Origin of the sequence: Lederbergia citrisecunda (genome assembly GCF_018343695.1) — a bacterium.
GTDB classification, from domain to species: Bacteria; Bacillota; Bacilli; order Bacillales; family Bacillaceae_C; genus Lederbergia; species Lederbergia citrisecunda.
On sequence record NZ_JAGYPJ010000001.1, the window covers coordinates 230,686 to 346,028 of the forward strand.

General features: G+C 36.1%; 116 protein-coding genes, 1 tRNA gene, 1 pseudogene and 2 riboswitches (2 of these 120 only partly in view). Of the genes and pseudogenes, 80 read left to right on the top strand and 38 right to left on the bottom strand.

Translation table 11 applies throughout. From position 1 onward, the window contains the following. Positions 1–144, top strand: partial view of an AAA family ATPase gene (locus KHA93_RS01085; protein ID WP_213109031.1) — the end only. The gene continues 1,590 nt to the left of window position 1, outside the view; 144 of the gene's 1,734 nt are visible here — the last part of the coding sequence; its start codon lies off the left edge, out of view; it ends in the stop codon at positions 142–144. Between the two features lie 166 nt (positions 145–310). Continuing rightward, positions 311–1,474 carry a polysaccharide deacetylase family protein gene (locus KHA93_RS01090; protein ID WP_233711009.1) on the top strand — a complete coding sequence of 388 codons (1,164 nt, stop codon included), beginning with the start codon at positions 311–313 and terminating at the stop codon, positions 1,472–1,474. A gap of 392 nt (positions 1,475–1,866) precedes the next feature. Here the strand turns inward: KHA93_RS01090 and KHA93_RS01095 are convergent, their stop codons facing one another. Next, entirely contained in the window at positions 1,867–3,066 is a 1,200-nt protein-coding gene (locus KHA93_RS01095; RefSeq protein WP_213109032.1) for an IS256 family transposase, read from the bottom strand. A gap of 92 nt (positions 3,067–3,158) precedes the next feature. Then, a protein-coding gene (locus KHA93_RS23780; RefSeq protein WP_432806299.1) for an IS3 family transposase occupies positions 3,159–4,699 on the bottom strand; the annotation gives its coding sequence in 2 pieces (ribosomal slippage) (positions 3,159–4,066 and positions 4,066–4,699; 1,542 coding nt in all). Positions 4,700–4,940: 241 nt separating this feature from the next. Between KHA93_RS23780 and KHA93_RS01105 the strand changes: the two genes are divergently transcribed. The 4 genes from KHA93_RS01105 (at position 4,941) to KHA93_RS01120 (ending at position 8,846) form a co-directional block, all read left to right on the top strand. Next, the gene (locus tag KHA93_RS01105; protein WP_213109033.1) at positions 4,941–5,915 is read left to right on the top strand and encodes a YncE family protein; all 975 of its coding nucleotides are present in this window, start codon (positions 4,941–4,943) and stop codon (positions 5,913–5,915) included. A gap of 1 nt (position 5,916) precedes the next feature. Next, complete coding sequence (locus tag KHA93_RS01110) at positions 5,917–6,591, top strand: response regulator transcription factor (RefSeq protein ID WP_213109034.1); 675 nt, start codon at positions 5,917–5,919, stop codon at positions 6,589–6,591. Next, the gene (locus tag KHA93_RS01115; RefSeq protein ID WP_213109035.1) at positions 6,588–7,988 is read left to right on the top strand and encodes a sensor histidine kinase; all 1,401 of its coding nucleotides are present in this window, start codon (positions 6,588–6,590) and stop codon (positions 7,986–7,988) included. The genes KHA93_RS01110 and KHA93_RS01115 overlap by 4 nt, the downstream gene beginning before the upstream one ends. A gap of 81 nt (positions 7,989–8,069) precedes the next feature. Further along, a complete protein-coding gene (locus KHA93_RS01120; RefSeq protein WP_213109036.1) occupies positions 8,070–8,846 on the top strand; it encodes a FixH family protein in 777 nt (258 codons plus the stop codon). Between the two features lie 481 nt (positions 8,847–9,327). On the opposite strand, the gene KHA93_RS01125 is transcribed toward KHA93_RS01120, so the two are convergent. The 5 genes from KHA93_RS01125 to KHA93_RS01145 form a co-directional block, all read right to left on the bottom strand. Then, positions 9,328–9,867 carry a hypothetical protein gene (locus KHA93_RS01125; RefSeq protein ID WP_213109037.1) on the bottom strand — a complete coding sequence of 180 codons (540 nt, stop codon included), beginning with the start codon at positions 9,865–9,867 and terminating at the stop codon, positions 9,328–9,330. A 900-nt stretch (positions 9,868–10,767) separates the two neighbouring features. Next, positions 10,768–11,931: an iron-containing alcohol dehydrogenase gene (locus KHA93_RS01130; protein ID WP_213109038.1), complete on the bottom strand. Its 1,164-nt coding sequence runs from the start codon at positions 11,929–11,931 to the stop codon at positions 10,768–10,770. 82 nt (positions 11,932–12,013) lie between these two features. After that, positions 12,014–12,937: a homoserine kinase gene (gene thrB / locus KHA93_RS01135; protein ID WP_213109039.1), complete on the bottom strand. Its 924-nt coding sequence runs from the start codon at positions 12,935–12,937 to the stop codon at positions 12,014–12,016. Beyond that, positions 12,934–13,995 (bottom strand): threonine synthase, encoded by a 1,062-nt coding sequence (gene thrC, locus KHA93_RS01140; RefSeq protein ID WP_213109040.1) that lies wholly within the window; start codon positions 13,993–13,995, stop codon positions 12,934–12,936. The genes thrB and thrC overlap by 4 nt, the downstream gene beginning before the upstream one ends. Then, a complete protein-coding gene (locus KHA93_RS01145) occupies positions 13,992–15,293 on the bottom strand; it encodes a homoserine dehydrogenase (protein ID WP_213109041.1) in 1,302 nt (433 codons plus the stop codon). The genes thrC and KHA93_RS01145 overlap by 4 nt, the downstream gene beginning before the upstream one ends. Before the next feature lie 178 nt (positions 15,294–15,471). Between KHA93_RS01145 and KHA93_RS01150 the strand changes: the two genes are divergently transcribed. From KHA93_RS01150 to acsA, 28 genes are all read left to right on the top strand, one after another. After that, positions 15,472–16,416 carry an alpha/beta hydrolase gene (locus KHA93_RS01150; protein ID WP_233711010.1) on the top strand — a complete coding sequence of 315 codons (945 nt, stop codon included), beginning with the start codon at positions 15,472–15,474 and terminating at the stop codon, positions 16,414–16,416. A gap of 15 nt (positions 16,417–16,431) precedes the next feature. Further along, positions 16,432–17,010 carry a DNA-3-methyladenine glycosylase gene (locus KHA93_RS01155; protein ID WP_213109042.1) on the top strand — a complete coding sequence of 193 codons (579 nt, stop codon included), beginning with the start codon at positions 16,432–16,434 and terminating at the stop codon, positions 17,008–17,010. Between the two features lie 90 nt (positions 17,011–17,100). Further along, positions 17,101–17,418, top strand: a complete 318-nt coding sequence (locus KHA93_RS01160; protein WP_213109043.1) for a hypothetical protein — start codon at positions 17,101–17,103, stop codon at positions 17,416–17,418. Positions 17,419–17,930: 512 nt separating this feature from the next. Continuing rightward, positions 17,931–18,719 carry a hypothetical protein gene (locus tag KHA93_RS01165; protein WP_213109044.1) on the top strand — a complete coding sequence of 263 codons (789 nt, stop codon included), beginning with the start codon at positions 17,931–17,933 and terminating at the stop codon, positions 18,717–18,719. A gap of 5 nt (positions 18,720–18,724) precedes the next feature. Then, the gene (locus KHA93_RS01170; protein ID WP_213109045.1) at positions 18,725–19,111 is read left to right on the top strand and encodes a GntR family transcriptional regulator; all 387 of its coding nucleotides are present in this window, start codon (positions 18,725–18,727) and stop codon (positions 19,109–19,111) included. Next, positions 19,095–19,802 carry an ABC transporter ATP-binding protein gene (locus KHA93_RS01175; protein WP_213109046.1) on the top strand — a complete coding sequence of 236 codons (708 nt, stop codon included), beginning with the start codon at positions 19,095–19,097 and terminating at the stop codon, positions 19,800–19,802. Before KHA93_RS01170 ends, KHA93_RS01175 begins: the two co-directional genes overlap by 17 nt. Before the next feature lies 1 nt (position 19,803). Further along, positions 19,804–20,724 carry an ABC transporter ATP-binding protein gene (locus tag KHA93_RS01180; RefSeq protein ID WP_213109047.1) on the top strand — a complete coding sequence of 307 codons (921 nt, stop codon included), beginning with the start codon at positions 19,804–19,806 and terminating at the stop codon, positions 20,722–20,724. Then, entirely contained in the window at positions 20,717–21,670 is a 954-nt protein-coding gene (locus KHA93_RS01185; protein WP_213109048.1) for an ABC transporter permease, read from the top strand. The genes KHA93_RS01180 and KHA93_RS01185 overlap by 8 nt, the downstream gene beginning before the upstream one ends. A 260-nt stretch (positions 21,671–21,930) precedes the next feature. Then, the gene (locus tag KHA93_RS01190; protein WP_349772337.1) at positions 21,931–22,329 is read left to right on the top strand and encodes a VOC family protein; all 399 of its coding nucleotides are present in this window, start codon (positions 21,931–21,933) and stop codon (positions 22,327–22,329) included. Positions 22,330–22,661: 332 nt separating this feature from the next. After that, the gene (locus KHA93_RS01195; protein ID WP_213109050.1) at positions 22,662–24,359 is read left to right on the top strand and encodes a peptide ABC transporter substrate-binding protein; all 1,698 of its coding nucleotides are present in this window, start codon (positions 22,662–22,664) and stop codon (positions 24,357–24,359) included. Between the two features lie 295 nt (positions 24,360–24,654). After that, positions 24,655–25,584 carry an ABC transporter permease gene (locus KHA93_RS01200; RefSeq protein WP_213109051.1) on the top strand — a complete coding sequence of 310 codons (930 nt, stop codon included), beginning with the start codon at positions 24,655–24,657 and terminating at the stop codon, positions 25,582–25,584. Beyond that, a complete protein-coding gene (locus KHA93_RS01205; RefSeq protein WP_213109052.1) occupies positions 25,584–26,513 on the top strand; it encodes an ABC transporter permease in 930 nt (309 codons plus the stop codon). Before KHA93_RS01200 ends, KHA93_RS01205 begins: the two co-directional genes overlap by 1 nt. 17 nt (positions 26,514–26,530) lie before the next feature. Beyond that, positions 26,531–27,553 (top strand): ABC transporter ATP-binding protein, encoded by a 1,023-nt coding sequence (locus KHA93_RS01210; protein WP_213109053.1) that lies wholly within the window; start codon positions 26,531–26,533, stop codon positions 27,551–27,553. After that, complete coding sequence (locus KHA93_RS01215) at positions 27,534–28,529, top strand: ABC transporter ATP-binding protein (protein WP_213109054.1); 996 nt, start codon at positions 27,534–27,536, stop codon at positions 28,527–28,529. Before KHA93_RS01210 ends, KHA93_RS01215 begins: the two co-directional genes overlap by 20 nt. A 60-nt stretch (positions 28,530–28,589) precedes the next feature. Then, positions 28,590–28,976: a hypothetical protein gene (locus KHA93_RS01220; RefSeq protein WP_213109055.1), complete on the top strand. Its 387-nt coding sequence runs from the start codon at positions 28,590–28,592 to the stop codon at positions 28,974–28,976. Positions 28,977–29,338: 362 nt separating this feature from the next. Beyond that, on the top strand, positions 29,339–30,463 hold the full coding sequence (locus KHA93_RS01225; RefSeq protein ID WP_213109056.1) for an ATP phosphoribosyltransferase regulatory subunit: 1,125 nt from the start codon (positions 29,339–29,341) through the stop codon (positions 30,461–30,463). After that, positions 30,460–31,080: an ATP phosphoribosyltransferase gene (gene hisG, locus KHA93_RS01230; RefSeq protein WP_213109057.1), complete on the top strand. Its 621-nt coding sequence runs from the start codon at positions 30,460–30,462 to the stop codon at positions 31,078–31,080. Before KHA93_RS01225 ends, hisG begins: the two co-directional genes overlap by 4 nt. Further along, a complete protein-coding gene (gene hisD, locus KHA93_RS01235; RefSeq protein ID WP_213109058.1) occupies positions 31,077–32,360 on the top strand; it encodes a histidinol dehydrogenase in 1,284 nt (427 codons plus the stop codon). The genes hisG and hisD overlap by 4 nt, the downstream gene beginning before the upstream one ends. Beyond that, positions 32,357–33,427 (top strand): histidinol-phosphate transaminase, encoded by a 1,071-nt coding sequence (gene hisC, locus KHA93_RS01240; protein ID WP_213109059.1) that lies wholly within the window; start codon positions 32,357–32,359, stop codon positions 33,425–33,427. The genes hisD and hisC overlap by 4 nt, the downstream gene beginning before the upstream one ends. Further along, positions 33,411–33,998, top strand: coding sequence for an imidazoleglycerol-phosphate dehydratase HisB (gene hisB / locus KHA93_RS01245; RefSeq protein ID WP_213109060.1), 588 nt, complete (start codon positions 33,411–33,413; stop codon positions 33,996–33,998). The genes hisC and hisB overlap by 17 nt, the downstream gene beginning before the upstream one ends. A 68-nt stretch (positions 33,999–34,066) precedes the next feature. After that, complete coding sequence (hisA, locus tag KHA93_RS01250) at positions 34,067–34,771, top strand: 1-(5-phosphoribosyl)-5-[(5-phosphoribosylamino)methylideneamino]imidazole-4-carboxamide isomerase (protein ID WP_213109061.1); 705 nt, start codon at positions 34,067–34,069, stop codon at positions 34,769–34,771. Then, the gene (gene hisF, locus KHA93_RS01255; RefSeq protein WP_213109062.1) at positions 34,768–35,529 is read left to right on the top strand and encodes an imidazole glycerol phosphate synthase subunit HisF; all 762 of its coding nucleotides are present in this window, start codon (positions 34,768–34,770) and stop codon (positions 35,527–35,529) included. The genes hisA and hisF overlap by 4 nt, the downstream gene beginning before the upstream one ends. Then, entirely contained in the window at positions 35,519–36,184 is a 666-nt protein-coding gene (hisIE, locus tag KHA93_RS01260; RefSeq protein ID WP_213109063.1) for a bifunctional phosphoribosyl-AMP cyclohydrolase/phosphoribosyl-ATP diphosphatase HisIE, read from the top strand. The genes hisF and hisIE overlap by 11 nt, the downstream gene beginning before the upstream one ends. Before the next feature lie 196 nt (positions 36,185–36,380). Continuing rightward, positions 36,381–37,526 (top strand): trans-sulfuration enzyme family protein, encoded by a 1,146-nt coding sequence (locus tag KHA93_RS01265; protein WP_213109064.1) that lies wholly within the window; start codon positions 36,381–36,383, stop codon positions 37,524–37,526. Between the two features lie 98 nt (positions 37,527–37,624). Next, positions 37,625–37,735, top strand: a riboswitch (SAM riboswitch). Positions 37,736–37,864: 129 nt separating this feature from the next. Continuing rightward, positions 37,865–38,833 carry an aliphatic sulfonate ABC transporter substrate-binding protein gene (locus KHA93_RS01270; RefSeq protein ID WP_213112720.1) on the top strand — a complete coding sequence of 323 codons (969 nt, stop codon included), beginning with the start codon at positions 37,865–37,867 and terminating at the stop codon, positions 38,831–38,833. 56 nt (positions 38,834–38,889) lie between these two features. Then, complete coding sequence (locus KHA93_RS01275; protein WP_213109065.1) at positions 38,890–39,732, top strand: ABC transporter permease; 843 nt, start codon at positions 38,890–38,892, stop codon at positions 39,730–39,732. 14 nt (positions 39,733–39,746) lie between these two features. Then, on the top strand, positions 39,747–40,478 hold the full coding sequence (locus tag KHA93_RS01280; protein WP_213109066.1) for an ABC transporter ATP-binding protein: 732 nt from the start codon (positions 39,747–39,749) through the stop codon (positions 40,476–40,478). Continuing rightward, positions 40,475–42,187, top strand: a complete 1,713-nt coding sequence (acsA, locus tag KHA93_RS01285; RefSeq protein ID WP_213109067.1) for an acetate--CoA ligase — start codon at positions 40,475–40,477, stop codon at positions 42,185–42,187. Before KHA93_RS01280 ends, acsA begins: the two co-directional genes overlap by 4 nt. 29 nt (positions 42,188–42,216) lie before the next feature. Here the strand turns inward: acsA and KHA93_RS01290 are convergent, their stop codons facing one another. Continuing rightward, positions 42,217–42,771 (bottom strand): VanZ family protein, encoded by a 555-nt coding sequence (locus tag KHA93_RS01290; protein ID WP_349772242.1) that lies wholly within the window; start codon positions 42,769–42,771, stop codon positions 42,217–42,219. Positions 42,772–42,879: 108 nt separating this feature from the next. On the opposite strand from KHA93_RS01290, the gene KHA93_RS01295 reads away from it, so the two are divergent. The 5 genes from KHA93_RS01295 (at position 42,880) to KHA93_RS01315 (ending at position 48,285) form a co-directional block, all read left to right on the top strand. Next, positions 42,880–44,322 (top strand): FAD-binding oxidoreductase, encoded by a 1,443-nt coding sequence (locus tag KHA93_RS01295; protein WP_213109068.1) that lies wholly within the window; start codon positions 42,880–42,882, stop codon positions 44,320–44,322. After that, positions 44,319–44,855, top strand: a complete 537-nt coding sequence (locus KHA93_RS01300) for an MFS transporter (protein ID WP_213109069.1) — start codon at positions 44,319–44,321, stop codon at positions 44,853–44,855. Before KHA93_RS01295 ends, KHA93_RS01300 begins: the two co-directional genes overlap by 4 nt. 3 nt (positions 44,856–44,858) lie before the next feature. Beyond that, on the top strand, positions 44,859–46,334 hold the full coding sequence (locus KHA93_RS01305) for an amidase family protein (protein ID WP_213109070.1): 1,476 nt from the start codon (positions 44,859–44,861) through the stop codon (positions 46,332–46,334). Between the two features lie 158 nt (positions 46,335–46,492). Next, positions 46,493–47,608 (top strand): aminopeptidase, encoded by a 1,116-nt coding sequence (locus tag KHA93_RS01310; RefSeq protein ID WP_213109071.1) that lies wholly within the window; start codon positions 46,493–46,495, stop codon positions 47,606–47,608. A 290-nt stretch (positions 47,609–47,898) separates the two neighbouring features. After that, positions 47,899–48,285 carry a hypothetical protein gene (locus tag KHA93_RS01315; protein ID WP_233711011.1) on the top strand — a complete coding sequence of 129 codons (387 nt, stop codon included), beginning with the start codon at positions 47,899–47,901 and terminating at the stop codon, positions 48,283–48,285. 84 nt (positions 48,286–48,369) lie between these two features. On the opposite strand, the gene KHA93_RS01320 is transcribed toward KHA93_RS01315, so the two are convergent. Then, positions 48,370–49,281, bottom strand: a complete 912-nt coding sequence (locus tag KHA93_RS01320; protein WP_213109072.1) for an MBL fold metallo-hydrolase — start codon at positions 49,279–49,281, stop codon at positions 48,370–48,372. Between the two features lie 124 nt (positions 49,282–49,405). Between KHA93_RS01320 and KHA93_RS01325 the strand changes: the two genes are divergently transcribed. Together KHA93_RS01325 and KHA93_RS01330 are read left to right on the top strand one after the other, a co-directional pair. After that, positions 49,406–50,557 carry a DEAD/DEAH box helicase gene (locus KHA93_RS01325; protein WP_213109073.1) on the top strand — a complete coding sequence of 384 codons (1,152 nt, stop codon included), beginning with the start codon at positions 49,406–49,408 and terminating at the stop codon, positions 50,555–50,557. Between the two features lie 147 nt (positions 50,558–50,704). Next, positions 50,705–50,959 carry a hypothetical protein gene (locus KHA93_RS01330; RefSeq protein WP_213109074.1) on the top strand — a complete coding sequence of 85 codons (255 nt, stop codon included), beginning with the start codon at positions 50,705–50,707 and terminating at the stop codon, positions 50,957–50,959. A 116-nt stretch (positions 50,960–51,075) separates the two neighbouring features. Here the strand turns inward: KHA93_RS01330 and KHA93_RS01335 are convergent, their stop codons facing one another. Beyond that, the gene (locus KHA93_RS01335) at positions 51,076–51,426 is read right to left on the bottom strand and encodes a transposase (protein WP_213109075.1); all 351 of its coding nucleotides are present in this window, start codon (positions 51,424–51,426) and stop codon (positions 51,076–51,078) included. A gap of 555 nt (positions 51,427–51,981) precedes the next feature. Between KHA93_RS01335 and KHA93_RS01340 the strand changes: the two genes are divergently transcribed. Continuing rightward, complete coding sequence (locus tag KHA93_RS01340) at positions 51,982–52,434, top strand: VOC family protein (protein WP_213109076.1); 453 nt, start codon at positions 51,982–51,984, stop codon at positions 52,432–52,434. Positions 52,435–52,442: 8 nt separating this feature from the next. After that, positions 52,443–53,093, top strand: a complete 651-nt coding sequence (locus tag KHA93_RS01345; protein ID WP_213109077.1) for a ThuA domain-containing protein — start codon at positions 52,443–52,445, stop codon at positions 53,091–53,093. Between the two features lie 36 nt (positions 53,094–53,129). Here KHA93_RS01345 and KHA93_RS01350 read toward each other — a convergent pair whose 3' ends face one another. Further along, positions 53,130–53,372, bottom strand: a complete 243-nt coding sequence (locus KHA93_RS01350) for a hypothetical protein (RefSeq protein WP_213109078.1) — start codon at positions 53,370–53,372, stop codon at positions 53,130–53,132. Positions 53,373–53,521: 149 nt separating this feature from the next. On the opposite strand from KHA93_RS01350, the gene pabB reads away from it, so the two are divergent. The 4 genes from pabB (at position 53,522) to KHA93_RS23785 (ending at position 56,545) form a co-directional block, all read left to right on the top strand. Then, a complete protein-coding gene (gene pabB, locus KHA93_RS01355; RefSeq protein ID WP_213109079.1) occupies positions 53,522–54,916 on the top strand; it encodes an aminodeoxychorismate synthase component I in 1,395 nt (464 codons plus the stop codon). Then, entirely contained in the window at positions 54,913–55,494 is a 582-nt protein-coding gene (pabA, locus tag KHA93_RS01360; protein ID WP_213109080.1) for an aminodeoxychorismate/anthranilate synthase component II, read from the top strand. Before pabB ends, pabA begins: the two co-directional genes overlap by 4 nt. Position 55,495: 1 nt before the next feature. Then, entirely contained in the window at positions 55,496–56,338 is an 843-nt protein-coding gene (gene pabC / locus KHA93_RS01365; RefSeq protein ID WP_213109081.1) for an aminodeoxychorismate lyase, read from the top strand. A gap of 123 nt (positions 56,339–56,461) precedes the next feature. After that, positions 56,462–56,545: a putative holin-like toxin gene (locus KHA93_RS23785; RefSeq protein WP_432806335.1), complete on the top strand. Its 84-nt coding sequence runs from the start codon at positions 56,462–56,464 to the stop codon at positions 56,543–56,545. Positions 56,546–56,876: 331 nt separating this feature from the next. On the opposite strand, the gene sspL is transcribed toward KHA93_RS23785, so the two are convergent. Next, positions 56,877–57,038, bottom strand: coding sequence for a small, acid-soluble spore protein L (sspL, locus tag KHA93_RS01370; protein WP_213109082.1), 162 nt, complete (start codon positions 57,036–57,038; stop codon positions 56,877–56,879). 357 nt (positions 57,039–57,395) lie between these two features. On the opposite strand from sspL, the gene KHA93_RS01375 reads away from it, so the two are divergent. The 5 genes from KHA93_RS01375 (at position 57,396) to KHA93_RS01395 (ending at position 64,966) form a co-directional block, all read left to right on the top strand. After that, a complete protein-coding gene (locus KHA93_RS01375) occupies positions 57,396–59,639 on the top strand; it encodes a helix-turn-helix domain-containing protein (RefSeq protein ID WP_213109083.1) in 2,244 nt (747 codons plus the stop codon). Positions 59,640–59,962: 323 nt separating this feature from the next. Beyond that, a complete protein-coding gene (locus tag KHA93_RS01380; protein ID WP_213109084.1) occupies positions 59,963–60,928 on the top strand; it encodes an ABC transporter permease in 966 nt (321 codons plus the stop codon). Between the two features lie 17 nt (positions 60,929–60,945). Then, a complete protein-coding gene (locus KHA93_RS01385; RefSeq protein ID WP_213109085.1) occupies positions 60,946–61,845 on the top strand; it encodes a carbohydrate ABC transporter permease in 900 nt (299 codons plus the stop codon). Positions 61,846–61,887: 42 nt separating this feature from the next. After that, positions 61,888–63,444: a type 2 periplasmic-binding domain-containing protein gene (locus tag KHA93_RS01390; RefSeq protein WP_213109086.1), complete on the top strand. Its 1,557-nt coding sequence runs from the start codon at positions 61,888–61,890 to the stop codon at positions 63,442–63,444. Positions 63,445–63,568: 124 nt separating this feature from the next. Continuing rightward, positions 63,569–64,966 (top strand): sulfatase family protein, encoded by a 1,398-nt coding sequence (locus KHA93_RS01395; RefSeq protein WP_213109087.1) that lies wholly within the window; start codon positions 63,569–63,571, stop codon positions 64,964–64,966. A 273-nt stretch (positions 64,967–65,239) separates the two neighbouring features. Here the strand turns inward: KHA93_RS01395 and KHA93_RS01400 are convergent, their stop codons facing one another. Genes KHA93_RS01400 through KHA93_RS01415 form a run of 4 tightly spaced genes read right to left on the bottom strand, consistent with a single transcriptional unit; the run spans position 65,240 to position 67,719 of the window. Continuing rightward, complete coding sequence (locus KHA93_RS01400) at positions 65,240–65,815, bottom strand: ABC-2 transporter permease (RefSeq protein ID WP_213109088.1); 576 nt, start codon at positions 65,813–65,815, stop codon at positions 65,240–65,242. A gap of 12 nt (positions 65,816–65,827) precedes the next feature. Next, positions 65,828–66,481 carry an ABC-2 transporter permease gene (locus tag KHA93_RS01405; protein ID WP_213109089.1) on the bottom strand — a complete coding sequence of 218 codons (654 nt, stop codon included), beginning with the start codon at positions 66,479–66,481 and terminating at the stop codon, positions 65,828–65,830. After that, on the bottom strand, positions 66,478–67,341 hold the full coding sequence (locus KHA93_RS01410) for an ABC transporter ATP-binding protein (RefSeq protein WP_213109090.1): 864 nt from the start codon (positions 67,339–67,341) through the stop codon (positions 66,478–66,480). The genes KHA93_RS01405 and KHA93_RS01410 overlap by 4 nt, the downstream gene beginning before the upstream one ends. Before the next feature lie 6 nt (positions 67,342–67,347). Beyond that, positions 67,348–67,719 carry a GntR family transcriptional regulator gene (locus tag KHA93_RS01415; RefSeq protein ID WP_213109091.1) on the bottom strand — a complete coding sequence of 124 codons (372 nt, stop codon included), beginning with the start codon at positions 67,717–67,719 and terminating at the stop codon, positions 67,348–67,350. Positions 67,720–67,845: 126 nt separating this feature from the next. Here KHA93_RS01415 and KHA93_RS01420 point away from each other — a divergent pair, with 126 nt between their 5' ends. Beyond that, positions 67,846–69,273 carry an aldehyde dehydrogenase family protein gene (locus KHA93_RS01420; RefSeq protein WP_213109092.1) on the top strand — a complete coding sequence of 476 codons (1,428 nt, stop codon included), beginning with the start codon at positions 67,846–67,848 and terminating at the stop codon, positions 69,271–69,273. 238 nt (positions 69,274–69,511) lie between these two features. Here the strand turns inward: KHA93_RS01420 and KHA93_RS01425 are convergent, their stop codons facing one another. From KHA93_RS01425 to sda, 6 genes are all read right to left on the bottom strand, one after another. Beyond that, complete coding sequence (locus KHA93_RS01425; protein ID WP_213109093.1) at positions 69,512–69,652, bottom strand: hypothetical protein; 141 nt, start codon at positions 69,650–69,652, stop codon at positions 69,512–69,514. Positions 69,653–69,990: 338 nt separating this feature from the next. Then, positions 69,991–70,134 carry a hypothetical protein gene (locus KHA93_RS01430; protein ID WP_213109094.1) on the bottom strand — a complete coding sequence of 48 codons (144 nt, stop codon included), beginning with the start codon at positions 70,132–70,134 and terminating at the stop codon, positions 69,991–69,993. 714 nt (positions 70,135–70,848) lie between these two features. Beyond that, complete coding sequence (locus tag KHA93_RS01435) at positions 70,849–71,535, bottom strand: ABC transporter ATP-binding protein (protein ID WP_213109095.1); 687 nt, start codon at positions 71,533–71,535, stop codon at positions 70,849–70,851. A gap of 1 nt (position 71,536) precedes the next feature. Beyond that, positions 71,537–72,568: an ABC transporter permease gene (locus KHA93_RS01440; protein ID WP_213109096.1), complete on the bottom strand. Its 1,032-nt coding sequence runs from the start codon at positions 72,566–72,568 to the stop codon at positions 71,537–71,539. A 533-nt stretch (positions 72,569–73,101) separates the two neighbouring features. Then, a tRNA-Arg gene (locus tag KHA93_RS01445) sits at positions 73,102–73,174 on the bottom strand. 262 nt (positions 73,175–73,436) lie between these two features. Then, entirely contained in the window at positions 73,437–73,571 is a 135-nt protein-coding gene (sda, locus tag KHA93_RS23445) for a sporulation histidine kinase inhibitor Sda (RefSeq protein WP_349772243.1), read from the bottom strand. Between the two features lie 502 nt (positions 73,572–74,073). Here sda and KHA93_RS01455 point away from each other — a divergent pair. Beyond that, entirely contained in the window at positions 74,074–74,580 is a 507-nt protein-coding gene (locus KHA93_RS01455) for a DUF2441 domain-containing protein (RefSeq protein ID WP_213109097.1), read from the top strand. 604 nt (positions 74,581–75,184) lie between these two features. On the opposite strand, the gene KHA93_RS01460 is transcribed toward KHA93_RS01455, so the two are convergent. From KHA93_RS01460 to KHA93_RS01470, 3 genes are all read right to left on the bottom strand, one after another. Next, positions 75,185–75,913 (bottom strand): GNAT family N-acetyltransferase, encoded by a 729-nt coding sequence (locus tag KHA93_RS01460; RefSeq protein ID WP_213109098.1) that lies wholly within the window; start codon positions 75,911–75,913, stop codon positions 75,185–75,187. Between the two features lie 308 nt (positions 75,914–76,221). Then, complete coding sequence (locus tag KHA93_RS01465) at positions 76,222–76,863, bottom strand: cupin domain-containing protein (protein ID WP_213109099.1); 642 nt, start codon at positions 76,861–76,863, stop codon at positions 76,222–76,224. A 247-nt stretch (positions 76,864–77,110) separates the two neighbouring features. After that, positions 77,111–77,620: an FUSC family protein gene (locus tag KHA93_RS01470; RefSeq protein ID WP_213109100.1), complete on the bottom strand. Its 510-nt coding sequence runs from the start codon at positions 77,618–77,620 to the stop codon at positions 77,111–77,113. A 909-nt stretch (positions 77,621–78,529) separates the two neighbouring features. On the opposite strand from KHA93_RS01470, the gene ltrA reads away from it, so the two are divergent. Further along, positions 78,530–79,795 (top strand): group II intron reverse transcriptase/maturase, encoded by a 1,266-nt coding sequence (ltrA, locus tag KHA93_RS01475; RefSeq protein WP_213109101.1) that lies wholly within the window; start codon positions 78,530–78,532, stop codon positions 79,793–79,795. 99 nt (positions 79,796–79,894) lie between these two features. Here ltrA and KHA93_RS01480 read toward each other — a convergent pair whose 3' ends face one another. The 3 genes and pseudogenes from KHA93_RS01480 to KHA93_RS01490 all read right to left on the bottom strand — a co-directional run. Beyond that, complete coding sequence (locus KHA93_RS01480) at positions 79,895–80,719, bottom strand: TrmH family RNA methyltransferase (protein ID WP_213109102.1); 825 nt, start codon at positions 80,717–80,719, stop codon at positions 79,895–79,897. Positions 80,720–80,753: 34 nt separating this feature from the next. Continuing rightward, positions 80,754–80,966, bottom strand: a complete 213-nt coding sequence (locus KHA93_RS01485; protein WP_213109103.1) for a DUF3006 domain-containing protein — start codon at positions 80,964–80,966, stop codon at positions 80,754–80,756. A gap of 312 nt (positions 80,967–81,278) precedes the next feature. After that, positions 81,279–82,106: pseudogene (locus tag KHA93_RS01490) on the bottom strand (ComEC/Rec2 family competence protein); the annotation flags it as partial. Between the two features lie 176 nt (positions 82,107–82,282). On the opposite strand from KHA93_RS01490, the gene KHA93_RS01495 reads away from it, so the two are divergent. Both KHA93_RS01495 and KHA93_RS01500 read left to right on the top strand, forming a co-directional pair. Then, positions 82,283–82,450, top strand: coding sequence for a protein YkzP (locus KHA93_RS01495; RefSeq protein ID WP_213109104.1), 168 nt, complete (start codon positions 82,283–82,285; stop codon positions 82,448–82,450). Continuing rightward, entirely contained in the window at positions 82,443–82,583 is a 141-nt protein-coding gene (locus tag KHA93_RS01500; RefSeq protein WP_213113098.1) for a hypothetical protein, read from the top strand. The genes KHA93_RS01495 and KHA93_RS01500 overlap by 8 nt, the downstream gene beginning before the upstream one ends. 35 nt (positions 82,584–82,618) lie before the next feature. Here the strand turns inward: KHA93_RS01500 and KHA93_RS01505 are convergent, their stop codons facing one another. After that, positions 82,619–83,182 carry a beta-class carbonic anhydrase gene (locus KHA93_RS01505; RefSeq protein WP_213109105.1) on the bottom strand — a complete coding sequence of 188 codons (564 nt, stop codon included), beginning with the start codon at positions 83,180–83,182 and terminating at the stop codon, positions 82,619–82,621. 319 nt (positions 83,183–83,501) lie between these two features. On the opposite strand from KHA93_RS01505, the gene KHA93_RS01510 reads away from it, so the two are divergent. Together KHA93_RS01510 and floT are read left to right on the top strand one after the other, a co-directional pair. Continuing rightward, positions 83,502–84,032, top strand: coding sequence for an NfeD family protein (locus KHA93_RS01510; RefSeq protein ID WP_213109106.1), 531 nt, complete (start codon positions 83,502–83,504; stop codon positions 84,030–84,032). Between the two features lie 28 nt (positions 84,033–84,060). Continuing rightward, the gene (gene floT / locus KHA93_RS01515) at positions 84,061–85,602 is read left to right on the top strand and encodes a flotillin lipid rafts scaffold protein FloT (protein ID WP_213112724.1); all 1,542 of its coding nucleotides are present in this window, start codon (positions 84,061–84,063) and stop codon (positions 85,600–85,602) included. Positions 85,603–86,462: 860 nt separating this feature from the next. Here floT and mreBH read toward each other — a convergent pair. Further along, positions 86,463–87,470: a rod-share determining protein MreBH gene (mreBH, locus tag KHA93_RS01520; protein ID WP_213109107.1), complete on the bottom strand. Its 1,008-nt coding sequence runs from the start codon at positions 87,468–87,470 to the stop codon at positions 86,463–86,465. A 345-nt stretch (positions 87,471–87,815) separates the two neighbouring features. Here mreBH and KHA93_RS01525 point away from each other — a divergent pair, with 345 nt between their 5' ends. Beyond that, positions 87,816–88,682 carry a protein-glutamine gamma-glutamyltransferase gene (locus tag KHA93_RS01525; protein WP_213109108.1) on the top strand — a complete coding sequence of 289 codons (867 nt, stop codon included), beginning with the start codon at positions 87,816–87,818 and terminating at the stop codon, positions 88,680–88,682. Positions 88,683–88,711: 29 nt separating this feature from the next. Here KHA93_RS01525 and KHA93_RS01530 read toward each other — a convergent pair whose 3' ends face one another. Next, positions 88,712–89,233: an acyl-CoA thioesterase gene (locus tag KHA93_RS01530; RefSeq protein WP_213109109.1), complete on the bottom strand. Its 522-nt coding sequence runs from the start codon at positions 89,231–89,233 to the stop codon at positions 88,712–88,714. Between the two features lie 202 nt (positions 89,234–89,435). On the opposite strand from KHA93_RS01530, the gene KHA93_RS01535 reads away from it, so the two are divergent. Further along, the gene (locus KHA93_RS01535; protein ID WP_213109110.1) at positions 89,436–89,723 is read left to right on the top strand and encodes a hypothetical protein; all 288 of its coding nucleotides are present in this window, start codon (positions 89,436–89,438) and stop codon (positions 89,721–89,723) included. 48 nt (positions 89,724–89,771) lie between these two features. On the opposite strand, the gene KHA93_RS01540 is transcribed toward KHA93_RS01535, so the two are convergent. From KHA93_RS01540 to KHA93_RS01550, 3 genes are all read right to left on the bottom strand, one after another. Next, complete coding sequence (locus KHA93_RS01540; protein WP_213109111.1) at positions 89,772–91,004, bottom strand: aminopeptidase; 1,233 nt, start codon at positions 91,002–91,004, stop codon at positions 89,772–89,774. A 101-nt stretch (positions 91,005–91,105) separates the two neighbouring features. Continuing rightward, the gene (locus KHA93_RS01545) at positions 91,106–92,125 is read right to left on the bottom strand and encodes a metal ABC transporter solute-binding protein, Zn/Mn family (RefSeq protein ID WP_213109112.1); all 1,020 of its coding nucleotides are present in this window, start codon (positions 92,123–92,125) and stop codon (positions 91,106–91,108) included. Positions 92,126–92,243: 118 nt separating this feature from the next. Further along, a complete protein-coding gene (locus KHA93_RS01550; RefSeq protein ID WP_213109113.1) occupies positions 92,244–93,428 on the bottom strand; it encodes a GTP-binding protein in 1,185 nt (394 codons plus the stop codon). A 217-nt stretch (positions 93,429–93,645) separates the two neighbouring features. Between KHA93_RS01550 and KHA93_RS01555 the strand changes: the two genes are divergently transcribed. From KHA93_RS01555 to KHA93_RS01575, 5 genes are all read left to right on the top strand, one after another. After that, entirely contained in the window at positions 93,646–94,527 is an 882-nt protein-coding gene (locus KHA93_RS01555) for a permease (RefSeq protein WP_213109114.1), read from the top strand. A gap of 18 nt (positions 94,528–94,545) precedes the next feature. Further along, positions 94,546–95,382, top strand: a complete 837-nt coding sequence (locus KHA93_RS01560) for a TIGR03943 family putative permease subunit (RefSeq protein WP_213112725.1) — start codon at positions 94,546–94,548, stop codon at positions 95,380–95,382. Between the two features lie 112 nt (positions 95,383–95,494). Next, positions 95,495–96,463, top strand: a complete 969-nt coding sequence (locus KHA93_RS01565; protein WP_213109115.1) for a CobW family GTP-binding protein — start codon at positions 95,495–95,497, stop codon at positions 96,461–96,463. A gap of 39 nt (positions 96,464–96,502) precedes the next feature. Next, positions 96,503–97,507, top strand: a complete 1,005-nt coding sequence (locus KHA93_RS01570; protein ID WP_213109116.1) for a permease — start codon at positions 96,503–96,505, stop codon at positions 97,505–97,507. Positions 97,508–97,517: 10 nt separating this feature from the next. Beyond that, positions 97,518–98,537, top strand: coding sequence for a TIGR03943 family putative permease subunit (locus KHA93_RS01575; RefSeq protein WP_213109117.1), 1,020 nt, complete (start codon positions 97,518–97,520; stop codon positions 98,535–98,537). Between the two features lie 206 nt (positions 98,538–98,743). Here the strand turns inward: KHA93_RS01575 and KHA93_RS01580 are convergent, their stop codons facing one another. After that, complete coding sequence (locus tag KHA93_RS01580) at positions 98,744–99,421, bottom strand: helix-turn-helix domain-containing protein (RefSeq protein WP_213109118.1); 678 nt, start codon at positions 99,419–99,421, stop codon at positions 98,744–98,746. Between the two features lie 124 nt (positions 99,422–99,545). Here KHA93_RS01580 and ytaF point away from each other — a divergent pair, with 124 nt between their 5' ends. The 11 genes from ytaF to motB all read left to right on the top strand — a co-directional run bounded on the left by ytaF (position 99,546) and on the right by motB (position 109,338). Beyond that, positions 99,546–100,190 carry a sporulation membrane protein YtaF gene (ytaF, locus tag KHA93_RS01585; RefSeq protein ID WP_213109119.1) on the top strand — a complete coding sequence of 215 codons (645 nt, stop codon included), beginning with the start codon at positions 99,546–99,548 and terminating at the stop codon, positions 100,188–100,190. A 551-nt stretch (positions 100,191–100,741) separates the two neighbouring features. Further along, a complete protein-coding gene (locus tag KHA93_RS01590) occupies positions 100,742–101,671 on the top strand; it encodes an LCP family glycopolymer transferase (RefSeq protein ID WP_213109120.1) in 930 nt (309 codons plus the stop codon). A gap of 71 nt (positions 101,672–101,742) precedes the next feature. Next, positions 101,743–102,396, top strand: coding sequence for a DUF1232 domain-containing protein (locus KHA93_RS01595; RefSeq protein WP_213109121.1), 654 nt, complete (start codon positions 101,743–101,745; stop codon positions 102,394–102,396). Between the two features lie 39 nt (positions 102,397–102,435). Continuing rightward, positions 102,436–103,404: an LCP family protein gene (locus KHA93_RS01600; RefSeq protein ID WP_213109122.1), complete on the top strand. Its 969-nt coding sequence runs from the start codon at positions 102,436–102,438 to the stop codon at positions 103,402–103,404. Between the two features lie 67 nt (positions 103,405–103,471). After that, positions 103,472–103,637, top strand: a riboswitch (M-box (ykoK) riboswitch). Between the two features lie 263 nt (positions 103,638–103,900). Beyond that, the gene (locus tag KHA93_RS23450; protein ID WP_267916840.1) at positions 103,901–104,026 is read left to right on the top strand and encodes a hypothetical protein; all 126 of its coding nucleotides are present in this window, start codon (positions 103,901–103,903) and stop codon (positions 104,024–104,026) included. Positions 104,027–104,053: 27 nt separating this feature from the next. Next, positions 104,054–105,382, top strand: coding sequence for a magnesium transporter (mgtE, locus tag KHA93_RS01605; protein WP_213109123.1), 1,329 nt, complete (start codon positions 104,054–104,056; stop codon positions 105,380–105,382). A gap of 103 nt (positions 105,383–105,485) precedes the next feature. Beyond that, positions 105,486–106,328 carry a transporter substrate-binding domain-containing protein gene (locus tag KHA93_RS01610; protein ID WP_213109124.1) on the top strand — a complete coding sequence of 281 codons (843 nt, stop codon included), beginning with the start codon at positions 105,486–105,488 and terminating at the stop codon, positions 106,326–106,328. A 15-nt stretch (positions 106,329–106,343) separates the two neighbouring features. Continuing rightward, positions 106,344–107,021, top strand: a complete 678-nt coding sequence (locus KHA93_RS01615) for an amino acid ABC transporter permease (RefSeq protein ID WP_213109125.1) — start codon at positions 106,344–106,346, stop codon at positions 107,019–107,021. Positions 107,022–107,300: 279 nt separating this feature from the next. Next, positions 107,301–107,675 carry a DnaJ family domain-containing protein gene (locus KHA93_RS01620; protein WP_213109126.1) on the top strand — a complete coding sequence of 125 codons (375 nt, stop codon included), beginning with the start codon at positions 107,301–107,303 and terminating at the stop codon, positions 107,673–107,675. Positions 107,676–107,750: 75 nt separating this feature from the next. After that, complete coding sequence (gene motA / locus KHA93_RS01625; RefSeq protein WP_213109127.1) at positions 107,751–108,551, top strand: flagellar motor stator protein MotA; 801 nt, start codon at positions 107,751–107,753, stop codon at positions 108,549–108,551. After that, positions 108,538–109,338: a flagellar motor protein MotB gene (gene motB / locus KHA93_RS01630; RefSeq protein ID WP_213112726.1), complete on the top strand. Its 801-nt coding sequence runs from the start codon at positions 108,538–108,540 to the stop codon at positions 109,336–109,338. Before motA ends, motB begins: the two co-directional genes overlap by 14 nt. A 293-nt stretch (positions 109,339–109,631) precedes the next feature. Here motB and KHA93_RS01635 read toward each other — a convergent pair whose 3' ends face one another. Further along, the gene (locus KHA93_RS01635; protein ID WP_213109128.1) at positions 109,632–110,084 is read right to left on the bottom strand and encodes a flavodoxin; all 453 of its coding nucleotides are present in this window, start codon (positions 110,082–110,084) and stop codon (positions 109,632–109,634) included. A gap of 138 nt (positions 110,085–110,222) precedes the next feature. On the opposite strand from KHA93_RS01635, the gene KHA93_RS01640 reads away from it, so the two are divergent. After that, positions 110,223–110,846: a glycerol-3-phosphate acyltransferase gene (locus KHA93_RS01640; protein ID WP_213109129.1), complete on the top strand. Its 624-nt coding sequence runs from the start codon at positions 110,223–110,225 to the stop codon at positions 110,844–110,846. Further along, on the top strand, positions 110,846–112,438 hold the full coding sequence (locus KHA93_RS01645) for a GNAT family N-acetyltransferase (RefSeq protein WP_213109130.1): 1,593 nt from the start codon (positions 110,846–110,848) through the stop codon (positions 112,436–112,438). Before KHA93_RS01640 ends, KHA93_RS01645 begins: the two co-directional genes overlap by 1 nt. Before the next feature lie 48 nt (positions 112,439–112,486). Here the strand turns inward: KHA93_RS01645 and KHA93_RS01650 are convergent, their stop codons facing one another. Next, positions 112,487–112,711: a DUF1128 domain-containing protein gene (locus KHA93_RS01650; RefSeq protein WP_213112727.1), complete on the bottom strand. Its 225-nt coding sequence runs from the start codon at positions 112,709–112,711 to the stop codon at positions 112,487–112,489. A gap of 282 nt (positions 112,712–112,993) precedes the next feature. Next, complete coding sequence (locus tag KHA93_RS01655; protein ID WP_213112728.1) at positions 112,994–114,355, bottom strand: alanine/glycine:cation symporter family protein; 1,362 nt, start codon at positions 114,353–114,355, stop codon at positions 112,994–112,996. A gap of 284 nt (positions 114,356–114,639) precedes the next feature. Here KHA93_RS01655 and KHA93_RS01660 point away from each other — a divergent pair, with 284 nt between their 5' ends. Continuing rightward, a protein-coding gene (locus KHA93_RS01660; protein WP_213109131.1) for a YihY/virulence factor BrkB family protein crosses the window boundary here: on the top strand, positions 114,640–115,343 show its 5' portion. It continues 151 nt past the right edge of the window; only the first 704 of its 855 coding nucleotides appear in the window; the start codon lies at positions 114,640–114,642; its stop codon lies beyond the right edge, outside the window.

The following is a 115,343-nucleotide window of genomic DNA, read 5'->3' on the forward strand; positions in this document are numbered from 1 at the left end:
GAAATCATGATTAAGGCAAATCAAACTGAATTTGACAATTTAGTTAAAAGGCTGCTTAAGAAAGAGACATTAGATGGATTCGAAGTGCAAGAAATTGTGACCGGGAAAAGCTTGTCTCGACAAGATGAACTAGTATTCAACTAATATATTATTCCCTTCATCAAAAAATTTGGAGAAGGGATTTTTTTATGCCCAAAATAAAGTGAAAATAGGTTACAATTAATCTGTAATATTTGTAACCTTTCTGTAACGATTTTTAGTGAAGTGTCGTCTATTATAATAGTAGAATCATGTCGAGGGGTTGAAGGGATTGAAGGGGTCAGAAAAGAAAAGAAGAAAATTAAACCGTTTAGGGAAAATCACTTTAGGCTCATTAATTTTATTTATTGCAGTTTTAACTTATTTTATTTGGGATAACATTGCAGAAAAAAATGCTGCTGCACGTAAGAATATACAGATTCCAACAAAAGTTGTGGAAACTGTATATCAAAAAGATAAAGAGTCTGATAGGATTGCAGGTAAATCAAATATTGTAAAGAATCCTGTCGAAAATAAAAATGCTGATCCAAAAAAAGATGAGCAAGTTGAAGAAACTAAGAGCCATGATAAAGATACAGAAAATAACAAACAAGACATGCAAAGGCACGAAGAAGAACTTGATAAACATAAGGACGAAGTAGAAAAGCATAAAGACGAACTCGATAAACATAAAGAAGATATTGAAAAACACGAACAAGACGTAGAACAACATCAAAAAGATGTAGAAAAGCAAAAAGAAGATACTAAGGAAGAGCAAAATTCCGAACAACCCGCAAAAGAAAAGCCTCCAGTTGAAAAACCTACTAAAGAACAAACAAAAGATCAGGCTCCAGTAAAAGTGGGAAAAGTTGTTTATTTGACTTTTGACGATGGTCCCCATGCTGTTTCAAAAGATATTTTAAAATTACTAAAGAAATACAATGCAAAAGCTACTTTTTTCATGTTAGAACCGAATATGAGAAATTATCCTGATGCTGTTAAATCAATGGTAAAAGAAGGCCATACAGTTGGAGTTCATGGGGTCACACATGAAGTGTCCAAAGTGTACCGTTCACCAGCAAGCTTTGTAGGTGAAATGAATAAAGCAATTGATTTTATTCAAAAAACAACAAATGTAAAAACGCATCTCATAAGAGCTCCGTATGGTTCGAAACCATACGTCACGGCTCCATTCAAAGCTGCTGCAGATAAAGAGAAAATGATTTTATGGGACTGGAATATTGATTCGACTGACTGGAAACTGACGAACGGTGCTTACGTAAACCAAGTCATTCAACAGACGAAACAATTTAATAAAAAGGAACCATTAATCGTATTAATGCATGAAAAACCCACAACCCTTGCAAATTTGGAAAAAATATTAAAATATTATAAAGACAACGGTTATGAAATGAAAGCACTGGATGAAAAGATGACCCCTGTACAGTTTAAATAATCACTAAGACGTTTCGAATGCCACGCTAAAAATCATATAGCACATAAAAAAGCGCAGGGATTTTGAACTGCCCCCAGTCAAGTAGACAGTGGAAATAATAAAAACTAATCTAAGCGGCGTTAGCTCTATATTCCAGGGATCTGCGTAAAATCTTGTGTAAGTAGTATTCTATAATCTTCGCAAGGCAAGAAATAATAGGTATGAAAAAATACAATCTGGCAAAACTATTATTGCCTTTTACCATAAAACAGGATAGGGCAATGCAGAAGTGCAACCCGAGCGATTTTATGGTTTTTACACTAAAACGGACGGACTTGATCTGTCCGTTTTTTCATCCGTTTTAGGGAAAACAAATGCGTTAAACTTCAGGGGTTTGGGGACAGAGTCCCCAATTATGATGTTTGATTTAAAATCTCAAGTTGGCTCAAGATTATATCCCAATTACGATAACGCATCTTCCATTTTTTTGTAATATTTTGAGATGCCAAATAGAGCATTTTCCTTAAGCTATCATCATTAGGGAAAATGGATTTTGTTTTGGTCACTTTTCTAAATTGACGATGTAACCCTTCTATTACATTCGTAGTATATATTATTTTCCTAATTTCGGGCGGATATGCAAAAAAGGTAGCTAAAATATCCCAATTTTCTTCCCATGATTTAACTGCAGTTGGATACTCTTTACCCCATTTTTCTTTAAATTCTTTGAGCCTTTCCATACCCGATTCTTCGTTAATTGAAGTATAGATTAGCTTTAAATCAGCGACAAATTCCTTTAAGTGTTTATAAGAAACATATTTAGTACTTGAACGTATCTGGTGAATGATACAACGTTGAATTCCAGCGAAAGGATACACGGCTTGTATGGCTTCTCTGAATCCTGTAAGCCCATCTACACAGAAAAGATTAACCGTTTTAACGCCTCTCGTTTTCAAATCGTTCAACACACCTAACCAAAACTTACTACTTTCATTTCCCCCAACCCAGATGCCTAATATTTCTTTATAACCTTCATTGTTAATACCCAATACCACATAGGCCGCCTTCGAGACAATTTGGTGATTATCCCGAATTTTATAATGAATGGCATCCATGAAAATAAAAGGATAATAGGCTTCAAGTGGACGGCTTTGCCACTCATTTACTTGTGGCATAATCTTTTCGCTAATCTTACTAACTAGCTCTGAGGAAATCTCAATATTATAGAGATCCTTGACTTGTTCCTTGATATCTCTGGTAGACATACCATGTGCGTAAAGAGAAAGAATTTTCTCTTCCAGCCCGTCCACATTTCTTTGGTATTTATCCAAAATTTGTGGCTCATACGAGCCATTTCTATCTCTAGGAACGTTTATTTCAACTTCGCCAAATTGCGTTTTTAGTTTCCGTTTTGTTGAACCATTTCGATAGTTATTAGGTCCATCACTCCGACGTTGGTGCTTTTCATAACCCAACTGCTCATCAATTTCGCATTTGAGCACTTCCTCCAAGACATTGGAAAACATCTCCTTGATCGTTTCCATAATTTGATCGGTACTAGTGAACTTTTGTTCCTTTACCATTTCTTTGATTAATTCCTTTGGTAATTTCATGACGAAAAATCCTCCTTGGCAAAATTAGTTATCCTAATTCTCGCCAAGGAGGATTGATTTGAAACCTATTTACACAACTTTTTCCGCACCGTCTATTCCAGAGGGCTAAGGCCGTTTAGTCGTTTTTGATATCTTTCATGATTATAAAAACGAATGTATTCATTTATCGCTTTAGAGAGGTCTTCAAATGTCTCGTACTTATCTAGATAATACTTCTCGCATTTGAGTGTACCCCAAAAAGATTCCATCGGTCCATTATCGATACACCTACCAACTCGTGACATACTCTGTGTCATCTCTGCTTTATCAATTCTACGTTTAAAGCCATGAGAGGTATATTGGAATCCACGATCACTATGAATAAGTGGATGATTCTCGTCCAATTGTTTTGTAGCTTGATCAAGTGTTTTAAACACAAGGTTATTATTATTGGAATGTCCTAAAACATAGCTAACAATTGAGCCATCATACAGGTCAAGAATAGCGCTTAAATAAGCTTTCTTTGATGGACCATATTTAAATTCTGTGACATCAGTTACCCATTTTTCATTGGGCTTTTCAGCTTTGAAGTCACGATTTAATACATTCTCCGCAACATGTTGGGGGATAGAACGCTTATAACGTTTCTTCTTTTTCCGTATGATGGATTGTAAACCAGCAACCCTCATCAGCCTATAATAACGTTTGTGGTTGAAGTTCTGCTCGAATTTTCGATTTATGTTCAACATCATTCTACGATAGCCATAAATGCCCCCCACTTTTTCATGGAGAGCCTTCATCTCTTTTATAATTTCATCATTCTGAAGTTCTCTTGCAGATGGTGTACGTTTAAGCCACTTATAGTAAGCAGCTCTTGAAATACCAGCGATTTTACAAAGCAAGAAAAGACTCAAATCTTCCTTCACATGAACCTCATGAATAGCGATATAAATAGTTTCAAATCGGATTCGGCTTACTTTCGCCTCCTTTCGATCTCCTCTAACTTTTTTAAGAATAAGTTCTCCGCACGTAAACGTTCATTTTCTCTTTCTAACTTTTTCATCTGAAGTTTGATTTTCTCTTCTGGCGTTAGCTCAGCTTCTTCCTTCTTTCTTCCACGTTTATCTTTAAGTGCCTCATCTCCGCCATCTTCATACTTCTTAACCCACTGATACACTTGTTGATAAGAAACTTCAAACGTCTCTGCTGTTTTTTGATAATCTTTACCGTTCCCCAAGAAATCCAGCACTATTTGTATCCGTTCATCCCAAGTAGTTTTTCTCCCTTTAGTCATAGAGATCGTCCTTCCTTTCGACGTATCCTTTAATTCTCTATGATTATTATACTTGTTAATCCATTTTCTGAGGACAGAGTTATCCGAGATATTGTACTTTCTCACAATCTCTCGAAGAGAGAATTCACCTGACTGATAATCCCGGACAGCAGCTAGTTTTAATTCTTTACTGTACTTTTTCCAAGATGATGACTCTTTAAGACCTTCGGTACCATATTTATCAAATTTATATTTCCACTCATTAATTGTGGAAATATTCACCTTATACTTGGTAGAGATTTCAGTTAATGTCCATTTTCCATCCTCGCATGCTTTTATTACTTTATACTTATACCCCGCTGTGAAAGCTCTTTTAGACACAAAAATGCCCCCTTTTTGGTAGTCAGATTTTTATTTTTTAATCTGTCTACCGTAAGGGGAGCATATCATTTTCCCTGTGCTTTTAATGTTTATGTTCAGAAACAGCCAATAAAAGCTCTAATGTAGCTAATCCTATGTATTTATCCTTAAAACTACAAACTAATTTCATAAAAATATCACAAATTTACGTTATTCTTAAAAGAGTACGAAACGGCTTCTTAAAAATCTAGGGAGAGATGAGATGAAGATATATAATTTCATTACTACTTGTACAATAGCAATAGTGATATTTTTGACAGGGTGTCAGGAAAAGAAGCAGACGCCGATTACTGACAACAAACCTTTTGTAGCGACCTTGAATGTAAGAGAAAATAGCATGGATTTTGTGGACGAAAACGGTGAAGAACTTACAAAATGGAATTTTAACAAAATGTATACTGGAGGCTTTTTACATACTGACGGAGATACATTAGTTTTATATGGCCCAGAAGCTGATGGGGTAGATTTTTACTCAGTGAAGACAGGGAAAATTGGGAGAACAATAAAGACGGGTAAAGGGATAGTGAATGGCACATATATTCGATCGATCTCGAAGATTGCTTTCGCTGATAAAAATCGAAATGAAATCCGTTTTTTTGATGGTAAGGGAAGAGAAACAAATAGCGTTAAAACGGACAATTATCCGATGGCAATGGCTGCAGATGATCAACATCTATATGTAGCCGCTTTTCAAGGAGAAAGACTATCCGTCATTAATTTGAATACAATAAAAATTACCGATGAAATTGCAATACCTTCCTCCTCTGTTGGAATGCTTCTTCGTGAAGATGAGAAAGAATTATGGATAGGGGGACATGGAGTAGGTAACAAAGCTAAATCTTTCATATCAGTGTTTTCGTTAAAAGATAGGGCATTGAAAGAGGAAATTCCTGCCCCGCTTATGCCTGTAGATTTTTATGAAAATAAACAAGGTATATACGCACTAAGCCATGGAACAAATATGTTATACCGTTTTAATCATGATAAACAACTAATCCAAAAAATAGAAGTAGGAGCAAATCCTTTTTCGATTAATTTTTTTCATGGGAAACTTATTGTAGCTGGATTTGACAGTGAAGAGCTTTACTGGATTGACCCTGATTCGTTGAAAATAGAAATGACAACTAAGGTTGGCAAGGGACCGTTCGTTATTTTTGTACGAGAGAAGGTGAAATAAGATGAATATATTAATCGTTGATGATGAAGAAGATTTGCGGAGACTTGTTGTCATGTATTTGAATAACTCTGGATTCAATACGTTTGAATCAGATGGGTATACCGGAATAGTGCGTTTATTAGATACTGAAAAGATTGATCTAATCTTACTTGATATTATGCTTCCTGATATGAATGGGTTTGAAATTTGCAAAGAAATTCGTAAAAACAGTAATGTTCCAATTATCTTTTTATCTGCAAAAGGAGAGGAATGGGATAAGGTGAAAGGATTACAACTTGGGGGAGATGACTATATTGTAAAACCTTTTTCACCTGGAGAACTTGTAGCGAGAATAGAAGCGGTTTTACGGAGATTTCATTTGCCTATAAAATCAGATTCTATATTGGAATATGGACCAATTAAATTAGATGTGGATCAAAGAAGGCTCACAGTTAATGGTGTAGACATTAATGTAACATATAAGGAATTTGAATTACTTGGATTAATGCTTAAATCTCCCAGTAAAGTGTTTATGAGAGAGACGCTGCTTGATCAAGTGTGGGGCATTGATTATCAAGGTGGATTAAGGACCGTTGATACTCATATCAAAACATTGCGCATGAAAATGGGAGATAACGCAGGAGGCATGATTCAGACAGTATGGGGATGCGGATATAAAATGGAGTTGCCAAAATGAAAATAGGATTAGCTCGGAAATTATCTTTAGTATTATTGCTTGCTTTTATCATATCCATACTATCTACTTATTTTTTTTCTATCTTTTTATACGAACGATTATATGTTCAAAATATGAAGGATGAGATGCTCGAAACTGGTACTAAGCTCGCTCAATCTTATAAGGGAGGACTAGTTTCTGAACAACTGATTAAGGAAATAAATTGGTATAACAGTAAATCAAAATTTGAAATCTTTGCGGTTAAAAATCCAAGAGAATTAAGTATGTGTTTACCTTTTGAAATGGATTATGAAGCCATCATTAATGGAGAAGAAAGGGAACAGCTTTTAAGTGGAAAAATAGTCTTTAAGAAAGGCCGCGTAGAGCGACTTAATCGGGATGTCATTTCAGCAGTAATTCCTCTATTAGATGAAAAAAAATTAGAAGGGATTATTTATATATATTACCCATTAGCAAATCTGAATGAGATGACATTTCAATATACAGTCTATTGGTTAATAGGTTCGGTTATTTTTTTACTAATTGTACTAACAATCGGAAATAAGTGGATAAAATCCCTCGTTAAACCTTTGATAGAAATGAAGACAGCAGCTCAAGAGTTTGCAGAAGGAAACTTTTCTACGAGAATTTCTCATCATGATGACGATGAAATTGGGCAGCTTGCAAACACCTTTAATGAAATGGCTGAATCTATCCAAAAAGAGGATGAACAACGTAAAGAGTTTTTAGCCAATGTATCACATGAATTACGAACACCATTAAGCCATATTAAAGGGTATATGGAAGCCATTCAAATGGGGATTGTTTCAGAAGAAGATGTCTATAAGTATCAACAAATCATTGTCCGTGAATCAATGCGAATGGAAAGGCTTGTTGATGATTTATTGGATTTAGCAAAGCTAGAATCTAAAGAGTTTTCATTGAAAACAGCTCCCATCTCTCTTGCTCAAACAGTCGAGGAGGCTGTTGAAAAAATTAAACCGAAAATGATTGAAAAAGACATAGATTTGGAATGTAAATTGGATTATGAATTGATTGTTGAAGCTGACACAGAACGTCTCGAACAAGCGTTGTTGAATATATTGGATAACGCTATCCGTTATACGAATCAAAAGGGAAAGATTTCGATAACACTTCAAAAGGAAGCTTCTGCTTCTGCATTGCTTACGATTGAAGATAGTGGAAGTGGTATTCCTAAAGAAGATTTAAAGAAAGTTACAGAGCGTTTTTATCGAGTGAACAAAGCAAGGACTAGGAAGGAAGGTGGCACAGGTCTAGGTTTGTCTATTGTGGAAAACCTAATAAAGTTGCATAATGGAACATTGCATATTGATAGCAACTTTGGTAAAGGCACAATTGTTGTTATTAGACTGCCACTAATAAATTTCAATGAATAGTAACTTTGATTTCACATCAATTACACAATATTAGTGTAAAGTTACTATATGGACGTCAAATCATATGAGGAGAGAAAAATTTTGAAAAAGCGAATTGCAATAATTTCTATTATTATGCTTGTTTTAATGCTTGCGGCGTGTAATAGCAGTAACAATAACAGTACGGACGATGAGATCCCTAAAATGCTGGAAGTCAATTTACAAGTTCAAGAGAAAGCAGATGTAAATGCAGAGGTTCCATTTACAGCAACTGTTACTCAAGGCGATGAAAAAGTAAAGGATGCAGATAAGGTAGAATTTGAAGTGTGGGAAGAAGGTAAAAAAGACGATAGTGAAATGATTGAAGCGATAAATAAGAAAGATGGCACATATGAAGCCAAAAAGACCTTTGATCATGATGGTGTATTCACTGTCCAAGTTCATGTCACTGCCCGAGGATTACATACAATGCCTAAAACATCAGTAACGGTTGGTGAGGGTGCAACAGAAGAACATGCTCACGATAATCACGAGGATGGAGATCACGACGACCACGGAAATCATGAACATGGTCATCATTCAGAAGATTTTAGTATGCACTTTATGGAACCAGATTCAATCGAAAAAGGTAAAGAGACAGAATTTGTTGTCCATTTACAAGATCATAATGAACCATTAGAACATGCTCGCGTTCGCTACGAAATTTGGAATGATGAAATATCTGATAAACATGAGTGGGTAGACGCTAGCGAAACGAAACCTGGAGAATACGCTGGAAGCCACGATTTTAGTGAGTCAGGAGTATATAAGTTTAAAATTCATGTTCAAAATGATGAAGGATTACATGAGCACGAAGAATATGAGGTAGTAGTAAAATAAGAAAAACCTGGGAATGATTCTAACGGGTTCCGTTCAGAAGTACAAACAACCTTATAACACTAAAATAAGAGCTTAAAATCGCTATGATTTTAGCTCTTATTTTTCGTTGATATATCAATGTTTTTGTTATAAAAACTCTCCTTTTTGGTAATACAATTAGCACATATTTTCCACCACTTACAATGATTGGTGTAAGGTTGTGAATACATATGTGAATTAATATACCAAACCGTATACCAATTCATATACGAATCAGATGAAAAAGGGTAAGTACCAAATTGAAGTTTATTAAAACGATGCATACGAATGTAAAACCTGTTACCTGGTTTAGCTAAACACATTACACTAGGAAAGAGATTATATATAAACGTTAAAAAACTAATTAAAAAACCATACATTATTAGCAAAAAAACCGCTTTGATAAGCCGTTTCGGTTTTAATTTCAAAGAATAAAACCAATTACTGATTTGCACCTGTCTTATTATTCTCCAATTTTATTAAGGTTCTTTTCATTCAAGTCTCCTTTGAATAAAAAGGGTACTGTCTTTCCATCGGCTAATGTTACCACCAATTGGTTTTCGAAATGTTCTATATGAAACACATCAAAATCGATTTCCATTCTCATATTATTTGAATCTTTAGAAATAGGCATTGTATATATATCTGAACCGCCAGGCCATATAATCTTATCAGACATCAACCCAACAATGCGAAAACTCTCATCCTTCTCATCCTTCTCATCCTTTAAATAAATTGATTGTCCATCTTTATTGGTAATTTGTATCTCATCACCAGTATCATTGGAAATATTGTAAGAAAAAGTTGTCATAGAATTTTGTCTTATATTTTCCCTGAAAATTTCCTTTTTCCTAGAAACTTCAAGTAATGTAATCGTTACTCCATCGCTTTCTTGAGCTGAAAAAATTCTATAAACCGTTGGATAATCGTCAGATAGACGGTTTGAATCACATCCAGTGATTGTAAGCGCTACCAAAAATACTAATAAATATAAAAACCTCAAAACGTCCCCCTCCCCTTTTGTATTCATCATTTTAATTTAATGTATTTACTTAATTCTAGAATACCATAAATTTAAAGGGATTCCTTAAAAATATATATTTTATGTGGTGTAAGTAACAATCTTTTCCTCCCCTTCTGAGGAACCTATTAATAACAGTTCTTTCGCAATAAATCGTATAAGCGATGGGAGGGACCTGTAATTTGTTTTTATATGTAAAAACGCTATGTTATCTTTGGTTCTATTTAAGGTGTTATTAACATTGTTTGTACTTTTAGAACGGAACCCGTTAGAATGATTCCTAGGTTTTTTTTATTGATATTTTGAAATCATTTTTGCTTATTACATCATCTGGTTTAGTGGCTAAGAATCGAAAATACTGTCCACTAGCCCATGTTTGCTGGCCAAGAATCGAAAATATTGTCCACTAACCCATGTTTACTAGCCAAGAATTGAAATACTGTCCACTAATCCATGTTTACTAGCCAAGAATAGAAAATACTGTCCACTAACCCATGTTTACTAGCCAAGAATAGAAATTACTGACCACTATCCATGTTTACTAGCCAAGAATAGAAAATACTGTCCACTGACCCATGTTTACTAGCCAAGAATAGAAATTACTGTCCACTAACCCATGTTTACTAGCCAAGAATAGAAAATACTGTCCACTGACCCATGTTTTCTGTCCAAGAATCGAAAAAACTGTCCACTAGCCATGTTTACTGTCCGAGAATCCGAAAATACTGTCCACTAGCCCATGTTTAGTGGCTAAGAATAGAAATTACTGTTCACTACTCCATATTTACTAGCTCAAAAAAAAATTCTTGGCCATTATCCCAAGTTTAATGGCCAAGAATTCAAAATATAGGCAGTCAATTCAATTTACTAAAGATCAACTCATTATAAAGAAGCTTCATAAATCGCATAAACATCGTCTCTGTTTAGCTTTTTAAAATTACCGAATTCTCCGTTGATCATTGCTTTGTCGGTCATGACATCCAGTTTGCTTCCATCTATGTCATAATCTGCTAATCGAGCGGGTGCACCGATACTATTCCAGAACTCGCGAAGTTTTTCAATTCCTTCTAGGCCGATTTCTTCATCTGTTTTTCCATCAGGATTAATCCCAAACACACGAACGGCAAGTTTTTTGAAACGTGATGGATTCACTTGTAGATTATGTTTCATCCAATTTGGGAAAAGGATAGCAAGTCCGCCACCATGAGGAATATCATAGACTGCTGAAACAGCATGTTCAATATTATGAGTAGCCCAATCTCCACTATAGCCCATATTTACCATTCCATTTAAGGCCATCGTTCCACAGTATAGAATTGTTTCACGGTATTCGTAATTCTCCAAATCATTTACGAGCTTTGGAGCTGTTTCCATTACGGTAAGTAAAATTGATTCACATAGACGATCTTGTAGCTCAGTTTTTTCCGCTTGATGGAAGTAATGTTCAAACACATGCGACATTATATCGACAATGCCGTAAACGGTTTGATCTCTGGGTACTGTAAATGTATTAACTGGGTCAAGAATTGAGAATTTAGGGAACGTATGAGGGCTTCCCCAACCATATTTTTCATTTGTTTCCCAGTTTGTAATTACTGAGCCAGAGTTCATTTCAGAACCGGTAGCCGCTAAAGTTAAAACAGTTCCAAACGGAAGTGCATCATTTACGATTCCGCGTTTTACTACGACATCCCATGCATCTCCATCATATTTTGCTCCTGCAGCAATTGCCTTTGTGCAGTCAATGACACTTCCACCACCGACAGCTAATATAAAATCAATACCTTCATTCTTACAAATGTCCACACCTTTTCTAACAGACGAAATACGAGGATTAGGCTCTACACCTGATAATTCAAATGTTTCAACGTCAATTTCTTTAAGAAGAGTCATGACGTCGTCATATAATCCATTTCTTTTTATACTACCGCCGCCATATACAACGAGTATTTTTTTACCGTACTTTGGCACTTCCGTTTTTAATTGCTCTAATTGACCTTTTCCAAAAATTAATCTTGTTGGATTCCAAAAAGAAAAATTATCCATTAAAGTTCATCCCCTTTCATGTATTATTATCCTTGAAATATATGTAGAAAGCAAAAATGCGAGTATATAAAAAAAGCCCAGGCTAAATGCCAAAGGCTTTGAAATTGTTAACATCGAGATTTACGCTACTTCCATCTGAATCCATTTTTAATACACTGACTTGATGGGATGAAAGCAAGTTCTGAAGTTGTGCTGCAACCTCTTGCCCTTTACCTTTAGAAGTAAAAGAAATCATTGTAGGCCCAGCACCGCTAATGACAGTCCCGAAAGCCCCCGCAATTTTCGCTTCTTCACGAATTTCCGAGTAGTTTGGAATGAGGGAAGAGCGATACGGTTCATGGAAAAGATCTTCCTCCATCATTTTTCCCGCGAGCTCGTAATTTCCGGAAACTAGAGCAGCAATCATTACATTTCCGACCGCACTTGCTTTAGCCGCCTCGTTTCGAGTAAATTGCTCGGGAAGAACTTTACGGGCATCCTCTGTTTTTAATTCAACGACTGGAATATAGACGATAAAATCTAGTTCCGCGTCAGTCTTTTTAAAAACCTCAATATCTCCATTTGGTAGTTGCGACGTAATGACTAAACCTCCGTAAAGGGAAGCAGCAACGTTATCAGGATGGCCTTCAATATCGGTTGCAATCCTTAATTTTTCTTCAATAGAAAGTGAAAGTTCACATAATTGGTTAGCTAGTTCTATCCCAGCAATAATTGCAGATGCACTGCTGCCAAGTCCTCGAGCTAATGGGATATCACTTTCCATAATGACTTTACATGGCGGTAGTGTAGAATGATATAAGTTTGCCGTCCGCTCGGCCGTTTTATAAATTAAATGCTCACTTGCATCAGGAGCAGGAGGAAGATGTACAGATTCATGTACAAATTCCCAATGCTCTGATTTTTCAACATGTAGGGTTAAGTATAGATTTAATGCTAGACCAGCAGAATCGAATCCAGGACCTAGATTCGCCGTACTTGCTGGTACAGTGATGCTGAACATACTCATGCAGTTACAACACCTTCGATATATTCTAAAACGGTATTTTCGTCGTTTGGAAGAACGACAGTCTCAATATTAATTTCTGAAATAGCCGTTTGTGGATCCTTTAGTCCGTTTCCTGTCAATACTGCGACAACTTTACTTCCTCTTGGAATATTTCCAGCTTTCAATTGTTGTAAAACTCCTGCGATGGAAGCGCAAGATGCTGGCTCTGCAAATACTCCTTCTGTTCTAGCGATAAGCTTGAAAGCTTCAAGAATTTCAGCATCTGTAACGGATTCAATCATTCCACCTGATTCATCGCGCGCAGCCTCAGCAAGATTCCAGCTTGCCGGGTTTCCGATTCTGATAGCAGTTGCGACGGTTTCAGGTTCAGCGATTGGTTCGCCTTTTACGATGGCAGCAGCTCCTTCAGCTTCAAATCCATACATTTTTGGAAGTCCTGACAGCTTAACTTCATTGTATTCTTTGAATCCTTTCCAATAAGCACTAATATTTCCAGCGTTACCTACAGGGATCGCTAGAATATCAGGTGCACCACCTAGTTGATCGCAAACCTCAAATGCAGCAGTTTTCTGACCTTCAAGACGGTATGGATTCACGGAATTAACAAGTGTTACTGCAGTTGTTTCACTAACTTTGCGAACCATATTTAAAGCTTCGTCAAAATTCCCTTCAATTTCCACTATTTCAGCACCATACATCATTGCTTGTGCAAGCTTTCCAAGTGCCACTTTACCATTTGGAATGACTATGATCGCCCTTATGCCTGCTTTTGCAGCGTATGCGGCAGCGGCAGCAGATGTATTTCCTGTGGAAGCACAAATAATCGATTTGCTTCCAGCTTCAACTGCTTTTGCAACAGCCATGACCATTCCGCGGTCTTTAAAAGATCCTGTTGGATTTGCACCTTCAATTTTTGCATAAAGTTCAATTCCAAGCTGATTGGATAAGTTTGAGAGATGTACCAATGGGGTATTTCCCTCTTGAAGCGTTAATGCCGGTGTTTCATCTGTTACAGGTAAAAATTCTTTATATTTTGCAATTAATCCCGGCCAATTCATTTTTTTGCATCTCCTTCTACACGGTAGTAGCTGATGACTTCTTCTACTACACTTAAATCTCTTAATTCCATGAGCGCTCTTTCAAAACGTTCCATGGAAACATTATGTGTAACGATAATAATTTCAGCAAGTTCATTCTTGCTAATAGGTGTTTGAAGTATTTTTTCAAAGCTAATGTCCAATTCATTAAATAGTGTAGTAATCTTTGAGAAAGCTCCGACTTGATCTTTCAAATGGAGGCGGAAATAATATTGACCAAAGCGTTGAGCGGGAGTTTTTAACACTCTTTCAAAGCGAGGCTTAATAAAGCTTTTTCCATTTACTCCTAGTCTCATGTTTTTAATGACAGCAACTACATCGGACATCACCGCAGTTGCAGTTGGAAGGCTTCCAGCACCTGGACCATAAAACATAGTTTCTCCAACTGCTTCACCATTTACGTAAATGGCATTATATTCATTTTTAACTGCAGCGAGCGGATGGCTTTTTGATAAAAAAGTAGGCTGAACATTTACTTCTAATTGTTGATTTTCCATATGGGCATACCCAATTAATTTCATGACATAGCCTAATTTTTTTCCGTAATTTAAATCTTCAACAGAAACATTGCTGATACCGGAAACTTCAACATCTTCAAGATTTACATTTGTGAAAAAGGCAAGTCTTGCTAAAATGGCCATTTTTCGGGCAGCGTCTAAACCTTCTACATCAGATGTAGGATCAGATTCTGCAAAGCCAAGGTCTTGTGCCTCTTTTAGAGCAGTTTCATAAGAAAGACCGTCTTCGTCCATCTTAGTTAAAATATAATTAGTTGTACCGTTCACAATCCCCATTAATTTTTGAATACGGTCAGAAACAAGTCCATCTGACAATCCTCTTAAGATGGGAATACCGCCGGCAACACTAGCTTCGTAAAATAAGTCGCAATTATTTTCTAATGCTTTTTGCTGTAATTCCGGCCCGTATAATGCAATCAAGTCTTTATTCGCTGTTACAACATGTTTTTTGGCTTCTAAAGCTTGAATAATATGTTCACGGGCTTCTTCAATACCACCGATAACTTCAATGACAATATCAATTTCTGGATCTTTTAAAAGTTCATTTGGATCAGTGGTGAGGTGTGTTTGCCCAATTTGGATATCTCGTTCTTTTTCTACGTCTCGAACAAGAATGCTTTTTACTTTTACTTCACAGCCAACTTGATGGACAAGTTCCTCTTGATGATTTTTAATTAGTTGAACAACTCCACTCCCAACTGTCCCCAAACCCAGCAAACCAATAGAAATGTAGTTTTTCATTTTGTCCTCACCCCTTTTGTGTCTCTTCAGAAAAAACATTTGTCTCCATATAGTAGACATTTTAAAGCCGCATGTCAAGATATTTTTACTGATAATTGTACGTTAAAAATGGTTGCATTACTATTTAAATAGATTCATTTTTTTAAATGTTATAAATAGATGAAAGAAGGTCGAAAAGATGAGTGTTTCAGAGGTTAAACATTCTGTAAAAAAAATGAGTATAACAAAATTAACTATTATCATTATAAGTATCATAATTGCATTAACTTTGATTGTATGTTCCGCCATCTCGGCCTATACAGGATTGAACTTATTAAGACCAGATAAAAAAACAATTGATGTTTCACCTAGTGATATTGGATTTAATTATCAAGATATAAAAATTTTAAGTGAAGATGGAGAAACAAAGCTCTCGGGCTGGGTTTTAGATCCAGAGGTGCAGCCTAAAATGAATCTTATTTTTGCGCATGGCTATGGAGAAAATCGCATTGAAGAAGGAATGCCATTTTTTTCACTTGCAGATGTGCTTATTAAAAAAGGATATAGAATCATTACCTTTGATTTTCGCCATTCTGGAAATTCTGAGGGGGATATGACTACAATTGGAATAAAGGAAAAATTAGATTTGCTAGGAGTAATAAATTGGACAAAAAACAACTATAAAGAACCAATTGGGTTGCTTGGTGTTTCAATGGGGGCCTCGACTTCTCTTTTGGCTGGGGCAGAATCTAAGGATGTAATCGCAGTCGTGGCAGATAGTCCCTTCAGTGATTTACATGATTATCTAAAGGAAAATATGACGAAATGGTCAGATCTTCCTAGTTTTCCGTTTACACCATTAATTTTAACAATAATTCCACTCATGACAAACTTAGATTTATACGATGCCAGTCCCATCAATCTGTTGAATAAATTAGCAAATCGACCTGTGCTTTTTATTCATAATAGTGGAGATGATTTGATTCCTTATTCAGAAAGTGAAAAGATGGTACAGAAGTATCCAGAGTCATTTTCGTTTTGGTTAACTGATGGTGATGGACATGTAGAATCATATAAACAAAACTCAGATGAATATATAAAAAGGGTTGATGAATTCTTTGAATCCGCACTTGAATCGCAATAGAATGGGGTGATATAGATGGATCCTTTAGATGAGAAATTTTATCAGATGCCTACACTTGAATTGGCAAAGGCTCTTCTTGGCTGCCTCCTAGTGAAAGAAGCCGAAGAAGGCATAACGTCCGGCTATATCGTTGAAACGGAAGCATATATGGGACCACACGACCGAGCAGCTCATAGCTTCAATAATAGAAGGACAAAACGTACTGAGATTATGTATGGGAAGGCTGGACATGTTTATACATATACGATGCATACCCATTGCCTTATAAATGTGGTGAGTGCAGGTATTGATGAGCCACATGCTGTATTAATTAGGGCGTTGGAGCCGCACACGGGTATAGATTTAATGAATATGCGCAGACATGTAGACAAGATGAAGAATCTAACGAATGGACCGGGAAAGCTCACGAAGGCAATGGGAATCACTATGGAGGATTATGGTCATCCCTTATTTGAGCGCCCGCTTTATATTGCGCCAGGGATCATACCTGAAGAAATTACGGAAGGAAAACGAATCGGCATAGACAATACAGGAGAGGCCCGCGATTATCCGTGGCGCTTCTGGATTAAAGACAATCCATTTGTATCAAGATGATAAACGCAGCGATGCGTTTTTTTTTTGCAGAAATCGTCCTGTTGAATGGAGATTTGTACTATAGCAGCCAATATGGTGGACTAAATCAACATGAAGGCTAAGGGATTGTCCAATATTGGTGTTATCATGGACAAAATTGTCGTGACCGCTAAGGGATTGTCCAATATAGGCTCTATGATGGACAAATCCATCGTGAAAGCTAAAGAATTGTCCAATATAGGCTCTATGATGGACAAATCCATCGTGAAAGCTAAGGGATTGTCCAATATAGGTTCTATAATGGACAAATCCATCATGAAAGCTAAGGAACTGTCCAATATAAGAGCTATGATGGACAAAATCGTCGTGAAGACTAAGAAATTGTCCAATATAACCACTGTGATCGACAGAATCTATCTTGAAAGCTAAGGGTCTGTCCTTGATAACTAATATGATGGATAAAATCGTCCTAAAGAAATAAATGTAAGTATTGAACCTATTTTTGCTTAGATAGCGTGAAAATTTAGTACTTATCATTTTTCACTGTTGATTAGAACGGAAGGCGAGAAGAATCCTGAGGAGTACGAGGCAGCGTAAATCCAGCTTCGAGGAGTTCTCCGTACAAAGTAAAGCTGCAGGCCCTAGGGGATCGAAGTCAAAAACCAGCAACCTAAGAAGTAAATGAACAACTTCCAGGTTTAGATCATTTGCTTGTCGCCCTTAATCAAAGGCCTTGAGCTTTTCAGCCTCAAGGAAAGCAAAGCGCCTGGAGTGCATATCAATAATCACGTTTTGCCTTTCATTTTAAGGAGAATTTTTCTGTGTCTGTCCTGTTGAAGAAAGGAGATTATTTACATTTATGTAAAAACCCGCTTGACGTGTCATTATGTATTAGTGTACTATTTGGTTAGTACACTAATACATAACTTATGGAGGTGCGCATGATGACCGCTTTTTGGGGACTAATGAAAAAAGATATGCTCTTAATGAGATTTTGGTATATTACATGGCTTATTTTCTCACTCATTTGCATTGTGGGTGGATATTTTATGCAAGATTACTGGAATGAACCGAGCATTGTCGTTCCGATTTATATCGGTTTGATGAGCATGCATTTGTTTTTAATGCCAATCATGATTTTGCATGTATTAAACGTCGAAGGAAAAACACAATTATGGCTCTATAATCCACAAAGCAGTAAAAAATTATTGCTAGCAAAATTAAGTTCTGCCGCTTTATTACAATTTATTTCGCAATTATTGCTTGTTGTATATGGATTGATTCTTATGCAGTTTCTTCTTAAAAAAGGATTGATCACTACGTATAGCGATTTTCTGCCTTTTGAACAGGGAGCTTTTTTTCATATCGCCCTTTTCTCTACATCCTTGTATATGACAAACTGGATTATTTTTCTTTGGACGATTTATCATTCTCTTGGAAAAATCCCGGCTTTGAAAAACTTCCGATGGCTAGTAGTGTTATTAATTTGGATAGCCTTTGGATTTGTTGAAGCGCAATTAGTAAAACTCAAAGTGCTGCAAAATAATTTATTCTCTTTTTCAGCTAATGTAAATGTTGCCCCTTCAATGGAATATGCGAAGGGAAATGGATGGACGATTGTTTATACAGATGTACCTGTTCCTATCGTTCCAATAATAATGTACATCATTTTCGCAATTGCGCTTTTCCTTATTGCAAGTCGACTTCTTGATAAAAAAGTGGAGGTGTGATGGGAATGGCAGCAGATTTCGAAGCTTCAAAACCAATATATTTGCAGATTGCAGATCATATTTTTCAAAAGATTGTCCGTAAAGAAATAAAACCAGGAGACAAATTGTCATCTGTACGTGAAATGGCAATTCAATTAGGTGTTAACCCAAATACCATTCAACGTTCGTATACAGAAATGGAGAGGATGGGAGTAGTGGAAACGAAACGAGGTCAAGGAACTTTTGTCTTAGAAAGAGATAGTATTGTGGAGGAGTTACTACTGACAATGCAAAAGGAAATTATTACTCAGTTCGTGAAAAGCATGGAAGAGCTTGGATTTTCTAAAGAAGAGATGATACATGGATTGCAATCATTTTTAAGTGAGGGGGATACGAATGGCGATCCAATTTAATCAAGTAACGAAGAAGTATGGTTCGGAAAAGGCTTTGGATAATGTAACCCTCCAGCTTCAAGCTGGAAAAATTTACGGATTGCTAGGTCCTAACGGAAGTGGAAAATCAACTACTTTAAAACTGATTGCGGGGCTTGTATACCCAAGTAGTGGGGCGGTGACCGTTCTTGGTGAAGAAGTGACAAGAAGAATAAGCAGGAAGGTAGCTTATTTAACTGAACTGGATATGTTTTACGATTCACTTACTGTAGATAAAATGGTGAGCTTTTTTAAAACTCAATTTCCTGACTTCAATCCTGAGAAGGCAGCGATGCTTTTAGTAGATATGAAACTGGATGGAAAGAAGAAAATTAAGCAACTATCAAAAGGAAATCGTGGTAGGTTAAAGCTCGTTTTAACATTGGCACGTGAAACACCGATTGTTTTACTCGATGAACCTTTTTCAGGATTAGATGCGATGGTACGAGACTCTATTATTAAAAGTCTATTGACTTACATCGATTTTAACGAACAAACAGTCATAATAGCGACACATGAGATAGATGAAATTGAACCAATTATGGATGAAGTGTTTGCTATTTATAATGGTCATATTATTGGGCATGAAAATGTGGAAAGCTTACGGGAGGAACAAGGCTATTCTGTCCTTGAATGGTTTAAATCAATTATGGGTAACGAGGAGAGTGATTAAAGTGAAAACAGTTGTAGAATTAAAAAACGTAACGAAAACAATTCGTGGAAAAAAAATAATTGATGATTTGAGCTTTACAGTAATGGAAGGCGAAGTATTTGGGTTTCTTGGTCCAAATGGTGCAGGGAAAACAACGACGATTCGAATGATGGTTGGATTGATTGGCATTACATCGGGTGAAATCGTCATCTGTGGAAAAAATGTAAAAAAAGATTTCGAAAGTTCTATTAAGCATGTCGGTGCAATCGTGGAAAACCCGGAGCTATATAAATTTCTTACTGGCTATCAAAACTTAGAGCAAGTCGCTCGTTTAATAAAAGGAATAACGAAAGAAAAAATTGATGAGGTAGTAGAACTAGTAGGGTTAAAAGATCGCATTCATGAAAAGGTAAAAACATACTCTCTAGGAATGAGACAACGTTTAGGTATTGCACAAAGTCTTTTGCATGATCCAAAAATTTTAATTTTAGATGAGCCGACGAATGGATTGGATCCAGCGGGGATAAGGGAGATTCGTGATTATTTACGTAGTCTTGCAAGAGATAAAGGAATGTCCGTTATCGTCTCTAGCCATTTACTTTCTGAGATGGAAATGATGTGTGATCGAATTGCCATTATCCAAAAAGGGAAACTAATAAATGTTCAGCATGTGCGTGAGGAAAAAAATACAAACGAAAGAGAATATGTTTTCATTATAAATAACAGAAAACAAGCTTTAAGTTTATTAGATAAGCAAGGATATGCTCCAAAAGTGAATGGAGAAGGAATCGGGTTACTACTAAAAAAAGAACAAGTGCCAAATGTTATTAATCTTCTTGTTCATAACGATTTCCTTATTTATGAAGTGAAAGGACAAACAAGAACGCTAGAAGATAGATTCTTAGAAATTACTAATGGCGGGGAGGTCGCTGTTAATGCTTAATCTCATAAAGAATGAATGGATTAAAATATTTAAACAAGTTAGTACGTATATAATGATTGGGTTTCTACTTCTCGTAATCATTGCAGCGGGTGGAATTACGAAGTATGTGGAGTCTAAAGAGAAGCCAGCTAATGAAAATTGGAAACAAGAGCTTATTGCTCAAAATGAGCAGTATAAGAAACAACTGGCAGATGTAGAACTTGCTGCACCATCACTTAAAGAATTTTATTCTAAAGAAATTGCCATTAATGAATATCGGATTGAACATAATTTACCACCCCAAGATTCATATTCCGTATGGGATTTTATTAAGGAATCTTCTGGTTTGACTAGCTTTGTAGGATTGCTAGTAATCATTATTGCATCAGGAATAGTCGCTCATGAATTTTCATGGGGAACGATTAAAATATTATTAATCAAGCCTTACAAGCGTTGGAAAATATTGATGGCAAAGTATATAACGACTGTCCTGTACCTTCTGACTATGCTTGCTATACTTTTTGCAACAGTCTCCATTTTAGGATTAATCATATTTGGAAAAGGAACAACTGATAGTGTACATCTAGCTTATGTAAATGGGGCAGTAGTAGAACAAAATCTTTTACTCTATTTAATCAAAACATATATTTTAAACTCATTAAGTGTTTTCTTGCTTACAACAATGGCGTTTATGATTTCCGCAGTGTTTAGAAATAGTGGATTAGCAATCGGAATTTCTATCTTCTTACTGTTGATGGGAGGAACTATTACAAACTTATTAGCTGCTAAATTTGATTGGGCAAAATATAGTTTATTTGCTAATACGAATTTAATGCAGTATGTAGATGGAGTGCCTCTTGTTGACGGAATGACCTTATCATTTTCAATCTTAATGATCATTATTTACTTCGTCATTTTTCATGCGATGGCATTTGTGTTTTTTACGAAAAGAGATATTGCGAATTAAGGTAAAATCCTATAAAAAAATCGTTTATTAAAAACATGAAGACAAGTGAAACATTTAAGAAAATCAAGCTCATTCTTTTTCATTGCGAATACGAATGACTTGATTTTTTTGTACTTACTAATGTAAATCTGAGCCATTTTTGATTTGCTATTTAGATTATGTACTTTACTAATATGGGAATTCAAACCATTTTGAGGAAGGAGATGTAGTTTTGAGACCATTAGTTACTAAAGATATATTAGGAGTTATGAATTATGTAGCTGTTTGAGCTTGCAAGTGAATGGTACTGTGAAAACCTTGGGTTCGCAATGGGTGATTATGATTTTAATGACTTTGTAGAATTAAAGGTAGATGAACAATATGTGATGCATCTTTTTAAAACTGAAGAGTTTAAGCCGATGGAGAAAGCAAATTTTGTTTTCAAAGCAGAGGATATTGTCAAAGCACACAAGCAGTTAATAGAAAAACATGTAGATGTAGAACCAATTTTTCACCACGAGGACCATGCTGGCTTTAATTTTAAAGATAGTGACGGCAATATACTAATGATTTGCAAGTATTTCTACTATTATGTTAATGGTTTTCCTCTTTTTGGAACTAAATTAGTTCGATATAAGCACTATAAACGAATAAAAAAATTAATTTATAACAAATTCTAGCACTATTGTTCTATGATTATTTCGATTTATAAAATAAATGTTGTTTTGTTATTAAAAATTTTGATATATTTGATACATACGAAAATTACAAATTAAATGCATAGTACCATTATAATATGAATATGGTCTTAAAACTTAATTCTGTAAGCGTTTTCCATTTTCTTAGAAATGTACTTAGCCAGGAAAAAAGCTTCTAATTAAGTTAAAGCTTTCAGTAAATACCAGAATGTTATAGGTAATATTAAACAATCTAAATAAAAGTCTGGGGAAATTTCTACTAAAGCTTCATTGATTTGTTTTTTCGTAAAAAATATATATGAGGGGGATTACATTTGAAAGCTTCAAGATTATCATTATTCTCACTGCTTTTGGTATTTATGTTAGTTCTTAGCGGTTGTTTCAGTGGGCAAACGGATGAACCGTCGTCCTCTCCTCCAAAAGATGATGGTGAGAAGACAGCAGAGGAAGGAAAGGAACCTGAAGAAGCTCCAGCGGAAAGAAAAATATTGTATCTTAATAATAATGAAGAACCTGGTGCCTTACATCCGGGAATCGCACAAGGTACACATGACTCCTGGATTTTGGAGCATGCATTTGAGGGGTTAACTAAGAAAACTCCTGAAGGTGAAATAGTTGACGGTATGGCTGAAACATGGGATGTCAGTGATGATAATCTTACTTGGACTTTCCATTTAAAGGACGGCATACTATGGTCGAATGGTGATCCAGTTACTGCGGAAGATTTTGAATATGCTTGGAAATATGCGCTTAACCCTGATAGCGCTTCCGATTATGCGTACCAGCTTTATTATCTTGAAGGAGCAGAGGAATATAACAGCTCTGAAGAAGAGTCAAAATTTGAGGAATTAGAAGCAAAGGTTGGAGTTAAAGCTGTAGACGAAAAAACACTAGAAGTAAAATTAGCACAACCAACACCGTATTTCCTTGATTTGACTTCCTTCTATACTTACTATCCAGTAAACAAAAAAGTACAGGAAGCAAATCCTGATTGGTCTCATGAAGCTTCTAGCTACGTTTCCAACGGAGCATTTAAATTGACTGAGTGGAACCATAAAGAAAGCATGAAATTAGAGAAAAACGAAAATTATTATGATAAAGATAAAATTAAGTTGGACGAAGTACAGTTTGTCATTATTGATAATGAAGACACTGCTTGGCAAATGTATCAAGCTGACGAGTTGGATCTCGCTTATCCGCTCCCACAAGATGTACAAGGACAGCTTGTAGATTCCGGCAATCCTGAATTCAATAATGGCCCTGACTTTTCAGTCTATTACTATAACTTGAATAATAATGTAAAACCGTTTAATAACGTAAAAGTTAGAAAAGCTCTAGCAATGGCGATTGAACGGAATACAATTACTGAGCACGTTGCTCAAGGTGGTCAAAAGCCTGCATTCGGTATCATTCCACCGGGAATCAATGATGTCAGTGGTGATTTCCAAGAAAATTCAGGAGACCTTTTTAAAGAAGATGTAGAAGAAGCGAAGAAATTATTAGCTGAAGGGCTTGCTGAAGAAGGCATGAAGAAAATGCCTAAGTTTACAATTCTTTATAATACGTCCGATGGTCATAAGAAAATTGCAGAAGCTGTCCAAGAAATGTGGCGTAAAAACCTTGACTTTACAGTGGAGCTTGAAAACGTAGAGTTCCAAGTGAAGCTCGACCGTGAAAAAGCGGGAGATTATGAAATCTCACGTGCAGGTTGGTCTGGTGACTATGTAGATCCAATGACATTTGTTGATCTATGGGTAACAGATGGTCCATTCAATGATGCCAACTGGGGTAATCCTGAATATGATAAGCAAATCGAAATAGCTAAAACTTCCACGGATCAAAAAGTACGCATGGAAGCAATGCACAAAGCAGAGCAAATCTTGATGGAAGGAATGCCAGTCGTTCCAATCTATTTCTATACAAAACCATTTATGGTGAAGCCACATGTAAAAGGAATCTTTACACCAATTAACCGTTACCCTCAGTTCATTTATGCTGATATTGAAAAATAATAGGTGAAGATATGTGGCAAATTTATGAAAAATCAAGGGTATGTCCATGTGGCATACCCCGATTTTTCTAAGATGGATAAAATCCAAAATTCGGAAAAATATTTGTGGAACGCTACCGTTGATTGACCGCCCTTAGTGGTTGAGTTGAAGGTCTGAATTAGTATAAAACTACACTTCTTAATTAACCATTTTTCCGCAATCTATTAATCTCATTTTTTCATTAACTCAAAATAAATTAAGTCATAAGTCTTATATACCCTACATGTGTACGTACTTCAAGGAAAGAGGTGTTAACATGCTGAAATATTCGTTAAAGCGCTTATTATGGGCCATTATTACATTATGGGTTATTATCACGATTACTTTTATCATTATGAAAATCATTCCTGGAAACCCTTTTGCTAAAGAAGGTCCGATGCCGCCTGCTATTTATAATAATTTACAGAAGCACTATAACCTAGACAAACCTGAAATTGTCCAATACGGATTATATTTAAAGTCATTGCTTCAATTAGACTTCGGTCCTTCCATGAAATCTAAGACTTTGACAGTCAATGACTATATCAAGAAAGGATTTCCAGTCTCTCTTCATCTTGGGCTGCAAGCGCTTATTATTGCTATAACGTTTGGTTTAATATTAGGTGTCATTGCCGCTTTATATCATAATCGTTGGCCGGATTACCTTTCGATGGTCATTGCTATTCTCGGAATATCTGTTCCTAGCTTTATTCTTGCCACTTTTCTTATTCAATATTTTGCAGTTTATTTAAAGGTCCTACCAGTCGCAACATGGAAATCATGGGCACATACCGTTTTACCATCCATTTCTTTGGCGATGTTGCCTACAGCTTATCTTGCAAGACTTATGAGGTCGAGCATGTTGGAGGTCATGAACCAAGATTACATGTTGACTGCTAAGGCGAAAGGTCTTGGAAGAAGTATGATCATTATTAAACATGCAATTAGGAATGCTATCCTTCCAGTTGTAACAGTACTAGGTATTACGACTGCGAATCTCGTTACAGGAAGTTTCATTATTGAGCATATTTTTGGAATTCCTGGAATGGGAGAAATGTTTGTTAAAAGTATCTTCAATCGTGACTATTCTGTCATTTTAGGGTCAACCGTTTTCTATAGTGCTATTTTGATATTCTTAATCTTTGTTGTTGATGTAGCTTATACGTGGATTGATCCTAGAATAAAGGTCGCAAAGGAGAACATCTGATGGAAAAACAAATGAAGTTAACAGAAGATATGTTTCAACCAGTCACTGATAATTTTAAAGAAGCCGAAAAAATATCCCGTCCGTCCATATCTTACTGGGCTGATGTTTGGCGCAGGTTAAAAACAAATAAACTTGCAATGTTTGGACTTGTCATTATTATTTTATTTCTCATTATGGCAATCATCGGCCCATATTTAAATGGATATTCCTACTATGAACAAGATTTTACGAAAAAAAATCTCAAGCCGAATGCTGAGCATTGGTTTGGTACGGATACTTCCGGTCGTGATTTATTTACGAGAGCGTGGTATGGAGCAAGAATTTCATTATTTATAGGATTTATGGCAGCATTGATTGATTTTGTCATTGGAGTCCTGTATGGAGGAATTTCTGCAATAAAGGGTGGCCGCACTGATAATATCATGATGCGGATTGGGGAAGTATTGTATGCGATTCCATATTTATTAATGGTTATTTTGGTTATGATTGCGATGAATAGAGGGATTTGGCCAATCATCATTGCAATGACGATTACAGGATGGATCCCAACAGCGCGGCTTGTTCGTGGACAAGTATTGCAACTAAAAGAATTGGAGTTTGTTCATGCAGCTAATGCAATGGGGGCGAGTATAAGCTGGATTTTAAGGAAACATATGATTCCAAACACACTTGGCCCAATCCTTGTAAACCTTACTCTTACTGTTCCGACGGCTATTTTTGCAGAAGCTACATTGAGCTATCTTGGTTTGGGTGTACAGCCCCCTCAAGCAAGCTGGGGAACCCTTGTTAATGATGCTCTCGGAAGCATTCATATAGGAAATTTGTATCAACTATATATTCCGGCCATTCTAATCTCACTCACGATGTTGGCATTTAATGTGTTCGGCGACGGATTGCGTGATGCCCTCGATCCGAGATTACGGAATTAGAGAGGGGTTAAATGGATATGGAAAAAATATTAGAAGTAAAAGATTTACACGTATCTTTTCAAACATATGCTGGTGAAGTTAAGGCGGTTCGTGGAGTCAACTTTGACATTAAAGAAGGGGAAACCATTGGAATTGTAGGTGAATCTGGCTGTGGAAAAAGTGTGACTGCTAAATCAATTATGAAGCTTTTACCGAATAATTCCGTTCGTTATAAACAAGGGTCAATCCAACTTAATGGTAGAAACATATTGGAAAGCTCTGAGAAAGAGATGCAAAGAATTCGCGGGAAGCAAATTAGTATGATTTTTCAAGATCCAATGACTTCCCTAAATCCAACGAGTAAAGTTGGAAATCAAATTATTGAAGCTATTTTACGCCATAATAAGATTAGTAGAAAAGAAGCTTTTAATAAAGCTTTAAATATGTTAGAACTTGTAGGAATCCCCCAACCATCAAAAAGGATTCATCAATATCCTCATGAATATTCAGGTGGTATGAGGCAGAGAGCGATGATTGCGATGGCTTTGGCATGTAATCCGCGGTTATTAATTGCAGATGAACCAACAACTGCTCTCGATGTGACGATTCAGGCACAAATATTGGATCTTATGAAAGATATACAGCAAAAGACCGGGACATCCATTATATTGATTACACACGATCTTGGGGTAGTAGCTGAAATCTGTGAAAGGGTAGTCGTCATGTATGCAGGACAAGTGGTGGAAACGGCTACAGTTAAGGACTTGTATAGAAAGCCGCAGCACCCTTATACAGAAGGATTGCTAAAATCTGTTCCAAAACTAAATATGGATAGGAAACAACCTTTAGCTCCAATCATTGGAACTCCTCCGGATTTAATCGATCCTCCGAAAGGGTGTCCGTTTTTTGCACGATGTGAATATGCGATGAGTATTTGTAAAAATCATAGCCCGGAACTTGAAGAGGTAAATCCTGGCCATTTTGCGGCTTGCTGGCTCCATCATCCAATGGCAAAGAAAGTGGCTGGAAAGGGGGAGGCAAATGCCAATACAATTAACTGAAAATAATAACAGAAAAGGTTATGAATCTAAGACTCCTCTAATTCAAATAAAAGAATTAAAGAAATACTTTTCTATCGACCGTCATAAATTAAAGGCGGTTGACGGATTAACACTAGATATTTTTCCTGGGGAAACGGTTGGATTAGTTGGCGAAAGTGGCTGTGGAAAGTCAACTGCCGGTAGAACGATTATCCGTTTATACGAACCGACTGAAGGTGAAGTTTTATATAATGGGAAAAATATTTTCTCAAATAAGCATAGGGAAATGGTCAAAATTCGCCGAGAAATTCAGATGATTTTCCAAGATCCATATGCCTCCTTAAACCCAAGGATGACGGTTGAAGAAATAATTGGAGAACCTTTTGCCATTCACCGAACTTTAAGTGGAAAAAAGAGAAAAGAACGCATTAAGGAGTTATTGAAGTTAGTAGGCTTAAATCCAGATCATATGAGCCGCTTTCCTCATGAATTCAGTGGAGGACAACGGCAACGGATAGGCATTGCCCGTGCTCTCGCATTAGATCCAAAATTCATAGTTTGTGATGAGCCAATTTCTGCTCTTGATGTTTCCATTCAGGCGCAAGTTGTCAATTTACTGAAAGAACTGCAAGAGAAGATGGGGCTAACCTATTTATTCATTGCTCATGATTTATCGATGGTAAAATATATTTCCGATCGTATTCTCGTCATGTATCTTGGGAAAATGGTCGAATTAACTGACAGTGAAAGCTTATATGATGAACCTTTGCATCCTTATACACAAGCATTGCTATCAGCAGTTCCTATTCCGGACCCCGAAGTAAAACGGGAACGTATTGTCTTAAAAGGAGATGTACCGAGTCCAATTGCACCTCCGAGCGGTTGCGTTTTCCGTACTCGCTGTCCAGTTGCGATGGAGATATGTTCAAAAGTTGAGCCAAAGTGGCAAGAAGTAAAACCAGGACATTTTACTGCATGTCATTTATATGAAGTTTGAATTTAGACTTTTTACAAACGCTGGCTTACAGTTCCTAATCATAAATCAAGGAAGACCAAAATGAAAAACTCCACAATAGTATTGATATCTATAGTCATTTTATTTATTTGTGGATGCTCTCAGACAAGTACAAGTAAAGATTTTATGGAAATCGTTGGTGATATATCTGTATCTAAAATAGAAATTGTTGATGGAAGAAATGGGAAACGATATAGTATTACTGAAAAAGAAAAAATACAACAATTTATTCATCTTTTAAATGAAAGGGAATATAAAGAAATTAAAAATCATGAAAAAACAAAGGGCTTTGTATATGCCTCTGTTCTTTATTGTGACAACAAAGAATTTTATATAACTTTTCTAGATGATGAAATAGAAATTAATGATTCTTATTTTTCATTGAATATGCCGATTTTAGAAAAAGATATATCCAATCTATTGAAGTAAAAGAAAGACAGTTTATAAGAGGGTTGATTGCTTTTCGTCAATCCTCTTCTTTAAAAGGTATTTTTCGTATCCCCTAGAAATCCACATACATTCGTAACTGCAAAAGGTTTTCCCACAGATTAACCTTTGCACTAACCCTTACATAAATCCACATAATCAATGAAGAAACCTCATGTCAATTAGTGTGAGATTGCTTAGTCATAATTTTATCTACAAACCGAAAGGAGCAAATCATGCTCCTTTTTTTCATGGGGAAAATTATGCTTGTGCACACTTTTGATTTATGATATAGTTGTAGAAAATTAAAAATCCTTTAGTTCGATAGAGTGATAACGAACTAAAGAGTCGGGAAGTGATCGAAATTGTTTTTACCGGCCGGAAGTAAAGATGAAATGGGGATTTCTCTTAATAATCGTTTTCATGTTATGGAGAAGTTTAGAAAAGTGACTAAAATGAGAGGATATAAGCCTATATCAACACCTGTCATAGAATATGCTTCGACTTTTACGAATGAATTTATTGATATGAAGTTACAAGATATGATGAAGTGGTTTAATGGAGAGGGAGAAATTGAAGTACTTCGCCCTGATTGGACGACAGCCATAGCCCGAGCATTATCCTCTCAAGAAAAGAAGCCGCAAAAATGGGCGTATCAAGGTTCTATTTTTAAACGGAATATGCCTGGAGTTGAATATCATCAAATTGGTGTAGAAATCCTTCATTATCCAGAGTTGATGGGAGAAAGTGAATGTCTGCTGATGGCGCAGTCTTTCTTAATGGAAAGTGGAGTTGGCACATGTGTGATTGAACTGGGCCATACTGAAATTTATGAAAGTCTCGTTGCAGAGTTGCAATTATCGAAGGGTGATGCAGAGCGATTAAGACAAGCTATGCATGATAAGAAAAAAGATGAAGTATATCAAATTGCAATTAGCTATAGCGATAAAGAGAAAGCGGCAGAGCTTGCATCACTCGTTGATGCGTTCGGGCCAATTGATATCATTGCTGAATATGAAGAAAGATGGAAAAATCGAGAGAATGTGCTTGGTACTTTACAGCACATTAAAAAGCTAGCCAATATTTTAAAGCAATCTGGTAGTGGAGAAATTCTTGTGGATCTTGGAAGAGTGAAAAATCTTCCGTATTATTCAGGCTTGATGTTCCGAGGATTTTTACAAAGTTCGGGAGCGGTCTGCTTTTCCGGAGGTCGTTATGATCGTTTATATGAACAATTTGGCAAAAGTATTTCTGCAGTCGGGGTTGCCCTTGAAGTCGAGGTACTAGCTGCACAAGTACAAGAATCAGATTCATTAGAAAAGGTCTGCATCATTGCGAATGAAGAATCACTAGCATTTGCTGAAAATGTTAGGAAATCATTTCAAAATTGTATAGTAGATGTCCAGGCTGAACCTGTAAATATTCGAGATTATGATATGGTATACGAAATTAAGAAATTGAATGGAGAGTTTAAGGTGATTGAAAGATGAAACCAGTTATTGCGTTGACAAAGGGAAGGTTGGAGAAGCAATTTATCCAATTTTTAAAAGAACGGAATTATGATGTGAACCCTTTGCTCGATAAAGGCCGAAAACTACAAGTTGAAACAGATGATTTTTTTGCCATTTTTGCAAAAGGCACTGATGTAGCGACTTATGTTGAGTATGGAATTGCGGATCTGGGTGTTGTAGGCGAGGATATTTTATTAGAAGTCCAACCAGATGTATTCGATCTATTACCGTTTCCATTCGGAAAATGTAGATTTGCAATTGCAGGAGAACCTTCAAATTTGACACCTCTAAAAAAGCAGCGGATTGCGACGAAATATCCGAATATCACGACTAAATATTTCCGTGATCAAGGAAAATCTGTCGACATCGTGAAGCTTGAAGGCTCCGTAGAATTGGCTCCCCTTCTCGGACTAGCAGATGATATTGTCGACATTGTTGAGACTGGGAATACGTTAAAAGAAAATGGGCTTGTCGTGAAGGAAGAAATGTTGACTATATCAGCACGCTTAATAGCGAATCGGAACTCATTGAAATTAAAAAGATCCATTCTGACTCCATTAATCGATTCGTTCCGCGTAGAGGAGGCGATAATATGATTCCTGTTTATACTCCCGAACAATTCATTACAGCATTTATTTCGAGGAAAACAAAAAAACAAGCGTTTGAAGATGAAGTGTTAACTACTGTCAAAGAAGTGTTGGAAAACGTTAGGAATAACGGAGAAACTGCGTTAAAGGAATATACATTGAAATTTGATGGTGGAATTCCTGAAAAGTGGGAAGTTTCGGATGAAGAAAGAAAAGAGGCATGGAAACAAGTTCCAGAAGAATTGATTGAAGCGTTGAAAAAAGCTGCAGATAATATTCAAAAGTTTCATTCAAAACAATTACAGCAATCAAGAATGATGGAGATGACAGACGACATTATCTCGGGACAACTTTTTCGTCCAATAGATCGTGTTGGGGTATATGTACCGGGCGGAACAGCGGTCTATCCTTCATCTGTTTTAATGAATACAATTCCGGCTGTTTTAGCTGGTGTGCGAGAGATTGTGATGGCAACACCTGCCCGTGGTGGCGGTTCGATTACGCCAATTTTATCGGTAGCTGCTGATATTGCAGGAGTCCACAAGATTTATAAAATAGGGGGCAGTCAGGCTATTGCTGCTTTAGCATATGGAACTGAAGAAATAGAGCCTGTTGATAAAATTGTTGGTCCGGGAAATGCGTATGTAGCAGCAGCTAAGTCGTTAGTTTTTGGTGATGTCGGAATCGAAATGATTGCCGGACCATCTGAAGTAGCAATCATTGCTGATGAAACAGCAAATCCTAAGTTCGTTGCGGCAGATCTGATCGCACAGGCAGAACATGATGAAAAAGCACGAGCTTTTATTTTCTCTACATCTGAACGATTAGTAGAAGAAACATTGGCTGAGGTAAAAAGGCAATGTGCTGAGTTGCCGAGAAAAGAAATCGCTCAAGCTTCTCTTATGAATGAAGGAGCTGCGGTTGTCGTTCGTTCTATAGATGAAGCATTTCAATTGGTCAATGCCCTTGCACCTGAACATTTAGAAATTCAAGTCGAAAATGCTCTTCAATATTTAAGTAAGGTGAAAAATGCCGGCTCCGTATTTATTGGAAGCTACACTCCAGAACCTGTTGGTGATTATTTCGCCGGCCCTAATCATATATTGCCAACTTCAGGAACTGCAAGATTCTCCTCAGGGCTCTCAGTAGATGATTTCGTGAAGAAAACGACTTTTGTGTATTATTCCGAAGAGGCTCTACGTAGTGCAGCACCATATATTGAAAAAATTGCTACCGAAGAACAATTGGATGGGCATGCTCGTGCCGTGAAAGTGAGGCTGGAAAAATGAGAAAAGCTCTTCAAGGTTTATCGCCCTATAAAGTAAAACCAGAGTTTGACATGATCAGACTCGATAATAATGAGGCATTTATGAGTTTATTGTCATCAGTAGATCTTGGAAAATTACAGGAAACACTAATAAATCGTTATCCTGCTGAAAGCTCTGAGAATCTTGTCAAAGCATACTCGAAATTCAGCGGTTTCCCTGCTAACAATATATTAGCCGGGAATGGATCTGACGAATTAATTTCAATCATTGCCCAATATTTTTTAAACCCAGATGATGTAGTGGTTGTCCTAGAGCCTGATTTTTCAATGTATGAGAAAAATGCTGTCATTATGGGAGCAGAAGTAAACCGCATTTCCTTAAATGATGATTTTTCACTACCTTTGGAGAAAGTTTTGGAGGAAATTAAAGCAAGAAAACCAAAGCTACTGTTCCTATCGAACCCAAATAATCCAACGGGTCAACTTTATTCAAAAGAAGAAATTGAGGAACTAATTTTGGCACTTCGTCAAGTGGAAGGTGTCCTTGTACTAGATGAAGCTTACATCGATTTTGCAGGCGAGTCTCCTTTTGCAAAAACAGTATTGAATTATGGAAATCTTATTATATTAAGAACTGCATCGAAAGCAATGGGGATGGCTGCGTTAAGGCTTGGATTCTTGATTGCGAATGATCAAATCATTGAAGGAATTAGTTGCATTAAGCCTCCTTACAACGTGAATACAATTTCTGCACAAATTGGTGCACAATTATTGGAAAATCCTAATGTATTGGATCAATTTTTATTAGTGCAGCTAAATCAAATTGCTGAGCTAGAGGAAATGTTAAATGAATTTATTCGCAAAATTGTAGGTGCTAAGTTATTCCCAAGTCATACTAATTTCTTTCTAATTAAAATGAATGATGCTAAGGCTTTAGCTGATTTCCTTTATGAAAGTAAAATCAAGATTCGCTTTTTTAATGATGAAACAATGAAGGCAGTTAGGATTTCTGCAGGAACGAAGGAAGAACATGCGAAGCTCCGTGCTGCATTAAATGAATGGAGTGAGATGTATGCGAAGCGCATCTAATAAGAGAGAAACATTAGAAACAAAAATTGAACTCGAGTGCCGGTTGGATGATCCATCCGTTGTAGACATTCAAACTGGAGTCGGATTTTTTGACCATATGTTGGATGCATTCGCCAGACATGGCCGAATTGGTTTGACATTAAAGGTAGATGGTGACTTACATATCGACAGCCACCATACAGTGGAGGATGCGGGAATCGTACTCGGAAAAGCCATTCGTGAAGCATTAGGAGATAAAAAAGGAATTGTCCGCTATGGATCTTCTTACGTCCCAATGGATGAAACGCTTGGTTTTGCTGCAATCGATATTAGCGGGCGACCGTTCCTTCAATTTGAAGGAGAATTTCAAACGCAATCACTCGGAAATTTTGACACTGAATTAGTTAAAGAATTCTTCAGAGCATTTGCTTTTAATGCCGGCATCACTTTACATGTTCGCGTACTGTATGGAGAGAATACCCACCATAAAATTGAGGCGATATTTAAAGCAGTTGGCCGTGCATTGGCAGAAGCCATTCGAATTGATCCTACTATTAAAGGGGTTAATTCGACGAAGGGTTTGATTGAGTAAACGATGAGTGTGCGTAATTCAAATCAAGCATCATGTTAATGCAAATGGTTGTATCAGGGGGCTACAAATTGAAAATATTACCTGCGATGGATTTAATAAATGGAAAATGCGTAAGGCTTTATCGAGGAGATTTTAATAAAACAACTCAGGTGGGAAGGGACCCTGAGTCCCAACTGAAAACGTTCATTGAAGATGGGGCGGAAATCATTCATATCGTTGACTTGGATGGAGCTCGCTCTGGAAAACCCGATCAAATCGAGCTAATTACGAAACTTTGTTCGATTAGCACTGTTCCGATACAAATTGGTGGCGGAATTCGTTCAATTGAGACAGTAAAAGCTTATGTTGAAGCTGGTGTTACGCGAGTTATTTTAGGTACGGCTGCATTGAAGGATGCACAATTTGTAAAAGATGCCTTAGCAAGTTATAGCGACCATATTGTAATCGGAATTGACGCGAAAAATGAAAAAGTAGCTGTTAGCGGTTGGGAAACTGAAACGGATGTCGATTATATTGAATTCGCAAAGGAAATGGAAGAACTTGGAGTTAAACGCATAGTGTTCACTGATATTTCTAAAGACGGTACGATGCAAGGACCCAATCTTGAACAACTAAAGAAAATCAATGATGCAGTTAAATGTGACATTATTGCTTCAGGTGGAATTAGAAACCAGGAAGATTTAGATGCTATAGCTGCAATTGGAATTAATGAGGCAATCGTTGGAAAAGCGATGTATGAAGGCACAATTAAATTAAGGGGTGGTGCTTTATGACAACAAAGAAAATTATTCCATGCTTAGATGTAAAAGACGGAAAAGTCGTGAAAGGTATCAATTTTGAAGGTATGCGCGAAATGGGAGACCCTGTTGAAATGGCTAAATCCTATTGCGAAAACGGTGCAGATGAATTGGTATTTTTAGACATCTCCGCAACAACAGAAGGCCGCGATACAATCGTAGATGTTGTCAAAAGAGTTGCTGAAAAAGTAACAGTTCCGTTTACCGTAGGAGGCGGCATTCGTACGTTAGAAGATATCGAACAAATTTTAAATGCTGGGGCAGACAAAGTAGGAATTAATACTGCTGCAGTTGCACGTCCTGAACTTATTTCTGAAGCATCTGAGAAATTTGGCTCTGAGTGTATTGTAGCAGCAGTGGATGCAAAACTTTTTCCTGATGGCTCATGGCATGTAATGACTCACGGGGGATTAAAGGATACAGGTATCGATGCAATTGAATGGAGCAAAAAGCTTGAAGAACTTGGTGCAGGATCCATTTTACCAACAAGTGTTGATCGTGACGGTGTGAAGGATGGCTATGATTTAGCACTCACGAAAGCGATTGTTGATACAGTTAGTATTCCTGTCATTGCGTCCGGTGGCTGTGGAAATGCAGAACATATTGTGGAAGTGTTTGAAAAAACAAATGTAGATGCTGCTTTAGCGGCCTCCATTTTTCACGAAGCTATTGTTACTATTGGCGAGGTAAAAGCACTTTGTAAGGAACGGGGAGTTGACGTAAGTGAAGCTTGATTTTTCCAAAGGACTCCTTCCTGCAATTATTGTAGATAATCAGTCTCAAGAAGTCCTTATGCTGGCTTATATGGATGAGACGGCCTTTAATAAAACCGTAGAAACGAAAGAAACATGGTTTTATTCACGCTCCAGAAATGAATATTGGAACAAGGGAGCTACTTCAGGAAACAAGCAAATCGTAAAATCCATCCAATATGATTGCGACGGAGATACTCTTTTAATAAAGGTGGATCCGTTAGGACCAGCGTGTCATACTGGAGAGAGAACATGCTTTTTCAAATCCGTAGAGCTAGAAGGCGAAGATGCAAGTGAAGTTCAAGGTGAAAATCAAACGATTTATGCTGATTTAATGGAGGAAATCCAAGAACGGAAAATGACGCCTGTTGAGGGCTCATATACGAATTACTTGTTTACAAAAGGAATAGATAAAATCGCCAAAAAGCTTATCGAAGAGGCGGGAGAAGTCATTATTGCGGCAAAAAATAATGACAAAGAAGAATTAGTAAACGAAACAAGTGACTTACTATATCATTGCCTCGTACTCCTTGCCGAACAAGGAGTAGCTTTAGAGGATGTGGAAGCCGAGCTTCGCAAGAGATCTTCCAAAAAAGGAAATGCCAAAAAAGAACGACGTGAAATAAATAAGTGGTGAAAAGAAAAGCGGTGCTGGCCGAAAAAGGGGCAATTTGACACAAAAGTCAATTAGCCTCTTTTTCGTATATCATATTATGTATATTTTTATCTATTTCTATTAATTGTTCGAGTGTCTAAAAACTAAACAATTTTGACATCACTGAAAATTAAAAGTATAATCGCAATATTAAAATTCGACATTGGAGTGAAATACTGTGAAGGACGTTTCCTTTGATACATTAGCTGTTCACCAATCACATAAAAATAAAAACAACTTTACGAGTAAGGCTACTCCGATATTTCAAACGTCCTCATTTTCATTCAAAAATTTGGATGAACTCGAGAGTTACTTTGAAGGCGAATCGCCATACTTATATACACGATATGGCAATCCTAATACAGATGAATTAGGTTCTGCAGTAGCTGCTTTAGAAGGTGCAGATTCGGGAGTTGCTTCTTCATCAGGGATGTCTGCTATATTGGCAGGTGTTCTGGCCGTTGCAAAAAATGGTGATCATATTGTGGCGTGCGATGATTTATATGGTGGTACATATCATCTATTGGATGCTGAATTAAAAAACTTTGGGATTGATGTCACATTTGTTTCATTTGCGAATGAACAAGAGATTAGAGACGCCATTCGCGAAAATACTAAACTATTATATACAGAATCTATTACTAATCCATTCCTGCGTGCTGAAAATATCAAGATGCTCGTTAACTTGGCTAAAGAATTCAATTTAGCTACGATGGTCGATAATACTTTTGCTACTCCATATGTTTTACAGCCATATTTGGACGGAGTGGACCTAGTCGTTCACAGCGCTACAAAATATCTAGGTGGTCATAGTGATGTATCAGCAGGTGTCATTGTAGGTAGTGAGCAATTAATTCAATCTGCCCGTCAAAAAGTCATCAGCCTCGGTGCAAATTTAAGTCCTTTTGAAGCATGGCTTACTTGTCGAGGAATTAAAACACTTGCATTACGAATGGAAAGACAGAATAAGAATGCTCAGTTTATTGCGGATCAACTAAATCAAAGCACACATATTGAAAAAGTATACTACCCTAAGAAAGTTTCTGAAAAAGGAAATGGGGCAGTCGTAACAATCGAACTTTCTTCAAATTGTAATGTTCATACCTTTTTTGCTTCACTTGGCTGGATAAAAATTGTTCCATCTTTGGGCGGGGTTGAAACCTCTGTCTCCTATCCATCAGGGACATCACATCGCAATTTGCCGTCAGAAGCACAGGTAAAACTAGGAATAAATGCTCGTGTCGTTCGCATATCAATTGGGATAGAAAATCAAACAGAAATTTTAGATCAGCTTTTATCAGCAATTAAAACATCATTAAGATAGGTAAATTATTCAAAAAAGGGTTTGACACATCTTATAAAGTGTTTTATACTCACTTTACAAATGAAATGTATTAGTGCTTTAAACAATTAAATTACGATCTCTTATCAAGAGTGGCGGAGGGAATAGGCCCTATGAAGCCCGGCAACCTGCAAACATTATGTTTGGCAAAGGTGCTAAATCCTACAGATCATGGATCTGGAAGATAAGAGGAGGAACCGTATTAATTCGCCCTCTTCTTATGAAGGGGGCTTTTTGATGTTTATAATGATAAAATGATCAAACTTATTTTTATTAAACCGAGTAAATCTATCATTTTAATCAAAATTGGAGGAACAAAAATGAAATCATCGTTTACTAGATTTTTTATTCTATTATTAGCTTTATTCACAATAACAGGGTGCTCGAGTAATGCAAGTGGAGCAAATGGAAAACCGAAAAAAATTATTTTGGATTACGCGTATTATTCACCAACGAGCCTCATTTTAAAAGAAAAAGGATTTGCAGAGGATTTATTTAAAAAAGAAGGAATAGAGGTAGAATTTGTACTGAGTCAAGGAAGCAATAAAGCGCTGGAGTTTTTAAATTCAAAAAGTGTTGACTTCGGTTCATCTGCTGGAGCAGCTGCGCTTCTTGCAAAGGCGAAAGGTTCTCCTATACAAACCGTTTATATTTTCTCAAAGCCAGAATGGACTGCACTTGTATCGAAAGATTCTTCGATTAATAGTGTTGAAGATTTGAAAGGGAAAAAGGTAGCAGCAACGCTTGGAACAGATCCTTATATATTCTTATTGCGTGCATTAGAAGATAAAGGCTTATCTGCAAAAGATGTGGAAATTATTAACCTCCAACATGCGGATGGTGCAGCGGCTCTCCTCTCTGGGGAAGTAGTTGCGTGGGCAGGACTTGATCCGCATATGGCAAGGGTTGAAAAAGAAGCAGGAGCTAATTTATTTTTCCGTAACCCAGATTTTAATACGTATGGAACGTTAAACGTTCGGACCGAATTTGCTGAAAAATACCCAGAATACGTGACAAAGGTAATTGAAGCATATGAAAAAGCTCGTCAGTGGGCGATTGATCATCCGGAAGAAACGGCTGAAATTTTAGCAAAAGAAGCGCAAATTGATATAGAAGTTGCCAAAATTCAAATTGGTCGCAATGATTTTTCCACTTCTAAACCTGGCGATGAGCAAATAGCTGCCATTACTGCTGCAGGCGATGTTTTAAAAAATGAAGGGTTAGTTGAGGGAAATGCGGATATTGAAAAAATCGTCAGAGATTTAATTAATTCGAGCTATTTCAAATAAAACTTCTTCTTGGAGAAAAACAAAGACAACTTAAAGAGCAAAAGGTGGTGCTTTTCATGAATGGAAGAAGCGAATCATTAAAAATTGCGGTGGAAAAGCCGAAAACAAAAGAGTTTAAAAAGCGATCAACGAAACTTAATTTGAACTGGTTACTAGGTGGCATTATCCCTCTGATTCTGTTAATTACATGGGAAGTGGCAGGAAGGATTGGGTTGATAGAAGCTCATCTCCTTCCAACGCCAACAAAAATCATAAATGAAATCATAAATATGGGAGCAGCTGGTACTCTTTGGGGACATATTGGGACGACATTGTTGCGAGTAGGAGCAGGATTTTTTCTAGGTACAATTGCCGCACTTATATTAGGTTCAATTGTCGGATATTTCACTGTCTTTGAAAAATTAATGGATCCATTGATTCAAGCATTCAGATCGATTCCTTCCTTAGCTTGGGTCCCTTTATTTATCCTATGGATGGGAATTGGAGAGTCGTCAAAGGTCACTCTCATTGCTGTTGGTGTATTTTTCCCAGTATATTTAAACATTGTTTCAGGCATTCAAGGTGTTGATCGCAAACTCATTGAAGTTGGGAAAATATATGGATTTACTTCTGCACAAACATTAAGAAAAATCATTTTACCTGCATCCTTGCCATCCTTTTTAGTAGGACTGAGAAGCGGGTTAGGTCTTGGCTGGATGTTTGTCGTCGCAGCAGAAATTATGGGAGCAAGCAAAGGATTAGGCTATTTATTAGTCGTCGGTCAAAATACGTACTCGCCGCACTTAGTAATTGCCAGTATTTTATTATTTGCCGTCATTGGCAAACTGACCGATTCTTTGTTAAAAAATATCGAGAAAAAATCACTTAGCTGGCAGGATAGCTTTTCTAATCAGCGTTAAAGGAGGACTTCGAAATGCTGGCCGTACAAAATATAACGAGAACTTTCAATGAAGGAAAAGCTGGTTTTCGAAATGTGACCTTTTCCATTGAGGAGGGAGAAGTAATCGGCATTCTTGGTACGAGTGGATGCGGAAAAAGCACGCTATTACGTGTCCTTTCCGGACTGGATGAGAAGTATCAAGGGCGATTTTCCTTCGCAAAAAAAGATTCAGAGCAAACGGTAGGAATGATGTTTCAAGAGCCGCGTTTAATGCCATGGCTTACAGTTAATGAAAATATTTGCTTTGGCATTCAAAAGGGACAGCAACTAGAATTGGCAAAGGAATTATTAGAATTGGTTGGTCTAGAAGAATTCGCTAATCATTATCCTAAAGATTTATCCGGTGGGATGTCACAAAGAACGGCAATTGCCAGATCATTGATTACCGAGCCGGACGTGTTGCTATTAGATGAACCATTCAGTGCTTTAGATGCTTTTACAAAAATGCAACTTCAAGATTTATTATTATCCATTTGGAAAAAAAGACAAACAACGATGATACTCGTTACTCACGATATAGATGAAGCTTTGTATTTATGCGATCGGATTTTTATATTGCGTGGGCAACCTGGTGAATTATACGCAGAGATAGAGGTTGAACAAACAAAACCACGGTCACGAGGAAATGTGGTTTTGGCGGAGAAAAAAGCTGAAATATTAAATCTACTTGATTTAAATCGTAACTCGAAGGAGGCCCTACTATGACGAGACAATTAATTATTCCTCCATACGAAGGTTCTTATAACGTACAAAACGATCTTGTTGGACGTAAGCCGTTTAACTGGGAAGAAGTTAAGAAACATTTTAGCTGGCATAAAACAGGGAAGGTCAATATGGCTTATGAATGTATTGATCGACATGTTGAAGCTGGGTTTGGTGAAAAAAAAGCACTCCATTACATCGCGGAAAATAGCGAATGGTCATTAAACTATCGTGAATTGAAAGATGCGACAGATCGATGGGCAGTTGTTTTAAAAAAGCACGGAGTAAAAAAGGGAGACTTTTTATTCGTATTTTTACCAAAACATCCAGAATGCCATATCGCTATTTTAGCGGCGATTAAACTAGGAGCGATTGTAGGTCCACTTTTTGAAGCATTTATGGAAGAAGCGATACGAGACCGAATCTCCGATTGTGAAGGGAAATTCCTTATTACAAACGAAGAATATTTACAACGTGTCCCGCTGCACGATTTACCAAGTTTAACAACGATTTTTCTAACGGATCAGCATAGCACTACTGCTAACGCTATTTCGATTCCAGAAGAGCTTCGTCAAACTGATGTAAAGGAAGACGTAATTGAATGGGTAGATCTTGAAGATGGGTTGAATATCCATTACACGAGTGGCTCGACCGGAAAACCGAAAGGAATTATACACGCACATAGAGCGATGATTCAACAATATATAACAGGGCGATGGGTTCTTGATTTAAAAGAGGATGATGTTTATTGGTGCACTGCCCATCCCGGCTGGGTGACAGGTTGTGTGTATGGCATATTCGCTCCATTATTGAATCGGGCAACGATTGTTTTGCATGGTGGTCGTTTCAATGCGGACAGCTGGTATGAAACGATTGAAAAAACAGGTGTGACGGTTTGGTATAGTGCTCCTACAGCATTTAGGATGCTAATGGCTGAGGGGATTGAAACTTTACAACGATATGATATCAGTACACTCCGGCATATTTTAAGTGTCGGCGAACCACTAAACCCTGAAGTCATTTACTGGAGTGTGGAACATTTAAAACTGCGTATCCATGACACGTGGTGGATGACTGAAACAGGAGCACAATTAATTGTGAACTTGCCCACTGAACCAATCAAGCCAGGATCCATGGGAAAATCGTTCCCTACGATTGAAACTGCTATATTAGATGACGAAGGAAATCAACTACCAGTTGGTGAAGTCGGGCATCTGGCGATAAAAGGAACGTGGCCAGCCATCATGAAGGAAGTATGGAAAAACGAAGAAAAATATACATCTTATTTTCCTTTCGGTTCAGGTTGGTATTTGTCTGGTGATCTCGCATTAATAGATGAGGATAGCTATATCTTTTTCCAAGGCAGGAGCGATGATATGATCAATTCCTCTGGAGAACGAATCGGACCGTTTGAAGTGGAAAGTAAACTAATTGAACATCCAGCAGTTGCAGAAGCAGGAGTCATCGGAAAGCCAGATTTCATCCGCGGTGAGATTGTAAAAGCCTTTATCGTACTGAAAAAAGGATATACAACATCCCCAGAATTATTAGCCGATATTCGTATTTTTGTGCGTAATCGATTAGCGGCACACGCTGCTCCACGAGAAATTGAAGTAATAGAAGAATTACCGAAGACAAAAATTAGTGGTAAAATTTTGCGCAGAGAGTTGAAGGCTAGGGAAATTGAAAAATTAAAAGTGGTTGAAGTGTAAGAAGAACCCATATCCGTTTTGGGTTCTTCTTAACTTTGTAAATATTGGTTCTTTGTCGTTTTAATATACACTTTTTTAGCTAGATCTCCTAAAGCAAACCCAATGACACCACCAGCAGTGTTTAAAATCAAATCATCTACATCGAAGCTCCTCGGAATGATCATTCCAAAATAACTAAAGGAGAGTTGATAACTCTCAATCGTTAAACTTGTTAAGAAAACAATGATGGCTACCTTTTTTATGTTATTAATATTAAACAATAACGATAAATACACTCCAAGTGGACCCAACATTATCAAATTATAGAATGATAATTTAATAGAATTCCAAAAGAGCCAATCAGCACCATTTAGTCTATACATGGCAATCCAGTCGGAAACGAAATAAAACGGAATGTACTGGATAATAATTGTTGCCCATGATCGATCTGGTTGAATCATGATTCTCCCAGCAGTGATGAAGGACACATTCAACAAATAAATTATAAAGCTATAAAAAACGAATCTTTTAAAAAGATGTTTTGTCCTATTTTTCGCAAAGTCCAATGCCATAGCAATGATAATGATGGAAAAAAATGCGATCACAATAATATTGTCTATTTTTTATCCCCCCTAAGTAAATCAATTATATATAAAACCATCCCATATACATACAAAACTGGTAAAATATATACGGATAGAAAGGGGGAAGAAATGCTTTCTCGTAGAAATATAATCATTTTTATAGTGTTATTTATTGTGATTTATTGTTTGTTTTTTCTTTTTTCCTTTCACCATAAAGAAAAAGACGAATCTTTAATGAGTGATGTTGGTCGCTTAGTTCCTATTAAAGTTAAAGAAGTAGTAAAGGGTCTGGAAGTTGAAGAGATGAAGAACCTTTTACAAGAAGCAAAGGAGCAAAACTTAAAGGTTTCGATTGCTGGAAAACAGCATAGCCAAGGGGGACATACATATTATAAGGACGGAATTGTCCTGGATATGACTACATACAACAAGGTTATTAAGGTAGATCCCGAAGAAAAACTAATTACCGTTCAAAGCGGGGCTACTTGGGCAGATGTTCAGGAAACGATTAATCCTTATGGTCTATGTATTAAAACGATGCAGGCTCCTAATATTTTTACGATTGGAGGCTCCATGAGTGTAAATGTCCATGGAAGAGATATCCGTTTTGGACCATTAATTGAAAGCATCCTGTCCTTTCGATTGATGAATGCAAATGGAGACATATTAAATGTCAGCAGGACAGAAAACGAAGAATTATTTCGACTTGTCAATGGAGGGTATGGGTTATTTGGAATTATTTTAGATGTAGATATTGAGCTTACAGACGACGTTTTATATAAAGTAAGCAATGAATGGATTGATTATCATGATTACCCTGAATACTTTAAAGAAAAAGTTTTGAATTACCGTGATGTTGAAATGCATAACGCGAGGATATCCGTTGCTCCAAAAAGCTTTTTAACGGAAATGTATGTAACGAATTATTCCTTAACAGATGAGAAAAAGCTGGAAGATTACACTGATTTAGTAGATGAAAAATATGTCCGTAGAAATAAATTTGCATTTGGACTTTCAAGAAATTCTGATTGGGGTAAAAACTTCGTTTGGTTTGTACAAAAGCATGCGTTTAAAGAGGGAAAAGAAAAATTTATTTCTAGAAATAATGTCATGCGTCCAGAAGTTGAGTTTTTAAATTATGAAGGAAAAAATGATACAGATATCCTTCAGGAATACTTTGTCCCAGTGGATGATTTTCCGGAATATGTTGATAGATTAAGAGAGATATTAACCGAAAATGATTTAAACGTTTTAAATATTACAGTCCGACATGTACCAAAAAACGAAGAGGCTTTTCTTTCCTATGCGAAAGAGGATATGTTTGCGCTTGTATTTTACATTAATCAAGGAATTTCTGCGAAGGAAATAGAAAAGACAGGGGAAGTCATTAGAAAAATAATTGATTTGACGCTTGAAATGGGTGGGTCTTATTATTTACCTTACTACCATTATCCAACGAAAGAACAAATGAGGGAGGCATACCCACTGACAGACGAATTTTTTCAAAAGAAAAAAGAATATGATCCGGATGAGAGATTCATGAACCAGTTTTATGAGGAGTATGGAAAATGAGATGGATCGTAATATCGCAAAGTATTGCTATTCTTGGAAGCAGTCTCGTTTTTCCGTTTTATTTAATTTTTATTAAAGAAGTTGGTGGAGGTTTTCTACAGTACGGTATTTCATATGGTTTGTTCACGATCAGTTCGTCACTTGTCCATATTATTGTAGGAAAATGGTCGGACCAATTAGGAAGAAAACTATTTTTGTTAATTGGTAGTTGGGGAATGGCGATATTATTACTATTTTTCCCTCTTGTAACAGACGTATGGCAAGTATATGGACTGCAAATTATCCTCGGAGTCATTGGAGCAACACAAAAGACTAGTGAAAAGGCGATGCTTGCTGACTTTACTGAACGAGGAAAACGTGGAAGGGCTATCGGGAAATACCATTTCTGGACATCGATTTTTACAGGAATTGCTGTCATGCTTGGGGGCTTTATTATTGATTTATTTACATTGGACATTATTTTTTATATAAGCTCACTCATTTTATTCAGTAGCGGCTTTTTTGTTTTAAAAATAGTAGAAAAGGAGAATTGAATAATGCAAAATCCTAAGTTGAAAAAGCTGCATGATGAATGGTTAATCGAAGCAACCATTGAGGATATGCAGGATAAATTAGATTCTAGGGAAATTACATCTGTTGATCTTGTACATATGTATTTATATCGAATATCCCATTATGACAAGTCGATTAGATCAGTATTAGAAGTAAATCCTGAAGCGCTGCACGTTGCTGCGGCATTAGATGTTGAACGAGCTCAAAAGGGTCCTAGAAGTAAGCTGCACGGAATTCCTATATTATTAAAGGATAATCTTGATACTGGAGATAAAATGCATACGTCTGCCGGTTCGCTTGCTCTTGATGGTCATTGTGCGGAGAAGGATTCGTTCGTAGCAGCTAAATTGCGTGAAGCAGGGGCCATTTTACTTGGAAAAACAAATATGACGGAATGGGCTAATTTTATGACATTTGGGATGCCTAGTGGATATAGTTCAAGAGGTGGACAGACCTTAAATCCGTACGGAGAATTTGATGTAGGGGGTTCTAGCTCTGGATCAGGAGCGGCGATTGCAGCAAACTTTGCGGCTGCATCAATCGGAACGGAGACATCGGGATCGATTTTAAATCCATCCTTGAAAAATTCACTCGTTGGAATAAAACCAACAGTTGGGCTCGTAAGCAGAAGTGGTGTCATTCCAATTGCCCATACTCAAGATACACCAGGACCAATGGCGAGGACTGTAAAAGATGCAGCCCATGTTTTAACAGCAATTGCAGGTCTAGATGAAAAAGATCCAGCTACTTTAACAAATCCAGCAAGGAACGGAATAGATTATGCTGCTGGATTAACAGAAAAAAGTTTGAAGGGTTATCGGATTGGTATTGCTGGAAAACCTTTTTCTGAAAGAATGAATAAGCACAAAATAAAGATGATTGAAGACGCAATTCATTGCTTACGGGAGCTTGGAGCTGAAATCGTAGAAGACATCGTCATTCCCTCTGCAGAAGAAAAATGGGGTTATGAAATATTACTTTACGAGTTTAAACCAGACTTGAATACATATTTAAGTTCAACAGCACCTAACAATAAAATTCGTTCACTGGCCGATGTCATTGCCTTCAATTACAAGCATCCGAAGGCAATGCTAAAATACGGACAAAAACTGTTGGTCGCTTCTGAAGATACGAGCGGCACTCTATTAGAAAAAGAATATATTGAAGCATTGGAAAAAGACCAATACTTATCACGAGATCAAGGAATTGACTTTGCCTTAAAACAAAATAACTTAGATGCAATCTTCTTCGGAGGAGATAGAGGCTCTGAAATAGCCGCAAAAGCAGGTTATCCTACAGTCATCGTACCTACTGGATATACTCCAAATGGAGAACCGTTTGGTGTGTCTTTTACAGGTACTGCATATAGTGAGGAGATTTTACTAAAAATTTCTTACGCTTTCGAACAGACCAATAAACATCGGAAGGCTCCTGTTTTGAAAGAAGATAGTGATAAATAAGGACAAATAAACAATAAGATGAGTAGAAACAAGCAAATCATTAAGTGTAAAAGTAACAAGGATTAATCGGGGCTGCCTTTTGAGTAGCCCCTTATTAAATATTTTTACATTAAAACTCACAATGTGGCATTTTAACTCTCAGGCATAGGAGGGATACCATGAAAGACCTAAGAATAGAGCAACTTGCTAGGAATGTTGCTACATATTCTGTAAATCTCCAAAAGGGAGAAAAATTGTTAATTGAGGTAGAAGGACATGATAGCGTATTGGCTAAAGCTATTATGTTAGAAGCTTATAATGTAGGCGCCTATCCTTTTGTAATATTCACGGATAAGGATATTCTTCGAACACAATTGATAAATAGTTCACTAGAACAATTAGAACGATTAGCCTCATATGATTTTGTCCGTATGAATGATATGGATGCATATGTGCTAATTAGAGCAGATGCCAACGAAAGTGAACTGTCTGATGTTCCTTCAGAAAAAATCGATCAATATTGGAAGGTCTATTATCATCATGTCCATGAACCTCGATGGGCAAAAACTAAATGGTGTATTTTGAGTTACCCTACCCCTGCTGCAGCACAACGCGCTATGATGTCAACGGAAAAATTTGAGGATTTTTACTTTAGCGTATGTAATCTAGACTATTCGAAATTATCCGAGCAAATGGATGTTTTGGTTAATCTTTTAAGCAAAACTGATAAAGTGAGAATTAAGGGAGAAGGGACTGATTTGACGATGTCCATTAAAGGAATGCCCGTCAGAAAAGATGCCGGGCTGCAAAATCTTCCTGACGGTGAAGTTTATTGTGTCCCAATCAAGCATTCTCTTAATGGAATGATATCATTTAATAGTCCTGTTAATTTTAGAGGGACTACATTTGATAATATCGTATTAACATTTGAACATGGAAAAATAATTGAGGCAAAAGCAAATAATACGGCAAAGTTTTTGGAGATTTTAGAAATAGATGAAGGTGCTAGATATATAGGTGAATTTGGTATTGGTCTAAACCCAAATATATCAGAGCCAATTAACGATATTCTATTTGATGAAAAAATTTGGGGGAGTATTCATTTGGCAATTGGTAGTGCCCCTGTTCAATGTAAGGATTCAAATCTGTCTTCTATCCATTTGGATATTGTATATATTCAACGTGCAGATTACGGCGGTGGGCAAATATGGCTAGATGATGTCTTGATAAGAGAAAACGGTTACTTTGTTACTAAAGAACTTGAAATATTAAACCCTAACACAACAAAAATATAAAAACACAGTAATCTGAATAGGCTGATATTATTTAACCTTGTAGGGCTAGGAAAATCGGTTCAAAGGCGTGACGAAAAAAAACCTCGTTGTTCTAGACCAAATCAAGCACCGAAATAACGACAATACTGTTTCTACGATGATTGTTGAAAGTTGACTGTTCTCAATACATACAACCTATGAATAACTTTATTTATCAGAATTTTTCCATTATATAATAGACTTGAAGTGTTGATTATAAAGGATTTTTACATAAATATAGTTCACTAGTAGAAAATAAAAATTTATATATATTGGGGTATTGTGCACATTTAATTGCGGATGATATATGGCTAAGAGGTTTTAATCTTTCTTGGTTAAAGAACAGAATGGATGCTGATGAAGGATTATATAAGTTATACCATAATGATTTTCGATTACTAAATGGAAAATTATTAGAACACTATGGTTTTACAAATGAATTGAGAAAAACGTTTAGTCATTTTCCTGCAATCTTAGATTTAGATGAGGTTAAGTCCAAAGACGTTGAAAAACTCGTTCCTTATGTATTAGGTGATATGGAGTACGATAAGGAAATTTTAAATGAAAAACTTAATGTTTTTACGTTTAATCAAATAGTTGGTTATATAGAGACATCCGTTAATGTGGGGTTATTGAAAATAAAGCCTATACTTACTTAATACATTTTAAAAATAACATAATGAAACAAGGGAACTCACAAGACAGTATCGAGTTCCCTTTTATTATGTAAAAAAGCAACAAGGTTATAGCTTAATCGTCTCTCCAATTTTTATGACCTTTAATCGATCCTTGTCTAATTCACGTTTATCCCATTCACTATACATTCGATCCAGTGCTTCCTTCGGAGTATCGTCAGCAAGACGGTAAGCACCATAATGCATCGGTATCATGAAATTAGCTCCAGTATCTAAAAAAGCCTTCACAGCTTCTTCAGGATTTACATGTTGGCTCGACATAAACCATTCAGGTTCATAAGCACCAATCGGCATAAGGCAGAAATCGATAGAATATCTCTTACCAACCTCTAGAAATCCTTTGAAATAGCCACTATCCCCTGCAAAATAAATACAATGATTGGCACAACTTATGACCCAACCACCCCAGTGTGATCGATTAGTATCTGTTAACGTTCTTTTTGTCCAATGTTGCGCTGGGGTAAATGTAAAATGTAAGTTTCCAATATTTTTACCGTCCCACCAACTAAATTCGGTTACATTTTGGAACCCTTTTTTCATAAACCATTTTCCGAGTCCAATTGGAACTAAATAAGTAGGATTTCCTTTTAATTTTTTTATAGAAGAATAATGCAAATGATCATAGTGACTGTGTGAGATAAGTACAAAGTCTATGGGCGGCAAATCATTAATATCGAGACCAGGTGGCGAAAGCCGTTTGTCCATACCCAGTTGCTTAGCCCAAACAGGGTCGGTCAATATATTTTTTCCATTCAATTGGATTAGAAAAGTAGAGTGACCGATCCAAGTAATTGTTGCTCCGGATTTATTTAATTGTAAAAAACGCACCTCTGGATTTACAGAAGGAACTTGAAATGACAAATCTTTTTTCTTGCTTTTTCTTTCTTTTCTCCAATTACGCAAATCCTTAAATGTTTTAGCAGTAGAAACATTATCTAAGTTTTCATAACGGTTTTTCATGCTCTTCCTCACAATATATGGTATATTCTCTAGTTTACCATTTGGTAAGGAACAGGAAATAGTTTTTCTTCAGGGCGTAGATTGTAGTATGATAAAATTTATAACGTAAAAGTGAGGAAACGTCATGAATATATTATCTAATTTGAAACCGACTCTTCAAAAAATCTGGGAAGAATCCAATTTTAAAAATCCAACTAAAATACAAGAAAATGCTATTCCAGCTATATTAGAAGGAAAAGATCTGATTGCAGAATCTCCTACTGGTACGGGAAAAACAGTAGCGTATTTATTGCCGATCTTAGAAAAAATAAATGAGGAACATAGCGGATTACAGGCTGTCATTTTAGCCCCTTCCCGTGAATTGGTCATGCAAATATATCAAGAAGTACAAAAATGGAAGGTTGGAACACATATTAAAAGCACCTCATTAGTAGGTGGAGCGAACATAAAACGACAACTCGATAGGTTGAAAGAAAGACCTCAGATTGTTGTGGGAACACCGGGAAGAATTTTAGAATTAATTAAAATGAAAAAACTAAAAATGCATGAAGTTAAGACCGTTGTACTTGATGAAGGGGACCAATTATTAAATAAAGAACATCTGGATTCGGTGAGAAACATTGTAAAATCTACAATGAATGATAGGCAACTCTTAATGTTTTCCGCGACTAAATTGGAGGACCCTGATCAAGTTACGGCAATGATTGGAAGAAAGCCTGAAATTATTAGTATAAAAAGAACGGAAAATAATTCGGCGAAAGTAAATCACTATTATTTACTCTGTGATCCGAGAGATAGAGCAAAACTTCTTCAAAAAATCGCTGCCATGAAAGATGTAAAAGCACTTGTATTCGTTAGGGACGTTGGTAATATGACAGTCCTAGCTGAGAAGCTTGAATATGAAAATGTTTCCTTAGATATCCTGCATAGTGAATTAGGAAAAAATCAGAGAGAAAAAGCAATCAAAGCGATACGAAACGCTGAAGTAAATTTATTGCTTGCAACTGATGTTGCTGCCAGAGGACTTGATATAGAAGGCTTAACTCATGTAATTCATTATGACTTTCCAAATGATATTGATCAATATGTCCATCGCTCAGGAAGAACAGGGAGGATGGGAGCTGCCGGAACAGTAGTGTCATTCGTGACTCCGAGGGATGAAAGGGAGCTAAAAAAATATGGAAAGATATTAAAATTATCGATTCAACCACGAAGAATTTTTAAAGGGCAGTTCGTAGAGCTAAACAATAAAAATGTAAAACAAGAGAGAAAATAATTTTTTTTAACCCGCGTTCTTTTGTGACGCGGGTTTTTAGCATCTACGCTGGATTACAATAAATAATCTCAAGATAAGCTTCGAATTGGAAGTAAACCTTCAGTTGTTGTTAAAGATGGGAATGGAAAGATGATGCACAATGTGGATATGGAGGGTTATATCTATATTATTGATGAGCTAATAACTGAGTCAGATATTATCACTCACCCTAATACGACAATGGAACCAGGGGAAGAATGGCTGACTCAAAGAGAAATGCAGCTTAAAATGATATCTAATACTAAAATTACTCCGTCTGAAATTCTTTGCGAAAAAGAAATAGGTATGTTTTTAAAAAATAATAGACAAACAAGTAAGATGAAAAGAAAAGCATGGAACATTAATTTTAACTGGTTCTGTTGATGGGGAGTTTTGTGACAAAAACACAGTATTTCGTATCAATTTTTGCAACTAAATTAACACCAAAAATAACATTAATTCAAAAGGAAAAGAGCATTATTCTGATGCTCTTTTCGCATTCATCTATTTTCTTCATCATACGCTAAGAATAAATCTTGTAAATCGCCATTTATAGGTTCTTTATCCCCAGTAATCTTCATTTCAATTTCTACTTGTTCACCAGGTATGGTAACAACACCATCGATAATTCCTAAAATAGTCGAAATAGCATCCACTTGAACTTGTTCAATGATTTTAAATAGTATCTTTTTGTTGTCCTCCGTAAGTTCCTCAAAAAACTTCAATGCCTCTTTCCAATAAGAATCAGTAACATCTTTCATCTCATTATTGTTAAATAATTCCTGATACGAAACAAGATTTTCTTTGATTATTGTTTGATATAATTTTTTAACAAGTTCTTCTGCTGTCATATTCTAACTCCCTCTTATGTACTTGTATCTATTCTAATTATACTACCTTTATTTGCATTTTTAGGGATTACTTTTAAACTTAAAAAATAGCTAAATTTTACCAGTAAATTTAGACAGTAAAATCGCAATAATATCAACTTGTTCATAAACCATTGTACAATGTTTATTTAATGCTAAAATGAGTGTTATTTTTGGTGAAAAATCAAAAAAATGGCGGTTATATCAATAAAAAGAGACCTATTCACTTATGCGAAAAGGTCTACTATTTTAAATATTATTTTGGGTATGGCCCCCCCCTGAAGGGAACCCGTTATTTTATTAATTCGCTTCATAGTAAAAGTGCTCCTACAATAGATATTTCATAATTGTAAATGGTGTCGCTTAAGTAGTAAGAGCTACCTGTATGTATTCTATTTTCTTTATCATCTGCTCTTTTTTCTGTAATTTTAGAACATTTAAATATTTCGTTGACTTAAATGAATGTAAGTGCTATCATTACAAGGATTTTGAATAGATGGTAGTTTATTTATTTTACATATTAGGGAGGAGAGCAAATTGAAAAACCTACTAGGAACAAATGTTATCACTCAAATCGGCATTCTAGTACACGACATTGAAAAAACATCACAAGTATATGCTGATTTCTTTGGAGTGGATAAACCAGAAGCAATCGTCACGGATACAATTGAAAAGGCACAAACGGAGTATAGGGGAGAGCCATCTGTTGCAAGAGCAAAACTAGCATTTTTGGATATGGGGTCTTTGCAGATTGAGTTAATAGAGCCGGACGAGAATCCAAGCACTTGGAGAGAGCATCTTGATCAACATGGCGAAGGTGTCCATCATATCGCATTTCAAATAGAAGGGATGAAGGAAAAAATCCAAGTCTTAGAGCGGGCCAATATGCCTCTTGTTCAAAAAGGGGAATATGAGGGCGGTCGCTATGCGTATATTGATTCTGTAAAAGATTTAAAAGTGATGATCGAACTGTTGGAAAACGATAAGTAGGTGAAAAAATGACTAAGCGAATTATTGCAATGGTTGGTGACTTTTACCATAAAGAGGAATGGGCGGTTGCATCGCTAAACAAAGCTTTGGAAAGATTGCCTGAAGTCACAGTAGAATATGCACCAGCAGAAAATATCATCGAGCATTTACAAACTAATCCGGATGCTGTCGTTCTATTTAAAGAAAATCGGTCAAATCCTCAGGATGAAGAGATTGAAACATGGATGGATGATGAAGTAGCTACGGCTATTAGCCAATATGTTCAGGATGGCGGCGGCTGGGTTGCTTGGCACTCGGGTTTAGCATCCTATGAAAATATTGAAAAATATACTTCTATGTTGAGAGGTTACTTTGAATATCATCCTGATAAGCATCAAGTCGTTACATACAAGATGGTTGCGGGAACTGAAATAACGAGTGACGAAAGCGAATTCGAATTTCTGGATGAGCATTACTTTGTTTTTTGTGATGAAGATAATACAAATATTTTCCTTACATCGGAATCTGTGGACGGTTCATCCATTGCAGGCTGGACTCATGAATATGGAAAGGGGCGTGTCGTCTGTTTAACACCTGCACATTTAGAAGAAGGATTGTTGAATCAAATGTTGACTTCACTTCTTGCAAATTCAATAAAATTAAGTTGTGGCCAACAGTAAAAAAGAGGGAAATCGAAAATAGTAATCGATTTCCCTTTAAGCTTTTATGTACGCTAATCTCTCTCTATAATAATCTATCGTACCAAGTTCACTGTTTAAGAGAAACTCCATTTCCTCTAAATGCTGCCTTTCTACTACGGAATCTTCCTTTGACCAAGCTACTCTGTATATAAAATAGTAATCTTTTATTTGCCTGAAAATCACATCTGAGTTGGGAAATTCATCAAAACGAGCTTTGATATTATAATGCCTCGTATATGACCATTTCAATATTTTCACCGATTATCCCACCCTTCATACCTTTCATTATAAGTCGATATGGCTAAGATGAAAACAGATTATATATATATTTTCTTAATGGATATTGCAATCTTCGCAGATACTATTAAAATTAAGCTGATAACCTAGATTGGAAGCGAGGTTTAGTTTTGGAAGCAGTATTATATGAAAGAATCCCTTTTACTAAAGAAAAGTTTTTCGATACATATGTACATTTAACAGGAAATAGCGATCATCATGTGTTGCTTGAAAGTGGACGTGTTGGAAAATATAGCGTTGCTGGTATAACACCATTCGCAGTAGTGAATGGAAATGAAAACGAGGTTGTAATCGATCATAGCGGAGAGAAAACGGTTTTATCAGGAAAACCACTAGAAGTACTGGAATCGTGGATGAAACAGTTTGAATTTTCTCCTATTGCTGGAATCCCTGATTTTCAAGGCGGAGCGATTGGATATATTAGTTATGACTACGCATGGTGCATTGAAAAGCTACCTAACATAGCTAATGACGATTTAAACGTTCCCCTCATTTATTTTTTCTTATTCGATGAATGGGCGGTTTTTGACCATGAGGAAGAATGCTTATGGGTAATGGTGTTGAATCGTGAGAATGCAAAGGAGAAATTGGAACAAGCAACTGCAAAGTGGAATGAAACTGCTTCGATTATGCAAGGTTCAGTCGATGTAAAATTACATAATCCAGAAATTCAAGTTTCATTAACGGAAGATGAATATGTATCCGCCGTGGAAAAAATCCAACAGTATATTTCTGAAGGAGATATTTTTCAAGCGAATTTAACGGTTAGACAATCAAAAGAATTAAGAGTTCCACCAATTGAAGTATATAAAGAATTGCGTATATTGAATCCTTCACCTTATATGGGATATATGCATACTCCAGATTTTCAAATTGTATCAGGTTCCCCAGAGCTATTAGTAAAAAAAGATGGCAATATAGTAAGTACTCGGCCAATCGCGGGGACAAGACCACGTGGGATAGATGATGAAGATGATGCCCGCTTGGCTAATGAATTGATTGGAAATGAAAAGGAAAATGCCGAGCATATTATGCTTGTAGATTTGGAACGAAATGATTTAGGGCGAGTGTGTGAATATGGGACGGTAAAAGTGGATGAATTGATGACAGTTGAAAAATATTCGCATGTCATGCATATTGTGTCGCATGTCACTGGAAAATTATCTCCCGAAAAAACTGCCTATGATCTAATCGAAGCTGTTTTTCCAGGTGGTACGATTACTGGTGCTCCGAAAATTCGTACGCTTGAAATCATTGAAGAGTTGGAGCCGGTCAAGCGTGGAGTATATACGGGATCATTTGGCTGGATTGGATTTAATAATGATGTAAATTTAAACATTGTCATCCGAACGATGCTAGTAAAGGACGGAATGTGTCATGTACAGGCAGGTGCAGGCATTGTCATAGATTCCAATCCAAAAGCAGAATACGAAGAATCACTAAAAAAAGCGACAGCACTTTGGAAAGCGAAGGAAGCAGCTGAAATGAGGAGAATGGGATTATGATTTTGATGATCGATAATTACGATTCTTTTACGTATAATCTTGTCCAATATTTAGGCGAGCTTGGTGAAAAAATAATCGTCAAAAGAAATGACGAAATCTCAATTGAAGAAATTGAGAAGTTAGCGCCGAGTTATTTAGTCATATCACCAGGACCATGCACACCAAATGAAGCAGGAATTTCCCTCAGAGCTATTCAGTATTTTGCCGGAAAAATCCCTATACTAGGAGTGTGCTTAGGACACCAAGCAATAGGGCAAGTGTTTGGCGGTGAAGTGGTGAAGGCGGAACGACTACTCCATGGGAAAACATCTGCAACCTATCATGATGGCAAAACCATTTTTTCAAATATAAATAATCCATTCCGTGCAACTCGCTATCATTCATTAATTGTAAAAAAAGAGAACTTTCCTGAAAGTTTAGAGGTAACTGCTTGGACGGATAAAGGAGAAATTATGGGATTGCGTCATAAAGAGTTGCCGATTGAAGGAGTCCAATTCCATCCGGAATCCATTATGACCGAAGCGGGAAAACAGCTTCTGCATAATTTTCTTAACTGCTATCGAATGGAAGTAATATAACATGTTTATTTATTTGAACGGGCAATTTATAGAAAAAGAAAAGGCGATGATTTCGCCTTTTGATCACGGATATTTATACGGGCTTGGGGTTTTTGAAACTTTTAGAACCTACGGCGGTCACCCATTTCTTTTAATGGAACATTTGAATAGGCTGAATGCTGGGTTAGAGGAACTGTTTATTACACGAACGTTCGAATATGAAGAAGTTTTGAGTATCATTGATAAGCTTTCGGAGTTAAATGGTTTAAAGGATTCCTATATAAGATTCAATGTATCAGCAGGCAGCGGAGAAATCGGTTTGCAAACAGAATCCTACGACGAACCTACTGTTATCATGTTTCAAAAGCCTCTTCAAATTTTAAGTGGAATGGTGGAAAAAGAAGCTGTAGTTCTAGAACTTCGCCGCAATTCACCAGAAACAACGTATCGTTTAAAATCACATCACTTCTTTAACAATGTGGCAGCGAAACGGGAAGTAGGACCAAACCCTAGTAAAGAAGGGATCTTTCTGGCTGAAAATGGATATATAGCTGAGGGAGTTACCTCGAATGTATTTTGGGTGAAAAATGGAGTGCTATATACCCCTGCAATTGAAACAGGAATATTGAACGGCATCACTCGTGAATTTGTTATGCAATTGGCTAAACAAGCTGGGATGTTAGTAGAGGAAGGATTCTACAAGAAAGAGGTATTAGAAGAAGCGGATGAAATCTTCTTTACAAATTCTGTTCAAGAAATTGTTCCAGTGAACCAATTGGAAATTAAACGGTATCCAGGTAAAAAAGGAAAATACGTACAAAAGTTAAATAAATTGTACCAAATCAAGGTTTATGCGCTTCGGTAATGGGGTAAATAAATATCACACTAATACTTTACATCCTGATAAAATTCAATGAGAAAAGCGGCAGCATAGTTTTCTCAGGGCGGTCGGCACATACTCCTCCATATAGGAAGGAGGTGAAGCCGTATGACAGTATTTGAAGCATTAACCATCATGATTTCATTCTCAATTTTGGTTGTTGCAACGCTGTCATTCAATAAAAAAGACTAAAACCGCTCCTGAGATGTCCCGACTCCGGCGGTTTTAGCGAATTGTGTTATGACTTCCGATAAGGGACTAGCTATCGCCTTACAATTTCGATGTTACCAGCATCGAAGTTTTTTTTGTTTCCTTGACTATAGTATACCCCTATCTAAAAAATTCAAAAACCCTTTTATTATCTTAATTCTAAGAATTCACTCGTTGAGTAGAATTTGATGATGAGCGTAGTTTAATGTAATAAATCTATTTGAAGTAATTTTTCGTTGTTCATTAAACATATCTCCCAAAAAGAACCTTTTCCCCTATTATACAAAAAAAAGAGCAGGAGCCTGCTCTTCTTTCATTTCGTATTTTTCTTCTTAGCAGCGTTTTCAAGTTTTGTTTTCGGCTCTGCAGCAAATTCTGTATCCTGTCCATAACCTTGAGGATTTACGCTGTTAGCCTGCTTTCCCCTTGCATTGCCACCATCTTTTGCATTTCTGTTTAGTTTTGTTTTACTCATCTTATTCACCTCACAAAGAATCTAATTTGATCATTATGATGAGTAAAAATGTAGTGAACTATACACCTTTTTTCAACTTTTTCATTTTATTAAAACATTGTTGGCGGATTAAGGAATAAGGATCACCAGAAAAGACTTTTATTAAGCAGCTTATCAATTTGTAATAAAATATAAAAATCATAACAACATTTCGACAATTATTTCTTGACGAGTTTTTTGTAAAGCGTTTTAATTAAATATCGGGGTATACGATCTGAAGCTTTTAGTGGTATTACCATCATACAAAATTTTACATATATAACAGTAATTGAAAGCGTTATTATGTTAAGCTACAGGTACTAAGCTAGGGGGATATACGTGAAAAAAGGGATTAGAATACCGCTTGCAGTTAAGCATCTATCTTTCTATATTGGTTTATTAGTTATCCCCGTTATTTTTATGGGATATATCATACATTATTACTTGCTGGCAAATTTAAAAGAGCAAGTGACAGCTTCGAATGAGCAAAAACTAGTTCAGATGAAAGATATTATGGATACAAAATTATCGGAATTGCATAAAATATCGATGCAAGTTTCCTCACAACATGAATTGACTCCATATTTTGTTAATAATTTTTTTGATGTGTACAAAGCAAAAAAATTATTAAACTATAAGGTCGGAAATGATTTTATATACGAGATTTTTTATTACATTAGGGGCGATCAGTTTTTGTTTTCTGGGGGATCTAGTTATATGCTAGCACCTTTTATCAATTCCTATTATCAGTTTCCAAATTGGTCCTATGATGATTTTTATAAGGATATGAATGAAAGACATCATCCATTTTTACGAAATGCTGAAGAAGTTAGCATCTTTAACGGAAGATCAATTAACATCATCACATATGGAGTACCTGTTCCATTTAATAACACGGAGCCGTATGGAACATTAATGTTTTTTATTAAAGAGCAAGCGATTAAGGATATGTTAAAAAACGTTATAAGTTCTAATCAAGGAAATGCATTTATACTTGATCAACATGGCGGGATTGTAACGAAGCTATTTAATAGAGATTCAGAGTTAACTAGTATCACCAATGAATTTAAACTGAAAAAATTGCAGGATGAACAAACAGTAAAAATTGATAATAAGGTTTATTATTTGTCCTCCATCAAGTCAGATTTTTTGGATTGGACATTTATTACAATTTCTCCTGAATCAGAGGTGATGAAAGATGTAAACAGTGTTAGGAATAAGGTAATGATTTCTTATGCCTTTGTTTTAGGAGCGGGAATATTATTAATTTATTTAGGTATGCACATCAATTATAAACCTTTACGGAAGCTAATCCGGAAAGCTGAGGAAAAATGGTCTCATTTCGGTCAAAAAAACAACGCGCTTGATAACGTTTGGGAAGCGATTAATTACTTTGAGTCCCGAAATCAATTATTAAGTAAAAGAGTGGAAAAAAACCGCCCCGTTCTTCAACAATATCTATTAATTCGCTTGCTCCGTGGTGAAATTACTGATTATGAGGAATTTAATTTACTTGGGGCTGATATAGATATTACCTTTGAGGAACCTTGCCATTATGTTATGCTTCTTGATTTTTATAAAGAGAGGTTACAAGATGCAGAAAAACGCGATCAGTTAATAGATGGCTGGTTGGAGAAAATACCCGCAGTTGAATCATATCGAGTCAATTTACTAGAAACATCTAAAATAGCGATTATATTGTCCGGAGATGTGAAAACCACGTTTCTTGATAATTGGTATCAACACATTATTAAAAATAAAGCTTTCCCGGTAACAATTGGGATTGGTAATAGTTATCACGAAATAACGCAAATTGGAAAATCTTATTTAGAAGCTGCAACAGCTCTTGATTATAAATTAATAAAAGGTGCAGACCAAATAATCTATTTCACTGAAATTTTCGAGGTGAAAACAAATATTCATTGGTATGAAAGAGAGATTGTGGCTGAATTGGAAATGTCATTGCGGCAGAGACAAAGGGAAAATGCTGTTGTCATTATGAACAAGCTAACACAGAGTATCAAATCGCCAGATACCACTTTGTTTATGGCCAAGTGTCTTATGTATGATGTTACAAGTACTGTTATGAGGATTGTCCACGACATACAAACGATTCGTGCAAAGATGAATGAAGCATTTCCGGATGTACTTGTTATTAATGATTTTCAATCAGTAGGAGAAATGGAAGAGACCGTTAATAAAATGATCGATGTTTTTTTTGCACTGTATGAAGAAAATGAATCTGAAAATCAGCTTCTGGAAAATATACTTTCTTTTATGGAAGATAATTACAGTGATTATCAATTCTCGATTCAGACGCTGGCGGACCATTTTTCTTTATCTGAAGCTTACATTATGCGTTATTTTAAGAAGCAGACAGGAGAAACAATTTTACAGCATTTAAATCGAATAAGAATGAATCAAACAAAAGAAATGTTAACGAATACAGATTTACCTGTAAAAGATATCGCCATGCAAGTTGGATATAGTGATGTGTCTAGTTTTATCAGGAAGTTTAAACAAATGGAGAAACTTACACCAGGAGAATATAGAAAACAATTTTCCAATAAAAATGCAAAGTAAATAAATGAATTTTCCATTCTTTGAGGTAGAACTTAGTTTCTACTTCAAGGAGTGGTTTTTTTATATGAACTTCTAGAAATGCAATAAAATCAAGCTTTCTTCGTGTTTGTTTTTTGCATATCGGTTCATTTTTCGCCTATTTTGAATCCTTATTCCTTACAACCGGCTTTTATAGTTTTGGCATATCTATTTTGAATTGACTGATTGTCGATGAAAAAAATCCATTTTATGATAGCTTCACTGGACGACGAGGTGTTTGGTTGGAAATGATATCGTTTTCCACATCCAGATCATGCAGAACATTATAGAAAGGAGAAAACAAAATGGAGGTGCAAGAACAAACCGCAATCCAAAAAAGTAAACCGATTGCAGTCAAAAAACAAAAGCTATCGAAAAGAATGAAAAAAATATGGAAAAATTACGATTTGTACTTATTATTACTACCAACTCTTCTCTATTTTTTAATCTTTCATTATTTGCCTATGTACGGAGTGCAAATAGCATTTAAAAACTTTAATCCTGTGTTGGGAATTAATGGTAGTCCTTGGATCGGTTTTTCTCAGTTTGAACGATTTTTCAATTCATACCAACTTTGGACGGTTTTGAAAAACACCCTTGGGTTAGCATTGCTTGAATTGGCAACGTTCCCAATCCCAATTGTTATGGCTTTATTATTAAACCAGTTAACTAGTAGGAAATATAAAAGGATCGTACAAACGGTTACGTACGCTCCACACTTTATCTCCGTCGTTGTATTGGTAGGAATGTTGTATTTATTTCTTTCTCCTAGGACCGGGATAATAAACCAATTTCTAGTTTTAATAGGAATGGAGCCAATCTTTTTCTTCGGAATTCCCGAATGGTTTAAACCATTGTTTATATCATCAGGTGTGTGGCAGAACCTTGGTTGGGGAATGATCATTTACCTTGCTGCACTAAGTGGAATCAGCCCAGAACTACATGAAGCAGCCATTATGGATGGAGCAAGTAAGATAAGAAGGATCTGGCATATCGACATTCCGGGAATTATGCCGACTGTCATTATATTGTTGATTCTAGGTATCGGAAACTTACTTAATGTCGGTTTTGAAAAGGTTTACCTAATGCAAAATTCGTTGAATGTATCTTCTTCTGAAATCATTCAAACCCATGTATATAAAACAGGGCTACTCGGTGCCCAATATAGTTACGCAGCTGCAGTTGGATTATTCAATTCCATTATTAACTTCATCTTGCTTATATTCATCAACCAAGCGGCGAAAAAAGCCGGACAAGCAAGTCTGTGGTAAGAAAGGAGGCACTTAGTTTGATTTCAATCAGTCGTACTAGAGGAGATAAAATCTTCGACATCGCGAACACATTGTTTTTTGCAATCGTACTCATCGTTACGATTTATCCTTTATATTTCATGTTAATCGCTTCATTTAGTAGTCCTACTGCAGTGAATAATGGAGAAATATGGCTGTGGCCAAAGGACATCACATTTAAAGGATATGAAATGATTTTTGACCATAGCAAAATATGGACAGGATATAAAAATTCTATCATTTACACAGTAGTCGGTACTACGATTAATGTTGTTTTAACAATCACCGGAGGTTATGCATTATCTCGTAAAGACCTCCCAGGAAGAAATATATTCATGTTTTTCATCGTTTTTACAATGTTTTTTAGCGGTGGAATGATTCCATCTTATTTATTGGTAAAAGATTTAGGAATGGTCAACACGATGTGGGCTTTAATCGTACCTGGAGCAATCTCCGCTTATAATCTCATCATCGTAAGAACATTTTTTCAAAGCACGATACCAGACGAGTTATTAGAAGCAGGTATTATGGATGGATGTACTAATTTGAAGTTTTTTACAAATGTCGTTATCCCACTTTCCAAACCAATCATTGCAGTAATGGTATTGTTTCATGCAGTTGGTCACTGGAATGCATATTTCTCGGCTTTAATTTACTTAAGAGATACAGCACTCTATCCACTTCAACTAGTACTTAGAGAAGTCTTAATTTTGACACAAGCAAATGAGGTTGTAGAAAACTCAGGTGCATTAGTGGAAAGTAGTAAGGAAATGGCAAATGTTTCCGGTTTAATAAAATATGGAATCGTTATTATTGCAAGCCTACCGATGCTGATCCTGTATCCATTTATTCAAAAGCATTTTGTTAAAGGTGTCATGATCGGGTCAATTAAAGGTTAATTGACTTGTTCATATATAATAAAATTAAGGGGGAAACCAACAATGAAAAAGAAGTTGATGATTCTCTTTGCTGCACTATTGCTACTTCTAGGCGCATGCGGTAAAGACGAAAAAGCAGGGAATGCTGGAAAAGAAATCCCTAAAGATAATGCTGATGAAAAAGTAACATTTAAGGGATTTGGAGTAAAAGCTCCAGCTGCTACAACAGATTGGAATGATATGCCGTTCTTACAAGGCTTGGAAGACAATGTCAATGTTGATATTGATTGGACAAATGCAACAGCACAAACATATCAAGAACAAGTAAACCTAATGTTCGCAAGTAATGATCTTCCAGATATATTCTTTTCCGCATGGACACTAGGTGCGAATGATATTGTAAAATACGGTTCAACTGGACAATTAATTCCGCTTGAAGATTTAATTGAAAAAGAAGCTCCAAATATTAAAGGTTTTTTAGATAAAAATCCTGACTTGAAAAAGATGATTACTGCTCCAGACGGACATATTTATGCTATTCCTCAATATGATGTGTCAAAAGGAAGTAGAGCAAACGACGCATTTTTCATCAATAAAGCATGGCTTGATAAATTAGGTCTTGAAGTTCCAACAACTACTGAGGAATTCAAAGAAGTATTGAAGGCGTTTAAAGGCCAAGACTTAAATGAAAATGGTAAAAAAGACGAAATCCCATTCAGTTTTATGTACAATAATGGAATCCGTGGACCACACTCTTTAAGCGGTTCATTCGGAGTTGTAGGTCGTAATATTGGTGTTGAAGGCGGAAAGGTATTTTATGCGCCAACAAAACCTGAATTTAAAGAGTATGTTAAGTTTATGCATGAGTTATATGCTGAAGGCTTAATTGACCAAGAAGCATTTACACATGATGTACAAGTTTACGATGCCAAAATCCAAAACGAAACACCAATTTTAGGTGCATATTTTAACTGGTCTAACTTTGCGATGTTCGGAAAAGTAGATACAGATTATGTAGCTGTTGCTCCGTTGAAAGGACCAAAAGGCGATCAAATGTGGAATATCAATGCAGGAGCATTCAGTTTTTCAGGATTCTCGGTGACAAATGCTAATAAAAACCCAGCTCGTGCTATGAAATGGATGGACCAAATGTATGATCCAGAAATCGGTTTGCAAATGACGCTTGGACCATTTGACCAAAACTTGAAAAAGAACGATGACGGTACTATTGAATTAATCGACGCTCCTGAAGGTGTAGGATATGAAGAATTTAGACATAAATTTACACCTGGTTCCTACGGAGTGTATGGAAACTTACAAGATATTAGAACCAAATTGATTCAAAGTGAAGGAGCGTCAGAAAAAGACGCATTGGCAGACTTATATGGCCCATATCAGCCGAAAGAATATTATCCGAATGTAATGTACAGTGCAGAAGATGCAGAACGCTTATCTATCCTACAAACAGACATTGACGGATACATTAAAGAAATGATTCCTAAATTCATGATCGAAGGTAAAGTTGATGAAGGTTGGGATGCTTACATCGATCAATTGAAAAAGATGGGCTTAGATGAATTAATGGAGCTTTACCAAAAATACTACGATAATTTTAAATAAGATCGTTTGCGAAAAGGATATAGATTCAAAAATTTAAAGTAACATAGTTTATGAAAAAGGGTTCGGGAATCCGCGCCCTTTTTCGTCAAGAAATATCGGTGTATACATAGGAAGGGTGAGATAAATGACTAAGTCAAAACAACCGAATATTATTTTTATTATGAGTGACGACCACGCAGCCCATGCAATTAGTGCATATGGAAGCAGAATTAATGAAACGCCAAACCTTGATCGAATTGCAAATGAAGGAATTAGGCTCGATAACTGTTTTTGTACAAATTCTATTTGTGCTCCTAGCCGTGCATCGATTTTGACAGGCAAGTACAATCATATCAATGGCGTTAGAACACTATATGAGGACATCGATGCTAGACAGCCTCATGTCGCAAAAATATTGCAGTCAAACGGATATCAAACAGCTATGATTGGTAAATGGCATCTCGGTCATGGGGGAAATAGTGATCCGACGGGTTTTGATTATTGGAATGTCTTTCCTAACCAAGGAGAATACCATGATCCTGACATGATCGAAATGGGTGTAAAGAAGAAATTCCATGGCTATGCCACTAATATCACAGTGGATCTATGTTTAGATTGGCTTGAAAAAAGAGACGAAGAGCGTCCTTTCTTTTTAATGTGTCATCATAAAGCACCGCATCGCCCTTGGGATCCAGATGAAAAACATATGCACTTATATGAAGACATTGATATCCCAGAACCGGAAACGTTTCATGATGACTACGAAAATCGTTCATACGCAGCTACAGAAGCAATTATGCGTATTGATCGAGATTTAAGAAAGAGAGATGTGAAAGCAGATCCTCCAGAGGGCCTTTCTACATCTGAATTGAAGAGCTGGTATTATCAAAGATATATTAAGGATTATTTGCGTTGTATCGCATCGATTGATGATAATACAGGTCGCTTACTCGATTACCTCGATGAAAAAGGATTAACAGAGGATACGATTGTCATATACACGTCAGACCAAGGCTTTTTTCTAGGAGATCATGGCTGGTATGATAAGCGATTCATGTACGAAGAATCATTGAGAATGCCATTTTTAGTAAGATATCCACGTGAAATCCCTGCTCGAACTTCTACGAAGAATTTTGGATTAAACGTCGACTTCGCTCAAACATTCCTAGACTATGCTGGAATAGAAGCTCCAGAGGACATGCAAGGAGCAAGCTTACGACCAATTCTTAAAGGAGAAACTCCATACGGATGGCAAGATTCCATGTACTATCGTTATTGGGAACATATGAGTGAAGAACACAACGTTGCAGCCCATTACGGTGTACGGACCCACAAATTTAAATTAATATACTATTACGGTGAAGGACTCGGAATACCAGGTGCCCGCGATGTTAAATACGAACCGCAATGGGAACTATTTGACCTTGAAAAAGATCCATACGAAATCAACAATGTGTACGGACACGAAGATTACATAGATGTAGCCGAAGAATTAAAAAATGAGCTATATCGATTAAAGGAAAAAGTAAAAGACATTGATTAAAAGTACGGGACAATCTTAATGAGGTTGTCCCTTTTGGCGTTCAATGGAAATGCGCGTTGAAGGTAACGATGCAGCGTCCATCGTGCCCTTATCGGATAGAAATCCGCGCTAAAAGTAACAATGGATTGTTCAATCTTCGTTTTCCGTTCAGAAATCTAGTAGTAGTAACATTTTTCAGCAATTGACAGACATCAATATCTTACTTCACTTCGTTTTAAAAGCTCACTCCAAAAATAAAGATGGAGGCATCATACACATGCCTCGAATGAATAGCTAAATATTTCTTCGTTCAAATATTCTCACGGATAAAAGATAAGAAACATAGTAAAGAATAATTGATAATAATAGAGTAGGGTGAAATTGAATCCAAGGTGCTCCTGATGATTCCCTTATCGTTATGAAGAAAATAAGTATAAAAGTTATAAAGAAACTAGCTGGTTTAAAAAATAATCCTAGTGGTAGAAAAATAGCCATAAACAATAAGAGTAACAAAAAAGCTGTTATCAAATGATTAAAATTAAAAAACTCCATTTTCCAATCGAGCATTAATGCAATAATGGTCATGCCGATGGTGGAAATAAAAAAACATACGATTGTAAACAAGTATTTTGCGGCTATGTATTCTTTTCTTTTAATAGGTAAGCCCATCATTACAGGCAGTACTTGGTCTTGTCTTTTCCGATCAATTAGAATACTAGAAAGAGCTAGAGTAAAATAGAAAATCCACATATAATAAGGATTTGTAAAACCAGGATTTACGAGAAGAGCGAGTATAAAAACAAATGGAATCAGTATCATATATTCTAGAAGTTTGATACTTTTCAAATCCGCTTTAATAAGGTTTACCATGGCTTTCCCCCCTTACAATTTCCTTTTTTCGAAAATGATTACAGAAAGTTTATAAGAAAAATAACTTATAATCGAGCACGCCGCTATAATCGAAAAAATGATTATGGGACGATCCGTTGGAATTATGGATACCAACATAGTTCCTCTGTTCTCATGATCAATAGAAATAAAGGTTAATATGAAAAATATGATCATTGGAAGCGCAATTGCTATGAATGCAGATATTTGATACCCAACTAAGAAATATAGTGGATAAAAAATTGATATTGCCGCTAAAGTCACAAAAAGGGATACAATCAAATCAGTTATTCCATTAAAACTGACTGTATTTCGCATAAATATGGATATTAGTAACGCGAGTGTACCATAACTGGCAAGGGCAATTCCCCACCACATGATAGCAGCACAATATTTTGCTTGAACAATCATTTTTCTTGTAACTGGAAAGCTCGCGAATAGTTTTTGCTCTCGTCTGTTTAACACAGCAGTCCCAAAATTTGAATAAACGGACATCCAAATTGCTGCATAAGTGACATATAAAGCGACGAAACTAAAATCACTAACTGCATACATAACATTTACATAAATAGGAAAAAGTAAAAATAGTGGAAATAAGTAGCCAAACAATTTTTGAGTATATAAATCTTTTAGAATTAAAGGTTTCATAGTGAAATTCCCCTAATCGTATAGTACATTATGGTTTCAAGAGCTGGAGTTTCTATATGTAATTGATTAAGGAGTTGTTGCTCAATATGATCTATTCCGTAGACAAGCGCCTCAAAACCGACTCCGGTTTTTCTCCCACCAATAAGATTCATTTTTTGAATGTCAGCTGCCAAAGTATCCGGTCCTTTTAACAAAAAATATTCCTCAAAAATAATGTCCTTTTCTTTACTAAATACAATTTCTCCATTATTAATGAAAGTGATATAATCTGCCACTTGATCCAAATCCGTTGTTATATGGGTAGAAAAGAACACGGATTTGTTTTCATCCTGGATGATATCAAGTAAAATATCTAGCATTTCCCGTCTGAAAACAGGATCAAGACCTGCCGTTGGTTCATCTAAAATAATGAGTTCAGGATGATGCGATAAGGCCATCGCAATGGCAAACTTCATTTTCATCCCTTTTGATAGAGTTTTTATTTTTTTCTTCAGTGGTAAGTTAAATTTTTCAATATAATTGTAAAAAGTTTGGTCATCCCAATTGCGATAGAACGGAGCAATGATCTTTTTATTTTTTTCTATCGAAAATTCTTCGTAAAAATAACTTTCATCGTAAACAAATCCAATTCTTTGTTTTATTTCCTTTGTGTTTTCCATGTGAGTCATACCAAATAATTTTATGTCGCCTTCATCAATTCTTACTAAATCCATTAAGCAGCGAATCAATGTACTCTTACCAGCTCCATTTGGTCCAATTAAACCCATAATATAGCCCTTTTTACATTCAAACGAAACGTTATTTAGTTGAAAGCCTTTTATCTTTTTAGTCACATTTTTTAGTTCAATAATGTTTTCCAAAAACATTCACTCCTCATACAACACAGTTAGTATTTGAATAATTTCGTCAAGGCCAACATCAAATGCTTTACTATCGTTAATAACTTCAATCAATTTTTCTTCAATCAATTTCAATTGTTTCTCTTTTAAAAATTCATGATTTTGAGCAGCGACAAACGATCCTTTACCAGGGAATGTTTCGATAAGGCCTTCCCATTCCAATTCGTCGTAAGCACGCTTCGTTGTAATGACACTAATTTGTAAGTCTTTCGCCAGCTTACGAATAGAAGGCAGAGCAGACTTTTCTGCCAAATCCCCTCTTAAGATTTGTTCTTTTATTTGTTCTTTGATTTGAATATAAATGGGTTGTTCACTGCTATTTGAAATGATGACATTCATTTGATCACCTGCCTGTTATAACTGTTGATAATGAATATATACAGTATGAACAGATTTGTCAACTGTGTGATTTTTAATTTGTTTTGTTATATTAAAAGAAACGACATTGTAGATGAGGTGAGAGAAATGAAGATTGGATTATTCATGGACGGAAAATTCGAGGATGCGGAGAAAACGTATGAACTAACTAATCCATACAATGATGAAGTAATTGCTGAAGTTGCAGAGGGAAAAACTGTAGATATGGAAAAAGCTATAGCATCTGCTCATGAGGCTTTTCAGACAATGAAAAAAATGCCTGCGGTGGAACGTGCAAACATTTTATTCGCTGCAGCCCGTTTACTAGCTGAAAAAAAAGAAGAATTTGCAAAGCTGATCACAGCAGAGTCAGGAAAGCCAATATCTGCAGCTCGAGCGGAGGTGGATCGCTCTGTACAAACATTGCAATTTTCTGGGGAAGAAGCAAAGAAAATTGCTGGAGAATTTATTCCACTCGATGCAGCGGTAGGAGGTGGAGGGCGAGATGCTTACACTATCTATGAGCCGATCGGAGTCATTGGAGCCGTTACACCTTTTAATTTTCCACTTAACCTCGTTGTTCATAAGGTAGGACCTGCAATTGCATCCGGAAATACGATCGTTGTAAAGCCTGCCGAAAAAACGCCGCTTACAGCGTTAAAGCTGGCAGAGCTTTTTTCTAAAGTTGGTTTGCCAGACGGAGTGTTGAATGTGATTCCTGGTGATGGGGCAACCCTTGTTGGAGTTATGTTAGAAGATGACCGGGTTCAAAAGATTTCTTTTACTGGAAGTCCAAAAGTCGGAAAGGAAATTAAAAATAAAGCGGGACTGAAAAGAATCACGTTGGAGTTAGGGAGTAATTCCGCACTATATGTAGATGATTCGGCAGAGGCAAGTCTCGAAGATATTGTAGAGAAGGCAGTTGTCGGGGCCTTTAGTTACAATGGCCAAGTGTGCATCCATACTCAGAGAATTTATGTCCATGAACGAATAGCGGAAAAGTTTTTAGCAAGATTTGTTGAAAAGACTAAGAAACTTAAATTCGGGGATCCAATGGATGAAGATACTGTGGTCACAGGGATGATTGATAAAAAATCACAAGCTCGTGTACTTGAATGGGTAAAGGAAGCGGTGAATGGGGGAGCAACACTGCTTATCGGTGGAGAGAGAAAAGATAACGGGATTCTCCCGACCGTCCTTACAAATGTAAAGCCAACTGAAAAGGTCGCTTGTGAAGAAGTATTTGGACCTGTTGTCATGATTAATAAGGTTTCAGATGATAAAGAGGCATTAAAACAAATGAATGAAAGTCAATACGGATTGAATGCGGGCGTTTTTACAAATAATTTGAAACAAGCCTTTCATTTTGCACATGAACTTGAAGTGGGACAAGTACTGATTAATGATGTCCCTACATTACGCTTCGATAATATGCCATACGGAGGAATTAAATCTTCAGGATACGGTCATGAAGGAGTTAAATACGCCATAAAAGAAATGACTAGAATGAAGATGATTAGTATTAATTTTAAGTAAGAAAAGCAGCTGCACTTTGATTTTCAGTGTACTACCTACAGGAATGTGAGTCCTGTAATAAAGGAGACCCTAAGAGCCTATTTAAAGAACTATTGTAGGGGAAATGGCATGAAGTTTGCTAAACGCTACGCTGTGGATGTAGAAAGTTAAGACATATTTAAAGGGTGCAGACGAGCGCCCTATCCTGAAAAAAAGAGTTGTCCCAGCTTGAATGCTGATGGACAACTCTAGATGACTTCTATTGATCAAAGGTTTTAGGTGGCACTTCATCGATCCTTTTTATGGAATCCATATCCATGCCTGCAATTATAAAGTAAATGAGAAAAGAAGCAATTGAAGCTAAAACTCCAAAGAGTCCGAGTGTAACCCATAAATCCATACTCAATCCCTCCCTTGCTTTAAAAATATATGCAGAAAAGTAGAGTAAATACTATTTACCCTTTTTTCGTGAAGAGTAAACACAAAATTCGAATAATTCTTAAAAAAATTTAAAAAAGAGGATTTTTGTTCCCAAAGCATTTTATGTAGGAAGAATAAGGGGATAGTATGGTTTAAGCAGAATTGCATTAGATCGGACTGTAAATAGTATTAGGAGAAATTCAGTCTCGATTCGCATTAAATCGGAGCTGAAAATATCAAAAGGTGACAATTCAGCCCACACACACTAATTATGAAAAAAACCTCTCACTTCATCAGAAGCAAGAGGTTTTGAGTATATTAGTTTTGGTTGAATGTATTTTGTGGTACTTCATCGATTCGTTCAGCGTCATCATAGTTCATCGCAGAGTTAATATAATACATTAAAAATGTTGCGACTGAACCTAATATAACCATAATTCCAATTAAGATCCAAGTTTGCATATGAAAGCCCTCCTAAAATCTTTATAACAAACATATATAGAAAAATATTATTTAATAATCTAAAACACTATCAATAGTATAGAGGAGTTTTAGCTTTTAATCAAAAGAATTTTGTATATTCATGTTTAATGCACTCCTTTTGTGTCGAAAATATGTCTATGATAATAAGATAATCTGAAAAAGTATGAATATAATTTATGTCAATACAAAGAAAGAAGCACCATAAAACTTTGAGAAGTTATCTTCTATATGATTTTGAAGGATCCATTTAGAACTGTTCATTATGTTATTTCAAACAATAGTCTTAAGAATGAAAATATGAATAAGAAAACAGGATAGGATGATAGCCGATTACATAAAAGATGATAGTTTACTGGGATCAGAAACAGCCGAACAAGAAATAATGGAAGTATAACTTCAAAACTTAAAAATATTCCTTCAAAATGAACTATGTAAATCTTATGGTACATTTGATATTAAAAAGTTTTTAAAGGAAAGTTGTAATTATACTCGAATCCAACAGAACGGTGGAACAGGCACTAGCAGAATAAACATAAGATGCAAAAAGAGGCTGAGCTATTAGTCAGAAAAAAATCTGGTGTATGCTCAGCCTCTTTTGAAATAATTCAACCGATTACTCATATTAAAAATGCAATGTCATGGCTATTCAATAAAATTTTATCTAGCTTTAATGCTTTGTCTAGATCTATAGAATTAAACTGCATTTTGCAAAATCTGTCCATCGCTCATTTTAATGATCGAGTCTGCAAAGGAAAGCATTTCTTCATCATGTGTAACCATTAAGGTAGTGATATTTAGCGTTTTTGTTAAATTTCGAATTAACGTCATAACATCTTTAGACCTTTTTGAATCTAAGCTTGCAGTTGGTTCATCCGCAAAGAGAACTTTTGGTTGATGGATAATGGCACGAGCAATGGCAACCCGCTGCTTTTCTCCGCCAGATAGTGAAGATGGATACGCATTTTTTCGATGGTCCATTTCAACTAATATTAGAATTTTGTCAATTTCCTTTTTTTGTTCTTTTTTCTTTAGTTTTGTTTCAGATACATCTAGCATTAACTTCAGTTGCTCTTCTACGGTGAGAAAAGGAACGAGATGGGCAAATTGAAAAACAAAACCAAATTTACTTGCACGTATTTTCCGAACTTGCTCTGAACTCATATTAATCAAATCTAGCCCTTCGAATACTACTTTTCCGTCTGATGCGGATTGAAGTCCTGCAGCTATTGTAAGAAGTGTACTTTTACCGGAACCTGACGCACCTACTAATGCAGTTATTTCTCCTTCTTTAAGGGAAAGATTAATACCTTTTAGTATTTCTTCCTTCACTTCACCATTCGTAAACGTTTTTCTAATTTCATCTATTGTAAGAATTGCCATATTAAACCTCTCCTTGTTGTATAGCTTGTAATGGTTCGATTTTTTTAATCTGTAAACCTGAAAGAGTAGATCCAATAAATCCAATAATTAAGAAGACAATCGTTAATTGTACGGTTGTTGCAGAGGTTAAATTAAAAGGCATTCCTTCAGGTGCAATCATATTAAACACTTGACTGAGTACAATTGATAACGAAAGAGCAATAACGGTAATAACAGCCATTTGCGTCCAAATCATTTTGAACAAGGCACTTGTTTTTACACCGATGGCTTTAAGAATGCCGTATAAACCAATTTTTTGAACGTTCATCATGTAGAAAAAGATAGCAAACAACATTCCGCTAATGACAACTAAAAACCAAATAATCATATTGAGAGACATCTGTTCTGCTTTATAGCTTGCCATGGTATTAAGGAACTCATTTGTCGAAAATGATTCCAAACCGGCGACATGTGTTGAATTTCCACCTGGTACGAAAATCAATTGCATTTCATTGACCCGGTAAATACCTTTGTAGTCGTCCATATTGATATATGCGACAGGTGCATGACTGAATTTACTATTGTCCACAAAACCTTTTACAATAAACTTACCATTGTACTGATCATTCGTTAAAGTATCTCCAATTTTTATACCTTTATCTTTCATAGATCGATCTAGGACGATTTCGCCTTTTTTAACATTATTAAATAAACTTGAATCGGTTGATGTAACAAAGGCGACACTTTGTTGCTTGTCAGCACGATCATTCAAAAATCCCATTTGAATAGAAAATGCTGCAGCATCTATATGTTTATTTAACACTTTATCTTGAGTACTTTTATCTATTCTTGACATATTATAGGTTTGGTTTGCATCTTTCGACATATAAAATTGACCTTTTGGTAAATCTTTAATTAATGCGGCATTGTCTTGAGATAATCCACTTGCCAAACCAGATATAATAAATGTTAATAAGCTAACAAGAAAAACGATAGAACCTAAAATCAAAAACCTTACTTTATTTTTTTTTATTTCTTTCCATGCAATATTCATCTTATTTCCTCCTATCTCTTTACTACAACGATAGTTTATACCTGGTATATGAACAGAAGATGAATTTGAAATTACATTTTAATTGATAATAACTGTGATAAAAGTAGAACTATGCCAAAAAAAAATTGTACAGATCTGAGAAAATATTCAACTCCGGCTCTTGGTTTAGAAAAATGGAAAACCTTTTTGGTGAGAGAACAGTATTTGAGTGTGAAATGCTTATTAAAAAAGAGTTTTTCCAATTGATCATCGTTCGCCATCGAAAATGAAAAAAACAAAGTTACATTTTGATTTTTGTTAAAATGCTTCAAATTTTCCGTAAATCATCAGAAAATCAGCAAGTAGAATAGTTTTTAAAAATTGAATTAGTCTATCTAGGGACATTCTAGTTTTTTAAAAGCAATTTTGAAATTGATTCTATTAATAATATGAATTTTGTTTCTGATTACCTTTAATGCCAAATTCATTTTCTCCACAAAAAATAGCAAGGGCACAAAATACTGTAACCCTTGCTACTACTGGCTTTATTTAAGCGGCCCCGGCAGGAATCGAACCTGCGACGCACGGTTTAGGAAACCGACGCTCTATCCTCTGAGCTACGGAGCCATCTTTCAAAACTCTATTTCAAGCTTTTCATTTTTTCAACGCCGAAATTTATTATACAGCATAACGTGATTAAGGAAAAGTCTTTAGAATAAATTGCGTAAAAATCAAAGTATATAAAAATTTCTTTACGTTTATTTAAAAATCAATCGGAAATTGTTTGAGAAGAAATATCCTCATAAATTAACAATTATTCAGTACGAGAATTGAAGAAGTAGAGGGGGAAGGAATGAACTTACCAAGGCACCAGAGACAAATATATTGCCTATAAAGGAGGATATATTTTTCTCCGTTTGATTTCATCATGTAATAATTTTATTAAATTATGGTCCAACTTATTGCATTTTGCCTTCCGAAATAAAGATATTAATAATTCATTGGACATCTCTTTTATATACATTAAATTCAACTCCTTATAGATGAAATTGATAAAAACCACATTAGATATGTTAGCCGAAATATAAAAATGGTGGTATACTTTTTACGTTATTTTTACAAAAATATACAAAATTTTTACACAGCAGTACGAAAAAAGACTGCCAAAAGGAATACATTGAAATACACGGGAATAACGACACATATGTAGTGAGATGTCCAAAAGTACCAGTAAGACGATCACCAGCCAATTCTGGATTGGGATATGAGAAGGGGACAAAGAGAAATCTGGGAAAGCTGGACAGGTGGAATCTATGTATTTGAAGTCAATGGAATTATTAAAGTAGAAGAAATCAATGAACAATGAGAACAACCAGAATAAGCCTGAGAAGGCTTTTTTATTTTACAAAAAAAATGGTGTTGGACAAATCGTAAACGGAGAAAGTCGTACTGAATAGGGCTTTCTTTATATAAAAATGGTGGTTCGCTCTTTTATATCGAAGCATACGATATGAGGGGGTGAAATAATGCAATATGTCGAAGACCATACTCTATACCATATTAATTGTATGAGTGATTTTAATTTGTATAGCCAATTTAAGATTGGTGATGTAATTGATACTAGTAGGAATTATAATCCCTTTAGAAACAATTACGAAATTGGCTCTACGTCGCTTAATTATGCTGAAGAATGTGCAAAAACCTATTGGAGATTTACTAAAGAATTTGCAATTGAACAGACGAGGTCGCAAATAAATGAGGATTTGCCATCAAGATGGAGATCCTTATGGTTAAGTGATAAAGAGCATTTAGATTATTGGAAAAGCCAATTTGTAAATGAAGAATTTCAAATAGTAAAGCTTAATTTAAATGGGAAAATTTTTCTTGGAGATGCACACTGGATAGAAATCGAGCCTTCTCCGCTTTTGGTAGTAAGAGAGAAGGCAATAAACTATTGGACTGGTAATATATTTAGAGGTGGAAAGATGGAATATTTATTTGAAGGAATAGCAAAAGTTGTTTCATTAGTATAACAGCAGTATTCCTAGAGTCCTTTGTGGCTCTTTTTTATGCTTTATAAATGAGTTGTTCATTTGAATATTGAATTAGGGATGATATTAGCCGTCTTAGCTTGGCTCCATCAGCTATTATGCTAACCATTTAAATAATACCAAAGGTTAAATGGAGGCAAGCAAGCCTCTGCCAAAACTGGAACTCTGCTAAATCGGACAAGCTACATCGCGTTTTACTTGGAGTCTTCAATCATAAAAAGAATGCTGAAAATTTTCTAATGAATTAAAGAAAAAAGGATATGACATATACAATTCTACAAAATAATGGATACTAAAAAGAAGAAGGTAATCTCCTTCTCCTTAGTCTCTTAATACTTGCTTTATCTCTTAATTATTTTCTTGATAAGTTTAAAAATGTCAAACGTGGTTCTGTTATACACTTTAATATATACACATACCTCTTAGGATTTCGTATCCATACATAACCACGCGGTATCTTTAATCCTGCATTACGTATAACTTGTCTTTTTATGTTCGTCTGGATGCCTGGTTGCTCTCGGAGCCATCCGGCGTATGACTCGAAGCAAGAGCTTGAATAAAAATAATTATATTTTTAGTTGGGGTCTCAGTTAGTGGAGTCAGGAGAAATCACTTCCCACTTTCCAAACAGTGTCAAACCCACCGCTTTAGCCAGCAACGTAGAAGCCTGGTTATCAAGCTGGCATCGGTACTGGGGTTCGTATCCCTGATTACAGGCGTACTTGCAGATTGAACGCACTACTTTACGAGCGTGACCTTTACCTCTAAAGGGCGTCAGAGTCAGTACGCCGAGATCGGCAATTTGCGAATTCCCCCAGGGATACATGCTGGCGGCGCTAACCAAGCGGTTTTGCTCAAAAGAGCCGAACACCGCCCAGTGATCCAATTCCACATAAGAATCATCCAAGTCTTGTTCCGAGGCGGAGGACTGGAACTCTGAGAAAACCGCGTCATCTTGCTCTGTTAACCGGCGCAAGACAACTTCCAGGTTTTCTTGCAGTAAAAGGTTCTTTTCGGCTTCTGAAAAATAAAAAAGATAATCTGCGCCATGCAGAGTGACTCCCGCTTTATTCAATTTCTGGCGAAAGCTCGACTCAGACAGGTCTTGCCGTTGATAAAGGTTTAACTTATCGGCTAGCGTAGGCGTCAGGACCGCCATAACCCGACCTTCGGAGGTTTCCAGCACCATGACCCGACGGTCTTCGCTCAGGTCAGGGTTGATGACGAGAGTAAAGACTTCATCGCTATAGAGGACGTCTCCATTCAAAAATGGCGCCTGCCAAAAGTCAATTATCGTTTGTGAAAATATAGACATACTTCTTACACCCCTATAATTGAAATTCTATTTAAAAATACCATAAAGAGAGAAAAATCCAAACATTCTCTCTGTTTTTTTAATACTTTGTCATTCGAATTTCACTATAGTGCTAGAGACTGCCAGGTTACTGGGCATTTGTTAAAGCTGCACAAGTAACCTCAAATAGACAACTATATAAACAAGCTATTAAAGTGGACTGTTAATGTCATTTATGAAATTGCAAAGGGATTGAAATGCTTTCGATGCAAAAAACGCAACAAAAAAACATGGAAAATCCATGCCAAAAGTAGTATCCCTTTATTTAATTAATAGTTCCAATCTCCAGAGATGTAAGGAATTGGTTGGTAATGTTGAATATATTCTAGCTGTGGAAACTGTTGATTTGTATATTCATGAGCCATGTTACCATTTTTTCTGTTGCAATCCTCATATGGACCTATATATGTTGAGGGTTTAATGGGCGCTATTACTTTTTTCCACTGGTTTTCATCGAGACAATAGGTATGCGCCATGATATTTGCAGGAGTAAATTTTAAGATATCAGAACCTAAAATTACTTCGGGGGTTGGTGCATTAAAAATGGCTAAAAGGTGAGTGTTATCAACTGTAGCCACTTCATAATGCCACCATCCTTGTGGAACGTTAGCGACTTGCCCAGGTGTAATTGGATAATTGAGAATCTGTTTTGTAAATGGGTTTAGCATCGATACAGTAGCAGCACCCGAAATACAATAGACTAGCTGGGCAGCATTTTGATGATAGTGTGGTTCTACAACATTATTAACACTAAGGAAAATATCAAGAAGTGACACATTTTCCAGTGTATTCAACTGTTGTATTCCTAATACGTTAATAAGATTGTTGTTATCTTTCTTAAACAAGGGACTTTTATTTACGTCAAAAAAATATTGAGTTGACGGTGAAGTGTAATCCATATATGAAACCATTAATTTGCATCACCTCTCGGTTAAATAAAAACTATATAGGCATATTATGCAATTAAAATGTTTCTGTGTTATGTAGAATTAATTGCTGATATTCCGAAGAAACGAGATAGAGGCTCTTACATCTCTTTTTCAAAGCCTGGAATAGCTTATTCCCGAGATGCAACGATTCAATATGACCATTTAATTATGGAATAAATAATATAAGTTACTTAAGATTTTTATGTATATACTCAAATACAATGTTCTATTAAGCATTAGTATTTGATGAATGTTTTTTTAAATATTTCTCAATGATTTTGAACCAAACTAATTGAATTAATACTGTAACAATTACACCAATAATAGTATCTCTCATTCTGTCTACTGCATAATGTTTCGATTGGTGTTCAAATACAAAGACAAATAAAATTGTAATTGCAACATGGTGAGTTACAATTTTGTCAAATTTTAAACACTTTGTAATAAAGCATCCAATTAATATTAATAGTCCTAAGTTTAAACCGTTTCTTTTAACATGACTTGCAATTAGTACAGTAACAAGAATACCAATTATCGTTCCAATTACACGTTTTATAGATATGTTGACCGAATTATTGAGTGTTGCTTGGAGACATAATATTACCGATAGTGGGGCTAAGTAGGGATGATCAGAACCTAGTAGTTTTGCAATTTCCCAAGATACAGTAGAACCTATTGCTATTTTCCATATTAGAATAGAATAATTATCATTCAAAGTACTGTGATTTATTGTTTTCATGTTCACCTCATAATAAATTAGCTTTACTATAATATGTGTTGTATGAGGCTTTTTACGCATTATTAATTATTTTTGTTTTGAAAAAAAAACAATATATTTCAGTGATGTTAAATGGTAAGAGTGCTTAGTTATACAGGATCCTTTTGAAAAAAAATTTGAAGTTGTTGAAATGAAAGTTATCATTGTTTACTGTTCTGCAAGCGTACTGGATGACAACAAATTAGTAATTTTTTTTCTTTGGGAAAGGGACTGGGGCTTAATTGAAGGAAGGAGATTTATGTTAGTTTGTTTTCTGAAAATATAAGACTAAAGGGATATCGAATATTAGCCTAGCTCTAACTAAAAGAAGAGCAAGGGTGCATTCTCGCTCCCTTGCCATTTTGTGTGCCAGGCATGTTCATCAACTAGACGGTGAAAGTCCGTTATGGGCGTAGGGATATGCGAACCATTAGTCGAAGGCAAGGGTGTCCACGGCGACGTGGAATCTGAAGGAAGCTCTAGGCAAATCCTCGGTCTGAGGTATACGAATCACATTCGAGGTTATTATTTCAGGATGAGTCTGCAAAACAAGATAAAGTCCAAAATATCCCCAGATGAAATAATAATAAATGTGGCAGATATATGAGGAGAAAGTTGATGTACTTACCCTGGGAGATCTCTTAGTACCTCGTACAAGAGAACCTATTCAGCGATGAATAGTTGAACTAAGAGAAGTCAGCAGATGTCGTAGTACCAACACATAGAGTTGGGAAGGACGGAACGAAAGGAGAGACTATGTTAGGGTCATTTACGAGATAACCATGACACAGCCAACCTCTAGGACTATTGAGAGGCAGAATGTTCGGAAAACAGGAGCACCCTCAATAGAGTGGAGTTATCCTCGTACAACCCCCATAACATAGGAACAGTATGCAATTTACTAAAACTCTGATAGAGATAATTCTAGATAGAGATAATCTAAACCAAGCCTTTGAAAGGGTTAGAAGAAACAAAGGAGCAGCAGGAGTCGATGCGAAAGATATTGAAGCTACTCGCCATTATTTAAAGGAAAATGGTGCGGAAATTATCCAATTAATTAAAGCTGGAAAATATAAACCTCAGCCTGTTAGAAGAGTTCAAATACCAAAGCCCAACGGTGGAATTCGAAACTTAGGAATTCCTACTGTAACTGACAGGGTCTTTCAACAAGCGATAGTTCAAGCTCTAACTCCAATATTCGAACCGCAGTTTAGTCAATATAGCTATGGATTTAGACCGAATAAAAGTGCTCATCAAGCCATTGAGCAAGCTAGACAATACATTGAGAATGGCTACAACTTCGTCGTAGACATAGACCTGGAGAAATTCTTTGACAGAGTCCAACATGACAAACTGATGTCCCTTGTGGCAAAGTCCATTACAGACAAGCCTGCTTTGAAACTAATTAGACGGTATCTTCAAGCAGGAGTCATGGAAAACGGAGTGGTTACAGTTAATCGAGAAGGAACACCGCAAGGTGGTCCACTAAGTCCTCTTCTAAGTAATATCATTCTTAATGAATTGGATAAAGAACTGGAGAAGCGCGGACACAGGTTTGTCAGGTACGCAGATGATTGTAATATCTACGTTAAAACTCAAAAGGCTGGAGAAAGAGTTAAGAAAGGTATTACAGAGTTCATTGAAAAGAAACTAAAGCTCAAGGTTAATGAAGAGAAAAGTGCAGTGGGAAAGCCGAGGGCACGTGTATTCTTAGGAGTGAGTTTCTACAAAATTAAGAAGCATACGAGGGTATATGTGCCTAAGAAATCAAAGAAGAGGTTTGAAGATAAGTTAAAGAGACTAACCAATCGTAATTGGGGAGTAAGTATGGAGTATCGAATTGTGCGACTTAATCAGTTAATCCAAGGATGGGGCAACTATTTTAAAATCGGCGATATAAAGAAATACGCAAAACTTTTAGATGCGCATATCCGAAGAAGATTAAGAGCATGTCGCTGGAAGGAATGGAAGAAAACTCATACAAAATACAAGAACCTTATAAAGTTAGGCATTTCAAGAAAGGAAGCTTGGAGGAATTCCAACTCAAGGAAAGGTTATTGGAGAATATCTAAATCTCCTTACCTAGATATAGCTTTAAACAAGGAATATTGGCAACAATTAGGATTGAAATCTCTATCATCAATTGTAAATTCATAAACTTTCGAACCGCCGTATACCGAACGGTACGTACGGTGGTGTGAGAGGTCGGCGCCGTGAGGCGCCTCCTACTCGATTTGTTTGAATAACCTAACTACCTCAATACCCTAACTGCCTTTGTCGACTGACTTCGTAAAGCATAATTGAAGTAGCGCATGCGACATTAAATGACGAAGCTGATCCATACATAGGAATGTTAATCATACGGTCGCAGATGTCTTTGTAAAAATGACTAAGTCCCTGTGTCTCATTTCCAACGAGAAGAATAGTCGGCTTTGAAAAATCGCAATAATAGATTTCTTCACTTCCTGTTGCGCTTGTTCCGACTATTTGTAATTCGGGATATGTTTGTCTTAATGAATCTGCCCAGTTTTTCACCTCGTTGGGTGAAGATATTCGAATCGTTGGTACATTGAAAAATGATCCCATTGTAGCTCGGATTGTTTCAGGGTCGTATAAATCGACAGCATGACCGGTCATAATTAAACCTTGGCAACCAAGCGCATCGCAGGAACGAATTATTGAACCAAGATTACCCCTGTTAGATGGTCTATCAAATACAACAATTAACATTTTTTCACTTACTGGAATACGAGAAAAATCATCTTCAGGAATCGCGACGATTGCAATCAATTCTGAAGTATCTTCTTTATCACTGATTTTTTCCATTAGATTGGCTTGTAATTCATAATGAATTTCAGCGTTAGATTGTGCTAATATATTCTTTCCCCAATTGGATAACGGTTTTTGTGGAGAATATAGATACGCCCTAATATCCCAATTATTGTTAATCGCTTCATTAATATTCCTTACGCCTTCAACAAAAAACTCTTTATATTTATGTCGTTTATTACGATTTTTCTTTATAACCTCGAACTTTTGGAAATCATTATTTTCATTATTAACGCTTATAATCTTAGGCAATTTTAATATCTCCTTCAATTAAACTTCGTCTTTCTTAATCCTCCCAAACATCATCCATGAGCTTCTCAATTTCTTTTCTTAATTGTTCGGTTTCAGTTTTAAGAATCCTTACTTTATCACCTTTGATTTCTACAACATCACCTGAAACTGCTTCCTTTGGGAACATGGATTTTTCAAAATCCTGCGTTTCTCCATCAATTTCTACTACAACCCATTCACCTTCAAATCGATCGATGATTCCCCGCATGTTTTCACTTCCTTATTTTGGAGTAAATGATGTTTGAGTTTTATAGGTCTTTCCTTTATAAGTAGCTGAAATATCTACTTTTACTGCAAATCCTTTTGTTGCTCGACTTATTTTTACAGGAAGTTTTTCACCAGCTATTCCATAATAAGTCGTTTTTGTACTTTTGTAATTAAATACTGCTGTATATTTCGTTCCTTTTGGAAGTCCATTCACAGTTAAATAAATCGTTGAATACTGCTTAGGTGTTTTATTATCTAGACTAGCTGTCAGTTTGTAATTTGTATTTGGTAAGGGATCTTTTACTTGACTTGGTTTCGCATTGATTTTTATTGTATTTCCATCAGATGTAGCAGTAATGGTGCCGGATAAATCAGTACGATAAATGTTTGCTTTTACTGCTGAGAGTCTCTTTAACGTTTCAGAAGTTGGATGCTTATATCTATTTCCCTTTCCAACACTAATCACAGCATATTTTGGTTTAACAATATTTAAAAATTCACTTGTCGAAGCTTCTTTGGCACCGTGGTGACTTACTTTCAATACGTCTACTTTAGTCAATACTTTTTTGGAAATCAAATCTTTTTCGCCTTTTGATTCGATATCCCCAGTAAACAAGAATGTGTTTTTATTGTATTTTACATGCAAAACGGCACTCCAGTTATTTAAATCACTTGTCGAGTAGCTTTTTACAGGTGCTAGGAATGATGCTGCAACGGACTTATCTTTTAAAGGTAATTTTACTCCAGAAGCAGCAGTTTTTATTTTGTAATTTTTTTTCTTTACAGCATTTAAGAAATCTTTATACGCTTGTGTAGTATGAGACACTTTAGGTGCGTAAATATGGTCTACTTTAAATGCATTGATCACTTCATCCAAACCGCCGATATGGTCTGCATCAGGATGAGTAGCAACCATGTAATTGATTGTTTTGACATTTTGCTTTTTCAAGTAGGCAACGACATCATGACCCTTTGCCCGATTTCCTGCATCAATGAGAATATTTTCCCCTTGAGGTGTTTTAATAAAAATAGAGTCTCCTTGTCCAACATCAATAAAGTGTACAACTAAATTTTTGGAAGCAGCATATGTAACATTTTGCACGAAAAATAGTGAAAAAAATAATGCTGCGACCATCCCCATTATACCGATTTTACGTCTCAATTTTTTTCCTCCCAGTATCTTTTGCTTTTTCTATTATAAATCGTTTTTCTTATTTTGAAATACTATATTGGGGGAAAATGCATTTTTATACGGATAAAAACGATAGAATCGGAGGAAACTATTGCTGATTTTATCATAATGGGAGTGATGAATTGATGGTGAAAAGAAAAGCGGCAAGAAATGCTGTTGAAAAGTATGCTAAAACCCCGAAGAAAAACATAGAGGAATCGGATTATACCGCTGAATTCGCTGAAGGAGAAGACCCGATGAAAGGTGCCAATCATAATTCAAAAATCGGCAGAAAAGGAAAAGGGAATGGATAAAAAGCAACAAAGTAAAAATATAGAAGAATTCGGAATGGAAATGGGAGACATTAATGCAATTAAATTTTATGAACTCCAAGCAGGTAACAACGAAAACAAGCATAAAAAGACGGAGAAAAAAGATAAATCATAAAGGTGGAGTCCAAATGCTGGCTCCACCTTTACTATTTAACGTTTATAACCATCTACAACAAGATCTAATTTACCAGTCTCCGGATTAATAACTAATCCGTGAACAGGAACTTCATCCGCCATGAGCGGGTGACTACGAATCATATCGACACTGTGTTTAACACTGTCCTCCACACTATCAAAACCTTCAAGCCATTTATTAAGATCAATGCCCGAATTTTTAATAATGTCCAATGTTTCTTTTTCGATTCCACGTTCCGTTATTTTTTCCAACATTTTTTCCCCATCGAGAACACTCATTCCACAATCATGATGTCCGATAACATACACTTCATCTGCTTGCAATTCATAAACCGCGATCAATAAGCTACGCATAATACTACCAAATGGATGTGAAAGAATCGCTCCTGCATTTTTTACGACTTTGACATCGCCATTTTTCATATTCGTTGCTTTATGTAAAAGCTCAATTAGACGTGTGTCCATACATGTCAAAATGACAAGTTTTTTATCGGGGAATTTTGTTGTCGTATACTGCTCATATAATTTTTCATCGACAAACGTTTTGTTATACTCAAGAATTTCTGAAAGTAATGTCATTTCTACAGCTCCTTTTATTTCTGTATATCTGGAAACTATATAAAATTACGATTAATTTTTCAAGAACTAGTTCCCAACTAACGCTAACAGCCTTTTTAACGAAAGCAAAATATACGCTCATATTTTCATTAAAAGACAGTAGATAACGCTAATGATTTTATTTTACAGAAATAAATAGAAACAAAAAAGTAATAACTTCCGAAAATCTTTGGAAATTATGAAACTTTCTTGTAATAATTAGCGTATAAGATATGGAGGGAGGAGGAAGAAAGCGAGCACGCATTGTTGGAAAAAAAAACAATGTAAAGGGATGATGGGGATGACTTTGTTTGGTATGTCGTTTGAAACAATCTATCTTATTTTGCTCATTGTTTCCGGAAGTTTAACCATTCTTTATTTATTTTTTGGTGATGTTCTGGAAGGAGTGGGGGAAGCTACTGATTTTTTAAACCCTGTTTTAATATTGGCCTTTATAACATTTTTTTCTGCAGGGGGATATATTTTAGAAAAAGTTACAACCCTTAATAGCTTCCTCATAATTGCAATTGCAGCTATTGTATCTGCATTATTGGATGTACTTTTAAATGTATTTGTACTCGTTCCGATGAAATCAGCAGAACAATCATTAAGCTATACCGAAAAATCGCTGGAAGGGCGAGTGGGAAAAACGATTATTTCCATCCCACAACAAGGTTTTGGAGAAGTCGTAATAGAAAGTTACAGCGGGATGATTTCAAAGCCTGCGGCAAGTTTTGAGGATACTCCGATCCCGGAAGGGTCAGAAGTACTTGTCATTGAAGTGAAAAATGGAGTTTTATATGTAATGCCATATAAACCAAATTTTAAATAATGCCTAAGGGGGAAGAAGTATGTCAGGTATGCCAGTTGAAATAATGATTGTCGGTGGTATCGTTCTTTTTATTATTATTGCTTTAATTGGTGTGTTTGTTTCGAAATATAGAACTGCGGGACCAGACGAAGCCTTGATTGTAACAGGAAGTTATTTAGGTGGAAGAAATGTTCACGTTGATGAAGCTGGGAATAAAATAAAAATCATCCGTGGTGGCGGTACGTTTGTATTGCCTGTGTTCCAACAAGCACAACCATTAAGTTTATTATCAAGTAAACTTGAAGTTACTACTCCTGAGGTTTATACGGAGCAGGGTGTTCCAGTAATGGCTGACGGAACAGCCATTATTAAAATCGGCGGTTCCATAGGTGAGATTGCCACAGCTGCAGAACAATTCCTTGGTAAAACAAAGGAAGATAGAGAAACTGAAGCGAAGGAAGTATTGGAAGGGCATTTGCGTTCCATCCTTGGCTCCATGACTGTTGAAGAAATTTATAAAAACCGTGATAAATTTTCACAAGAGGTTCAACGTGTAGCGTCCCAAGACCTTGCAAAAATGGGCTTAATCATTGTTTCCTTTACAATAAAAGAAGTTCGCGATAAAAATGGTTATCTTGACTCACTTGGTAAACCTCGTATAGCGCAAGTGAAACGAGATGCCGACATTGCAACAGCCGATGCAGATAAGGAAACACGCATTAAACGTGCTGAAGCAGCAAAAGAAGCGAAGAAAGCTGAACTAGAGCGGGCAACAGAAATCGCAGAAGCTGAAAAAGTAAATCAATTGAAAATGGCAGAATTCCGCCGTGAGCAAGATATCGCGCGTGCGAATGCTGACCAAGCGTATGATCTTGAAACAGCACGTGCAAAGCAAGAAGTTACTGAACACGAAATGCAAATCAAAATTATTGAGCGCCAAAAGCAAATCGAGCTTGAAGAAAGAGAAATTAAGCGCCGTGAGTTACAATATGATGCAGAAGTGAAGAAAAAAGCAGACGCCGATCGTTATTCAGTTGAGCAGGCTGCAACAGCTGAAAAAGTGAAGCAAATGGCTGAGGCAGATGCTCATCAATATCGTGTTGAGGCAACGGCAAAAGCTGACGCAGAAAGAGTTCGTCTTGATGGTGTAGCTAAAGCCGAAGCACAAAGAGCACAAGGGGTTTCTGAAGCCGAAGTTATTCGCTTGAAAGGTCTTGCAGAAGCGGAAGCTAAGCAGAAGGTAGCAGAAGCGTTCGAACAGTTCGGTCAAGCTGCCGTTCTCGATATGGTCTTAAAAATGCTTCCTGAATATGCGAAGCAAGTTGCAGCTCCACTTGGCAACATCGATAAAATCACTGTCGTCGATACAGGTAGTAATGGTGAAGGCGGTGCTAATAAAGTGACTGGCTATGCAACCAATTTAATGGCAACTATGCAAGAATCGTTAAAAGCATCTTCTGGAATCGATGTACGCGAGTTACTGGAAAACTTATCCGGAAAACATAATGTTCGTGAGAGTATTGATGCGTTAACTTATGAATTAAGCGAAAAAAATAATAACGAAGAAACTAAAGAAGGCGAACCAGTTTAAGAATAGCAAAAAATTTTAAAGGTTTCGTTCTCCGATCGATGGATCGAGGACGAAACCTTTTTTTTTGAACTGAATATCGATTGAGAGCGAATCGGAACAGAAAGCGTGAAAATCAATGAATAATGTCTCGATTGAGAGTGAATCGGGAAAGAAAGTGTGAATGTTAATGAATAATGTCTCGATTGAGAGTGAATCGGGACAGAAAGCGTGAAAATCAATGAATAATGTCTCGATTGAGAGCGAATCGGGACAGAAAATGTGAATATCAATGAATAGTGTCTTGATTGAAAGAGAATCGAGACAAAAAGTGTGAATTTCAATGATTTGTGTCTCGATTGAGAGCGAATCGGAACAGAAAGCGTGAAATCAATGAATAATGTCTCGATTCAGAGTGAATCGGGAAAGAAAGTGTAAATGTTAATGAATAATGTCTCGATTGAGAGTGAATCGGGACAGAAAGCGTGAAAATCAATGAATAATGTCTCGATTGAGAGCGAATCGGGACAGAACGTGTGAAATTCAATGAATAGTGTCTCGATTGAGAGCGAATCAGGACAGAAAATGTGAATATCAATGAATAGTCTCCTGATTGAGAGAGAATCGAGACAAAAAGTGTGAATGTTAATGAATAATGTCTCGATTAAGAGAGAATCGGGACAGAAAGCACATATTACTCAAGTTAGCGTCTCAATCGCAACCGAATCTATGTAGAGCACATAGAACTTAGATAAAGCACTATATTTGTCCAATTGAATCATTTCATCTGTCCAGAAATCATTTTATCCCGAGTTCGAATCCTCTCACATACCCTAAATTCCAAATGAGCCGTTGAGTTCAAAGTTCTACTCAGGGGCACAACCTTATTTAGAAGCTTTCTGCAATTTATTGATAAATTTTAGAGCCCGACCAGTTCCAATTGCGACCGATTCTAGAGGATTTGGTGCGATATGAACAGGAACGATGATTTCTTTACTTAGCCATTCTTGCAATCCATTCAATAGGGAACCTCCACCAGTAAGAACAACTCCACGATCAACAATATCACCACTAAGTTCAGCTGGTGAATTTTCTAAAGTGGCACGAATAGCTTCTAAAATATGAAGCAATGATTCTCTTAAAGCATTTTGAATTTCATAGGAACTTAGTGAGACGGTTTTAGGTAATCCAGTTAGTAAATCTCTCCCTCTCACATCCATATGCTGTTCAGGATGATCAATTAATGCATAGCCGATTTCCATTTTGATTTTTTCGGCCGTAGATTCACCAATTAATAAATTATAATTTTTTCGAATATGTTGGATAATATTTTCATCAAATAAATCTCCGCCGATCCGAACAGTGTTACACGTTACAACACCGCCGTACGAGATGATGGCCACTTCTGTCGTTCCACCACCTATATCTACAATGACATTTGCTACAGGTTCTTCTACAGGAAGGTCTGCACCAATTGCTGCAGCTACGGGTTCTTCTATAAGATGTACATTTTTTGCACCACATGATTTAACCGCGTCGTGGATAGCTCTACGTTCTACAGAAGTCGCGCCTGATGGTGTACAAACGACTACATCTGGCTTTCTCAATGCAAAACCTATATTCTTTCCGGCTTTTTTCATCACTTCTCTTAAAAGTTGACTTGTAATATCAAAATCAGCTATGACACCGTCGCGCAAAGGTCTTACTGCTACAATACTCCCAGGAGTTTTTCCAATCATACTTTTTGCTTCTGAACCAACTGCCAACACTCTTTTCGTTTCTGTATTCACAGCTACAACTGACGGTTCATTTAAAATAATTCCTTTGTTTTTCGTGTATACAAGTACATTTGCTGTACCTAAATCAATTCCAATTTCTGAATTTGAAAACATATTTATCACCATACCTTTGTTTTTTTAAAAGCATACAATTATGTACAGTTTTCCATAAGTATAGACAATTTTTTTGTAGATTGCTTGTAGTAGAATATGGAAGATGAAGGATTGTTACAGAGGAACACTCGATAACGGTTGATATATAAAGGAATGGAAAAAGAGAGAAGTAAGTGCTGTTATGAAAACTTAACTATTCTGTAAAGAAATATCATGAAGACAGATAATTCATAACTATGATTACGCAAAGGTGAACCGATTACTTTTTTGTTTTGTCATATAGAAAGGTAGCTCAAATACAATAGGTAATAGTGTAAATATTCTTACCTTGAAATGAGGGAGATTATGATACAGATATCGGGGATGCCGTTTCAACAAAGTGACGCTTGGCCAAAAGGTAGTATTGAAAGTGACATTATTCAAAGAATGCAAGATGATTCGGCCGTTTATTTGTATAAATCTATCGATGAACTAACATTTGAAATCAAGTTAAGAAAAAACATCATAGAAGGTGCAATCGTCATGGATCAAGGCGATGCTGAATTTGCGAGTTTCGAAAAATCTTATTGTAATCCCGAATACTGGAATTTGACGTATGTTGGTGGTTTTCAATTGAGGTCTGATGTAAAACCATCTGAAGCCATTCTAGACATTTATAAGAATAGCTCACTATATGCGTATGAATGTTCAACGGGAATGATAATTATCTATTATTATGCTGTTCTAAGAAGTATAGGTGAACATTTATTTAATCAGCTATTCCAAAATATTTATTTATATAGCTGGCATTCCGATTCTGATCTTGGGATTCATAGTATTCATTCTGATCATTTCATACCCGGAGATGTTGTCTATTTTCAAAATCCTGACGTCGATCCGGAAATGTCATGGTGGAGAGGAGAAAATGCTGTAGATCTCGGAGATGGTACTTTTTTTGGACATGGATTAGGAATTAATAACGCAGTAGACATGATTAATGCACTAAATGAAAAGAGAAAACCTGGGAGCATTCAATCAGCTTATCTAACTAACTCTGTTGCAAGACCGTCTTTTAAGCATTTGGCGCATTTATCAAAGATACAACGAAGTTATTCTGCCTATAAATTTCAACATTTCGTTATACATCATAATGAAAGTTCGATATCATTTTATAAATACTTACAATACTTAAAAATGTTTTATCATCAAATGACCAATATGAATCCCATATAAAAGTAAACAAAGCTGCCATTTTAGGCAGCTTATTCTTCGTTAATATGATTGGAAAAGAACGTAGCAAGATCTTTACTCTCTTGTTTGCGTATTTTTCGATGGGAGGCTCTAGAATTTGCCGTTTCATTAAGCCATTTTTCTTCTTCCGTTTCGGGGATAACTTGCGGAACTGGAGTGGGATTTCCATTTTCATCCAAAGCGACAAACGTTAAAAATGAAAGGGCTGCAATTGATTTTTCACCCGTTAATAAGTGCTCGGATGTTACTTTTACAAAAACCTCCATTGAACTACGTCCTGTCCATGTGACCATTGCTTTTAAAGTAACTGCATCACCAATTCGAATGGGTTTAATAAAATCAACGGAATCAGTGGATGCCGTAACTACTAAGTTTCGGGCAAATTTTATAGCTGCAATTGATGCAACATCATCAATATATGACATTAATTTTCCTCCAAATAACGTTCCAAGATGGTTGGCATCTGGTGGAAAAACATGACTTGTCTTAATCGTTATTGAATCTTTCATAAATTTCTCAATTGGCGTTTCCATGTAATTCACCTCATAACAATAGATTGTCTCATTTAGTATACCACTGTTTAATCATTCGATAGCACAATGCAGAAAAAGAGGTTTATTAGGTAAAAAATAGGGTATATTAGTTCCATAAAAGTATGGATTCTGTTCCTCAAAGTTATTGCCGTCAACGTTTGTACAACTACAATTAACCATTCTTGGGGAGGAATGATGCTTTATGGATAAAGGGTTGAGAAGAATTAGATGTAATCCAGATGGATCGATTCTATTCAAACGTTGGAATAACACTCTTGTCGTCAAAGGAAAGTTTGATGCGATTTTTGAAACAGCAAGTGGTTATGAACAAACTGCTGGGGAACGGAAGGAGTATTATGCTGAACTACTTGAAGAGATGATGAGAGAAGCAGATTCACTTGATCATTTACATGTGGTGGGTTTAGATACGAATCAAATTGATTATAGGGAATATAGAAATAACGGTTGGGAAACAGAACTGCAGTATTAAATAGTAAGAGTCTGGAAAATTTCCCAGACTCTTTTTTTCATTATCTAATTAAAACGCCCAATCTCCATTTCGGAAAATAGGTTCAGCTACGCCTTCATCAGTAATTCCGTCGATATCCATTTCTGCTGAACCAATCATGAAATCGACATGTGTAATACTTGAGTTTAAGCCTTTTTCGGCAAGCTCTTCTTGTGACATTTTTTTGCCGCCATCTAAGCAAAATGCATACGCACTTCCAATTGCAAGGTGGTTCGAAGCATTTTCATCAAATAAAGTATTATAAAATAAAATATTTGATTGAGAAATTGGCGAGTTATGTGGGACGAGTGCCACTTCACCAAGATAATGCGAGCCTTCGTCTGTTTCAACGAGCTTCTTTAAAATTTCTTCGCCTTCCTTAGCTTTTACATCAACAATTCGACCATTTTCAAAAGTAATTGTAAATTCATCAATGATATTGCCCGCATAGCTTAAAGGCTTTGTACTTGATACAAATCCATTTACACCATCTTTATGTGGAACGGTAAAAACTTCTTCAGTAGGCATATTGGCCATAAATTCATTGCCTTGTTCATTAATACTACCTGCTCCAGCCCATAGATGTCCTTCAGGCAATTCTATTGTTAAATCTGTGCCTGGTGCAGTATAGTGAAGTTTTTTATAACGCTTGTTATTTAAGTAGTCAACTTTCTCGTGTAGTGTTTCATCATGCTCTTTCCATACTTCAATTGGATTGTCCAAATCAGCTCTAGTTGCTGTAAAAATGGCATCCCACAGTTTTGAGATTTGTTCTTCTGAATCTGCGTCAGGGAAAACTTTAGCAGCCCAATCTTTTGAAGGTGTAGCAATGACTGTCCAACTTACTTTATCCGATTGTATGTATTGGCGATATTTTTCCATTGCTTTGCCGGCAGCCTTTTGGAAATCAGCGATTCTCTGAGGATTGACGCCTTTCATTAAGTCAGGGCCGGAAGAGACGACAGACATAAAAGCAGCTCCATTTTCAGCAAGCTCTTCCACCTCTTTGGCACGCCAAATAGGGTATTCTTTGAACACTTCATCTGGAGCAAGGTCATATTTTAGTCTTGAAACAACATCATCATTCCAATTGACTATTACATTTTTAGCTCCAGCTTCGTACGCTTTTTTTACAACTAAACGAATGAATTCTGCATTATCAATTGCTGAATTAATAGCAAGAGTCTGTCCTTTTTGAATATTTACTCCTACTTTAACAGCGAGGTCTGCATACTTTTCAAGTGTTTCTTGAAATTTGGTCATGACAATTCTCCTTTAGCATTATTCTTACTTGTTTATTTTACCAAGCAATGGAAGGAAAGCCAATTGAGATACAAAAAAAATCCAAAGCACTAGGCTTTGGACTATTTAGATAAAATCTTCTTTAAGGTATCTAGATTTTTATTCATAATACTAAAATAGTCTTCATTATTTTTTAGATCATTCTCTGTAATATATTCCAAGTTATGCAATGTAACTGGAGTTGTTCTTGTTTCTTTTTTAACGACATCAGCTACTTTTGTTACTGGATTTTGATCGTAAATAATATAGGCAATATTGTGCTCTTTAGCTGTTTCAATAATGGTTTGCAACTGTTTTTGAGATGGTTCATTTTCAGGACTTAATCCAGAGATGCTAATTTGCTTAAGACCGTATCGATGTTCCCAGTATCCATAGGAAGCATGTGAAACTAATATCTCTTTATGATCAGCTGCTTCAACTGTTTTCTGCAATTCTTGATCTAATTGTTCTAGTTTTTGTTTTACTTCTTGGAAATTCTTTTCAAAATCGTCTTTTGCAGATGGCATTGCTTCGGTAAGAGCATCTTTAATATTTTCAGCCATTTTTATGGCATTGATAGGATCTAGCCAAATATGTGGATCTTTGTCGTGATGATGGTCATCATGTCCAACTTCTGCATGATCATGATCATCGTGATCAGCTTTGTCATCATCATGATCCGCTTCATCGTGCTCGTGGTCGTGATCATCATGTCCACTTAATAATTCAACACCATTTGAAGCTTCTATCATCGTTACTTTTTCTTTTGACAACGAGCTTTTCGTTTTATCTATAAATGGTTCAAGGCCAGCCCCATTAAAAATGATAAAGTCAGCATCTGCAATATCCATCATCGTTCTCATCGTTGGTTCGAATGTATGGGCATCAGCCCCAGCAGGATATACACTTTTCACTTCGACATGTTTTCCACCGATTTTCTTCGTGAAATCTTCAATCGGATAGATCGTTGTGAAGATAGTTAATGTATTATCATCATTTTTGTTTACTGTTTGATCTGTTTTGTTCGATGGGCTTGTATTACAACCACCCAAAAAAGCAGCAGTAAGCAAAAGAATAGTAAAGTAAATTGATTTGATTTTCATAAATATTTTCCTTTCTTAATAAAAAATCATAATCTATGAAAGATTCCTAATATCACATTATATAAGTTTAATACACCTTGAATATATTAAACGGAATCATTACGATTTGCAAGGTATATTAAGCGAAATATGTGAAAGAGGGGAGAGGGTCATATATTTTTTTCCAGTCCGCAAGCATTTCATCATCAGTTAATAAGCATTTGTCCAATTGACTTTCGATTAGATTTCTATCCATTTCTATTCCAATGAATACGAGTTCTATCATTCGATCACCGTATGTTGCATCCCAATTATCCAATAATTCCGGTTTTTCTTCGAAAATGATGGCACGCTCATTTTCTGGGTATGCTGCAATCCAATGACCGGCAGCTTGGACAGTAATGGATGTTCCAGCCTGTGAAAGTAGTACTGCCATATCATTTCTAGTAGCAAGCCAGAAAAAACCTTTTGCACGAATAACTTCTACTGGCCATTCTTCTAGCCATTGATTTAATCTCTCGGGATGAAATGGTCGTTTTCTTCTATATACAAATGAAGAAATGCCATATTCTTCTGTTTCTGGAACATGTTCTTCATTCAATTCTTTTATCCAGCCAGCTGCTTGACTAGCTTTTTCAAAATCAAAAGCTTGTGTGTTTAATAGGTCTTTTAGAGGGACATTTCCGTATGATGTTTGAATCAATTTGGCTTCAGGATTTAATATTTTCAGCACACGTGAAAGTTCTTCAGCATCTTCTTTTTCTAAAAGATCCGTCTTATTTAATACGATGACGTTGGCAAATTCAATTTGATCGATTAATAGGTCAACAACTTCTCTTTCATCTGTATCATTCATCCCGACATTACGATCGAGTAGACTTTCGCCAGATGAAAAATCTGTCCAGAAACGATTGGCATCAACAACGGTCACCATTGTATCCAATCTGCATTTACTTGTTAAATCTATTCCCAATTCCTCATCTATATACGTAAATGTTTGTGCGACGGGAATCGGCTCACTTATACCAGTTGATTCAATAACGATATAATCGATATTTCCTGATTCAACCAATTTTTCAACTTCAATCATTAAGTCTTCACGCAAAGTACAACAGATACAGCCATTTTGCAGTTCAACGAGTTTTTCTTCTGTTCTTCGAAATCCACCAGAATGAATAAGATCTCCATCAATATTAATTTCACTCATATCATTGACGATGACCGCAATGCGAAGTCCATCTCTATTATGTAAAATATGATTGAGAAGAGTTGTTTTTCCAGCTCCTAAATATCCACTTAACACAGTAACAGGTATTTTTTTCATAAATTCTCCTTTGTTAAATCGTAATCATTACGATTTGTATCGTATAATAAAAAAATTAAATTGGCAAGTTATATTTTTATTTTATGGACTTAACATTCTTTTATGAATGATAATCTAAAAAAATTAAGCGGTAACGGAAAATATTCACATTTTGCTATTTAGATAATTTTGTTTTAATAATATAAGCATAGAGTTGAACTTTTGAGGAGTAAAAATTATGTCCAGCCAACTTTTTTTACAATTTAACACCATTTTTATTAGTATTTTAATAGAGTCATTACCTTTTATTATGTTAGCAGTTATTATTTCAGGTTTAATTCAAGTATTTGTAACGGATGAAATGATGGCAAAAGTAATTCCGAAAAATCGCTTTCTTTCTGTTTTATCGGCTACTTCACTCGGCGCTATATTTCCTGCCTGCGAGTGTGGGATTATTCCAATTGCACGTAGATTAATGGCTAAGGGGGTTCCACTTCATGCAGCTGTTGCATTTATGCTCACTGGTCCTGTTATTAATCCCGTCGTATTGTTTTCTACGTATGTTGCATTCGGAAATAGTTGGAAGATGGCTTTATACCGTGGTGGACTTTCGTTTATAGTTGCATTGTTAGTAGGATTTATCCTTTCCTTTCAATTCAAGGATTCACAATTAAAGCATATGTTAAATCGCCAAGTACCTTTACAAAATGTACCGAAGAGTAAGAAAGTACTTAGTACTTTAAAACATATGATTGATGAGTTTTTCACTGTAGGAAAATATTTAATATTAGGTGCATTGATTGCTGCGGCTATGCAAACTTTTATGAAAACATCCACATTGACAGCGATTGGCCATGGTGAATATTCGTCATCATTAGTAATGATGGGCTTGGCATATATATTGTCACTATGCTCTTCAGCAGATGCATTTATTGCTGCTTCATTTAGAAGCACATTTTCTACAGGTGCTTTGATTGCCTTTTTAGTGTTCGGAGCAAAATTTGATATAAAAAATACATTAATGATGTTAGGAGTTTTCAAAACAAAATTCGTCTTTTTCCTATTCATCTATACAGCTATTTTAGTATTCCTTGGTTCACTCTTAATACCAAATTTATAAAGAGGGGAGCATTTATTGATGCTTCGATGCTGGATCTTGCTTGGCTTTTCATTCCTTTTTATGCATTTGCATGCAACAGGTAACATCTCTAAGTATATTAATTTGAAATATTCATCTCTATCTTTTATAGCTATCTTTGTTTTTCTTTTCTTTATGCTCGTTCAGTTATATCTCACGATGAGAGATGGGAAAGATGACGAGGAGTTGAATGATATATGCGGTTGTGGGATTGACCATTCACAGGACGGGAAGTCGTGGAAAGAAAAACTTAGCTATCCCATTTTTATTTTTCCGATTATAACAGCTCTATTTCTTCCAATTGCCACTTTGGATTCCAATATTGTAGCGGCAAAAGGATTTAATTTTGAAGTGTATAATGATCATGATCCGTATAGTACTCATCAGTTTTTAGAACCTGACACGAGTATATTTTATGGTCAGGAAGGCTTCGAAGAGCTTATGGAGGAAGCTATGGGGCAGTTTGGAAGTAAAGATAAATTAATATTAAATGATCCAGATTTCCTTTTAGGTATGGAAACAATCTATAAAAATCCAGGATATTTTATTGGGAAAACAATTGGTTTTAAAGGATTCACCTATATTGATAAAGAAACGGATCAAGTTTTCTTATTTCGGTTCGGAATGATTCACTGTGTGGCTGATTCTGGCGTATTTGGAATGCTTTTGGAACTGCCAAAAGGGGAAGAATTTTTTAACGACGAATGGCTTGAAGTAGAAGGAACGATGGACTCTATCTATTACCAGCCTTTCAAAAAAACCATTCCTATCTTAAAAGTGAATAAACTAAATAAAATAGAGGAACCGAAAGATCCTTATGTTTACAGGGTTTATTAAGCTATTATTCATTAATAATCAAATTGTAATATATGAAATGTGATAATATGCTAGGATACAAACATAGAATAGATACAGATGAAATAATAGTCAACCATTATGGAGTGATACGATGAAAAACGAGAAGAGGGTTCCTGTTTTTGTATTAAGTGGTTTTCTTGGAAGTGGAAAGACGACTGTCTTATTGAAGATGCTTGAACATTGCAAGAATAAAGGATGGCTACCGGGGATCATCCTTAATGAACTTGGAGAAGCCAATGTAGAAAGTCATTTGTTTGAAAATGAAAAGGTATTTGAGTTATTAAATGGTTGTATTTGTTGTACAATCCAGGATGATTTAAAAGAAACAATGAACCAGCTAATAGTGGAAATGGAAAAACAACCTATAGATATTTTATTTATTGAAGGAACCGGAGTTGCGAATCCATTGGAAATCCAAGAAGTCTTGTTAAGCAGCCAATATATAAACCAGTTTGAATTAATGTCAATTATTACAGTGTTGGATGCTAGTCATTACTTAGAATATCAAAGCATCTTTTCAAGTTCTAGCGAAGTCCGTAACTTGATGAAAGAACAAACCGTTTGCGGAAGCCTTTTATTTTTAAACAAAACCGATTTAATTCCTTCGGGGCAACTTGAGAAAATCAAACAAAGAATTACGAAAATAGCAGGACATGAAAAAGTAATGATAGAAGGTGTGTATGGACAAATAGATCCAGAAGTACTTTTCGAAAAGCGAATCCAATCCGTATTAATTGGAAACAGTCATTCAGAAGACGAACATCACCCTCATCACCATCATCATTCAACTGTTCAAGCAATTAAGTTGGAGAATGTTCCACCATTAAAACAAAAAACATTTGAAAAATGGCTGAAACAGCTACCTACTAATGTGCTAAGAGGAAAGGGATTCATTGAAAGTGAAGGATCTGAGCAAATAGTTAGTTTTCAGTATGCATCAAAAAAAGCGGAATTTATGCCAGTTCCAAAATCTTTGAATCGAAAACCAATCATTATTTTAATTGGTATGGGACTGGATGAGAATCAGATTCGTGACCATTGGAAGCAATTAGTAAAGTAGTGAGTAGAGTGTAAAAATGACTATGATTGGAGTTTATTTATGCGGGGACAAGGAAGTGTATGGCTAAAAGAAGGGACGGGCTTACTACTCATAGGAGTGCTCCTATTTTTATTTCTATTTGCGGAGTTTACACAAATACAAGACTCTATTCCTAAAAGTTTATTGAATGTAAATACTATTTTCCTGAGTATCGTATTAGAGGCATTGCCATTCGTACTGCTCGGGGTGTTTGTTTCAGCATTAATACAAACTTTTGTAGCAGAGGAAACGGTTCAGAAATTCATACCTAAGAATCCTTTAGTCGCTATTGTCCCAGCAGCTATTTTAAGTGCAATCTTTCCTGTGTGTGAATGTGCCATCATTCCAGTTGTGAGAAGATTGATGAAAAAAGGGATGCCATTGCACATTGGGGTTATTTTCATCGTTGGGGCACCTATATTAAACCCAATCGTATTTGCCGCTACGTATTATGCCTTTCAAACAACGCCAAGCATCGCGTATGCCCGAATGGGATTAGCATTCGTTCTTGCAATTGTAATCGGAGGCATAACGTATGCTTTTTTTCGGAATCGTGATCAATTAAAGTGGACAACAGAAGAGCTGTTGGACAGGCCTGTGGAATCAAGTGGACAGGAGACAAATAAGCTAAAATCGACATTTTACCATGCTAGCGATGAATTTTTTGATATGGGAAAATATTTGATTATGGGGGCTATGATTGCAAGTTTATTTCAGACGTTCTTCGACCGAAGTGTATTAATTAGCATGGGTACGAGTGACACTGCTTCACCTCTTATCATGATGGGTTTCGGGTTTATTTTATCGCTTTGTTCGGAAGCAGATGCCTTTGTAGCGTCTTCGTTTGCACATACATTTTCTACAGGTTCGCTTCTTGCATTTCTAGTATTTGGACCGATGTTAGATTTGAAGAATACGATCATGATGTTTGCGTACTTCCGTGCTAAATTTGTCATCGGCTTTATGGTGATTGTCACGGTATCTGTTTATGCGATAATTTTAATCTATCAATATTTGTTTTTGTGAGGTGCCTATAATGCCAAAGGAACGTGATTATAGTTTCCATGTTTACCTGCGAGGGATTATTTTAATCGGTTTTTTCCTTGTGATTTTTAAACTATTAATAACTGGAAATATCCAACATTTTATTGCGCCTAAAATGGTCCCATTTTCTTATTTTTCAATTGCTGTTTTGTTTATTTTAGGAGTTATCCAAATTTGGAGAAGTGGCTCAAAGAATAAAGAAGAACTGTATTGTAATTGTGGATTTGACCATAATCAAAACGGATCACCTTTCCAAACGTTTCTAATTTATTCAATATTTATTTTGCCTGTACTGACTGGATTATTGTTTCCAATTAATACTCTTGATAGTGCTGTTGCTGCAAAAAGGGGAATAAAATATGGATCTGGTTTATATACCCAGCCACCTGATATCAATACTGACAGCTCCTTAGATATATCAAAAGCTGAAGAATATTTGGATGATCCAGAAGGCTATATGGCAAAGCTAGATGAAAAAGCTGAAGATCAATCTAATGATGGGTTAGACGAAAGCAATGAAGGAATTGAAACGAATTTGGAAGGAAACAGTGGACTAGGAACGAATCAGGATGGAAGTAATATATTGATCATGACGTCAGAAGATCAAGAGAAGTTGAAGGATGAGCTGTTAAAAAGCGAAAAAATTGTGGTGGACGATGACCAATACCTCGCTATTCTAAACATAATTCATGAAAACCCTAGTTTATTTATTGGAAAAGAAATTGAGATCGTCGGATTTGCATATAAAGAGCCCGACTTTGAAAATGATCAATTTGTTGTTGCGCGATTCGGAGTATCTTGCTGTATTGCAGATGCGTCTGTTTATGGAATCGTATCAACTATGGATGGACCTGACAGTATAGAAGAGGATCAATGGGTCAGAGCAACTGGAAAGTTATCGACAACAACAATGAACGAATGGGAGCTTCCTTTCTTGAAAATCACGGACGTTGAGAAAATTAAAGAGCCTGAAAATCCATACGTGTATGAATATTATACACCGCTAAGCTAATGAAAAAGATGTGCCATTCTTCAATGAAGCACATCTTTTTTCCTTTTAATTAGGCTATTTTCGTATGGGTTGTTACTTTATTGACCTAATGATTAAAGTTTGGATGGAATTTACTATAATCATCTACACAGTCTTAATTTTTGTGTTCAAAATCAATAGATATCTTTTATAGTCCTTCAAAACGACTATCTTTATGAAAACAGCCTTTAATTATTATCACCATTTTCCATATATTTTTCTTTAAGTTTTGAAACGCGCTCTGCAACAATCTGTACAGCAATCGCATCATCTAAATATCCAAATGGAAAAACGTAATCAGGTATAATATCCGTTGACAAAATAAAATATAGAATTGCACTCCCTATGATCGATCGTATTTCCTGTGAGGTTTGTTCATTAAGATAAATTTGATGCATTTTTTTCAACTCATTAATAAAAGGTCCTGCTCCTCTAACTTGTTCCACTTTCGTTTCAAACTCTTCGCGAATCCTTTGTTCTCCTTCTTCTGTAAGGGCGTATTGTTCATATTTTGCTAGCTCTTGATGTACTTGATCTATTTTAAAAGTATCTCCTAAAAAGTTAGAAGATATGAGAACTCCGTGTATAGTATCGATTGATTCGTACATATCAGAATCAACCGGATTATTTTCATTTATTTCAACATCAAAGCCTGAGGCTTGCAGTAGTACTGCCATAGGTACTCCTAAATGGTGTGCAAACTGTTGTAAGTGATATGGTCTCGGCTGTTGTCTATTATTTGCTATTCGTGAAATGGTAGCTGTGTCAATTCCTGTTAGATCACTAAGCTTCCTCATCGTAATAGAACGCTTTTTTAACAAAGATTTGATTAAAGTCCCGAAATTTTCAGTCCCGTCCTTTGACATAAATAATCCCTCCTTTCAGTATTAATATGATGTGTTGAATAATTGTCAACAGATTTGTAGTGGATAAGCACATTTAATCAATTTGGATAGTAACATGTTAAAAAAATATAAGGAGTGTTTATTCATGACGATTTGGGCAACATGGCTTATCATTTTAGCTTTTGCTGTTTCATCAAGCATAGACAATTTAGGGGTAGGAATTTCTTATGGTATTCGAAAAATACACATCCGTACAGGTCCCAACTGTATGATTGCTGTAATCTGTTTTCTTTTTAGTATGGCGGGTATTTCGTTCGGGATATGGCTTTCAAAAATTCTTCCTGGTATGCTTCCAGTGATCTTTGGGTCGTTTTTATTGTTTGTAATCGGGCTTAGGATCATATTATTGGCAACCCCACGCAAAAAAGGAAATGAAAAAGAGGTTATTACATCTGATAAGCAACCTAAAGGGATTGAAAGTATACTAAAAAATCCCGAGTTGGCTGATATCGATAAGTCAGGAGAAATCGGGTGGGGTGAAGCTATTCTTCTCGGAGTTGCATTATCAGCCAATGCACTTACAAATGGCCTAGGTGCAGGATTATTAGGTTTATCTCCCCTTGCTATTTCGATAACTGCGGCAATTGGAAGTTTCATCAGTGTTTGGGCAGGAGTAAATGTAGGGGCTAAATTAGCAAACGTGCGGATTGGCAAATTTACAGTGGGGCAGTTTGGAACCGTATTAAGCGGAGCTATTATTTTAGTCATTGCTTTTACTGCGTTCTTTTAATATGGGGGGGTGGCCTAAACCTTATAAGCGTTTCTATATTTTAATACAATAAGATAAGTTTATGCTAAAAAGGTCATTTGTTCAGGGGGAACGAATGACCTTCATTATTTGTCTTCAGATGAATTACTGAAAAATAAGATCAAGGGTTAAGTCTAGAAAAAAAACTGTATGGACTATTACTAAAAAGATTGCCTGTTTTGTATATTTATCCACCCTATTTCACCTCCAGAAAGTCTCTTTTGATTTCATCATTTTGATTTAAGAACTTCCCTGATATTATTTTTTTTATTATATTGCTATAGCTGAAAAATGATGTATGTTTATTTCCCAAAAAGTTGAAAAAATAACCTTAGAGTTGCCAAAAATGCAACAATGTAAGTATTTAAAATCATCATAAAATGTTTATTTTCAACAAGTAATCTGAGTTATAGATGAATAAATGCTGAGTTTATTATAAGAATATCACATTGACAAAATGTCAACATGATGTGTATTCTTATATATAATGTTAGATGCAAAGAGGCATCTTATTGGAAAGAAGGTAACCATTGATGGAGAGGCAAGTACATAAAAAGAATAAAAAAGGTTTTAAAATTTTATTAGTTACTTTGCTTGTGCTTATTTCTGGTATAGTCACTTACGGATATTCAATTTACAAAAACGTAAATAAAGCGGCGAATACAGTTCACAGTCCCATTGATCGTACTCCGACAGTAAAGCGAGAATCGGATTTATCTTTATTAAAGAGGGATCCATTTTCCGTGCTCGTACTTGGTATTGACGAGGAGGCAGGAGATAAAGGGCGATCCGATTCTATGATTATGATTACTGTGAATCCCGAAAAAAAGTCAATGGAGATGCTAAGTATTCCACGTGATACACGTACTGAAATTGTCGGCAAAGGGTTTGATGACAAGATTAATCATGCCTATGCATTTGGTGGTGTTAAGATGTCCATGAATACAGTGGAGAAGTTCCTTGATATTCCGATAGATTATTATGTAAAGCTGAACATGCAAGGGTTTAAAGATATCGTAGAGGCTATCGGCGGTGTAACTGTGAATAATGATCTTGATTTTTCTGTAGGTAAAAATCATTTTCCAGTAGGTCAGATAAGCTTGAATGGGAAAGAAGCATTAGACTTTGTCCGGATGCGCAAACAAGATCCACGTGGAGATTTTGGTCGTCAAATGCGTCAACGTCTTGTTATCCAAGACGTAATGAATAAAGCCGCTAATATTTCAACGCTATGGAAATACACTGGTATACTAGAGGCGTTGACTAATAATGTTGAAACAAACATTTCCTTTGATGAAATGAAGGATATGCAAAAATATTACGGGGACGTACCTCAAAACGTTGAACAAATTCAAATGGAAGGAACAGGCGAGATAATCGACAACATTTGGTATTTCATTGTTTCAGAAGAAGAGCAATCAAAAATTCAAACACAATTAAAAGAACATATGAAAATAATGTAAATACATTTTTTTACAGAGAGATTCAATGCGTGATAAATTTATATAAAATAAGTCGGAAAGGAAAATAGAACATGTCTGAGATAGATAAAAATAATAAACTCGGCTTGTTGTTAAGGGGTTTATTAAAAAAGCATGCATGGTCAATGAGGAGATTTAGTGAACTAACTGAAATTGATACAGCGACAATCTCGAGAATCATTAATGGTAAGCGAAAAGCCAATTTACAGCATTTAGAGAGATTTGCAGAATGTTTAAACGTTCCATTGGCTGAGCTATTCGAAGCAGCGGGCTATTCAATTGATCAAAAGCAAGAGGAGACTCAATCTGATATTCAGAAGTCTGTTGATTTGATTCAGGATTTTCTAGAAACATCTAACTTATATGATAATCAGTTTTCAATAGCAAATGTTGAACAGAAGTTAACAAGTTATAGCCAGTATTCACAAACCGAAGAGGGACGAGACACGATTCATAATGATTTTGATGAAAAAGTAAAAAAAGTAGGTAGCATTGGACCGTTTATTAATCATTTAAAGGATTTATTTGAGAAGTTTCGAGTTAAAAAAGGTACTCCATATCAGCTAGCAATAATTGGAGGAGTCTTGTTATACTTTATCATCCCAGTTGATGTTATTCCGGATTACATCTTTCCAATTGGCTATTTAGATGACGCTATGGCTGTTAATATCGTTTTAAATTTACTTTCAAATGAAAAACAACTATGAATACAGTCGTAGTAATGCAAGGGAAAGGTGGTACTTTTAGTGACAAAAAGAGAGAAAAAGAGAACTAAACGAAAATGGCTACGTAATCTATTTATTATTTTTACTATTTTCATATTATCAGTGGGCGCGTATAGTATCATTCAATATTATAAAGGGTTATCTGTTGCAATGGATGATTCATATATAAAAGATGAAACAACATTTGAACCGTTCGAAGGTCCAGAACCACAATTTGGAGAGATAAATGTCCTACTTATTGGAAGTGATTCAAGAGCCGATGATCGCGGAAATTCTGATACAATCATGATCGCCCACTATAATCAAAACACTCATGATATGAAAATAGTATCTTTGATGCGAGATATATATGTTGATATTCCCGAACATGGCAAGTATAAACTCAATGCAGCGTATGCATTTGGTGGACCAGAATTATTACGAAAAACGATCAAGCAAAATTTTGACATAGATATAAATTATTATGCAGTGGTTGGCTTTGAAGGATTTCCTAAAATTGTAGACTTGATTGCTCCTAATGGGATTGAAGTCGATATTGAGAATGAAATGAAGTATGGAATTGGAATGACATTGCATCCAGGTAAACAAGTTTTACATGGTAAAGAACTACTTGGATATGTTCGTTTTCGTCATGATCGTTTAAGTGATTTTGGACGTGTCGGAAGGCAACAAGAAGTAATGTCCAAACTTAAAGAGCAGGCTGTTAGTATTCATAGCTTAGTCAATCTCCCTAAAATACTAGGGATGGCAGAGCCATATATTAATACAAATGTTGATGCAAGTACTTTACTCGCGGTTGGTAAAGGATTAATTGTGGGAAACTCTAAGCAAATGGAGACATTTAGAATACCTCTTCAAGACACGTTTGAAAATAAAAGTGTTGATGTCGGTGCAGTCTTAAGCATAGACTTTGAAAAAAACACTCAAGCCTTAAAGGATTTTTTATCATCTGATGATGCGAGCTCAGAAGAAGTTGCAGTACATGAATAATATTAGTGAAACTGCCCCTTGATTATGTGGGATATTTAGCATTATAGTATAAAAGGATAAAAAAATAGTGATTCCTCGTTAGGTGAGGCTCCTGTATAAATATAAGCCACTGCCCAAAAACATCGAGAGATGCCAATGGGTAGAACAGGTCTTGTCGACTTAAGGCATGACTTAATGTGGCTGAGCAATTGCTCTACGTTATACAGTGCTAAAACTCAACAGGGGGGATTTTTTTACGTGAATCCTTCCTATTGATTTGTAGGGGGATTTTTATTTTATGAAGATTTAAGTTTTAAAAAGGAACAAATTAAGAAATAGTAAATCTATGTCTAGCTCCAGCGCCTATCGACTAGCAAACTTCTTGTCCTTTTCCCTACGATAAGTCAACATCGACTCGTTCTATTGGACTCGTCGTGTTTCCTTTATCTCAGTCAAAGGCCCTGAAGTTTGTACGTCGATGAGCAAGGCGCTTCTGCTTTTCTTATAGGAGGTGATAATGATGGATGAGGACCCGGATAATTGTACGTTCATAATCGCATATCGGAAAATGAGGGTAAGTGAAGGTGATGCTAGTCTTCTCCATTCATTATCACTAAATAAAGAATGGCATTTACCCTCATAATGAATTAAGCATGTGGGGGTAGTAAAAATGACACAAGAATTGAAAATGGCGTTAATTAATAACTATGAGTTTGAAGAATTTATCGAAAGGTATCAACCATATGATTTGGCAGAAATGGTCATTGAACTAGAGTACGATGATCAAATCAACTTTTTCACAATAGCTCCATCTTCATTAGGTGCTGAAATTATTGAATATCTGGAGCCGGAACTACAATATCGAATTATGGATCATTTGGATAGAGATCGTGCTATAGAATTACTGAATCACGTGTCGAGTGATAAAGTGGTGGATTTGCTCTTGGCCATCCATCCACACCAGACGAAAAGGTTAATGGAATATCTACCGGTTGATTATCGAGAAAAAATTAAAACGTTAATGACGTACGAAGCGGATACTGCAGGGAGCTTGGCGACAATCGATTACATTGGAGCAAGGAAATCATGGTCGATTGATTACACTTTAAGACATATTCGGAAAGTAGGTCACGACGCCGAACTTGTTTCGTATATATACGTCATTGATACACATGGAAAATTGGCCGGAGTTGTATCACTGAAAGAAATTATTTTAGAAAAACCAGATACGAAATTAGAGGAGATTGTAACGGAAGAAGTCATTTCTGTAACAGTTGATATGCACCAAGAAGAGGTTGCAGAAATATTAGCAAAATATGATTTTGTTGCCATTCCTGTCGTTACTAATGATTCCCGAATGATCGGTATTATTACAGTTGATGATTTGATTGACGTTATACACGAAGAAGCAACGGAAGACATTCAGAAATTAGGGGGAAGTCAACCGTTAGAAGAGCCTTATTTTAAGAACTCAGTATGGAGCGTTTTTAAAAAGCGGATTGGCTGGCTGCTCATTTTATTTGTAGCCGAAGCATATACCGGAAATGTATTAAGACATTATGAAGACACACTCAACGAAGTAATTGCTCTATCCTTTTTTATTCCATTATTAATTGGAACCGGTGGAAACTCTGGAACACAAACGGTTACGACATTAGTTCGTGCGATGGCTGTAGGTGAAGTGGAATTCAAAGATATTTTCAAAGTTGTACGTAAAGAGCTATCGACTGGTATTCTTCTTGGAGCAGTAATGGGGTTAGTCGCATTTATCCGAGCACAAATCTTAGGTGTTGGCTTCGATATTGGTTCAGTAGTAGCCATTACAGCAATATGTATCGTTATTTGGGCTTCTATTGTCGCGGCTGTTATGCCTTTGATTTTGCATAAATTAAAAATTGACCCTGCGGTTGTTTCTGGTCCATTTATTTCTACATTAGTAGATGGAACGGGATTAATTATTTATTTTACAATGGCGAAGCTTTTACTAAACTTAGCGTAAAAGTTTTCGGACAAAAATTTGCAATATTTCCTACTCCCATGTATATTTTATTAGGTTGAATAATATTGGTAGGAATACTAGGAATTATTTTAGGGGGATGGAAATGCTTAAAAATAAAAGATTCTTATTTTCACTAGTAGTAATTATTGCTATATTTTTCGTTTCAGCTTGTGGTGCTGGAGATAAAAATTCAGCTGTAGATAAAAACTCTTTGGAAGCTATTAAAGAAAGAGGAAAAATCATAGCTGGTACTTCCGGAACGCTATATCCTACATCTTATCATGAGCAAGGTACTGATGAACTTACTGGTTATGAAGTTGAAATTTTAAAAGAACTTGCAAAGCGGTTGGATGTAGATATTGAGTTCAAGGAAATGGGTTTTGATGGTCTTTTAACATCCTTAAACAGTGGAGTAATTGATATTGCAGCAAATGATATAGAAGTAACGGATGAAAGAAAAAAGAAAGTTTCCTTCTCAGATCCATATAAATTTTCATATGGTACAGCAATTGTCCGTAAAGACGATCTTTCTGGAATTAAATCGTTGGATGATTTAAAAGGAAAAAAATCTGCAGGTGCAGCTACTTCCATCTATATGCAGATTGCTCGTGAGCACGGTGCTGAAGAGGTCGTTTATGAGAATGCTACAAATGAGGTTTATCTTCGTGATGTTGCAGTTGGGAGAACGGATGTTATATTAAATGACTATTATTTACAAACATTAGCTCTTGCAGCATTTCCTGAACTAAATATTACGATTCACCCTGATATTAAATATCATCCAAATGATCAAGCGATTGTAGTGAAAAAAGATAATAATGATCTTTTAAATAAAGTAAATGAAGTATTGAAGGAAATGAAAGAAGACGGAACAATTACCGAGTTATCCAAGAAATTTTTCAATGAAGCGGATGTTTCCGTAAAACAAGATTTTGATTTTCAGTAAGTTGGAGGTTGAAAAATGAGTAATATCCAATGGCAATACATTTTCGACCTTCCACTTGCCATTAAATCCTTTCCATATGTACTACAAGGAATTTGGTACACAATTCTCATTTCATTTGTTGGAATGGCTGTTGGATTACTGATAGGATTCTTTTTAGCTCTCGGGCGAATGTCCAAGCATTTGATTATTAACTTGCCAGCTCGAATTTATATTTCTTTCATGAGAGGAACCCCGATGCTCGTATTTTTGTTTTTATTGTATTTCGGGCTCCCTATGGTAGGGATTGAGTTCAGCGCAATTACGTGTGCGTTGATTGGATTTAGTTTACATTCTGCGGCCTATATGGCTGAAATTAATCGTTCTGCTTTAACATCAGTTAATAAAGGGCAATGGGAAGCTTCTAAAGCTCTCGGCCTGTCTTATTGGCAAACAATGAGATTAGTTATTTTACCACAAGCGACGAGAATCGCTCTTCCACCATTATCAAACGTATTATTAGATTTGATCAAGGCTTCATCCTTAGCGGCAATGATTACAGTTCCTGATCTCTTTAATCGTGCGAAAATTGTCGGGGGCAGGGAATTTGATTATATGACGATGTATATTCTGGTCGCCTTTATATATTGGGGAATCTGCTCAATTGTTGAACTAGGTCAGTCCTATCTTGAAAAACGATATCGATATAGTGAATGAAGGGAAGCTAATTGCTTCTCTTTTTTTAGTTTTTGCTAACTTGTATGTCGATCTCCGCTTCTATCATATTAGTGATAAATTTAACAACTTTTTCATTAGAGACCATATGGGAGAGTTGGGGAAACGCTTCAATGAAGAGGCCATTGAGAGAGTTTTGCTATTGTGAAAAAGATTATGGTCACATTAACGTACTTATCGTAACTTCTTTGTCATTTTTATCTAGTAATTCCTTTTTCGCATAAATGTATAATGAAGGTATCGATAAAAGGAGGCGGTAAGATGGATAAATTTGGAGGGTTATCGGAAGAACGAATTCGTAAGGCATATGAAGAAGGAGAGTTTGACAATCTCCCTGGACGAGGGAAACCACTACCAAAGGATTCATTGGCCGGTATTCCGGATGAACTAAAAATGGCTTATAGATTGATGAAAAACGCAGGATATTCCCCTGATGAGATGGATGTAAAAAAAGAAATTATGACGATAGAGGATTTAATTCGTAAGACGGAAAATGATATGGAAAAAGAAGGTTTGAAACGGGAATTAAATGAAAAAATTCTCCAATATAATAGTTTACTTGCGAAAAAAAGAATTAAAACAAACTCGTCCGTTTTTAAGCAGTATGAGAGCAAAATTGAAAAAAAGTTTTTCTAAGTGAAAAGTGATTGAAATTTGCTTCTATCTGTCGATATATAGAATAAGACATTTATAAAGTTTAGGGTGAAGCATATGGATAGAACATCGCTTATTGGATTAATTCTTGGAGTCGCAGCTGTAGGTGTGGGAATGGTGTTGAAAGGTGTAAGCTTTATGGCACTTATTAACCCAGCGGCTATACTTATCATCATTGTGGGGACAATGGCAAGCGTAGTTACCGCTTTTCCAACTTCAGAAATAAAAAAAGTTCCCAAGCTTTTCGGGATTGTTTTTAAAGATAAACAGACTTTTAAAGCGAAAGACGTCATTATCGAATTTTCTGATCTTGCACAAATGGCTAGAAAAGAGGGCTTGCTTGCGTTAGAAGCTTCGATTGACGAAATTGAAGATCCATTTATGAAAAATGGTTTGAGTCTTGCAGTAGATGGTCATAGTGCGGATTACATTCGAGATGTATTAAATGAAGAAATTGATGCGATGGAAGAGCGTCACGCTGTTGGAGCTTCTATTTTTTCTCAAGCTGGTACTTATGCACCGACGCTAGGAGTACTTGGGGCGGTTATTGGATTAATCTCTGCACTTGGAAATATGGACAATACAGATGAGCTTGGTAAAGCTATTTCAGCGGCATTTGTGGCCACGATGCTTGGAATTTTCACAGGATATGTTTGGTGGCATCCATTTGCCAATAAGTTAAAACGAAAATCACAAGAAGAAGTAAGAATTAAAGAAATGATGGTTGAAGGAATTTTATCCATATTGGAAGGAGAAGCACCTCGAGTAATAGAGCAAAAATTGGCCTCTTACTTACCTGCCTCAGAACGAAAAGAAATTTTTGAGGAAAGTGGTGAAAGCCAAAATGTCCAGGCGTAGAAGAGAAAAAAAAGAAGGCCATCATACAGATGAATCTTGGCTTCTCCCATATGCGGATTTACTGACCTTGCTCTTGGCGTTATTCATCGTTCTTTTTTCCGCCAGTTCTGTTGATGCACAAAAGTTCCAAAAGCTATCCCAGGTTTTTAACGGAATTTTCATTGGCGGGACAGGTCCAATGGATTTTCAACAGCCAATCGAAACTGATGACCATAGTAAAGACCATCCAGAACCTTTAGATGGGGAAAAAGAAGAACAAGAAGAAATGGATGAGCCTCATAAAGGGGACGAAATTGTTCTGGATATAGAAGAACAGAAGGAGCTAGAAGCGATTCAGTCGAAGATCAATGCATATATTCAAAAAAATGACTTTAATAATAAATTTGATACTTCGTTGACAACTGAGGGGCTTTTACTGACGATTCGCGACAATGTTCTCTTTCAATCCGGAAAAGCGGAAGTAAGAGAAGAAGACAAAAAAACGGCAAAAGAATTAGCGGTTTTACTCGAAATGGATCCTCCTAGGAATATTATTATTAGTGGTCATACTGATAATGTACCGATTGGAAATGCCCACTTTCAATCAAATTGGGAACTTAGTGTCATGAGAGCAGTTAATTTCATGAAGGTTTTACTAGAAGACGAGAAACTTGATCCGAAATGGTTTAGTGCAAAAGGCTACGGTGAATTTCAGCCAATAGGAGATAATAAATCCGAGGTAGGAAGAGCTAAAAACCGAAGAGTTGAAGTTTTAATATTGCCTCGAATAAAAAACGAGGAAAAATGATAGAAATCGAGGATATAATCAAAATGATTGTATCCTCGATTTTTTTGAAAAAGGAATGCTATGTATTAATTAGGTGTTTCGCTATCCAGCGCGAGCATAGTAGCAAGCTTTTTGTCTTTGTCCTTAATACAAGTCGAACATCTCTACCCATTTAGGATGGCTATGATTCCTTTATCCTAGGACATTAGGTCGAAAAAGGAACGGTTCGAGCTAGGCTCTCCCGACTATTCTAATATGTCATTATTTCTTGGGAAATAACTTGTTTATATCAAATAATGTCGAATTTGTACTTTTTAGCTATTATTCAGCATTAATTCTGCGAATTTTCTACCAAATTCTTGACATTGATTTAGCTCTTCATCATCAGGATAGAGGTCAATTACTAGATTAGGAAGAAGGACATCAGCACCTAATGATGTTATTTTGTCTGTGAAAAAACGTAAAGCTGCACCATAAGTAGATCCATAGTATGAATCTCCTGACCCAAAAACAGCAGCCTGTTTCCTAGATAAATCAACATGATCTAGCTCCTCAAAAAAATCCATAAATTCATCGGGAACTTCTCCTTCCCACGTATACGTACCGATTAAAAAACCATCATAATCGAGTAAATCAGTTGGAAGAGAGTCGAAAGCTTGTTTAACTGTAACATCTATATTCATTTGCTCCAACCCTTTTATTACTTCTCCTGCAAGCATTTCAGTGTTTCCGGTCATGCTTGTATATATTAATATTATTTTTGTCATGATTACCACTCTTTCAATATGCTCCTACATTATTTTATCAAAAATACGCTTAAATAATTATCACAATCATGTGAAGGCGTACTCGGAAGATGGATATATCATGAGTTTTACATATTTTGACACAAAAACTTTTAAATTATGTTAATATTATTTAAAAATAACCAATTTAGAAAAGGAAGTATAATGAAAGAGATTGTATTGCTTTTAGGAGCTTACTTACTAGGAAACATTTTAACTGGTTATGTTTTAGCAACGTTTTTTTATCACAAAAATATTCACAATGAAGGGAGTGGGAATATAGGGGCTCGAAATGCGGGCAGAATTTTTGGTAAAAAAGCTTTTGTTATCACATTTTTCGGTGATGCCGGCAAAGGGGCCATCGTAGTCTTGATTGCGAAGTGGCTAGAGTTCAGTATAGACATTCAAATACTTGCTTTATTTTTTGTTGTTCTCGGGCATATATTTCCAATATTATTTCATTTCAAGGGTGGAAAAGGTATGTCGACTTTTATAGGTGGGATATTAGCTTTTCATCCATTATTGTTTTCTGCTTTTGCAGCTGTCTTTATATTATTTTATATCATATTAAAAAGTTTAACTTTAGCCGGTATGGCTGCCGTAGCTTTATTGCCAACTATTATGTATTTCTTTCAGTTTGACCTGTATCCGATTCTTTTTTGTATTTTACTTTCTGCCACGGTAATATTTGCACATCGGCAAAATATTAGAGATAAAATTTTCAGTGAAAGGAAAATCAGCTGATGAGCTTGATTTATAAAATTGCTACTAAACCATCGGAATTTGAACAAATTTTAAAACTGAATTATCGTACGTTTGTAGAAGAAATTCCTCAACATGAAGTAAATAATTCAGGCACTTTGATAGATAAATTTCACGATGAAAATACATATATCATCTGTATGAAAGAAGAACAAGTGATTGGTATGATTTGTGTACGAAGTAATAGGCCGTTTTCATTAGACGGGAAAATCGGCGAAGTCGAGAAGCATTTACCTGTAGTTGTTGAAAACCCTTGTGAAATTAGACTTTTAGCCGTAAACCCCGAATATCGAAATGGCAGAGCTTTTTTAGGCTTGGCACAAGCGTTAATTCGCTATTGCCTAAAGTTGGGATATGATGCAGCACTAATATCGGGAACTACACGTGAACAAAAATTATATGGTCAAATGGGATTCCAGCCATTTGCTTATTTAACGGGAGACGAAAATGCAGCCTTCCAACCTATGTATCTTACAAAAGCAACTTTTGATGAAGGAATTGCAGGTAGAATATTAAAGGATCAGGTCAATTTTTTACCTGGACCTGCAACAATATCAGAATCTGTAAAAACAGCACTTGCTGCATCTCCGTATTCACATAGATCAAAAGGTTTTGAAACTCTTCTTCACGTTGTCCAAAAGAAATTAACAACACTGGCAAATGCAAAGTATGTTCAAATTTTACATGGAACTGGTACTTTGGCTAATGATGTAGTAGCTGGACAATTATCATTGTTGCCTGGAAAAGGGTTAATTTTGGTTAATGGAGAGTTTGGAGAGAGGCTTGTCAATCACGCAGAACGATTTGACCTTGATTTCGAAGTGATAGCAACAGCATGGGGCTCTCCATTTCAAGAAGAGCACATCACAGAAGCTATGAGCAACGGAACGTATAACTGGTTATGGGCAGTTCACTGTGAAACTTCAACCGGAGTATTAAATGATATCGATATGCTTAAAAACATTTGTCAGTCCTACAATGTACAGCTGTCCCTTGATTGTATCAGTTCGTTAGGTGCGGTTCCGCTTAATTTGGATGGGGTTTTATTTGCCTCAGGAGTGAGTGGAAAAGCATTGGCGAGTTATTCAGGGTTATCTTTTGTTTTTCACAATGTTGAGGTGAACCCAAATAAAAGTATTCCTCGGTATTTAGATCTTGGTGCATACTCGGCAGCAGGTAGTATTCCTTATTCTCAATCTTCGAATCTAGTAACTGCACTCGCCGAAGCATTAAAAAGATATGATTTCCGGGATGAAGAGTATGAAATCATTAACAAACGATATCATACCATTCGAAATGGTGTGGAAGAAGCAGGGTTAACCATATTATCTGATACAAGAAATTCAGCGAGCACCATTATGACAGTATTACTTCCTGAAGAAATTAATGCAAAAGAACTTGGGGATAATTTATATTTGAATGGATACAACTTTCATTATGAAAGTTCGTATTTAAACGAAAGAAATTGGATGCAAATTTCTTGCATCAATGATGTAGAAGAAAAGGACATTAGAAAGATGCTCGCAATTCTTAGAGGTCTTTGCAACGCTGATCGGGAACCTTCTGTAACTTGATAAATTAACGAACTGCACCTCAAGTGTGAGGTGCAGTTCATTTTTATATTACGCTTTTCTTAGTCGACCAAGTTCTTCCGCCAGAGCTTGCATTTCACTTGGACTAAAATGGTCTTTTTTCATGACCATTTCATAGATTTCATGTAATTCCTCGTACATTTCGGAATCCATGCTTTCCGATCTTATTGCCCCTATATTAACCATCCTCATCTTCGTCACAATTTCATTGACCATAAATTCAATATTTTCAGGTGTGTTTTTGGATAAATCCATATCATTTCCATCCTCTCTGTCATCCATAATTACTATACTTTCATGATGCTAGGTCAATGTCAATAATAAAAACGCAAGTGCCTTGCCTGTCTACTTACAAGCTCAATAATGTGGGTCATTCGACGTTGTAACAAGATGTGGCGCTTTTAGTCGATGTTCTTTATTAGGACCTCGACTGAGATTGGAAAAATAGGAAGGTTTCAAAAATACGTACTTGAAAAAAATTAAATATCACTTTTGAAAAAAATACCTTTCCTATGAAAAAGGAAATGTGTAAAGCTATTATACGTTTTTTTTCATTTCTTCTTTTTCCTTTTTGATTGTCTTTACCACTTTTCTTGTTTCATGAATGATGACTCCGGACAGACCTAATAGCCCGATTAAGTTTGGAATTGCCATTAAACCATTCATAATATCCGAGAAAGTCCAAACAATTTCTAATTCGATAATAGCCCCAATGAAAACGACAAGTACAAAAATGACACGATAATAGATGACTATTTTTGTATTGAATAAATATGAGAAACATTTTTCCCCATAGTAGGACCATCCAATAATTGTTGAAGAGGCAAAAAACAATAGTCCTAGTGCTACGATGATAGAGCCTGTATTCCCTAGAAAGTGGGCAAATGAAACAGAAGTTAAATCTCCTGCTTTGATTGAAGTATCATCATATAATCCCGCCATGACAATAGTAATTCCAGTAATCGAACAAATAATGATTGTATCTATAAATACTTGGGTCATGGAAACGAGTGCTTGACGACCAGGTAAATCAGTTTTTGCCGCGGCAGCAGCAATTGGGGCGGATCCGAGACCGGCTTCATTGGAAAAGACTCCGCGAGCTACTCCATACCGGATAACAGCACCTATTGCTCCACCGGCAACAGCTTTTCCCGTGAATGCATCGGAAAAAATAATTCCAACAGCATTTGGGATTAATTTAATATTCATTACTAAAATAACTAGTCCACCAAGGACATAAAATACAGCCATGAATGGAACAAAATAGGAAGTTACTCTACCAATACTCTTTATTCCACCTATAATAGCAAGACCTGCAAATATCATTAATACAAGACCTGTAACAGCTTGTGGTACATGGAAAGTAGAGTTAACCACTTTCGATACTGCATTAGATTGGACAAGGTTTCCAATACCAAATGCAGCGATAGCTCCAAAAATAGCAAATAACACTCCTAACCATTTTTGTTTCAACCCTCGTTCTAAATAATACATGGGTCCACCTGACATTTCACCATTCTCATCGACAACTCGATATTTAACAGCTAAAATGGCTTCTGCATATTTTGTTGCCATTCCAAAAAATGCAGACAACCACATCCAGAGAACAGCCCCGGGGCCGCCTAAAACAACGGCTGTAGCGACTCCGACTATATTTCCTGTTCCAACTGTAGCTGCAAGCGCTGTCATTAATGCTTGGAAATGTGAAATGTCGCCTTCTGACTTTGTGTCCTGTTTAAAACTGAAAGCAAGCTTTAACGAATAGGGGAGAAGTCTTAATTGCAAAAATCCGAGTCTAATAGTTAAGTAGATTCCAGTTCCGACAATAAGGACGAGCAATGGTATACCCCATACTTGACCGCTAATGGCTTCCAACACTTTTAAAATCTTCTCTGACATCGAAAGTTCTTTATCTGCCATTTGAGGCTATCCCTCCTTTTAATCTTGCTTCAACTTAAATTATTCTGAAAAGTGTATCGTTATGTCAAGCTCTATAGTTTGGAAAATTTATAGATAACTTTATAGAAAGTAGTTCCCGTCTAGCTAAAGCGCCACCTGACTAGCCAAATTCACGTCCATTTCCCTACGTTAAAGTAGGCTATTGAATATTTCATGTTTTATTGCTTTTAAGAAAGGTAAAACATATACCAAGTTTGTCTTTATGAAAAGATTGAGGTGGTATTATGGACAAATCTAGGTTAAAGGTAAAAAACGAAAAAAATCAACTCATGAAGTTTGTTAAAATATTGATTCGCAAAATACTGGATAATGATGTTGCTGGAATGGCAGCCCAGCTTGCTTATTTCTTTTTGCTTTCATTATTTCCTTTATTGTTTTTTGTTGTAACACTGATTCCTTTTACCCCTTTAACACAACATGATATTTTTAACTTAATTAAAGATGTCGCTCCTGTTGAAACAATTTCGATGATCGAAAGAACGCTAAATGAAGTGATGCAAAATCGAAGTGGTGGACTGTTAACTGCCGGTATTATTGGTACACTTTGGTCTGCTTCAAATGGGATGAACGCACTAGTGAAATCTTTAAACAGAGCTTATAATGCAAAAGAAAAAAGATCATATATTGTCACTAGATCTCTTGCCATCGTCTTTACAATTGCGATGATCTTCGTCTTTATTCTGGCATTGTTGTTACCTGTTTTTGGAAAACAATTAGGAGTCTTCCTTTTTTCAACCTTTGGTGATTCTGATATGTTTTTAAACATATGGAGTGTAATCCGTTGGGCCTTAACCCCTGTTATATTATTCATTGTGTTTTTGGCCATTTATTATATAGCCCCAAGTATTAAAATAAAATGTATTTCAGCTGTTCCTGGAGCAATCTTCTCAAGTATAGGATGGATCATTGTTTCACTTGGTTTTTCTTA

Excerpts from the sequence above, each read along its gene's own strand:
- sspL (WP_213109082.1), bottom strand. The coding sequence starts at position 57,038 with ATGAGTAAAACAAAACTAAACAGAAATGCAAAAGATGGTGGCAATGCA.
- KHA93_RS01185 (WP_213109048.1), top strand. The coding sequence starts at position 20,717 with ATGCTTAATCTCATAAAGAATGAATGGATTAAAATATTTAAACAAGTT.
- KHA93_RS01590 (WP_213109120.1), top strand. The coding sequence starts at position 100,742 with ATGGAGAGGCAAGTACATAAAAAGAATAAAAAAGGTTTTAAAATTTTA.
- KHA93_RS01200 (WP_213109051.1), top strand. The coding sequence starts at position 24,655 with ATGCTGAAATATTCGTTAAAGCGCTTATTATGGGCCATTATTACATTA.
- KHA93_RS01650 (WP_213112727.1), bottom strand. The coding sequence starts at position 112,711 with ATGGATTTATCCAAAAACACACCTGAAAATATTGAATTTATGGTCAAT.
- KHA93_RS01215 (WP_213109054.1), top strand. The coding sequence starts at position 27,534 with ATGCCAATACAATTAACTGAAAATAATAACAGAAAAGGTTATGAATCT.
- KHA93_RS01330 (WP_213109074.1), top strand. The coding sequence starts at position 50,705 with ATGGAGGGTTATATCTATATTATTGATGAGCTAATAACTGAGTCAGAT.
- KHA93_RS01460 (WP_213109098.1), bottom strand. The coding sequence starts at position 75,913 with ATGTCTATATTTTCACAAACGATAATTGACTTTTGGCAGGCGCCATTT.
- KHA93_RS01395 (WP_213109087.1), top strand. The coding sequence starts at position 63,569 with ATGACTAAGTCAAAACAACCGAATATTATTTTTATTATGAGTGACGAC.
- KHA93_RS01305 (WP_213109070.1), top strand. The coding sequence starts at position 44,859 with ATGCAAAATCCTAAGTTGAAAAAGCTGCATGATGAATGGTTAATCGAA.
- KHA93_RS01345 (WP_213109077.1), top strand. The coding sequence starts at position 52,443 with ATGACTAAGCGAATTATTGCAATGGTTGGTGACTTTTACCATAAAGAG.
- KHA93_RS01310 (WP_213109071.1), top strand. The coding sequence starts at position 46,493 with ATGAAAGACCTAAGAATAGAGCAACTTGCTAGGAATGTTGCTACATAT.
- mgtE (WP_213109123.1), top strand. The coding sequence starts at position 104,054 with ATGACACAAGAATTGAAAATGGCGTTAATTAATAACTATGAGTTTGAA.
- KHA93_RS01615 (WP_213109125.1), top strand. The coding sequence starts at position 106,344 with ATGAGTAATATCCAATGGCAATACATTTTCGACCTTCCACTTGCCATT.
- KHA93_RS01320 (WP_213109072.1), bottom strand. The coding sequence starts at position 49,281 with ATGAAAAACCGTTATGAAAACTTAGATAATGTTTCTACTGCTAAAACA.
- KHA93_RS01400 (WP_213109088.1), bottom strand. The coding sequence starts at position 65,815 with ATGGTAAACCTTATTAAAGCGGATTTGAAAAGTATCAAACTTCTAGAA.
- hisD (WP_213109058.1), top strand. The coding sequence starts at position 31,077 with ATGATTCCTGTTTATACTCCCGAACAATTCATTACAGCATTTATTTCG.
- KHA93_RS23450 (WP_267916840.1), top strand. The coding sequence starts at position 103,901 with ATGATGGATGAGGACCCGGATAATTGTACGTTCATAATCGCATATCGG.
- KHA93_RS01575 (WP_213109117.1), top strand. The coding sequence starts at position 97,518 with ATGCCAAAGGAACGTGATTATAGTTTCCATGTTTACCTGCGAGGGATT.
- KHA93_RS01300 (WP_213109069.1), top strand. The coding sequence starts at position 44,319 with ATGAGATGGATCGTAATATCGCAAAGTATTGCTATTCTTGGAAGCAGT.
- KHA93_RS01130 (WP_213109038.1), bottom strand. The coding sequence starts at position 11,931 with ATGGATAATTTTTCTTTTTGGAATCCAACAAGATTAATTTTTGGAAAA.
- motA (WP_213109127.1), top strand. The coding sequence starts at position 107,751 with ATGGATAGAACATCGCTTATTGGATTAATTCTTGGAGTCGCAGCTGTA.
- mreBH (WP_213109107.1), bottom strand. The coding sequence starts at position 87,470 with ATGTTTTCAAATTCAGAAATTGGAATTGATTTAGGTACAGCAAATGTA.
- pabC (WP_213109081.1), top strand. The coding sequence starts at position 55,496 with ATGTTTATTTATTTGAACGGGCAATTTATAGAAAAAGAAAAGGCGATG.
- sda (WP_349772243.1), bottom strand. The coding sequence starts at position 73,571 with ATGTATATAAAAGAGATGTCCAATGAATTATTAATATCTTTATTTCGG.
- KHA93_RS01635 (WP_213109128.1), bottom strand. The coding sequence starts at position 110,084 with ATGACAAAAATAATATTAATATATACAAGCATGACCGGAAACACTGAA.
- KHA93_RS01530 (WP_213109109.1), bottom strand. The coding sequence starts at position 89,233 with ATGGAAACGCCAATTGAGAAATTTATGAAAGATTCAATAACGATTAAG.
- ltrA (WP_213109101.1), top strand. The coding sequence starts at position 78,530 with ATGCAATTTACTAAAACTCTGATAGAGATAATTCTAGATAGAGATAAT.
- KHA93_RS01295 (WP_213109068.1), top strand. The coding sequence starts at position 42,880 with ATGCTTTCTCGTAGAAATATAATCATTTTTATAGTGTTATTTATTGTG.
- hisC (WP_213109059.1), top strand. The coding sequence starts at position 32,357 with ATGAGAAAAGCTCTTCAAGGTTTATCGCCCTATAAAGTAAAACCAGAG.
- KHA93_RS01620 (WP_213109126.1), top strand. The coding sequence starts at position 107,301 with ATGGATAAATTTGGAGGGTTATCGGAAGAACGAATTCGTAAGGCATAT.
- KHA93_RS01110 (WP_213109034.1), top strand. The coding sequence starts at position 5,917 with ATGAATATATTAATCGTTGATGATGAAGAAGATTTGCGGAGACTTGTT.
- KHA93_RS01610 (WP_213109124.1), top strand. The coding sequence starts at position 105,486 with ATGCTTAAAAATAAAAGATTCTTATTTTCACTAGTAGTAATTATTGCT.
- KHA93_RS01440 (WP_213109096.1), bottom strand. The coding sequence starts at position 72,568 with ATGAATATTGCATGGAAAGAAATAAAAAAAAATAAAGTAAGGTTTTTG.
- KHA93_RS01430 (WP_213109094.1), bottom strand. The coding sequence starts at position 70,134 with ATGCAAACTTGGATCTTAATTGGAATTATGGTTATATTAGGTTCAGTC.
- KHA93_RS01495 (WP_213109104.1), top strand. The coding sequence starts at position 82,283 with ATGGTGAAAAGAAAAGCGGCAAGAAATGCTGTTGAAAAGTATGCTAAA.
- KHA93_RS01170 (WP_213109045.1), top strand. The coding sequence starts at position 18,725 with ATGGCAGCAGATTTCGAAGCTTCAAAACCAATATATTTGCAGATTGCA.
- KHA93_RS01380 (WP_213109084.1), top strand. The coding sequence starts at position 59,963 with ATGGAGGTGCAAGAACAAACCGCAATCCAAAAAAGTAAACCGATTGCA.
- KHA93_RS01570 (WP_213109116.1), top strand. The coding sequence starts at position 96,503 with ATGCGGGGACAAGGAAGTGTATGGCTAAAAGAAGGGACGGGCTTACTA.
- KHA93_RS01205 (WP_213109052.1), top strand. The coding sequence starts at position 25,584 with ATGGAAAAACAAATGAAGTTAACAGAAGATATGTTTCAACCAGTCACT.
- thrB (WP_213109039.1), bottom strand. The coding sequence starts at position 12,937 with ATGAGTATGTTCAGCATCACTGTACCAGCAAGTACGGCGAATCTAGGT.
- KHA93_RS01270 (WP_213112720.1), top strand. The coding sequence starts at position 37,865 with ATGAAATCATCGTTTACTAGATTTTTTATTCTATTATTAGCTTTATTC.
- KHA93_RS01535 (WP_213109110.1), top strand. The coding sequence starts at position 89,436 with ATGGATAAAGGGTTGAGAAGAATTAGATGTAATCCAGATGGATCGATT.
- pabA (WP_213109080.1), top strand. The coding sequence starts at position 54,913 with ATGATTTTGATGATCGATAATTACGATTCTTTTACGTATAATCTTGTC.
- KHA93_RS01485 (WP_213109103.1), bottom strand. The coding sequence starts at position 80,966 with ATGCGGGGAATCATCGATCGATTTGAAGGTGAATGGGTTGTAGTAGAA.
- KHA93_RS01420 (WP_213109092.1), top strand. The coding sequence starts at position 67,846 with ATGAAGATTGGATTATTCATGGACGGAAAATTCGAGGATGCGGAGAAA.
- KHA93_RS01540 (WP_213109111.1), bottom strand. The coding sequence starts at position 91,004 with ATGACCAAATTTCAAGAAACACTTGAAAAGTATGCAGACCTCGCTGTT.
- KHA93_RS01580 (WP_213109118.1), bottom strand. The coding sequence starts at position 99,421 with ATGTCAAAGGACGGGACTGAAAATTTCGGGACTTTAATCAAATCTTTG.
- KHA93_RS01145 (WP_213109041.1), bottom strand. The coding sequence starts at position 15,293 with ATGAAAAACTACATTTCTATTGGTTTGCTGGGTTTGGGGACAGTTGGG.
- hisG (WP_213109057.1), top strand. The coding sequence starts at position 30,460 with ATGAAACCAGTTATTGCGTTGACAAAGGGAAGGTTGGAGAAGCAATTT.
- KHA93_RS01470 (WP_213109100.1), bottom strand. The coding sequence starts at position 77,620 with ATGAAAACAATAAATCACAGTACTTTGAATGATAATTATTCTATTCTA.
- thrC (WP_213109040.1), bottom strand. The coding sequence starts at position 13,995 with ATGAATTGGCCGGGATTAATTGCAAAATATAAAGAATTTTTACCTGTA.
- KHA93_RS01165 (WP_213109044.1), top strand. The coding sequence starts at position 17,931 with ATGATGACCGCTTTTTGGGGACTAATGAAAAAAGATATGCTCTTAATG.
- KHA93_RS01435 (WP_213109095.1), bottom strand. The coding sequence starts at position 71,535 with ATGGCAATTCTTACAATAGATGAAATTAGAAAAACGTTTACGAATGGT.
- KHA93_RS01155 (WP_213109042.1), top strand. The coding sequence starts at position 16,432 with ATGGATCCTTTAGATGAGAAATTTTATCAGATGCCTACACTTGAATTG.
- KHA93_RS01415 (WP_213109091.1), bottom strand. The coding sequence starts at position 67,719 with ATGAATGTCATCATTTCAAATAGCAGTGAACAACCCATTTATATTCAA.
- KHA93_RS01640 (WP_213109129.1), top strand. The coding sequence starts at position 110,223 with ATGTTAATATTATTTAAAAATAACCAATTTAGAAAAGGAAGTATAATG.
- floT (WP_213112724.1), top strand. The coding sequence starts at position 84,061 with ATGCCAGTTGAAATAATGATTGTCGGTGGTATCGTTCTTTTTATTATT.
- KHA93_RS01565 (WP_213109115.1), top strand. The coding sequence starts at position 95,495 with ATGAAAAACGAGAAGAGGGTTCCTGTTTTTGTATTAAGTGGTTTTCTT.
- KHA93_RS01595 (WP_213109121.1), top strand. The coding sequence starts at position 101,743 with ATGTCTGAGATAGATAAAAATAATAAACTCGGCTTGTTGTTAAGGGGT.
- KHA93_RS01390 (WP_213109086.1), top strand. The coding sequence starts at position 61,888 with ATGAAAAAGAAGTTGATGATTCTCTTTGCTGCACTATTGCTACTTCTA.
- KHA93_RS01465 (WP_213109099.1), bottom strand. The coding sequence starts at position 76,863 with ATGGTTTCATATATGGATTACACTTCACCGTCAACTCAATATTTTTTT.
- KHA93_RS01560 (WP_213112725.1), top strand. The coding sequence starts at position 94,546 with ATGCTTCGATGCTGGATCTTGCTTGGCTTTTCATTCCTTTTTATGCAT.
- KHA93_RS01500 (WP_213113098.1), top strand. The coding sequence starts at position 82,443 with ATGGATAAAAAGCAACAAAGTAAAAATATAGAAGAATTCGGAATGGAA.
- KHA93_RS01545 (WP_213109112.1), bottom strand. The coding sequence starts at position 92,125 with ATGAAAATCAAATCAATTTACTTTACTATTCTTTTGCTTACTGCTGCT.
- KHA93_RS01655 (WP_213112728.1), bottom strand. The coding sequence starts at position 114,355 with ATGTCAGAGAAGATTTTAAAAGTGTTGGAAGCCATTAGCGGTCAAGTA.
- KHA93_RS01335 (WP_213109075.1), bottom strand. The coding sequence starts at position 51,426 with ATGACAGCAGAAGAACTTGTTAAAAAATTATATCAAACAATAATCAAA.
- hisF (WP_213109062.1), top strand. The coding sequence starts at position 34,768 with ATGACAACAAAGAAAATTATTCCATGCTTAGATGTAAAAGACGGAAAA.
- KHA93_RS01220 (WP_213109055.1), top strand. The coding sequence starts at position 28,590 with ATGAAAAACTCCACAATAGTATTGATATCTATAGTCATTTTATTTATT.
- KHA93_RS01325 (WP_213109073.1), top strand. The coding sequence starts at position 49,406 with ATGAATATATTATCTAATTTGAAACCGACTCTTCAAAAAATCTGGGAA.
- KHA93_RS01105 (WP_213109033.1), top strand. The coding sequence starts at position 4,941 with ATGAAGATATATAATTTCATTACTACTTGTACAATAGCAATAGTGATA.
- KHA93_RS23785 (WP_432806335.1), top strand. The coding sequence starts at position 56,462 with ATGACAGTATTTGAAGCATTAACCATCATGATTTCATTCTCAATTTTG.
- KHA93_RS01275 (WP_213109065.1), top strand. The coding sequence starts at position 38,890 with ATGAATGGAAGAAGCGAATCATTAAAAATTGCGGTGGAAAAGCCGAAA.
- KHA93_RS01455 (WP_213109097.1), top strand. The coding sequence starts at position 74,074 with ATGCAATATGTCGAAGACCATACTCTATACCATATTAATTGTATGAGT.
- KHA93_RS01095 (WP_213109032.1), bottom strand. The coding sequence starts at position 3,066 with ATGAAATTACCAAAGGAATTAATCAAAGAAATGGTAAAGGAACAAAAG.
- acsA (WP_213109067.1), top strand. The coding sequence starts at position 40,475 with ATGACGAGACAATTAATTATTCCTCCATACGAAGGTTCTTATAACGTA.
- KHA93_RS01405 (WP_213109089.1), bottom strand. The coding sequence starts at position 66,481 with ATGAAACCTTTAATTCTAAAAGATTTATATACTCAAAAATTGTTTGGC.
- motB (WP_213112726.1), top strand. The coding sequence starts at position 108,538 with ATGTCCAGGCGTAGAAGAGAAAAAAAAGAAGGCCATCATACAGATGAA.
- KHA93_RS01525 (WP_213109108.1), top strand. The coding sequence starts at position 87,816 with ATGATACAGATATCGGGGATGCCGTTTCAACAAAGTGACGCTTGGCCA.
- KHA93_RS01160 (WP_213109043.1), top strand. The coding sequence starts at position 17,101 with ATGAAGGCTAAGGGATTGTCCAATATTGGTGTTATCATGGACAAAATT.
- KHA93_RS01505 (WP_213109105.1), bottom strand. The coding sequence starts at position 83,182 with ATGACATTACTTTCAGAAATTCTTGAGTATAACAAAACGTTTGTCGAT.
- KHA93_RS01510 (WP_213109106.1), top strand. The coding sequence starts at position 83,502 with ATGACTTTGTTTGGTATGTCGTTTGAAACAATCTATCTTATTTTGCTC.
- KHA93_RS01645 (WP_213109130.1), top strand. The coding sequence starts at position 110,846 with ATGAGCTTGATTTATAAAATTGCTACTAAACCATCGGAATTTGAACAA.
- KHA93_RS01550 (WP_213109113.1), bottom strand. The coding sequence starts at position 93,428 with ATGAAAAAAATACCTGTTACTGTGTTAAGTGGATATTTAGGAGCTGGA.
- KHA93_RS01425 (WP_213109093.1), bottom strand. The coding sequence starts at position 69,652 with ATGGATTTATGGGTTACACTCGGACTCTTTGGAGTTTTAGCTTCAATT.
- KHA93_RS01280 (WP_213109066.1), top strand. The coding sequence starts at position 39,747 with ATGCTGGCCGTACAAAATATAACGAGAACTTTCAATGAAGGAAAAGCT.
- KHA93_RS01115 (WP_213109035.1), top strand. The coding sequence starts at position 6,588 with ATGAAAATAGGATTAGCTCGGAAATTATCTTTAGTATTATTGCTTGCT.
- ytaF (WP_213109119.1), top strand. The coding sequence starts at position 99,546 with ATGACGATTTGGGCAACATGGCTTATCATTTTAGCTTTTGCTGTTTCA.
- KHA93_RS01555 (WP_213109114.1), top strand. The coding sequence starts at position 93,646 with ATGTCCAGCCAACTTTTTTTACAATTTAACACCATTTTTATTAGTATT.
- KHA93_RS01210 (WP_213109053.1), top strand. The coding sequence starts at position 26,531 with ATGGAAAAAATATTAGAAGTAAAAGATTTACACGTATCTTTTCAAACA.
- hisB (WP_213109060.1), top strand. The coding sequence starts at position 33,411 with ATGCGAAGCGCATCTAATAAGAGAGAAACATTAGAAACAAAAATTGAA.
- KHA93_RS01175 (WP_213109046.1), top strand. The coding sequence starts at position 19,095 with ATGGCGATCCAATTTAATCAAGTAACGAAGAAGTATGGTTCGGAAAAG.
- KHA93_RS01150 (WP_233711010.1), top strand. The coding sequence starts at position 15,472 with ATGAGTGTTTCAGAGGTTAAACATTCTGTAAAAAAAATGAGTATAACA.